The sequence below is a fragment of the Streptomyces sp. NPDC044106 genome (assembly GCF_056433985.1).
In genome coordinates, this window is record NZ_JBWKFZ010000009.1 from 112903 (window position 1) to 223025 (window position 110123).

Here is a 110123-nt window from a genome sequence, read left to right on the forward strand (position 1 = left end):
GCGGAACGACCTCGGGCGGCTTCCGCCCTACTGGCGGGCGGCAGCCCGCGCGAGATGGTCCAGCGTGGCGGCGACGGCCGGCACCTGCGCCAGATCCGGCAGCGTGAGCGCGACGATCTCCCGCTGCACGGCAGGCTCCACCGTCACGGTGCGTGCACCCTTGGGGCGCACCGACTCGATCGCGAGTTCGGGCAGCACCGCCACTCCGAGACCGGCGCCCACGAGGCCGATCACCGCGGGATAGTCGTCGGTCGCGAAATCGATCCGGGGCACGAAGCCCGCGCTCTCGCAGACCTCCACCAGTTGCCTGCGGCAGCGGGGGCAGCCCGCGATCCACGACTCCTCGGCGAACTCGCCGATGGTGACCGAGTCCGCCTCGGCGAGCCGGTGCCCCTCGGGCACGAGACCGACGAGCCGGTCCGCGAGCAGCGGACGCACGATGAGGTCGCCCCACTCCTCGGCGGCCGTCGCCCCTTCGTACCGGAACGCCAGGGCCACGTCGCAGTCGCCCTCGCGCAGCATCTCCACCGAGCGCGGCGGCTCGGCCTCCACGAGGGAGACGCGCGTGCCGGGGTGGGCCGCGCGCAGGGCGGCGAGGGCGCAGGGGACGAGGGTGGAACTGCCGCTGGGGAAGGAGACGAGCCGGACCCGGCCGGCGCGCAGGCCGGCGATCGCGGCGACCTCCTCCTCGGCGGCGGTGAGCCCGGCGAGGATGCCCGAGGCGTGCCTGACCAGGGCCTCACCGGCCTGGGTCAGGCGCATCTCACGGCCGGTGCGGATCAGCAGCGGCGTGCCGGTCGAGGATTCGAGTGCCTTCATCTGCTGGCTGACGGCGGGCTGGGTGCAGCCGAGCTCGCGGGCCGCGGCCGAGAAGGAGCCGGTGGCGGCCACGGCGCGCAGGACACGGAGGTGACGGGCCTCGATCATGGCGACGAGCATAAGCGACGCTTGGACACATCACGAAATATTGCCGCGCGGCTTTGAGGGTGACTCGCCTAGCCTTCTCGCATGGAGCTTCTTTCGGTGAACGCCGGCCGTCGCACGGCCGTCGAGTACGCCGCTTCCCCCTCGGGCACCACCGGCATCGACAAGCGGCCGGTGCGCGGCCCCGTCCTCGTGAGCGCGCCCGGCGCGAAGGGGGTCGGCGGGAGCGGCGTGACCGGTGACGAGATCAGCAATCTGCGCCACCACGGCGGGAACGACCAGGCGGTGTACGCGTACGCCCGCGAGGACCTCGACGCGTGGGAGCGGATACTCGGACGGCCCCTGCCCCACGGCTCGTTCGGCGAGAACCTCACGACGTCCGGCGTCGACGTGAACGGCGCGCGGATCGGGGAACGCTGGCGGATCGGCGCCGATCTGGTGCTCGAAGTGACGAGCGGGCGCATTCCGTGCCGTACGTTCCAGGGTCACCTCGGCGAGTCGGGGTGGATGAAGCGGTTCACCGGGGAGGGTGCTCCCGGCGCGTATCTGCGGGTGCTCGAACCGGGCACGATCCGGGCCGGCGACTCGGTCCGTATCGTGCACCGGCCGGAGCACGACGTCACCGTCGGCCTGCAGTTCCGGGCCGTCACCACGGAGCGGTCGCTGCTGCCGCGGCTGCTCGCGGCGGGCGACGCCCTGCACCCGGAGACCGCGGAACGCGCCCGCGCGTACCTGGCGCGGCACGGCGCCCCGACCGCGTGAGACGGATCGGTGAGCGTCCGCGCAACACGGCGGTCACGCGATCTCACTAGCCTTGGGCCATGACTACGGCTCTGATTACGGGATCAACCGCCGGTATCGGCGCCGCCTTCGCGCGGCGTCTCGCCGGTGACGGGCACAACCTCGTCCTGGTGGCTCGCGACACCAAGCGGCTGCGCGAGCAGGCGACCGAGCTGCACGACCGGCACGGCATCGAGGCGGAGGTGCTGACCGCGGACCTCTCCACGGACACGGGCATCGAGTCCGTCGCGAAGCGGCTCTCCGACCGCAGGGACGCGGTCGACCTGCTGATCAACAACGCGGGCTTCGGCAACAAGGGCCGGTACCTGGAAGTCCCGATGGCCGACGAGCTGACCATGCTCAAGGTGCACTGCGAGGCGGTGCTGCGGCTGACGTCGGCCGCGGCGGAGGCGATGCGGGAGCGCGGGCGCGGTGGAGTGGTGAACGTCGCGTCGGTGGCGGCGTTCGTGCCGCGCGGCACGTACGGGGCGTCGAAGGCGTGGGTCGTGCAGTTCACCCAGGGCGCGGCGAAGGACCTGGCCGGCTCCGGGGTGCGGCTGATGGCGCTGTGCCCCGGCTTCGTACGGACCGAGTTCCACGAGCGCGCCGGGATGGGCACGTCCAACATCCCCGGCTGGATGTGGCTCGACGCGGACAAGCTGGTCGCGACGGCGCTCACCGACCTGGCGCGGGGCAAGACGCTCTCCGTCCCGGACCCGCGGTACAAGGCGCTGATGGGCGTGGTGAAGGTGACGCCGCGGAACCTGCTCGGCGGCGTGACGTCCCGGACGGGCCGCAAGTACGGGCCGCAGTAGGGCTGCGGGGCCCTACGGGTGCGGGGTGTGTCTGCCGGGTTGCGCTCCCTTGCCGGGTGCGGGTCGCCTTCGGCTGGCCGCGCAGTTCCTCGCGCCCCTTGATGGGGCTGCGCCCCTCCAGGGGCGCGGGGAACTGCGCGAGGACAGACCAGGCTCCGCGGACGGCAACGCCACAGGCATCCGGCAGACGCATCCCCGAAAAGGCCTGAGGCCCGGCTCCCAGTACTGGGAGCCGGGCCTCGGGCAACTCAGGTCAGTGCGAGTGACCGTGGCCGTGGCCGTGACCGGCCTCCGCCTCTTCCTCCGCCGGCTTCTCGACGACCAGGGTCTCGGTCGTCAGGAGCAGGGAGGCGATGGACGCGGCGTTCTCCAGCGCGGAGCGGGTGACCTTGACCGGGTCGATGACGCCGGCCTTGACCAGGTCGCCGTACTCGCCGGTCGCGGCGTTGAAGCCGAAGCCCTTCTCCAGCTCGGCCACCTTGGAGGTGATCACGTAGCCCTCGAGGCCGGCGTTCTCGGCGATCCAGCGCAGCGGCTCGACGGCGGCGCGGCGGACGACGGCGACACCGGTGGCCTCGTCGCCCTCCTTGCCGAGGTTGCCCTCGAGGACCTTCACGGCGTGCACCAGAGCGGAGCCACCACCGGAGACGATGCCCTCCTCGACCGCGGCGCGGGTCGCGGAGATGGCGTCCTCCAGACGGTGCTTCTTCTCCTTCAGCTCCACCTCGGTGGCGGCGCCGACCTTGATGACGCACACGCCGCCGGCCAGCTTCGCGAGGCGCTCCTGGAGCTTCTCGCGGTCCCAGTCGGAGTCCGTGGCCTCGATCTCGGCCTTGATCTGGGCGACGCGGGCGTCGGCGTCGGCCTTGTTGCCGCCGCCGTCGACGATCGTGGTGTCGTCCTTGGTGATGGTGACGCGGCGGGCGGTGCCGAGCACATCGAGGCCAACCTGGTCGAGCTTGAGGCCGACCTCCTCGGCGATGACGGTGGCACCGGTGAGGGTGGCCATGTCGCCGAGCATCGCCTTGCGGCGGTCGCCGAAGCCGGGGGCCTTCACCGCGACGGCGTTGAAGGTGCCACGGATCTTGTTCACGACCAGGGTCGACAGGGCCTCGCCCTCGACGTCCTCGGCGATGATCAGGAGCGGCTTCGAGGAGTTGGCCTGGATGACCTTCTCGAGCAGCGGCAGCATGTCCTGGATCGACGAGATCTTGCCCTGGTGGATCAGGATGTACGGGTCGTCGAGGACGGCCTCCATACGCTCCTGGTCGGACACCATGTACGGCGACAGGTAGCCCTTGTCGAAGGCCATGCCCTCGGTGAAGTCGAGCTCGAGGCCGAAGGTGTTGGACTCCTCGACGGTGATGACACCGTCCTTGCCGACCTTGTCCATCGCCTCGGCGATGAGCTCGCCGACCTGCGGGTCCTGGGCCGACAGACCGGCGACGGCCGCGATGTCGGCCTTGTCGTCGATCGGACGGGCGGTGGCGAGGAGCTCCTCGGAGACGGCCGCGACGGCGGCGTCGATGCCCTTCTTCAGGGCGGCCGGGGAGGCGCCGGCGGCGACGTTGCGCAGGCCTTCCTTGACCAGGGCCTGGGCGAGCACGGTGGCGGTGGTGGTGCCGTCACCCGCGATGTCGTTGGTCTTGGTCGCCACCTCCTTCACCAGCTGGGCGCCGAGGTTCTCGTACGGGTCGTCGACCTCGACCTCACGGGCGATGGTGACGCCGTCGTTGGTGATGGTCGGGGCGCCGAACTTCTTGTCGATGACGACGTTGCGGCCGCGGGGGCCGATCGTCACCTTGACCGTGTCGGCAAGCTTGTTGACGCCGCGCTCAAGGGCGCGACGGGCGTCCTCGTCGAACTTCAGGATCTTCGCCATGGGAGCGATTCAGCCCTCTCGAAAACTCGGGTGAACGAACTGCGCCCCTCGCCGCCCGGCAAAGAGCGGGGTGACCAGGGGCGCAGCTCAAAAGCAAAATCTGCTGGTGAAGCAGGTGCAGCAGGTGAAGCGGTGAACTACTTCTCGACGATCGCGAGCACGTCGCGAGCCGAGAGGACGAGGTACTCGTCGCCGTTGTACTTCACCTCGGTGCCGCCGTACTTGCTGTACAGAACGACGTCGCCGACCTGCACGTCGAGCGGAAGGCGCTCGCCGTTCTCGAAGCGGCCCGGGCCCACGGCGAGGACAGCACCCTCCTGGGGCTTCTCCTTCGCGGTGTCCGGAATGACCAGGCCGGAGGCCGTGGTCTGCTCGGCGTCGAGCGGCTGGACCACAATGCGGTCCTCGAGCGGCTTGATGGCAACCTTGGAGCTGGCGGTCGTCACGATCCGGTCTCCCCCTTCGGAGATCTCACGGGGTTAAGAGTCTGAGTGTGGCGACCAGGTGGATCCGTCGTCGCGGGTGCCGGACCTGCCCGTCGCTGTTGGCACTCTCCAATGGGGAGTGCCAGAAGTGAGACTAGGACGGGGATTAGCACTCGGTCAAGCGGAGTGCCAGTCGACTGCGTCGGGCTTTAGCGGATGTTGGTGCCCCGCGGCGGGGCGGGCGGTGAATTTTCCCTGTCAGGGCAACGGTTCTCGGGGGCTTTGGGTTCCCCTCCCGCGACTTGTGGGCGCCCTGATTCACGTTGCTCGGCACCGGGGGCTGTGCCCACCCGTTCCGCCCAGCGGAACGCCTGCCCACAGCGGGGGGCGCCAGGGGCCACTGTGGAGTGGAGGGTGCCGGGCGGGGTGCGGGTGCGGTGGTGCGGGGGGATCTTCTGGGTTGCCTTTCTGCCCAGGCGTTCGATTGGATCCACTGATTCCGCGCAGCCCGCCAGCAGTGCGGGCGCGAGCACTCCGCACAGCAGGGCCCCGGCGAGGAGGCGGCGGCGCGCTCGCGCCCGGGGGCTCACAGGTAGTCCTCCAGCCTGGCCACCGCGTAGCCCCTGTCCGTGACGGTCTTCATGACCCGGCGGACCATGTCGGGCATGGTGCCCTTCCAGTCCTTACGCCCCCGGAAATGCGTGAGGATGATGTCGCCGGGGTGCAGGTCCTTGTCCCACTCGCGCCACTCCATGTGATCGGCGAAGCCCTCCGACGCCCACAGCGGCACCGCCTTGACGCCGCAGGACTTGGCGGCGCGCAGGGTGTCCTCGTTGTAGTTGCCGTAGGGCGGGCGGAAGAGCTCGGGGCGCTTGCCGTAGTGCTGCATGATGACGTCCTGCATGCCACAGATCTCGTGGCGCTGCTGCTCGTACGAGAGTCCGGGCAGGTAGCGGTGGTTGAGGGTGTGGTTGTTCAGGGTGACGCCGCGGTCCTGCATCTTCTTGAAGTAGCCGTAGTCCTTCTTGACGAGGTAGTCGCTGAGGAACGCGGTGTACGGAAGGTGCAGCTCGCCCATCATCCGCAGCAGCGCCGGGTCCTTCTCGGCGCCGTCGTCGATGGTCAGGAAGACGACCTTCTCCTTGGTGGGGACCGTCGTGAAGACCGGCGGCAGGCTCGACTGACCCTTGACCTCGAAGCCCTTGCGGGTCGTGATGCGGGGCTTGGTCCTGGGCGGCGGGGGCGCGGCGAGCGGAGGCTTCGCAAGGCCCCAGCGCTTGGCCGCCGCGACCCGGGCGATCTGGACGGCGGCGAGTTTGCGGGCGTAGGAGTCGAGGGCGCGGGCGGGCGGGGCGTCGAGCGGCTGCTGGCCGGGTGCGGGTTCCACGCCGTCGCCCGCGGACGCGCAGCCCGACGCGATCGCCGAGGCGGTCAGGACGGCCACCGCGGCGCGCACCCGGTTCTTCCGTCTTCTGGCGTATTTTTCTTTTTGTCTTACCAGTTGCATGGCGCCGGATCCTCGCAGCTCAAGGTCGTGTCGGGGCTCCGACACCGCCACCGGCCGCGCACCATCCACCGACTGGCCCACAATGGGGCGGGTGAACGACCCGAACACGCCGAGCGGCCACGCGACCGACCTCGACGACCCCCTCGCCGCCTTCGCCGCCCTCCGCACCGAGGAGGGCCGGGCCCTGCTCGACGAGGTGCGGGACGTCGAGCCCGCGCAGGAGCTCGCCGTGGCGACGCGGCTGCGCCGCGAGCACCCCGCCGCCCTGGTCTCCGCGGCGCTGGCCCAGGCCCGGCTGCGGCAGCGGGCCGCGGCGAAGTTCGGCGCCGGGGACGCGGCCCGGATGTTCTTCACGCCGAACGGCGTCGAGCAGTCGACCCGCTCCTCCGTCGCCACGTACCGCGCCGAGCGCTTCAAGGCCCTCGGCGTGCGTTCGCTCGCCGACCTGTGCTGCGGCATCGGCGGCGACGCCCTCGCTCTCGCGCGGGCCGGCATCTCCGTCCTCGCCGTCGACCGCGCTCCGCTGACCTGCGCGGTCGCCCGCGCCAACGCGGAGGCCCTGGGGCTCGACGGGCTGATCGAGGTCCGCGAGGCCGATGTCACCGAGGTGGACACCTCGGCGTACGACGCGGTGTTCGTGGACCCGGCGCGGCGCTCCTCGGGGCGCGGCCGCATCTTCGACCCTGAGGCCTATTCACCGCCCCTGTCCTGGGCCGTCGGAGCGGCACTCAAGGCGCCGCGCGCCGCGCTGAAGATCGCCCCCGGCATCCCGCACGAGGCGGTCCCCGCCGAGGCCGCGGCCGAGTGGATCTCGGACGGCGGCGACGTGAAGGAGGCCGTGCTGTGGTTCGGCACGAAGGCCCCCTCCTCGCACCGCGCGACGCTCCTGCCCGGCGGCGCCTCCCTGTGGTCCTCGCTGGCGACGATGCTGCCCGACCCCGGGGTACGTCCCGTCGGGCGCTACCTCTACGAGCCGGACGGCGCCGTCATCCGCGCGCACCTGGTCGCCGAGGTGGCCGCCCGGGTCGACGGCGGCCTGATCGACGAGACCATCGCGTACGTCACCTCCGACACCCTGCACGAGACCCCGTACGCCACCGCCTACGAGATCACCGACCAACTCCCCTTCAGCGTGAAGAAGTTGAAGGCGGTGCTGCGGGAGCGCGGGGTCGGCATCCTCACCGTGAAGAAGCGCGGCTCCGCCGTCGAGCCGGAGGAGCTGCGGCGCAAGGTGAAGCCGCAGGGGAAGAACGCCGCGACCGTCTTCCTGACCCGGGTGGCGGGCGCGCCGACGATGCTGATCGGGCACCCCGCTCCGGGCGTGCGGGACTGACAGGGCCGGCTCAGAGCCGGCAGGTAGCCGCCCGCGCGAGGAGCAGCTCCCGTTCCCGCTCGTTGCGCGCAAGCGAGGCCGCCCGCTCGAACTCCGCGCAGGCCTCGGCCGGCCTGCCGAGCCGCTCCAGGAGGTCGCCGCGGACGCTGGGCAGCAAGTGGTAGTCCTTCAGCGCCGGTTCGGCGGTGAGCGCGTCGACGAGCGAGAGGCCCGGCTCGGGCCCCTGCGCCATCGAGACCGCGACCGCGCGGTTCAGCTCGACGACCGGGGAGGGGGTGCGGGCGGCGAGCAGGCCGTAGAGCACGGCGATCTGCTGCCAGTCGGTCTCCGCGTACGTGTGCGCCTGGGCGTGGCAGGCGGCGATCGCGGCCTGGAGGGCGTACGGGCCGAGCGCCCGGGAGGAGTCCGCCGCGTCGTGGGCCCGTGCCAGGGCCGCGTAACCGCGCCGGATCAGCATCCGGTTCCAGCGGGCCCTGTTCTGGTCCTTGAGCAGCACCGCCTCGCCGGAGGGGCCCGTGCGTGCCGCGGAGCGCGACGCCTGCAGTTCCAGGAGCGCGGCGAGGCCGTGCACTTCGGACTCCTTCGGCATGAGGCCCGTGAGCACCCGTGCCAGGCGCAGCGCGTCCTCGCACAGCGCCGGGCGCAGCCAGTCGTCGCCCGCTGTGGCCGCGTACCCCTCGTTGAAGATGAGGTAGATGACTTCGAGGACCGAGTGGAGGCGGGTCGCGCGCTCCGGGCCGCTCGGGACCTCGAAGGCGATGTCCTTGGTGGCGAGGATGCGCTTGGCCCGCACGATGCGCTGTGCGACGGCCGATTCGGCGGCGAACACGGCGCGGGCGACCTCCCCGGTGGTCAGGCCGCCGAGCAGGCGGAGCGTGAGCGCCACCCGGGCCTCGGCGGAGAGCAGCGGGTGACAGGCGGTGAAGATGAGGCGGAGCAGGTCGTCGTCGATGTCGTCGGGGGCGGCGGGCTCGGCCACCCGCGCCTGGGTGGTCTCCAGGTCGCGGCCGACCTCCGCCAGCTTCGCTGCGTAGCGCTCGCGGCGGCGTACGAGATCGATGGCGCGGTGTTTGGCGGTGGCCATGAGCCAGGCGCCCGGGTTGTCGGGGACGCCCTGCTCGGGCCACTGTTCGAGGGCAGCCACGAGGGCGTCCTGCGCCAGTTCCTCGGCGATGCCGACGTCTCGTACGATCCGCGTGACACCGGCGATGATGCGCGGCGACTCCATGCGGAAGACGGTCTCGACGGTGTGGCGGGGCTGCCGCTCCGGCGATGTGCGGCGGGGGTGCTCCGGCGGATGGCTCACGGCCACCCATCAGAACACCCCCGCGCACCCCCCGCAAAGGCTGGGACCCGCCGACCTGGACCGGTCGGATCCGAACGAAATCCGAACGAAATCCGAACGACAGACCTAGCCAGGACGCAACGGGCGGGCTAGCCCTCCTCGATCTCCCTGACCTCCGCCGTGACCGTCCAGTAGTCCTCGTGGGTCTTCAGGAAGCGCTTGGTCCACTCGACCGCCTCGGCCATGTCCTTGGCCTGACAGATCGAGTAGCCGCCGACGACCTCCTTGGTCTCGGTGAACGGCCCGTCGGTGACGGACAGCTCACCCTTGTCCCAGGTCACCCGGGAACCCTCCGAGGTCGGCCGCAGGCCCGCGGTGTCGAGCAGCACCCCGGCCTTGGTGATCTCTTCGAGCAGCGCGCCCATGCGCTCCTGCAGCTCGGGGCTCGGGCCGCCCTCGGGGGCGTTGTTCTCGTCGATACGGATCATCGTCAGATAGCGCGGCATCGCGGTCTCCCATCGGGTGGTGGCGGGGCTTCTCCTCGCCTCTCACCCCTGCGTCGAACGGGAGACGCCCGTTTCGACATCGTCGCCGAGATTCCTCGAAGTTTCTTCTCCGCGCAGGTCACAGGCGGGTGCTTCCGGTGCTCCGAGGGGCTGTGCCAGGCTCGCCCGCATGCCCTTCGACCACAACGACCACTACCACCGCCTCCTGTTACGGAGCCTGCCGCCGCACGGCCGCACCGCTCTCGACGTCGGCTGCGGCACCGGTCGCTTCGCCCGCCGTCTCGCGGCGCGCGGTTACGAGGTCGACGGCGTCGATCCCTCGGCCGCGGTCGTCGCGGAGGCCGAGGCCCTCGGTGGAGGGCCCCGCTACCGTCAGGCGGACGTGACCGGGGAAGAGCTTCCCGGGGGCCACTACGACGTCATCACCTGCCTGGCGAGCCTGCACCACATGCCGTTCACCACCCTCACGCGCCTGCGCGACGCCCTCGCGCCGGGCGGCGCCCTGCTCGTCCTCGGCTGTTACGCCGGGATGACGCGGTGGGACGTCGTGGCGTCGCCCGCCAACGCGGTGGCACGGGCGACGGTGTACGCGACGGAGCGCCTGCGCGGCACGTACACGCCCTCGCTCAAGCCCCCCGTGCGCCCGCCGGACATGCGGCTCCCGCAGATCCGCGCCGAGACGGCCCGTCTCCTGCCCAAGGCCCGCGTACGCCAACTGCTCTTCTGGCGCTACCTGCTGACTTACCGCAAGCCCGCCGCGGCCTGACCGCGCCTGCGGCTAACCGCCCTCGACCGACTCGAACCGCCACCGGTGCACCGCCCGCGTGACCAGCTCCGCCGGGGGCTCGGGCAGCTCGGGCAGCGCGTCGTCGAGAGCCGCGTCCCACCAGGTGATGACGAGCACCCGGTCCTGCGGCGCCCGGAAGGTCTCCCGGCGCAGCGGCCCGCGCCCGCCGTCGAACCGCTGCTCCCGCGCCCACGCGAGGAGTTCGGCCCCTTGCCCCTCGACGGCACGGGCCTCCCACATCAGCGCGACGGTCACGAGTACAGGTTCTCCTTGCTGACCTCGTGCACGTGGTCGTGGTCGTGGCTGTGGGTGTGCCCCGGCACGTGCGGCTCCGTCACCGGCAGCGAGGAGTCCGCCGACAGGTCCCATGACGAGGCAGACCGGTTGCGCGCCACCATCTCCGCGCCGAGGGCCGCGACCATCGCGCCGTTGTCCGTGCAGAGCTTGGGGCGCGGCACGCGCAGCCGGATGCCGGCCTTCTCGCACCGCTCCTGCGCGAGCGCCCGAAGGCGCGAGTTGGCGGCCACGCCTCCGCCGATCATGAGGTGGTCGACGCCCTCGTCCTTGCAGGCGCGCACGGCCTTGCGGGTCAGTACGTCGACGACCGCCTCCTGGAAGGACGCCGAGACGTCCCGCACCGGCACCTCCTCGCCCGCGGCCCGCTTCGCCTCGATCCAGCGGGCGACGGACGTCTTGAGCCCGGAGAAGGAGAAGTCGTACGGGGCGTCGCGCGGGCCGGTGAGCCCGCGCGGGAAGGCGATGGCCGTCGGGTCGCCCTCGCGCGCGTACCGGTCGATGACGGGGCCGCCCGGGAAGCCGAGGTTCAGCACCCGCGCGATCTTGTCGAAGGCCTCGCCCGCCGCGTCGTCGATGGTCGCGCCGAGCGGGCGTACGTCCGAGGTGATGTCGGCGGAGAGCAGCAGCGAGGAGTGGCCGCCGGAGACCAGGAGCGCCATGGTCGGCTCGGGCAGCGGCCCGTGCTCCAGCTGGTCCACGCAGATGTGCGAGGCGAGGTGGTTCACGCCGTAGAGCGGCTTGCCGAGGGCGTACGCGTACGCCTTGGCGGCCGAGACCCCGACGAGCAGCGCGCCCGCGAGCCCGGGACCCGCGGTCACCGCGATGCCGTCCAGGTCCTTCGCGCTGACGCCCGCTTCCTTCAGGGCGCGCTCGATGGTCGGCACCATCGCTTCGAGGTGGGCGCGGGAGGCGACCTCGGGGACCACGCCGCCGAAGCGGGCGTGCTCGTCGACGCTGGAGGCGATGGCGTCCGCGAGCAGCGTGGTGCCGCGGACGATGCCGACGCCGGTCTCGTCGCAGGAGGTCTCGATGCCGAGGACGAGGGGTTCGTCGCGCAGGTCAGCCATGAATCTCGGTTCCTTGTACGCCTGATACGGAAGTGGAGGGATCGGTGCGGCGCATGACCAGGGCGTCCACGTTGCCGGGCTGGTAGTAGCCGCGCCGGAAGCCGATGGGCTCGAAGCCGAAGCGCTCGTACAGCTTCTGCGCCCGGGTGTTGTCGACCCGCACCTCCAGCATCACCTCGGCGCACTCGAAAGCGGTCGCGGCCTGGAGCAGGTCGGTGAGGAGGCGGGCGCCGAGGCCCGTGCCCCAGTGGTCGCGGGCCACGGCGATGGTCTGGACGTCCGCCAGGTCCCCGGAGGCGGCGAGCCCCGCGTACCCGACGAGGCGGTCGCCGTCCATGGCCACCACGTAGCGGCGGGTGGCGAGGGGGCCGCGCGCGTGGGCGAGCTCGGACCAGAACATCCCGCGCGACCAGGTGTCGTCCGGGAAGAGCTCCTTCTCCAGGGCGAACACCGCGTCAATGTCCCACCAGCGCATCTCGCGCAGCACGGCGGCCTCGGTGGTCCGGATCACCTGGGTCACTTGGGGGTGACCACCTTGTAGTTCTTGGGCACCTGCGCGTCGGGGCGGCGCAGGTAGAGCGGCCTGGGCTCCAGGAGCTCCGCGCCGGCCGCGAGCCGCTCGGCGGCCAGGGAGGCGAGCGCGGCGGCCGAGACGTGCTCGGGCCCCCGGGCGTCGGGGAAGGTGTCGGGGTAGAGCAGCGCGCCGGCGCCGACCGCGGGGAGGCCCGCGACCTCGGCGGCGATGTCCGCGGGCCGGTCGACGGCCGCTTCACCCGTACGGGTGCGCGCGTCGTCGTACCGGGCCCAGTAGACCTCCTTGCGCCGGGCGTCGGTGGCCACCACGAAGGGGCCTTCCTCGATGCCGGACGCGTACGCGAGGCCGTCCAGCGTGCACACACCGTGCACGGGGACGCCGAGCGCGAGGCCGAACGTGTCGGCGGTCATCAGGCCGACGCGCAGGCCGGTGTAGGGGCCGGGGCCCACCCCGGCGACGATGCCGGTCACCGCGTCGAGCCCGAGGCCCGCGTCGGCGAGTACCCGGTCGACGGCCGGAAGCAGCAGTTCTCCGTGGCGCCGGGCGTCGACCTGGGTCGACTCCGCGATGACGGCGGAGCCGTCGTGGAGGGCGACGGTGACGGCGGGCGTTGCGGTATCCAGAGCGAGCAAGAGCACGCGAACAGCCTACGGCTCCCGGGCGCGGCGCACGGCCGGACCGGCATCAGAGCGGCGCCGCGCCGGCGGCGGACCGGCGCGGGGTGCGGTTGCCCCGGGTTGGGGCGCGGCTGCTGCTACCGTCAACACGGCAGCCGTACGCGGTACGAAAAGGTGGGTGGCGCAAGGTGTCCAGGAGCAGCTCGGGATTTGTGGCCGGGCTCACCGCCGCCGCACTCGCGGCGGTCGGCTTCCTCGCCTATCAGGCCTCGGCCAGCGCGTCGGACCACCAGGCCAAGGACCCCGGCAAGCGCTCCCCCTCGGCCGCCGCGCCGCGCTCCCCCAAGGAGAAGGCGGACCCGAAGGCGGTGCCGGCGAACTCCGGGTCGGGGCAGCGCGTCGTGTACTCGGTGGGCGAGGACCGCGTCTGGCTGGTCGAGGAGTCCGGGAAGCTGCTGCTGACGTACGAGGTCACGCCGGGCACGGTCGACCCGCCGCCGGGCACCTACACCGTCACTTCCCGCAACGGCTCCGTCATGGGCACGGACGGCACGGCGGTCGAGCACGTCGTGCGGTTCACGGCCGTCGGACCGACCTCGATCGGCTTCAGCGCGGCGGTCAACGGCGCTACGCCGAAGCCGGACCCGGCGAAGAAGACCGGCGGCATCCGCGAGTCGCGGGAGGACGGCAAGGCGATGTGGGAGTTCGCGACGCGCGACCGGAAGGTCGTCGTCATCCCCTGAGCGGCCTGTGACACAGGCTCTCAGAGCCTGTCCGCGCGCCGGGCGGGCCGCCGCTTCGCGGCAGGGGCCGCGTCCTCCGTGGCCGGGTGGCACGGCGGCGTGGAGACCGCCGTCGCCGCGGCGCAGGACGCCAGCAGATCGCTCATCGACAGCTGTGCGGGGCCCGGTGCGCCCGACGGCCCCGGCAGCCGGTGCGACTGCGGCCTTACGTCGTGTTCTGAAGCCGACATGGATGCCTCCTGGGCTCCGGGGGCAGACATGGTTAGGTAGACCTAACCAGGATCTCCATCCATGTGACCACGCGCGACGCACACAGCGCAACATTTTGCCGACGACTTGTCGGAACGTTCGGGCGAACGTACGAGGGCGGCCCGCGGGAGCACGGGCCGCCGGGGCGTGGGCGGGGGCTCGAAGACGGGCTCTCAGGCCGCCAGCGACTCCAGGTCGGCGTCCGCCCACCGCTGCCCGAGCCCGGTGAGCGTCACCTCGCGCACCTCGTCCGTCGTGTCCCCGGTCGCCCGGTCGATGACGACGTGCAGCCGGTCGTCCGAGAGCTCCTCGACCTTGCCGTCGCCCCACTCCACGACGATCACCGATTCGGGGAGCGAGACGTCGAGGTCCAGGTCCTCCATCTCGTCGAGCCCGCCGCCCAGGCGGTACGCGTCGACGTGCACGAGGGCGGGCCCGGCGCCGAGCGGCGGGTGGACACGGGCGATGACGAAGGTCGGCGACGTGACGGCGCCGCGCACGCCGAGGCCCTCGCCGAGGCCGCGGGTCAGCGTCGTCTTGCCGGCGCCGAGCTCGCCGGTGAGCATGACGAGGTCGCCGGGGCGCAGGAGTTTGGCCAGGCGGCGGCCCAACTCGCCCATCTGGCGGGGGGAGTTGACCGTGAGGTTGAGTACGCCGGTGGGGGCCTGGTGGTGCGGTGCTTCCATACCGACCACGGTAGCGGCTGGCGGGGCCCGCCCGGTCCGTCCTCGCCTCGCCCGCGCCGCCTCAACCGCCCGTGCCGCCCGCGCGGTCGGCCGTCCGTACGGCCCCCGCCCGCACGAGCAGGTCCGCGAGGCGGTCCATGACCACCTCCGGGTGCTCCAGCATGACCAGGTGCCCGGCGTCCGGGACCAGGACCAGTTCGGCGTCGGGCAGCCGCTGGGCGATCGCCTCGCTGTGCTCGCTCGGCGTGACCAGGTCCTTGTCACCGGCGAGCACGAGCACCGGCAGCTCGGCGAAGTGCTTCAGCGCCTCCGCCTTGTCGTGCTCGGCGAAGGCCGGGTAGAACTCCGCGACCACGTCGATCGGGGTCGCCTCGATCATCCGCTCCGCGAACCGCGCGATGGCCGGGTCCACGTCCTTCTGCGAGAACGAGTAGCGCTTGATGACGCCCGCGAAGAGGTCAGCGGTGGCCCGCCGCCCCTTCTCCACCAGCTCGGCCTGCGAACCGAGCGCCCGCAGCAGGCCGGGCAGCACCCGCCGGACCGCGTTCATCCCCGCCACGGGCAGCCCGAAGTTCACCTCTCCGAGCTGCCCCGATGACGTGCCGACCAGGGCGACGCCCACGACGCGCTCGCGGATCAGCTCGGGGAACTGGTCGGCGAGGGCCATGGTCGTCATGCCGCCCATGGAGTGCCCGACGAGGACGAGCGGCCCCTCGGGCGCGGCGGCGTCGATGACGGCCTTCAGATCGCGCCCGAGCTGGTCGATGGAGACCGGCGCCTTCCGCTCGAGCTGGTCGACGCCGCGCCCCGAGCGGGCGTGGCTGCGCTGGTCCCAGTAGACGGCGCGCACGACGCCGCGCAGTGCGGCGCGCTGGAAGTGCCAGGAATCCTGGTTCAGGCAGTAGCCGTGGCTGAAGACGACGGTGAACGGCGCGGGGGCCCGGCGGCCGAAGAGGCGCCGCCGCCGCGAACTCTGGCCGCTGCCCTCCTCGACCTCCTCGACCTCGTAGGCGAGCTCCGTGCCGTCGTCCGCGTACGCCGTGCCGGGCATGCCGCGCAGCGAGCCGTACGGCCCCGACGCGTCGAGCGCGAGCCGCGCCTTCTTGCGCATGCCGCGGCCCACGGTCATCCGCTCTATGGCGACACCGGCGGCCGCGCCCGCGGCGATGACGCCTATCGCTGCGCCCGCCACCCCGGCCCGGCGCCAGTTCCCGGCCGCGGCGGCGACCTCCGTCACCGCTTCCGCCGCGGCAGCCCCCGTGCTGCTCTCGCTCACGTGCCGCTCCTCGTCAGTTCCTGGTCAGTCGTCGGACCGCTCGTTCGCATAGACGCGCGGCACGCGCGATCCGATGCGGGTGACGATCTCGTAGGCGATGGTGCCCGCGGCCTGCGCCCAGTCCTCGGCGGTCGGCTCGCCGCGGTCGCCGGGGCCGAACAGCACGGCCTCCGCGCCCACTTCGGGCTCGTCCCCGCCGAGGTCGACCACGAACTGGTCCATCGCGATCCGGCCCGCCGCCGTCCGCAGCTTGCCGCCGACGAGGACGGGACCGCTGCCGGAGGCGTGCCGCGGGACGCCGTCGCCGTATCCGGCGGGGATCAGGCCGAGGGTCGTCGCGCCGGGGGTGACGTAGTGGTGGCCGTAGCTCACGCCGTGGCCGGCCGGGGCGTGCTTCACGTGGGCGAGCGAGGCGGAGAGCGTCATGACGGGGCGAAGGCCGAAGTCCTGCGGGGTGCCCACCTCGGGGCTCGGCGAGACGCCGTACATCGCGATGCCGGGCCGTACGAGATCGAAGTGCGTCTCGGGCAGCGTCAGGGTCCCCGGAGAATTGGCGATGTGCCGCACCTCGGGGCGTATCCCCCGGTCCTCGGCGTACGCGACCATCTCGCGGAAGACCGTCAGCTGGGCGGCGACCGAGGGGTGGCCCGGCTCGTCGGCGCAGGCGAAGTGCGACCAGAGACCGGTGACCCGGACCAGACCGTCGGCCTCGGCGCGCAGGGACTCGGCGACCAGCTCGGGCCAGTCGGCCGGCATGCAGCCGTTGCGCCCGAGGCCCGTGTCGGCCTTGAGCTGGATACGCGCGGTACGCCCCGCCGCGCGGGCGGCGGCGCTCACCTCGCGCAGCGCCCACAGCGCGCTCACCGACATGTCCAGGTCTGCCTCGACGCCCTCGCGCCAGGGGCCGCCCGGCGTCCACAGCCAGCACATGATCCGCCCGGGTACGCCCGCCGCGCGCACGGTCAGGGCCTCCTCCGGTGTGGCGGTGCCGATCCAGGTGGCGCCCGCCTGCCTTGCGGCCTTGGCGCAGGGCACCATTCCGTGTCCGTACGCGTCCGCCTTGACCACGGCCATGAACGCGGCGTCCGGCGCGTGGGCGCGCAGCGAGCGCACGTTGGCGCGGAGGGCGGCGAGATCGATCTCGGCGCGGACACGGAAAGGGGCTGTCTCGTTCATCGCGGACCAGTGTCTCAGAGGCCGTCGCGCGCCCCGCGCCGGCGGGTTCGGGGGCCCTGACGCATTGCGGTCGGCGCGGGGAGGACGCCGAGCGGCAGTCGGCAAAGGACTCGGCCCGTGGGTGGCGGGCTCGACGCGCCGGTTCTATTCGGCAGGCCGGACTTCCACGACGTCATACCGGGCATGGCGGTCGCTGGACCACTGCTGCATCCGTTCCGCCACCGGTCCGGCCAGGACCCAGGTGGCCAGGCTCACGCCTCCGCCGATCATCATGCCCTGGGTGGAGGGGTCCGCCAGAGTGGAGGCGGCGCCGCTGCCGACGCTGATGACCGCGTTGACGTAGAGGGAGGAGGCCGCCGGGGGCGAGGCGGCCCGGCTGCCGAGCCTGTTGCCGATCTCCTGGAGGCTCTCCACGTCCCAGCTCTCCCACCAGTTGTGCAGCTCCTCACTGAAATCCTCGAGGAAACCGTCCCACTGCTCGGCGGTCATTCGCCCGAGCTGTTCCCGGAAGCCGTGCGGATAGATGACGGTCCGGGCCGGGTCCCGCAGCCTGAGGGAGGCTCTGCGCCGGACACCCCGCAGATCCGCGGAGTCCTCACTGGAGAACATGGCGTGTTCGGCCCGGGCGATCGTGCGGTAGTAGCAGCGGTCGAAGGCGAGCTTGAGCTGAAGCGCGTCGTCCCGTTCCGCCGCGTCGGCCTGGTCGAGCCGCTCTATCTCCCGCCACACCAGGCTCCGGCGACGTGTCCCCGTCCGGACGTCCAGCGTCGCGGGCGAGGCGATGCGGGAGGCGACGGACCGCCCGGACGAGGTCAGCAGGGCCAGGTCCGTGAAGCCCTCCATGGCGAAGGACTGCGTGTCGTCCCCGTACGGCTGTGCCGGGCGGGTGACCAGGCTGCCCTGATGCTCCGCGTCGACCCAGTAGCGCCACGAGTCGCGGATGCGTTCACATTCGGTGACGGGAATGATGCGGGTGTCTTTGATCAGACCGAAAAGCCCCTCCACCACTCCGTCCCGCGAGCAGCGGCGGTCGACTTCGTCACGGGTGGCGCTCGCGGCGAGGGCGTCCTGAAGAGCCATGCGTTGGGGCCGGGGAGCGGCCAGCGATGAGAACAGGAATGGCCGCGAAATCATGTCCCGTAACGAATCTTCCAGACTGTTGCCGGAGACGGTGACCTCGAAAGGGAGAATGCCTACTCTTCCGGTCAGTACGCCACTGATACGGTCGACATATCGATCATTGGCGATGAGGTGGAAGAGGCATCCGTCCAGAAGCTGGGCATAAGTCTGCAGTCGCCGAGGGCTGCGGATGACATCCCAGCGCAATTGCCCGATGATCGACACGCCGACGTGCGGCCGCACCAGTCTCGTCACGTCATCGCTCGACGCGAGAAGCATGTCGCGCTGGCGGACGGAATCGTAGTACTGAGACAAGAGCGGTGGAATCATCGGGCGCGTCTCGCTCTTTTTCAGACCTCAGTGGCCTGTGCCTGAGATCGGGACACCGGATTAGCACGCTCCCGGCAGCGCTGTCCAGCCGATGGCGCCTTTTGGCACGTGCCCCACAACGCAAGAGGCAGTTGTCGATCAGCGTGACGAGCGAGTCCGCGCGGGCGCTTTTCCACGGGGAGTTGTGCCGCGCACGACCACCTCTCTCGTCGAGGTCCGGGCGTAGCGTACGGGGGCACACTGCCCGCATCTGACGGAGGGTGCCGATGAGCGCCGCACTATCCCGCATGGCAGGGAAGTCATGCCTGGTCACAGGCGCAGCGAGCGGAATCGGACGGGCGGCCGTCGAGGTGCTCGTCCGCGAGGGCGGAACCGTCGTGGCCATGGATTGGAACGAGCCGCTGCTGAACGGCCTCAAGGAGGAATGGGACAGCCAGGGGCTGAAGATCTCCGTGGTCCGCGGTGACGTCTCGCAGGTGAGTGACGTCCGGCATGCGATCCGCACTGCCACGGAAATCGGGGGCCGTCTCGATGTCCTCGTGGCGAACGCGGGAATCATCCCACTGACCGGGATCACCGAATCCACCCCTGAGGACTGGGACAGGGTCATGGCGGTAGACGGAAAGGGAATGTTCCTCTGCTGCAAGTACGCGATCGAAGAGATGCGCAAGAGCGGCGGCGGCGCAATCGTCTGTACGTCCTCGGTCTCCGGCGTGGCGGGACAGCGGAACCAGGCGGTGTACGGACCGGCGAAATTCTTGGCCTCGGGCCTGACGAAACACCTCGCAGTGGAATGCGCCGGCGACGGCATCAGAGTAAACGCCGTGGCACCCGGAACCATCATGACCGAACGCGTAAGAGAATTGCGCGACTCGCCCGGCGGGGACGATTACATCGCGTCCATGGTCAGCGCCCACCCCATGGGGCGGCTCGGCGAACCGCGCGAAGTGGCCGCGGCCATCGCCTTCCTCGCTTCGGACGCGGCGTCCTTCATCACGGGGGTGGTCCTGCCGGTGGATGGCGGTTACCTGGCGCAATGAGCGCCTTCACCATCGGCCGCCGGGACCCGCTGTCACGACGGAGCCCGCTCCGGGCGCCGGATCTCCCGCCACACGGCGGGAATCGCGTCGGCCACGTCCTGCGCGCCCACCGGCGCCCCGTGCGCCGCGTGCCGTCCCGCCAGGCCGTGCAGGTACGCGCCGACCGCCCCCGCGTCCCTGGCGTCCAGCCCCGCCGCCAGCAGGGAACCGGCGAGCCCGGACAGCACGTCGCCGCTGCCCGCCGTGGCCAGCCAGGGCGTCCCCGTCGGGTTGGCCCGCACCGGACCCGTCGCCGAGGCGATCAGCGTGGTGGACCCCTTCAACAGCACCGTCGCCCCGTACCGCCGCGCGAGCTCCCGCACGGCGGACAGCCGGCCCGCCTCGACCTCCTCGCGCGCCACGCCGAGCAGCGCGGCGGCCTCTCCCGCGTGCGGCGTGAGCAGCGTGGGCGCGCGCCGCGCCCGGACCTCCCGCTCGCCCGCGAGCCGCAGCCCGTCCGCGTCGATCAGCACCGGCACGTCGGAGGCGACCACGTCCCGCAGCCGCTCCTCGTCGTCGCCGAGCCCCGGCCCCACGGCCCAGGCCTGCACGCGGCCCGCCTTCGACGGGGGCCCCGGCGACACCAGCACCTCGGGGAACCGGGCGATGACGGCGTCCGCGGCCGGCCCCACGTACCGCACGGCACCCGCGCCGCCGCGCAGGGCGCCCGCCACGGCGAGCACGGCCGCGCCCGGGTACCGGGCGGACCCGGCGACGACCCCCACGACCCCGCGCCGGTACTTGTCGCTCTCGCCGCCCGGCACCGGCAGCAACCGGGCCACGTCGGCGAATTGCAGGGCTTCCACCTGGCACTCGCCGTCCGGGAGTTCGAGCCCGATGTCGACCAGCCGCACGGTACCGGCGTACTCCCGGCCCGGATCGATCAGCAGCCCCGGCTTGTACGCCCCGAAGGTCACCGTCACATCGGCGCGCACCGCGTCGCCCGGCACCTCGCCCGTGTCGGCGTCGACGCCACTGGGCAGGTCCACGGCGACGACCGTCGCCTCCCGCGCGGCGGCGACGAGTCGCGCGGCGCGCTCCCGGAGCCCGCCACGGCCGCCGATGCCGACGATCCCGTCGACGACGAGCCTGGCGCGGGCCACCACGCCCTCGGCCCGCTCCTCACCGGCGTCCACCACCGCACCGCCGGCGGCGCGCAGTGAGGCGAGCCCGCCGGGGTGCGTGCGCTCCGGGGCGAGGAGCACGGCGCTGACGCCCGCGCCCCTGCGGGCGAGCCGGGCCCCGGCGTACAGGGCGTCGCCGCCGTTGTCACCGCTGCCGACCAGCAGGGTGACCCGTGCCCCGTACACCCTGCCGAGCAGGCGCGCGCACTCGGCGGCCAGGCCTGCCGCCGCGCGCTGCATCAGCACGCCTTCTGGCCCCTGGGCCATCAGTGTGCGCTCGCTCTCCCTGACATCTTCCACGCTGTACGCAGTCCGCATGGCCCCAGTCTCCCTCCGGGACCAGGAACAGACCCGCCGCTCCGCGACGGATGGGGCGGGTGGGTGGGCTGCCCCCGTCTCCCCTCAGCGGCTACGAACAGGCCCGCCGCTCCGCGGCGGATGCATCCCACCCACCCACCCGTTTGCCCCGCACCGCACGGCGGAAGTAGGGACGGGTGGGTGGGCGTCAGCCCGCATCGCACAGCCGGAGTCGAGGCAGCGAGCCCCCCCCCCACCGGCCCGCAGCCGAGAACGGCCCCCGGGGCAGGTGCACCACCACCAGGCCGCAGCCGCGAAACCGGCCCGAGGGGACGTGGGGGTATGTGCGAACGGAGCACCGAGCACGCTATAGCCCCATTGTCCGTGCAGCGCGACGCAGGGATAGCGAGTACGCACATACCCCCGCGGCCCCGCCCCACAGACGAACAACAGGCGCAGACCCCAGCCCAAACGAACCCGCCCACGCCGCCGCGAGGCCCCGCCTCAGCCCACCCCAAAGCGCCCCCGCCTACCCCTCCGCCACAACCACCGCGGAAGCAACCCCCGCGTCATGGCTCAGCGACACATGCCAGGCCCGCACCCCCAGCACCGCGGCCCGCTCAGCCACCGTCCCCCGCACCCGCACCCGCGGCTGCCCGCTCTCCTCCACGTACACCTCGGCGTCCGTCCACCGAAGCCCGCTCGGCGCCCCCAGCGCCTTCGCCAGCGCCTCCTTCGCCGCGAAACGTGCCGCCAGCGAGGCGATTCCGCGGCGCTCCCCGCCCGGCAGCAGCAACTCGTTCTCCACGAAGAGCCGCTCTGCCATCCCCGGCGTCCGTTCCAGCGCCGCCGCGAACCGCTCGATCTCCGCGACATCGATGCCAACCCCAATAATCACCGGCTCAGCGTGACACAGCCGGCGTACCGGGGTGACGTACCCCACCCCCCGCCCGACCCCCCGTCCCGTTCAAACAGCCGTAACAATGGACCGTGATCTCTTCGGTCTCTGTGCCCCCGACGGCACCGCGGAGCGCCCACCGGTCCAAGCCGGAGGCGACTCCCTACCTCGACCTCACCCGCGCCGAGTGGAGCGCTCTTCGCGAGAAGACGCCGCTGCCTCTGACGGCGGAGGAGGTGGAACGGCTCCGCGGCCTCGGTGACGTCATCGACCTGGACGAGGTCCGCGACATCTACCTCCCGCTCTCCCGCCTCCTGAACCTCTACGTCGGCGCGACGGACGGCCTGCGCGGAGCGCTCAACACCTTCCTCGGGGAGAAGGGATCCCAGTCGGGCACCCCCTTCGTCATAGGAGTCGCCGGCTCCGTCGCGGTCGGCAAGTCCACCGTCGCCCGCCTCCTCCAGGCCCTGCTCTCCCGCTGGCCGGAGCACCCGCGTGTGGAGCGCGTCACGACGGACGGCTTCCTGCTCCCCACCAAGGAGCTTGAGGCCCGCGGCCTGATGTCCCGCAAGGGCTTCCCCGAGTCGTACGACCGCCGCGCCCTCACCCGCTTCGTCGCGGACATCAAGGCGGGCAAGGACGAGGTGACGGCGCCCGTCTACTCCCACCTGATCTACGACATCGTGGAGGGCCGGCGCCTGACGGTCCGCCGTCCGGACATCCTCATCGTGGAGGGCCTCAACGTCCTGCAGCCCGCGCTGCCCGGCAAGGACGGCCGCACCCGCGTGGGCCTCGCGGACTACTTCGACTTCAGCGTGTACGTCGACGCCCGCGCGGACGACATCGAGCGCTGGTACCTGAACCGCTTCAAGAAGCTGCGCCAGACGGCCTTCCAGGACCCGTCCTCGTACTTCCGCAAGTACACCCAGGTGTCGGAGGAGGAAGCCCTCGACTACGCCCGCACCACCTGGCGCACGATCAACAAGCTGAACCTCGTGGAGAACGTGGCCCCGACCCGCGGCCGCGCCACCCTCGTCGTCCGCAAGGGCCCCGACCACAAGGTGCAGCGCCTGAGCCTGCGCAAGCTGTAGGTACTCCCCGCCACCTCCCCGCCACCTGTAGGCGCCCCACCACCCCACCACCCCGCTAACCTGCGGGCATGCTGCACCTGCGCCTGATCACGCCGCCCGACACGACCGACGACGTGGTGCGTCTGATCGAACGCACCGTCGGCGCCACCCACCTGGTGGTCGTCCCCGGCGCCGCCCGCGATCCGCGGGGCGACGTGGTCATGTGCGACGTGGCCCGCGAGGCGGGTGACGAGCTGATCGGCGCCCTGCGCGCGCTCGGCATCGACGAGTCGGGCTCGATCTCGGTGGAGAACATCGACCTGTCGCTGTCCCGGCGCGCCGACCGGGCGGAGGACGAGGCGCCGGGCGAGGGGGCGGACGCCGTGCTCTGGGAGCAGCTGGCCGACGCGACCCACGAGGAGTCGACGCTCTCCGTCACGTACGTCGCGTTCATCGTCCTCGCCACGATGATCGCGGCCTGCGGTGTCGTCCTCGACAACGCGATCCTGATCGTGGGCGCGATGGCGGTGGGCCCGGAGTTCGGCCCGCTCACGGGTTTCTGCACGGCCCTGATCCAGCGCGCGCCCCGCCTGGCCCTGCGCTCGGCGACCGCGCTGCTCGTGGGCTTCGCGGTGGCGATGGTGGCGACGGCCGGCTTCAGCTACTTCATGGACGCGATGGACCTGTTCAGCGACAGCGCCCTGAAGGCGGACCGCCCGAACACGAACTTCATCTACCGCCCCGACTGGTTCTCGTTCGTGGTGGCGGTCCTCGCGGGCATCGCGGGCACGCTCTCGCTCACCTCGGCGAAGTCGGCCGCGCTGGTGGGCGTGGCGATCTCCGTGACGACGGTCCCCGCGGCGGCGAACGCCGCGGTCGCCTTCAGCTACAGCGAGTACCGGCAGGCCTGGGGCTCCACCGAGCAGCTCCTGCTGAATCTCCTCGGCATCGTCCTCGCCGGCACGCTCACGCTGCTGGCCCAGAAGTTCTTCTGGGCCGGGCAGCGCAAGCGCACCGCGGCGAAGACAGCCGCAGTCGAGGGCTAGGTAAAGACAGGCCCTAGCCGAGCGCCGACTTCACCACGTCGGCGAGCTGCCCGGCCACCGCCCGCGCCTGCTCGATGTCGGCGGCCTCGACCATCACCCGTACCAGCGGCTCGGTCCCGGAGGGGCGCAGCAGCACCCGTCCCGTGGAGCCCAGTTCGCGCTCGGCGGCGGCGACGGCGGCCGACAGCTCCGCCGAGGTCTTCACGCGCGACCTGTCGACGTCGGGCACGTTGATCAGGACCTGCGGGAGCCGCTCCATGACGCTCGCCAGATCCGCGAGCGTCCGCCCGGTCTCGGCGACGCGGGCGGCGAGCAGCAGCCCGGTCAGCGTGCCGTCGCCGGTGGTCGCGTGGTCGAGGACGATGACGTGCCCGGACTGCTCGCCGCCGAGGGCGAAGCCGTGCTCCTTCATCGACTCAAGGACGTACCGGTCGCCGACGGCGGTCTGCACCAGGGAGAGCCCCTGGCCCTCCATGGCGAGCTTGAAGCCGAGGTTGGACATGACCGTGGCGACAACGGTGTCGTGGCGCAGCGTGCCGTGCTCCCGCATGGCGAGGGCGAGCACGGCGAGGATCTGGTCGCCGTCGACCTCGGCGCCCGTGTGGTCCACGGCGAGGCACCGGTCGGCGTCCCCGTCGTGCGCGACGCCGAAGTCGGCCTTGTGCTCGACGACGGCTGCCTTGAGCAGCTCCAGGTGGGTCGAGCCGCATCCGTCGTTGATGTTGAGGCCGTCGGGCTGGGCGCCGATCGTGATGACCTCGGCGCCTGCGCGGGCGAAGGCCTCGGGCGAGACGCGGGCGGCGGCGCCGTGCGCCTCGTCGAGGACGATCTTCAGCCCGTCGAGGCGGTTCGGGAGCACGCCGATGAGGTGGGCTACGTACTGGTCAAGGCCCTGGTCGTACGAGGTGACGCGGCCGACGCCCGAGCCGGTGGGCCGCTGCCACGGGGCGCCGGTGCGGTGCTCCTCATAGACGGCCTCGATGCGGTCCTCAAGCTCGTCGGCGAGCTTGTGGCCGCCGCGGGCGAAGAACTTGATGCCGTTGTCGGGCATGGCGTTGTGGCTGGCTGAGAGCATCACGCCGAGGTCGGCGCCCAGCGCACCGGTGAGATGGGCCACCGCGGGGGTGGGCAGCACACCGACGCGCAGGACGTCCACGCCCGCGCTCGCGAGGCCCGCGACCACCGCGGCCTCCAGGAACTCCCCGGACGCGCGCGGGTCACGCCCGACCACCGCCACCGCGCGATGGCCTTCAAAGGTGCCCGCCTCGGCCAGTACGTGCGCCGCCGCCACGGAGAGTCCGAGCGCGAGCTCGGCCGTCAGATCCGCGTTGGCGACACCACGCACGCCGTCCGTGCCGAAGAGTCGTCCCACTGCTGTCCTCCGAACGTTCAAGAAAAACCATGAACCCCTGGGAAGAGAGTCCCAGAAACCAGGAGGGTTCCAGGGCCCCAGGGGTTCCTGATAGCCGAACGCCCCGGCGGCACGGTGAGTGCCGCCGGGGCGAACGAGCAGTACAAGCAGGCAGCGATTTAGCGCTTGCTGTACTGCGGGGCCTTGCGGGCCTTCTTGAGACCGGCCTTCTTGCGCTCGACCGCGCGGTCGTCACGCTTGAGGTAACCGGCCTTCTTGAGGGCGGCGCGGTTGTTGTCGACGTCGGCCTCGTTCAGCGCGCGGGCGACACCGAGACGGAGCGCACCGGCCTGACCGGAGACGCCGCCACCCGAGATGCGGGCGACAACGTCGTAGCGGTTGTCGAGCTCGAGCACCTTGAAGGGCTCGTTGACTTCCTGCTGGTGGACCTTGTTCGGGAAGTAGTCCTCGAGCGTGCGCCCGTTGACCTTCCACTTGCCGGTGCCCGGGACGATCCGGACGCGGGCGATGGCGTTCTTGCGACGGCCCAGGCCGGCGGCCGGCTGCGGGTCGCCGAAGCGCGCGGCGTTCGACTCCGAGGTGTACTCGCCCTCGACGGGCGCCTCGGACTCGGTGGTGTACTGCTCGACGTCAACAACCTCGGTCTCTTCGACCGGCTGCTCAACGGTGGTCTCGGCCACGATTCTCCTCAGATTTCTTTACGTCTTTGGGGGTGGCCGGAACTACTGCGCGACCTGGGTGATCTCGAACGGGACCGGCTGCTGAGCGCCGTGCGGGTGCTGGTCGCCCGCGTAGACCTTCAGCTTCGAGAGCATCTGACGGCCCAGGGTGTTCTTGGGAAGCATGCCCTTGACGGCCTTCTCGATGGCCTTCTCGGGGTTCTTGGCGAGCAGCTCGTCGTAGCGGACGGAGCGCAGACCACCCGGGTAGCCGGAGTGGCGGTACGCCATCTTCTGGGTCTTCTTGTTGCCGGAGAGGTGCACCTTCTCCGCGTTGATGATGATGACGAAGTCACCGGTGTCAACGTGGGGGGCGTAGATCGCCTTGTGCTTGCCCCGCAGGAGGGAGGCGGCGGTGGTCGCCAGACGCCCCAGGACGATGTCCTGGGCGTCGATGACGTGCCACTGGCGGGTCACATCGCCGGGCTTGGGGCTGTACGTACGCACTTAGTAGCCTTCGCTTCTTCAGTGGATGGGGTCCAGACACACGGCACCCAGGAAGCGATCATGCAGCTGGGGCTCACAATGCCGGGGACGCTGCCCGTATGCGAGCCACTGGTAACTGCTCCAGGGAACCTACGTAAGGGCCCTTTCGCGTGAGATCGAGGACACCAATACGTATCAATCCCCGAGAGTACCCGCGCCGCCCCGTACCGGTCAAAACGCGGCTCTGGAGGCCGGCACCGGCGTCTCCCCGGGCGGCTCTGCCGACTTCCCGGGCGGGTCCGCGCTCTCCAGCGTAGCGCCCCGCACACACGCCCACCCGGCCGTGCCCGCGAGCACGCACAGCGTCACCGCGTCCTTGAAGGCCCGCCGCGTCCCCGGTTCGAGCCACGGCCAGGCGAACCCCGGCACTTGCGGCACAAGACCCACCCAGAACCACGGACCGCGCGCCACCGCCCCCGGCACCAGCGCCCCCGCGAGCAGCAGCGGAACCACGACGAGCAGATAGTGGTCGTACGAGGGCCGGGAGACGAGAAAGGCCGAAAGCATCAGCATCGCGGCGCATTCCGTCACCCTCGCGGGCTCCGCGTCACCCCTCTCCCACCGCCGCCACGCGCACCACAGCCCGGCCACCGCCGCGCAGCCGGCGAACAGCGTGGCGCCCGTCTGCGGCGCCCCGAGCCGCGCGAGCACCGCGGAGGGAGATGCCTCGTAGAGGCGTACGAAGGAGTCCTCGCCGCGCAGCAGGAAGGGCAGCGTCCGTGTGAAGAACCCGGAGGGGTCCGGCATGGCGAGTGCCGCGACCGCCGACACCAGCGCGGGCACGCCCACCGCGACGGCGAGGCCGCGCCACCGGCGGGCGAGGACGAAGAGGAGCACGACGGGCGCGAGCAGCGGTTTGACCGCGACGGCCGCCCCGATGACGGCCCCCGCGGCGACCCACCGGCCCCGGCACGCGAGCAGCAGCGCGAGCGGCAGCGCGACCGCGGAGCCCGCCGTCCAGTTGCCGAGCTGGACGAGGTGCCCGAAGGGCGCGAAGCCGAGCGCGAGCGCGAGCAGGCCGTAAACGGCGAACCGACTGCGCAACGGGATGCCGTGGATACGCAGCGCGCACGCCCACCCGGCGACGAGCCCCGCGGTCACCCCCGCGGGCACGAGGCAGCGCACGACGTCCGCGGGCAGCACCGCCTGCGGCACCGCCGCGAGCACGGCGCCCGGCAGGTAGAGGAAGTGCCGGTCGACATAGGGCGACCGGCCGGCCAGCCAGGCGTCGGCGGCCCGCACCACGATGGCGTTGTCCATCCCGCCGTCCGGCGCGACCAGCGCCATCCGGACCACGGCGGCGATCAGCACGGCCCCGAGAACGCACCGGACCTGCCACTCGGCCGGCCGCAACAACCACCCACTAACAGCCGTTTTGCCCGTATTCATAGGCCTCAGGCTAGGGCGGGAACCCCGTGCGACCCGGGCTCAACATTCCGCACTGCGCGTCTAAGAGCCTGTGTCATATCCCCGGTCGGATCAGTGGGCGTCGTCTGGTGCGTGCGATCGCAAGGCGCCGGGAAGTCCTCGGTGGGGGTCCCCCCGGGCCGTTCAGGCCTGGGGGAGGAGCTACTAGGGCTTTTCGGCAACGCGGCGAGCGTGCGTGCCAGGCGGCGACCACCCGGCCGGGGATATGACACAGGCTCTAAGATGCCGCCCATGAGCTTTGGGCAAGGGGGACCCCAGTGGGGTCCGGGGGGAACGGGTGGGCCCGGCGGCGGCCCCACGCCCGACTGGGCGGCGCTCGCCGAGGCCTCCGAAGCGCGCGCCCGCCGTCGCAAGTGGCTGATGATCGGCGGCGGAGCGCTCGCCACGATCGGCATCGCGGCGGCCGTGGCCATCACCGTCGTCTCCGCGAACAGCGACGAGAGCACCACGTCGAACAAGCCCGCGAGCGAGCTGCCGACCGCCGCCGACATCCCCGGCGCCAGCAAGGAGGCCGAGCCGTCGTTCGAGGCGACCACGCCGCCGCCCCCGCCGGACCCCAAGGACTTCATCTCCAGCGCCAAGAAGGACAAGGCGCCACTCACGCCCGAGGGCCTCTTCCCCGGCACGTCCCTGCGCTCGGGCAAGCACCTCTACAAGAAGGGGGCGACCGACTCCACCACGAAGTGCACGTCGGTCACCCAGAGCGCCCTCGGCACGGTCCTCGCCAAGCACGACTGCACGCGGCTGATCCGCGCCAGCTACCTCAGGGACGGCGTCGCGGTCACGGTCGGCGTCGCCGTCTTCGACACCGCGGCGCACGCCGCCAAGGTCAAGGAGCAGGTGAAGAAGGGCCTCGTCGAGTCCCTGCCCGGCAAGGGCGTGCCCGCCTTCTGCCGTACGGGCGTGTGCCGCGGCACCTACAACGCCCACGGCCGCTACGCGTACTTCACCACCACCGGCTACACCAGCGGCAAGGACGTCACGACCGGCGACCGCAAGGCCTACGGCGTCGGCGACGACCTGGCCCGCTTCGCCTTCCAGCGGATCAACCAGCGGGGCGAGGCCCAGGCCTCGGCCGCGGCCGGCGCCCCGCAGTAGCCCGGGGCTCGCGGGCCCCGTTCAGCAGCACCCGGCCCCGGGCAGCGTCCGCTTGTTGCGAGCCTCCTTGCTGCGCGCGGCGAGCAGCTCGTCGGCGGGGTAGCCGACCTCCTCCAGGGTGAGCCCGTGCGGCCGCACCACATGCACGGCGGAGTCCCGCACGCCCGCCGCGAGCACCTTGCCCGGCCACTCCACGGGCCGGTGCCCGTCCCCCACGAACAGCATGGCGCCGACCAGCGAACGCACCATGTTGTGGCAGAAGGCGTCGGCCCGCACGGTCGCTTCGAGGATTCCGTCGGCCCGCCGCTCCCACCGCAGCTCCTGGAGCGTACGGATGGTCGTGGCGCCCTCGCGCCGCTTGCAGTAGGCGGCGAAGTCGTGCTCACCGACGAGCCGCTCGGCGGCGGCGTTCATGGCGTCGAGGTCCAGCTCCCAGTCGTGCCAGAGCACATGGCCGCGCAGCAGCGGGTCGACGCCGCCGGGATGGTCGGTCACGCGGTAGGCGTAGCGCCGCCACACGGCCGAGAACCGCGCGTTGAACCCCGCGGGCGCCTCGGCGACCTTCCACACCCGCACGTCGTGCGACAGCCGCCCGGCGAGCCTGCGCAGCAGCTTGTCGCTGTGCTCGGCCCACACGTCCTCCGGCAGGTCGACGTGCGCGACCTGCCCCCGCGCGTGCACCCCGCTGTCGGTCCGCCCGGCGACGGTCAGCTCGTACGTCTCCTGCGACCGCGTCACGGTCCGCAGCGCCGCCTCGATCTCGCCCTGGACGGTCCGCTGCCCCTGCTTCTGCCTGGCCCAGCCGGAGAAGTCCTTGCCGTCGTACGACAGGTCGAGACGCACCCGCACGAACCCGGGCTCTACTTCATCACTCACTCGTGGTTCCTCTCAGCCGACACAAAAGCGGGCCCGCCCCGGAAAAGGGGCGGGCCCGCGACGCCCTTGAGGGGCAGAACGCTTACGCGTCCTTCGACTCCTCGGCGTCCTTGGCGGCACGCTTGGTCGCCGCCTCGGCCTCACCGGTGGCCTCCTGGGCCACGGTCAGGGCCTCCACCAGCTCGATGACCGCCATGGGCGCGTTGTCGCCACGACGGTTACCGATCTTGGTGATACGGGTGTAGCCACCCGGGCGGTTCTCGTAGCGCGGGCCGATCTCCGTGAAGAGCGTGTGCACGATGCTCTTGTCGGGGATGACGGACAGCACCTGGCGGCGGTTGTGAAGGTCACCCTTCTTCGCCTTGGTGACCAGACGCTCCGCGTACGGACGCAGGCGACGGGCCTTCGCCTCGGTGGTGGTGATGCGGCCGTGCTCGAAGAGCTGCTTGGCGAGGTTCGCCAGCAGAAGCTTCTCGTGCGCGGCGCTGCCGCCCAGACGGGCACCCTTGGCGGGCTTCGGCATGGTGTTTCTCCTTGTTGTCTGCCCCGGCCGTACCAGGTACCGGGGTCAGTGGCACCCGCGCCCCGTAAGGGGCGCGGGGAACTGCGCGAGCAACCGAAACGCAGGCGCAGCCAAAATCAAGCCGTCAGTCCCGAGCTCTTAATACTGCTCGGTCTCGACGAACCCGGCGTCCGCGTCGTCGTCCGCCCCGAAGGCGTCAGCGGCAGCGGTGGGGTCGAAGCCGGGAGGCGAGTCCTTCAGCGCGAGGCCCATGCCATTGAGCTTCATCTTGACCTCGTCGATCGACTTCGCACCGAAGTTGCGGATGTCGAGCAGGTCCGCCTCGGAGCGGGCGACGAGCTCGCCCACCGAGTGGATGCCCTCGCGCTTCAGGCAGTTGTACGACCGAACGGTGAGCTCGAGCTCCTCGATCGGCAGGGCGAGATCGGCGGCAAGGGCGGCGTCCGTCGGGGACGGGCCCATGTCGATGCCCTCGGCGTCGATGTTGAGCTCGCGCGCCAGACCGAACAGCTCGACCAGGGTCTTGCCTGCGGACGCCATGGCGTCACGCGGGCGCATGGCCTGCTTGGTCTCGACGTCGACGATCAGCTTGTCGAAGTCGGTGCGCTGCTCGACACGGGTCGCCTCGACCTTGTACGTGACCTTGAGCACCGGCGAGTAGATCGAGTCGACCGGGATGCGCCCGATCTCCTGGCCGACCTGCTTGTTCTGCACGGCGGAGACGTAGCCGCGACCGCGCTCGACGGTCAGCTCCATCTCCAGCTTGCCCTTGCCGTTGAGCGTGGCGAGGACCAGGTCCGGGTTGTGCACCTCGACACCGGCCGGGGGCGCGATGTCGGCGGCGGTGACCAGACCCGGGCCCTGCTTGCGCAGGTACATCACGACCGGCTCGTCGTGCTCCGAGGAGACGACCAGCTGCTTGATGTTGAGGATGAGGTCGGTGACGTCTTCCTTGACGCCCGGCACGGTGGTGAACTCGTGCAGGACACCGTCGATGCGGATAGACGTGACGGCCGCACCCGGGATCGAGGAGAGCAGGGTCCGACGCAGGGAGTTGCCGAGGGTGTAACCGAAGCCCGGCTCCAGCGGCTCGATCACGAACCGGGAGCGGAATTCGTCGACGACCTCTTCGGTCAACGAAGGACGCTGAGCGATCAGCATGAAGTGATTCCTTCAGCCAGGGGCACCCACTATTTGATGCCCTGTTGTTGTGACAAGGGTACGGGCGGTACCGCTCCGAGGAGCCGTACCGCCCGAACCTTAAGACGACCGTGCGTCAGACGCGGCGGCGCTTGGGCGGACGGCAGCCGTTGTGCGGCGTGGGCGTCACGTCCTGGATCGAGCCGACCTCGAGGCCGGTGGCCTGGAGGGAGCGGATCGCGGTCTCACGGCCGGAGCCGGGACCCTTGACGAACACGTCGACCTTGCGCATGCCGTGCTCCTGGGCGCGACGGGCAGCCGACTCGGCAGCCATCTGCGCGGCGAACGGCGTGGACTTGCGCGAGCCCTTGAAGCCGACGTGGCCGGCGGAGGCCCACGAGATCACGTTGCCGGTCGGGTCCGTGATGGACACGATCGTGTTGTTGAACGTGCTCTTGATGTGAGCGTGCCCGTGGGCGACGTTCTTCTTTTCCTTGCGGCGCACCTTCTTGGCAGCGCCCTGACGACCCTTGGGGGGCATCTATAACTCCTACGGGAGGTGGTCGGTCCTGCAGCGACAGCTGTCGATAGACCGCTGAGCGAGGACTACTTCTTGCCCGGCTTCTTCTTACCGGCGATGGCGCGACGCGGGCCCTTGCGGGTGCGGGCGTTCGTGCTGGTGCGCTGACCGCGAACGGGCAGGCCGCGACGGTGACGCAGACCCTGGTAGCAGCCGATCTCGACCTTGCGGCGGATGTCGGCCTGGATCTCGCGACGGAGGTCACCCTCGGTCTTGATGTTGGCGTCCACGTACTCGCGGATCTTGACGAGGTCTTCCTCGGTCAGGTCGCGGACGCGGGTGTTGCGGTCCACCTCGGTGGCGTCCAGCGTCTGCTGGGCCAGCGTGCGGCCGATGCCGAACACGTAGGTGAGGGCGACCTCAATACGCTTCTCGCGCGGGAGGTCAACACCTTCAACGCGTGCCATTCATGGCTCCTGTTGATTCTTCGGAGGTCTTCAGCAGAACCACTCCCAGCCGCCGTCCCCTTGGAAAAGGGTTGGTACGAACTGGGTCCCCGGCCTCCGACCGAGGGTGTCGCCCTCCATACCGATGGATCTGAAGAGGGACGTGTCCTGCGTATCTACTTACGTGCGTCGCGCGAAAATCTGCGAACTGCAGTCGTGCGTCAGCCCTGGCGCTGCTTGTGGCGCGGGTTGTCGCAGATGATCATGACCCGGCCGTGACGGCGGATCACCCTGCACTTGTCGCAGATCTTCTTGACGCTCGGCTTGACCTTCATTGGGTGAGGTTCTCCGGGTCAGTGCCACCACCCCGCGCGAGCGGGATGCGGGCAAGATCTACTTGTACCGGTAGACGATCCGGCCACGGGTCAGGTCGTACGGAGACAGCTCCACCACGACCCGGTCGTCAGGGAGGATGCGGATGTAGTGCATACGCATCTTGCCGCTGATGTGTGCCAGGACCTGGTGGCCGTTCTGGAGCTCCACCTTGAACATGGCGTTCGGGAGAGACTCGACGACAGTGCCTTCGATCTCGATGGCACCTTGCTTCTTGGCCACGCTTCGCCCTTCGAATCGACTACCTTGATCGACCTCGTACACCGAATGCAGACACACGGATGCACGAGAGCCGACGCGTCAGTCTACGTCAGTGGTCTCGGAAAGACGAATCGAGAAAGTCTGCCCCACGACGAAGATCCTTAAGCAAGGGGGTCACGCGCCCAACGGGTCCGGCGCCACCGTCACCCCGTACTCCGCCAGCTTCGCCCTGCCGCAGTCCGGAGCCGTCAGCACGAGCGGCCCCTCCTCCGTCAGCGCGATGGAGTGCTCCCAGTGTGAGGACCAGGTGCCGTCGGTCGTGATGACGGTCCAGTCGTCCTCCAGGACCTCCGTGCGGGGGGTGCCGAGGGAGACCATGGGCTCGATGGCCAGGCAGAAGCCGGGGACCAGCTTGGGGCCCTTGCCGCGACCGCGCCCGACGTAGTTCAGGAGGTGCGGGTCCATGTGCATCTCGGTGCCGATGCCGTGGCCGCCGTAGTCCTCGACGATGCCGTACTTGCCGCCGCCCGGCTTCGGCTGGCGGCGGATGTACGTCTCGATGGCGCGGGAGATGTCGACGAGCCGGTTGCCCTGCTTCATCGCCGCGATACCGGCCCACATCGACTCCTCGGTCACCCGGGAGAGCTCGATCAGCTCCGGAGCGTGACCGGTGCCGACGAAGGCCGTGTAGGCCGCGTCACCGTGCCAGCCGTCGATGATCGCGCCGGCGTCGATGGAGATGATGTCGCCGTCCTTCAGGACGGTCTTGTCGTCGGGGATGCCGTGCACGACGACCTCGTTGACCGAGGTGCAGATCGTGGCGGGGAAGCCGCCGTACCCGAGGAAGTTCGACTTCGCGCCGTGCTCGGCGATCACCTTGCGGGCGACGTCGTCCAGGTCCTTGGTGGTGGCGCCGGGCACCGCGGCCTCCCGAGTCGCGGCGTGGATCGCGGCGACGACAAGGCCCGCCTCACGCATCTTCGCGATCTGCTCGGGGGTCTTGATCTGCACCATGGGGCTTCCGCTCTCCGTCATCCGTCGACAAACCGGCTACGTACACGAACCGACTACGTATACAACAGTACGGCCGCGGTCCCCCGAGGGGCACCGCGGCCGAGACAGCGTACTGGACTGCGTACGGGCTACTTGTCGCCCTTGAGGGCGTCCATCGCACGCTTCGTGACCTCGTCCACCTTGCCGAGCGCCGAGATCGTGACCACCAGACCCTGGGTCTTGTAGTGGTCGATGATCGGCTCGGTCTCGCGGTGGTACACGTCGAGACGCTTGCGCACGGTCTCTTCCTTGTCGTCACCGCGCTGGTAGAGCTCGCCGCCGCAGACGTCGCAGACGCCTTCCTGCTTCGGCTTGCTGTACGTCACGTGGAAGACGTGGCTGGAGTCGTTGCGGCAGATGCGGCGGCCCGCGATGCGCTTGACGACCTCGTCCTCGGGGACCTCCAGGTCCAGGACCGCGTCGAGCTTCTGGCCGTCCGTCTTCAGCGCCTCGTCCAGCGCCGCGGCCTGCGACACGTTCCGCGGGAACCCGTCGAGCAGGAAGCCGTTCTCGGCGTCCGGCTGCGCCATGCGGTCCTTCGCCATGCCGATCGTCACCTCGTCGGGGACGAGGTTCCCGGCGTCCATGTACGCCTTCGCCTGCACACCCAGCTCCGTGCCCTGGCTGATGTTGGCGCGGAAGAGGTCGCCCGTGGAGATGTGCGGGATCGACAGGTTCTTGGCGAGGAACGCGGCCTGCGTTCCCTTGCCCGCACCGGGCGGCCCGACGAGGACGATTCGCATCAGCGGAGGAACCCTTCGTAATTGCGCTGCTGGAGCTGGCTCTCGATCTGCTTCACGGTTTCCAGACCCACACCCACGATGATGAGGATGCTCGTCCCGCCGAACGGGAAGTTCTGGTTTGCCTGGAAGCCCACCAACGCCATCGTCGGCACAAGAGCGATCAGTCCCAGATACAGCGAACCCGGCCAGGTGATCCGGTTGAGTACGTAGCTCAGGTACTCAGCGGTCGGACGGCCAGCCCGGATGCCCGGGATGAAGCCACCATACTTCTTCATGTTGTCGGCGACTTCCTCGGGGTTGAAGGAGATCGCGACGTAGAAGAAGGCGAAGAACACGATCAGGATGAAGTACGTGGCGATGTAAATCGGGTGGTCACCCTTGGTCAGATTCGCCTCGATCCACGTCTTCCATCCCGAATTGCCACCCGCGAACTGGGCGACGAGCGCGGGAATGTAGAGCAGTGACGAGGCGAAGATCACAGGGATGATGCCCGCCTGATTGACCTTCAGCGGAATGTACGTCGACGTTCCGCCGTAGGACCGGCGGCCGATCATGCGCTTCGCGTACTGGACCGGAATGCGCCGCTGCGCCTGCTCGACGAAGACCACCAGGCCGACCATGACGAGACCGACCGCGATGACGGTGCCGAACTCGATCCAGCCGCCCGCCAGGTCGCCCTGCTGCTTGATGGCCCACAGGGCGCTCGGGAAGGTCGCGGCGATCGAGATGAACATCAGGATCGACATGCCGTTGCCGATGCCGCGGTCGGTGATGAGCTCACCCAGCCACATCACGCAGGCCGTACCCGCGGTCATCGTGATGACCATCGTGATCGTGACGAAGATCGACTGGTCGGGAACGATGTCGCTGGCGACGGGGCAGCCCGAGAAGAGGGAGCCGGTACGGGCGGTGGCCACCAGGCCGGTGCCCTGCAGGATCGCGAGCGCGATGGTCAGATAGCGCGTGTACTGCGTGATCTTCGCTGTGCCGGCCTGGCCCTCCTTCTTGAGGGCCTCGAGTCGCGGGATCACCACGGTCAGCAGCTGCAGAATGATGCTCGCCGTGATGTACGGCATGATGCCGAGCGCGAAGATCGTGATCTGCAGCAGCGCGCCACCGCTGAACATGTTGACAAGACCGAACAGACCCTGGTTCGCATTCGCGTTGTCGATGCAGGTCTGGACGTTCTTGTAGTTGACACCGGGAATCGGCACGTGCGTGCCCACCCGGTAGATCACGATGATGCCGAGCGTGAAGAGCAGCTTCTTGCGCAGGTCGGGCGTCTTGAACGCCCGGGCGAACGCGGTGAGCACGGTGCCTCCTGCGACCCCCGCGCGCGTGCGCCAGAGGTGGTGGTCTGAGGTTCGACGAATACGTATCAGTCAAGAAAACCGTGCGGCTGGACCACACGGAGCTTGGACAGTGCACGCCACCTTACCGGCGACCGTGCCCCCCTTGGAACGACCAACCGGGGATGCCCCTTTTGTGGGGCATCCCCGGCTGGGAATCGCTCATGTCATCGACACGTCTGAGGGAATATCAGACGAGCTCGGTGACAGTACCGCCCGCGGCGGTGATCTTCTCCTTGGCGGAGCCGGAGACGGCGTCAACCGTCACCTGCAGCGCCACGGTGAGCTCGCCCTGGCCGAGGACCTTGACGAGGCTGTTCTTGCGAACGGCACCCTTGGCGACGAGACCCTCTACGGTGACCTCGCCACCTTCCGGGTACAGCGCGCTCAGCTTGTCGAGGTTCACGACCTGGAACTCGGTCTTGAACGGGTTCTTGAAGCCCTTGAGCTTCGGGAGACGCATGTGGAGGGGCATCTGCCCACCCTCGAAGCGCTCCGGAACCTGGTAACGGGCCTTGGTGCCCTTGGTACCACGACCAGCGGTCTTACCCTTGGACGCCTCACCACGACCCACACGGGTCTTGGCGGTCTTGGCGCCCGGGGCGGGCCGGAGGTTGTGGACCTTCAGCGGGTTCTGCTCCGCCATGTCAGTCGACCTCCTCAACCGTCACGAGGTGGCGGACGGTGTGCACCATTCCGCGGAACTCGGGGCGGTCCTCCTTGACGACCTGCGTGTTGATGCCCTTGAGACCAAGGGAGCGCAGGGTGTCGCGGTGGTTCTGCTTGCTGCCGATGTACGACTTCGTCTGCGTGACCTTGAGGCGAGCCATTACGCACCCGCCCCAGCACGCGCACGGAGAAGAGCCGCGGGGGCGACGTCCTCGAGGGGCAGACCGCGGCGGGCCGCGATCTCCTCGGGACGCTGCAGGCCCTTGAGGGCCGCCACGGTCGCGTGCACGATGTTGATCGCGTTGTCGGAGCCCAGGGACTTCGACAGGATGTCGTGAACGCCCGCGCACTCGAGCACGGCACGCACCGGGCCACCGGCGATAACACCGGTACCGGGGGAAGCAGGCTTCAGCAGGACGACGCCCGCAGCCTTCTCACCCTGGATGGGGTGCGGGATGGTGCCCTGGATACGGGGGACCTTGAAGAAGTGCTTCTTGGCCTCCTCAACACCCTTGGCGATGGCGGCCGGCACCTCCTTGGCCTTGCCGTAACCGACACCCACGGTGCCGTCACCGTCGCCCACCACGACCAGCGCGGTGAAGCTGAAGCGACGACCACCCTTCACAACCTTGGCGACACGGTTGATCGCGACAACGCGCTCAACGTATGCGGTCTTCTCGGCGGCAGCGCCACCGTCGCGACCCTTCCGGTCCCGCCGCTCGCCGCCACCGGCACCGCCACCGCGGCGCTGGGGTCCAGCCATTGGAATTACCTCTCTCTGTTTCCGCTAGCTACGGAACCGACTCAGAACTTGAGTCCGGCTTCGCGGGCGGCGTCCGCCAGGGCGGCGATGCGCCCGGCGTACTGGTTACCACCACGGTCGAACACGACAGTCTCGACACCGGCGGCCTTGGCGCGCTCGGCGACCAGGGCGCCGACCGACTTGGCAGCCGCGGACTTGTCGCCCTCGGCGCCGCGGATCGTGCTGTCCAGGGTCGACGCCGACGCAAGGGTGTGACCCTTGATGTCGTCGATGACCTGGGCCACGATGTGGCGGTTCGAGCGCGTCACGACCAGGCGCGGACGCTCAGCCGTACCCGAGATGTGCTTACGGATGCGGATGTGACGACGCTTGATGGCAGCACGCTTGTAAGCGTCGCCCTTAGCAATCTTGACACCGTATGCCATGGCTTACTTACCCGCCTTTCCGACCTTGCGGCGGATGACTTCGCCTTCGTACTTGACGCCCTTGGCCTTGTACGGGTCGGGCTTGCGCAGCTTGCGGATGTTGGCCGCAACCTCGCCGACCTTCTGCTTGTCGATGCCCTCGACCGAAAGCTTGGTCGCGGACTCCACCTTGAAGGTGATGCCCTCGGGGGCCTCGACCAGGATCGGGTGGCTGTAGCCCAGCGAGAACTCCAGGTTGGAGCCCTTCGCGAGGACGCGGTAACCGACACCGCTGATTTCGAGCTTCTTCACGTAACCCTGGGTCACGCCGGTGATCATGTTCGCCACCAGCGTGCGGGACAGGCCGTGCAGGGCCTTGTTCTGACGCTCGTCGTTCGGGCGGGTGACGTTCAGAACGCCGTCCTCGCCCTTAGCGATCTCGATCGGCGCGACAACGGTGTGCGAGAGGGAACCCTTGGGGCCCTTCACCGCGACCGTACGGCCGTCGATGGTGACGTCCACGCCGGCGGGAACCGTGATGGGGAGCTTGCCAATACGCGACATTAGCTATTCCTCCGTTCCCGACTACCAGACGTAGGCGAGGACTTCCCCACCTACGCCCTTCTTGCCTGCCTGCTGGCCGGTCAGGAGACCGTGCGACGTGGAGATGATCGCCACGCCGAGGCCGCCGAGGACCTTGGGCAGGTTGGTGGACTTCGCGTAAACCCGGAGACCGGGCTTGGAGATCCGCTTGATGCCCGCGATGGAGCGCTCACGGTTCGGGCCGAACTTCAGCTCGAGAACGAGGTTCTTGCCAACCTCGGCGTCCTCGACCTTCCAGCCCGTGATGAAGCCCTCCTGCTGGAGGATCTCCGCGATGTGAGACTTGATCTTGCTGTGCGGCATCGCCACGGTGTCGTGGTACGCCGAGTTCGCGTTACGCAGACGAGTCAGCATGTCCGCGATCGGATCAGTCATGGTCATGAATTGGCCTTCGGCCTCTCTCGCCGTGGTTTCCTATCTGCGCCATCCCTCTCCCCACTCAGAGGCGGGACGGGTGCGGCGCGGGGACCTACGGCGTAGTAAGTCGGTCAGGGCGGCAGACGCCCAACCCTCCTAGCCTAAGCCATGTGGAGGACGGCGTCTGCCAACCCTTTACTTACCGAGAGATCCAAGCAGTCCGGAAAAGTACGGACTACCAGGAGCTCTTGGTCACGCCCGGGAGCTCGCCACGGTGAGCCATCTCACGAAGGCACACGCGGCAGAGGCCGAACTTGCGGTAGACGGAGTGCGGACGGCCGCAGCGCTGGCAGCGGGTGTACGCACGCACACCGAACTTGGGCTTACGAGCAGCCTTGGCAATCAGAGCCTTCTTCGCCATCTCGCTTACGCCTCCTTGAACGGGAAGCCGAGGTGACGAAGGAGCGCACGGCCCTCAGCGTCGTTGGTCGCCGTGGTGACCACGGTGATGTCCATACCCCGGACGCGGTCGATCTTGTCCTGGTCGATCTCGTGGAACATGACCTGCTCCGTGAGACCGAAGGTGTAGTTGCCACGGCCGTCGAACTGCTTGGGGGACAGACCACGGAAGTCGCGGATGCGCGGCAGCGCGAGCGACAGGGTGCGGTCCAGGAACTCCCACATGCGGTCGCCACGGAGCGTGACGTGGCAGCCGATCGGCTGACCCTCGCGCAGCTTGAACTGCGCGATGGACTTCCGGGCCTTGGTGATGGCCGGCTTCTGACCCGTGATGGTGGTCAGGTCACGGACGGCACCGTCCATGAGCTTGGAGTCACGGGCGGCGTCGCCGACACCCATGTTGACCACGATCTTGACGAGGCCCGGCGTCTGCATGACGTTCTCGTAGGAGAACTCTTCCTGCAGCTTCGCCGCGATCTCCTCGCGGTACTTCGTCTTGAGACGCGGAGTGGTGGTGGTCGTCATCAGATGTCCTCACCCGTCCGCTTGGCAACGCGGATCTTGTTGCCCTCGTCGTCGAAGCGGTATCCGACACGCGTGACAACCTTGTTGCCGTCCTTCTCCACGACCAGCTGGACGTTGGAGACGTGGACGGGGGCCTCGGTGGTCACGATGCCGCCGGCCTGCGAGCCGCTGGCGGTCGGGCCGGCCTTCGTGTGCTTCTTGACCCGGTTGACACCCTCGACCAGGACGCGCTCGTCGCGCGGGTAAGCGGCAATGACCTTGCCCTGCTTGCCCTTGTCCTTACCGGTGATGACCTGGACCAGGTCGCCCTTCTTGATCTTCATGCTTACAGCACCTCCGGCGCGAGCGAGATGATCTTCATGAACTTCTTCTCGCGCAGCTCACGGCCGACGGGGCCGAAGATACGGGTGCCGCGAGGGTCGCCGTCGTTCTTCAGAATGACGGCGGCGTTCTCGTCGAAGCGGATGTACGAGCCGTCCGGACGGCGGCGCTCCTTGACGGTGCGAACGATGACCGCCTTGACGACGTCACCCTTCTTCACGTTGCCACCGGGGATCGCGTCCTTGACGGTGGCGACGATGACGTCACCGATACCCGCGTAGCGGCGACCCGAGCCACCGAGAACACGAATGGTGAGAATTTCCTTCGCACCCGTGTTGTCGGCGACGCGAAGTCGCGACTCCTGCTGGATCACGTCTATCTCCTGTTTGTCTGCCGGTTCCCGGCAGGGGCTTCTCTCTTACGAGGAGGAGCCCCTGCCGAGCCTGGCGGAACGAACTCCGAGGGGGATGCCCCTCGGAGAATTACTTGGCCTTCTCGAGGATCTCGACGATGCGCCAGCGCTTGCTCGCCGACAGCGGACGCGTCTCCATCAGGAGGACGCGGTCGCCGACGCCGGCAGCGTTCTGCTCGTCGTGCGCCTTGAGCTTGTTCGTACGGCGGATGACCTTGCCGTACAGCGCGTGGGTAACGCGGTCCTCGACGGCGACGACGACGGTCTTGTCCATCTTGTCGCTGACGACAAGACCCTGGCGGGTCTTGCGGAAGCCGCGCGCGGCCTTCGTCTCTTCAGTCACGTTGCTCTCGCTCATCAGGCGCTCTCCACCGTCTCGATGCCCAGCTCGCGCTCACGCATCAGGGTGTAGATCCGCGCGATGTCCTTACGGACGGCCTTCAGCCGACCGTGGTTCTCGAGCTGACCCGTCGCCGCCTGGAAGCGGAGGTTGAACAGCTCTTCCTTGGCTTCGCGAAGCTTGTTGACAAGCTCCTCGTCGCCCAGTTCGCGCAGCTCGGACGCCTTGGTACCGGCCGACATCACGACTCACCTGCCTCGCGCCGAACGATGCGGCACTTCATCGGAAGCTTGTGAGCAGCGCGGGTAAGCGCCTCACGAGCAATCTTCTCGTTCGGGTACGACAGCTCGAACATCACCCGTCCCGGGTGAACGTTCGCGACCCACCACTCCGGAGAACCCTTACCGGAACCCATGCGGGTCTCGGCAGGCTTCTTGGTGAGGGGGCGGTCCGGGTAGATGTTGATCCAGACCTTGCCGCCACGCTTGATGTGGCGGGTCATCGCGATACGAGCCGCCTCGATCTGGCGGTTGGTCACGTACGCCGGCGTGAGGGCCTGAATGCCGTACTCGCCGAATGCGACCGTCGTACCACCCTTGGCCTGACCGCGGCGCTTGGGGTGGTGCTGCTTGCGGTGCTTGACCCTACGGGGGATCAGCATTTCGGTCAGGCCTCCGTTCCGGTGCTCTCAGCCGGAGCGGCAGCGGCGGCGGGAGCGTCGGCCTTGGGGGCCTCGGCAGCCGGCGCGGACTGCTGCTGCGGCTTGCGGCCGCGGCCGCCACGCTCGCCACCGCGGCCACCACGGGCCGGGCGGTCGTTGCCGCCGCCACGGGCCGGGCGGTTACCCGCACGGGCAGCGGCGTTCTCGGCGCGGACCTCGGCGATGTTCTTGACGTCGCCCTTGTAGATCCAGACCTTCACGCCGATGCGGCCGAAGGTCGTCTTGGCCTCGAAGAAGCCGTAGTCGACGTTCGCGCGGAGCGTGTGCAGGGGCACACGGCCCTCGCGGTAGAACTCCGAGCGGGACATCTCGGCGCCGCCGAGACGGCCACCACACTGGATCTTGATGCCCTTGGCGCCGGCCTTCATCGACGACTGCATGCTCTTACGCATGGCGCGACGGAAGGAGACGCGGGAGGACAGCTGCTCCGCCACGGCCTGGGCCACGAGCTGAGCGTCGACCTCGGGGTTCTTGACCTCGAGGATGTTCAGCTGGACCTGCTTGCCCGTGAGCTTCTCGAGGTCACCGCGGATGCGGTCGGCCTCGGCGCCACGGCGGCCGATGACGATGCCGGGACGGGCGGTGTGGATGTCCACACGCACGCGGTCACGGGTGCGCTCGATCTCCACCTTCGAGATGCCGGCGCGCTCCATGCCGGACGTCATCATCCGACGGATGGCGACGTCTTCCTTGACGTAGTCCTTGTACAGCTTGTCGGCGTACCAACGCGACTTGAAGTCGGTCGTGACACCGAGCCGGAACCCGTGCGGGTTTACCTTCTGGCCCATTACCGGGTTCCTTCCTTGCTGCTGACGACCACGGTGATGTGGCTGGTCCGCTTACGGATCCGGTAGGCACGGCCCTGGGCACGCGGACGGAACCGCTTCAGGGTCGGGCCCTCATCCACGTACGCCTCGCTGATGACCAGCGAAGAGGCGTCAGAGTGGTCGTAGTTGTGCGCGGCGTTGGCAATGGCGCTGTCAAGCACCTTGCCGACCGGCACGCTCGCGGCCTGCGGGGCGAAACGCAGGACCGCCTGAGCCTCCGTGGCATCCATGCCACGGATGAGGTCCACCACGCGGCGGGCCTTCATGGGCGTGACGCGGATGTACCGCGCCTGGGCCCTGGCTTCCATGGTTGTCCCTTCGGTGTTAGTCATAGTCGTTCCACCCCGCGCTAGCGGCGCTTCGACTTCCGGTCGTCCTTGACGTGGCCGCGGAAGGTGCGAGTCGGCGAGAACTCGCCGAGCTTGTGGCCGACCATCGACTCGGTGACGAACACCGGGATGTGGGTCTTGCCGTTGTGCACCGCGATCGTGTGACCCAGCATGCTGGGAATGATCATCGAGCGACGGGACCAGGTCTTGATGACGTTCTTGGTGCCGGCTTCGTTCTGGACGTCCACCTTCTTTACGAGGTGGTCGTCGACGAAGGGCCCCTTCTTGAGACTGCGCGGCATCTAAACCCGCTCCTAGCGCTTCTTGTTCGACTTGCGGCGGCGGACGATGTACTTGTTGCTCGCCTTGTTGCGATCACGAGTACGACCCTCCTTCTTGCCCCACGGCGAGACCGGGTGGCGACCACCGGAGGTCTTGCCTTCACCACCACCGTGCGGGTGGTCGACCGGGTTCATCACGACACCACGCACGGTCGGGCGGACGCCCTTCCAGCGCATACGGCCGGCCTTGCCCCAGTTGATGTTCGACTGCTCGGCGTTGCCGACCTCGCCGATGGTGGCGCGGCAGCGCACGTCGACGAGACGGATCTCGCCGGACGGCATACGAAGGTGCGCCATGGCGCCTTCCTTCGCGAGCAGCTGCACCGAGGCACCGGCCGAGCGGGCGAACTTCGCGCCGCCGCCGGGCCGCAGCTCGATGGCGTGGAGCGTCGTACCCACCGGGATGTTGCGCAGCGCCATGTTGTTGCCGGGCTTGATGTCGGCGCCAGGGCCGCTCTCAATCCGGTCACCCTGCTGCGTGCCGCGCGGGGCGAGGATGTAGCGCTTCTCGCCGTCCGCGTAGTGCAGCAGCGCGATGCGCGCGGTGCGGTTGGGGTCGTACTCGATGTGCGCGACCTTGGCCGGCACACCGTCCTTGTCGTGACGACGGAAGTCGATCACGCGGAAGGCGCGCTTGTGTCCGCCACCCTGGTGGCGAACGGTGATCCGACCGGCGTTGTTACGGCCGCCCTTGCTGTGCAGCGGGCGAACCAGCGACTTCTCCGGCGTGGACCGCGTTACCTCGACGAAGTCGGCGACGCTGGAGCCACGACGGCCCGGCGTAGTCGGCTTGTACTTGCGGATTCCCATTTCTCAGTCCTCGTCCGATATTCGGACCAGGGCACTCCGTTAGGAGGCCTGGCCGAAGATGTCGATACGGTCGCCCTCAGCAAGGGTCACAATCGCGCGCTTGGTGTCGGCACGCTTGCCGAAACCAGACTTGGTGCGCTTGCGCTTGCCCTGACGGTTGATCGTGTTGACTCCGGTGACCTTGACCGAGAAGACCGACTCGACGGCCTGCTTGATCTGGGTCTTGTTGGAGCCGGGGGCCACGATGAACGTGTACTTGCCCTCGTCGAGCAGCGCGTACGACTTCTCGGAGACGACCGGCTTGACGAGGACGTCGCGCGGGTCCGAGAAGGACTTGCTCAGCGGGGTGGGCTCAACAGCGATCTTGCCCTCGGTCGCGATGCGCTTCGCCTTGGCGACGCGCGCGGCCTTGGCGGCCTTCGCAGCCTTGGACGCGATGCTCTGGTGACGGATAGCCATCAGGCTTCGCTCCCTTCGGTCTCATCGGCCTTGGGGCCAGACACGAAGGACTCGAAGGCGGCCTTGGTGAAGACCACGTCGTCCGAGACGAGCACGTCGTACGTGTTCAGCTGGCCCGGCTCCAGGATGTGCACCTGGGGCAGGTTACGGGCGGAGAGCAGCGCGGTCTCGTCCGAGCGCTCGATGACCAGGAGCACGTTCTTGCGCTCACTGACCTTGCCGAGCAGGCTCTTCGCGGCCTTCGTCGAGATCTCGCCCGCGACCACGTCGGAGACGACGTGGATGCGCGAGTTGCGCGCCCGGTCGGTGAGGGCGTGACGCAGAGCGGCAGCCTTCATCTTCTTGGGCGTGCGCTGCGAGTAGTCACGCGGCTGCGGGCCGTGGACGACGCCACCGCCGGCGAACTGCGGCGCACGGGTCGAACCCTGGCGCGCGCGGCCGGTGCCCTTCTGGCGGTACGGCTTCTTGCCGCCACCGCGGACTTCGCCGCGACGCTTGGTCTTGTGCGTGCCCTGGCGGGCAGCGGCCAGCTGAGCGACGACGACCTGGTGGATCAGCGGAATGCTGATCTTCTCGACGTCGAAGATCTCCGCGGGGAGCTCGACCGTCCCGGTCTTGTCGCCTGCCGGCGAAAGGATGTCAATGGTGCTCATGGGTTACCTCAGGCCCCCTTGGCCGCGGTACGGACCAGGACGAGGCCGCCGTTCGGACCAGGAACCGCGCCCTTGATGAGGAGCAGGCCCTTCTCCGCGTCAACGGCGTGGACGGTCAGGTTCTGGGTGGTGACCCGCTCGCTGCCCATGCGACCGGCCATGCGCTGGCCCTTGAACACACGGCCGGGCGTGGCGCAGCCACCGATGGAACCGGGCTTGCGGTGCACGCGGTGGGCACCGTGGGAGGCCTTGCCGCCGGCGAAGTTGTGACGCTTCATCACACCGGCGAAGCCCTTGCCCTTGCTCTTGCCGGTGACGTCGACCTTGATACCGGCCTCGAACGTCTCGGCGGTCAGCTCCTGGCCGAGGGTGTACTCGCTGGCACCAGCGGTACGGATCTCGACGAGGTGGCGACGGGGGGTCACGTCGGCCTTGGCGAAGTGGCCCTTGAGGGGCTTGTTCACCTTGCGCGGGTCGATCTCGCCGAAGGCGATCTGGACCGACTCGTAGCCGTCGCTGTCATTCGTACGGACCTGGGTAACGACGCAGGGTCCGGCCTTGACCACGGTCACCGGGACGACACGGTTGTTCTCGTCCCAGACCTGGGTCATGCCGAGCTTCTCGCCCAGGATGCCCTTGATCTGCTTGGTCATCTTCTTCGCGCCCTTCAGAGCTTGATCTCGATGTCAACGCCGGCCGGAAGGTCCAGGCGCATCAGCGAGTCAACGGTCTTGGGGGTCGGGTCGAGGATGTCGATCAGGCGCTTGTGCGTGCGCATCTCGAAGTGCTCGCGCGAGTCCTTGTACTTGTGCGGCGACTTGATGACGCAGTACACGTTCTTCTCAGTGGGCAGCGGCACCGGGCCCGCGACCGACGCACCAGTACGCGTCACCGTCTCGACGATCTTCTTCGCCGAGGAATCGATGACCTCGTGGTCGTAGGCCTTGAGCCGGATGCGGATCTTCTGTCCCGCCATGGCTACTTAGTAGTCCTTCGTCTCGAACGCTCTGGCTCCCGGGAGGCCCTTTTTTCTACTTCCTCCGACCCACGCGGTCGGGCGTGTCGCAGTCCCGCTCACACAGTTCTCCCGAAGGAGAATCCCTGCTAGGGGCTGCGGCCCAGATGACCGCGGGTCCGGGGGAAGAAACCCACCGGGCGCCTGGCCGAGCCACCGCACCGCACTTCCCGAAAGATTCCCGTACGTCCGCCTCAGCGCTGCCTGCGGGCTTTTCAGGGCCTTCGACAGATGGGGCGACGAGTACTGTGGGACTCGCTTCCGGTCCTCCCGGCGGGAGGCGCGCAGCATCGGCACTCAACCGAGCAACCATGACAGTCTGCCATACGGGGCATGCCGGGTGCCAATCGGGCGCAAGAGGGTACCCGGTGAGTGACGGAGATCAAACCCGGGGTCGGTCGGCGCGGCGCCGACCGACGGGCCCTGAGGGCCCCTCCCCCGCCCTCGGGGGCCTCCGGGGCTCACGGGTCGCGACGCTCCCCCCGCACCGCCCTGACCCCCGCCAGGGGCCGTCAGCGCGTGAAGGCGTACGCCAGGAAGTCGGCCCATGTGGCATCCCTCACGGTCAGCCGGGGGCCGCGCGCGTACCCGTGCGGCCCTCTGGACAGCCGGTACAGCCCTGGACAACGCCTCGGCGGTTACCGTACGCAGCCGCGATGTCACTGCGAAGCGTAGAAGCGAAGCCCACGCTGAGTGACGTGAACCAGGAAATCGTCGAACTCCCGCGCCCCACCGCCCGCTTCAGCGTTCAGCTCTCCCCCACGCCTCGTGGAGCCCGTCTCGCCCGGCTTCTCGCGACCGAGCAACTCCGCTCGTTGGGGCTGCCGCTGGACCCGGCCCGCCAGATCGTCGCGGAGCTGGCGGCCAACGCCTGGCGTCCACGGCCGCGTACCGGGCCGTGACTTCCCGCTCGCGCTCTACGTCACCGCCGAGGCGCTCCGCATCGAGGTGACAGACACCTGCCCGGAACGGCTTCCCACGCCCCAACTCCCGTCCCCCGACGCCGAATCGGGACGCGGCCTGCTCCTCGTACAAGCCCTGACTCACCGCTGGGGCGTGACCGAAGACCGCTTCCCGCGCAAGACCGTCTGGGCCGAACTGCGTCTCACGCCACCGGAACCCGGCCCCTCGTGCTCCGGTACCGCTGGCGCCTTTCCCCAAGGAACGTAAGACGGAGAAAAGGCACCCCACCAAACCCCACCCGGCCCCGCCAGGGGCGGCTCACTCCCGCGAGTGAACATCACGGGCTCAGCTGGCTTTCCGGCCCCCTGATGGCCCTACTCTCGGCCCCAGCACACGAAAACAACATCAGACATGCGACGGCCCCCGCCGGGACGGCAATCCCGAGGCGAGGGCCTGACCACCGAGGAAGAGGCACTTCCCGATGGACACCCAAAACCCTAGCGCGCCCACGCGCGCCCAGTCCGCCCCTGGCGGCAATCAATCCCACGCACGGGCGACGACCCGGCACCCCCGAGGTCGAACGGACACGCGTCGACGGCCCACCGCCTCCGCCACCCCGTCCGGGATCGCCCACGAGAACACCCGCCACACCGCCCGTTTCACGGTGATCGGCAACCACCTCGCGCAGCACCAGGAGCTGTCCCTCCTGGCGATCGGCCTGGCCTGCCACATCCAGTCGCTGCCGACCGGCGCCCGCGTCGACATCAAGACGCTGGCAGCCCGCTTCCCCGAGGGAGCCACCCGTATCGCCGCGGCCCTGCGTGAGCTGGAGACACACGGCTACCTGCGCCGGGACCGCGAACGCACCCCCACCGGCCGCATCGTCACCCGCACGACCTCCTGCAACCAGCCACGCACCACCCGGCAGCACACTCCGTCGCCGAAGCCCCACCCCGAAGAGGCGCGAGCCGAGCAGGCATCCCCCTCGCCACCCCGCAAAATTCCCCGTCCCCTCCCGGCGGTACCGCACCCCACCTGCGCGGCCCCGCCGCTCCTTGACGAGGCGAACCAGCTCCTCACGGGCCTGCGCCACCACGACCCGCGCCTGATCCTGACGGCCCGCGACACGGCCCACCTGACCACGGGTGTGGTCGCCTGGCTGGAACGGGACGTCACCCTTGAGGCCGTGCGCCACGCCCTGACGCACGACCTGCCACCCACGGACCTGCGCCACCCGGCCGCCCTGCTGGCCCACCGCCTGACGGCCCTCCTCCCACCCGCACCCGCCTTCCGCACCCCGACGGCGATCCGGCACCCCCTCCAGAACTGCGACACCTGCGACCGCGCCTTCCGAGGCCCGGAGCCGGGGTCCTGCGGCGACTGCCGCGAGGCTGAGGAACCGGCGTCCGATCTGCCGTACACCCACTGACCAGCGGAAACACTGAACAATGTCCGCGTCCCCCCATCCCGAGAGCCACAGGCGACTAACCTGGCCAGTGCACTCCCGGGAGGACCGTATGAGCACGCAGGCCGACCACGGACACGAGCTGGCACCCCGCCCTGAGCACACGCCCGACGCCCTGCGCGCCGCCCTCGCCGTCGTCGCCCCGGCGCGCCTGCCGGAGATGCAGCGCACCAAGGACGAGGCCTTTGCCAAGGCCGTCGAGTGGCAGTCCCTCAGCCCGGTACGGAGCTGGGTCCTCACCTGGGCCCGGGACATCGAGATCGCGCGCCGCCCCGACCTGTCCGCCCGGCACACCCGCGCGACGCGGGACCTGGAGCACGAAGACGCCGCAGTCGCCGGGGAAGCCCTGCGTGAGCTGAGCGCTGTCCTCGACGAGGCCATGAAGGCAGTACGGGCTTGAGCTGGAGCTGGGAGTACGCCTTCGCAGCGGAAGAAGCCGCCCGTACCGCGCCACCGGCGTTCCTCGCCGAAGTGGAGCGCAAGGCCGACGAGGTGGTCAGAGCCGCCGCTGCGCTGCACGTACACGGCCGCAGCCACAAGGACGTCGACCCGAAGGGCGGCGACATCACCGTCCCCGGCGGCATGTTCCGCTACCAGATTGTCGTACGCAGCGAGCGCGTTTACGTCGTCCAGCTCACCTACCTGGGCTTCTGACCCGCGAGCAGCGCCAACGCGCACCACGCACACAAAAGGGCCCGTACGACCGAAGTCGTACGGGCCCTTCCGTTACTGCGTGTACTGCGATGCGCTCAGTTCAGAGCGACCGGGTTACCCCGATCCGCAAGCAAGTCGGGGACTTACTTGTTGATCTTGGTGACCTGGCCGGCGCCGACGGTCCGGCCACCCTCACGGATGGCGAACTTCAGGCCCTCTTCCATGGCGACGGGCTGGATGAGCTCGACGCTCATCTCGGTGTTGTCGCCCGGCATGACCATCTCGGTGCCCTCGGGGAGGGTCACGACGCCGGTCACGTCCGTGGTGCGGAAGTAGAACTGCGGGCGGTAGTTGTTGAAGAACGGGGTGTGACGGCCACCCTCGTCCTTCGACAGGATGTAGGCCTGGGCCTCGAACTCGGTGTGCGGCGTGACCGAACCGGGCTTGATGATGACCTGGCCGCGCTCGACGTCCTCGCGCTTGATGCCACGGAGGAGCAGACCGACGTTCTCACCGGCCTGGCCCTCGTCGAGCAGCTTGCGGAACATCTCGATGCCGGTGACCGTGGTGGTGGTCTTCTCGGTCTTGATGCCGATGATGTCGACGGTCTCGTTGACCTTGAGGACACCACGCTCGATACGACCGGTGACGACCGTGCCACGACCGGTGATCGTGAAGACGTCCTCGATCGGCATCAGGAACGGCTTGTCGACGTCGCGCTCGGGCTCCGGGATCGACTCGTCGACGGCCTTCATCAGGTCGAGGACGGTCTGGCCCCACTCCTTGTCGCCCTCAAGGGCCTTCAGAGCGGAGACCTTGACGACCGGAAGGTCGTCGCCCGGGAACTCGTACTCGGAGAGGAGCTCACGGACCTCGAGCTCGACGAGCTCCAGGATCTCCTCGTCGTCCACCATGTCGGCCTTGTTCAGGGCGACGACGATGTACGGAACGCCGACCTGGCGGGCCAGGAGCACGTGCTCCTTGGTCTGCGGCATCGGGCCGTCGGTGGCGGCGACCACGAGGATGGCGCCGTCCATCTGCGCGGCACCCGTGATCATGTTCTTGATGTAGTCCGCGTGACCGGGGCAGTCGACGTGGGCGTAGTGACGCGCCTCGGTCTGGTACTCGACGTGCGCGATCGAGATCGTGATACCGCGCTGGCGCTCCTCGGGAGCCTTGTCGATCTGGTCGAAGGCCGAGGCCTCGTTCAGGTCGGGGTACGCGTCGTGCAGCACCTTGGTAATGGCGGCCGTGAGGGTCGTCTTACCGTGGTCAATGTGACCGATGGTGCCGATGTTGACGTGCGGCTTAGTCCGCTCGAACTTCGCCTTCGCCACTGGGTCCTCCTGTGGAGTGGTTCTGTACGCCTTGCTTCATCGGCGCCAGGTGATCTTTGCTGGGAAGCCAGCCGCCGGGGTTCTTGCCCTGGGGTTCCGAACCCCGGCGGATGGTGTCAAGCCTAAAGCGTGAACTCGGGTGAGTTACTCGCCCTTGGCCTTCGCGATGATCTCCTCGGCGACGTTCCGCGGAACCTCGGCGTAGGAGTCGAACTGCATTGAGTAGCTTGCGCGACCCGACGTCTTGCTGCGGAGGTCTCCGACGTAGCCGAACATCTCCGAGAGGGGCACGAGGCCCTTCACGACGCGAGCACCGCTGCGCTCCTCCATGGCCTGGATCTGGCCACGGCGGGAGTTGATGTCACCGATGACATCGCCCATGTAGTCCTCGGGCGTGGTGACCTCGACGGCCATCATCGGCTCGAGCAGCACGGGACCGGCCTTGCGAGCGGCCTCCTTGAAGGCCTGCGAGCCGGCGATCTTGAAGGCGAGCTCGGAGGAGTCGACCTCGTGGTAGGCACCGTCGATGAGCGTGACGCGGACGCCAGTCATCTCGTAGCCCGCCAGGATGCCGAACTGCATGGCCTCCTGCGCACCCGCGTCCACCGAGGGGATGTACTCCTTGGGGATGCGGCCACCGGTGACCTTGTTCACGAACTCGTACGACGCGTCGCCGTCCGTGATGGGCTCGATCGCGATCTGAACCTTCGCGAACTGACCCGTACCACCGGTCTGCTTCTTGTGGGTGAAGTCGACGCGCTCGACGGTCTTGCGGATCGTCTCGCGGTACGCCACCTGCGGCTTGCCGACGTTCGCCTCGACGCGGAATTCGCGCTTCATGCGGTCGACGAGCACCTCGAGGTGAAGCTCGCCCATACCACCGATGATGGTCTGGCCGGTCTCCTCGTCCGAGTGAACGCGGAAGGAGGGGTCCTCCTCCGAGAGACGCTGGATGGCGACACCCAGCTTCTCCTGGTCACCCTTGGACTTCGGCTCGATGGCGACCTCGATGACCGGCGCCGGGAAGTCCATGGACTCCAGGATCACCGGGCTCTTGTCGTCACTGAGCGTCTCACCCGTGGTGGTCTGCTTCAGGCCCATGACGGCGACGATGTCACCGGCGCCCACCGACGCGATCTCCTCACGCTTGTTCGCGTGCATGCGGTAGATCTTGCCGATGCGCTCCTTCTTGCCCTTGACGGAGTTCAGCACCGCGGTGCCGGCCTCCAGGCGACCGGAGTAGATCCGGACGAAGGTGAGCTTGCCGAGGTGCGGGTCGCTCGCGATCTTGAACGCGAGGGCCGACAGCGGCTCGTCGTCGGACGGCTTGCGCTTGACGACCGTCTCCGGGTCCTTGACGTCGTGGCCCTCGATGGCCTCGACGTCCAGGGGGGACGGCAGGTAGCGCACGACCGCGTCGAGCAGGGGCTGGACGCCCTTGTTCTTGAACGCGGTACCGCAGAAGACGGGGGTGACGGTGGTGTCGCCGCCCTTGCCGGACGCGATGGTGATGCGACGGATCGCCGCGTACAGCTGCTCCTCGGTGGGCTCCTGGCCCTCGAGGTACAGCTCCATCATGTCCTCGTCGTTCTCCGCGACGGCCTCGAGCAGCTTGCCGCGGTACTCCTCGGCAGCCTCGGTGTGCGTGGCGGGGATGTCGACGATGTCGTAGGCCTCGCCCATCTTGGTCTCTGCGGACCAGACGAAGGCCTTCATCGTGACGAGGTCGACGACGCCCTTGAAGTCAGCCTCTGCGCCGATGGGCAGCTGCATGACGAGCGGGGTCGCACCGAGGCGGTCGACGATCATGTCGACACAACGGTGGAACTCGGCACCGGTGCGGTCGAGCTTGTTGACGAAGCAGATGCGCGGGACGCCGTAGCGGTCCGCCTGACGCCACACGGTCTCGGACTGGGGCTCGACGCCGGCGACGCCGTCGAACACCGTCACGGCACCGTCGAGCACGCGGAGCGAACGCTCCACCTCGACGGTGAAGTCGACGTGGCCCGGGGTGTCGATGATGTTGATCGTGTGGTCGACGTCGTTCAGCGGCCAGTGACAGGTGGTGGCAGCAGAGGTGATCGTGATGCCACGCTCCTGCTCCTGCTCCATCCAGTCCATCGTGGCGGCGCCGTCGTGGACCTCACCGATCTTGTACGAGACACCGGTGTAGAACAGGATCCGCTCGGTGGTCGTCGTCTTGCCCGCGTCGATGTGGGCCATGATGCCGATGTTGCGCACCTTGGCCAGGTCAAGTGAAGTGGTAGCCATGTCGGCTCAGTCTTCTCTCGGTCTCGATGTGGGTAGCGACTACCAGCGGTAGTGCGCGAAGGCCTTGTTGGACTCGGCCATCTTGTGGGTGTCCTCGCGCTTCTTCACAGCGGCACCGAGGCCGTTGGAGGCGTCGAGGAGCTCGTTGAGCAGACGCTCGGTCATGGTCTTCTCGCGACGGGCGCGGGAGTAACCGACCAGCCAGCGCAGGGCGAGCGTGTTCGCACGGCCCGGCTTGACCTCGATCGGGACCTGGTAGGTCGCGCCACCGACACGGCGGGACTTGACCTCGAGGGTCGGCTTGATGTTCTCGAGCGCGCGCTTGAGGGTGATGACCGGGTCGTTGCCGGTCTTCTCCTTCAGGCCTTCCATGGCGCCGTAGACGATGCGCTCGGCGGTGGAACGCTTGCCGTTCAGCAGCACCTTGTTGATGAGGGAGGTCACCAGAGGAGAACCGTAGACCGGGTCGATGATGACCGGGCGCTTCGGGGCGGGGCCCTTACGAGGCATTCTTACTTCTCCTTCTTGGCGCCGTAGCGGCTGCGGGCCTGCTTGCGGTTCTTGACACCCTGGGTGTCGAGCGAACCGCGGATGATCTTGTAGCGAACACCAGGCAGGTCCTTCACACGGCCACCACGCACGAGCACGATGGAGTGCTCCTGCAGGTTGTGTCCCTCACCCGGAATGTAGGCCGTGACCTCGATCCCGGAGGTCAGACGCACACGCGCGACCTTACGGAGGGCCGAGTTCGGCTTCTTCGGGGTGGTCGTGAACACACGCGTGCAGACGCCACGGCGCTGGGGCGAACCCTCGAGTGCGGGCGTCTTGTTCTTCTCGACCTTGTCCTGCCGGCCCTTCCGGACCAGCTGCTGGATCGTAGGCACTACTTCTCCGGTTTCTGTGTGCCGAATAGTAAAGCTAACCCGGAACATCACCGACCCACGCGGTCGGGTGTGTCGAATGCTGCAGACTCCCGCCGCAAGGCGGAAAGGGGCGCAGATCACGGTGGCCGTTGACGGACTCGCATCGCGGTTGAGGACACGCGCACGAGCCCAGGCACACCCCAGGCACAAGGTATGAGCGTACCTACCTCATCGAGTCTGGTCAAAACAAATGCGGTGGGGGGCGACACGCCGGGCATCTGGCCGCATCGTGGACACCCCGGCCGCCCGCATCCTGGCCCGCCACGGCCCGGCGACGGCCCTTCACGGCCACCACGTCGGCCCACCGGCCCCCGACCCGGACCGACCCGGCCCAGGGCCGCCCCGGCGCCGTGAGCGCCTCCTACGCCGAAGGGCGGCCACCCCGTCCCCGGGATGACCGCCCTTCAGTCCGACTCAAGCGACTGGCTCGCCGCGACTACTGGTTGTACGGCCCGTAGTCGTAGTCCTCCAGCGGCACGGCCTGACCCGAACCCGTCCCGAAGGGCGAGTAGTCGATGTCGTCGTAGCCGACGGCCGAGTACATCGCGGCCTTCGCTTCCTCGGTCGGCTCGACCCGGATGTTGCGGTAGCGGGAGAGACCCGTACCGGCCGGGATGAGCTTACCGATGATGACGTTCTCCTTGAGGCCGATGAGGCTGTCGGACTTGGCGTTGATCGCCGCATCCGTCAGGACTCGGGTCGTCTCCTGGAAGGAGGCGGCCGACAGCCAGGATTCCGTCGCCAGCGAGGCCTTGGTGATACCCATCAGCTGCGGACGGCCGGAGGCCGGGTGGCCGCCTTCCGTGACCACACGACGGTTCTCGGTCTCGAACTTCGAGCGCTCGACGAGCTCGCCCGGCAGCAGCTCCGCGTCGCCGGACTCGATGATCGTCACGCGGCGCAGCATCTGCCGGATGATGATCTCGATGTGCTTGTCGTGGATCGACACGCCCTGGCTGTTGTAGACCTTCTGGACCTCGCCGACCAGGTGGACCTGGACCGCGCGCTGACCGAGGATCCGCAGCACGTCGTGCGGGTTGGTGGCACCGAAGGTGAGCTTCTGGCCCACCTCGACGTGGTCACCCTCACGCACGAGGACCTTGGCGCGCTTCGAGATCGGGAAGGGAGTCTCGTCGCTGCCGTCGTCCGGCGTGACGACGATCTTCTTGGTCTTCTCGGTCTCCTCGATACGGATGCGGCCTGCCGCCTCCGAGATCGGGGCGACACCCTTGGGCGTACGAGCCTCGAAGAGCTCGACGACACGGGGCAGACCCTGGGTGATGTCGTCACCGGCCACACCACCGGTGTGGAAGGTACGCATCGTCAGCTGCGTGCCGGGCTCACCGATGGACTGGGCGGCGATGATGCCGACCGCCTCACCGATGTCGACCAGCTTGCCGGTGGCGAGCGAACGGCCGTAGCAGAAGGCACAGGTGCCGACCGCCGACTCACAGGTCAGGACCGAGCGGGTCTTGACCTCCTCGACGCCGTTGGCGACCAGGGCGTCGATGAGGACGTCACCGAGGTCGACGTTGGCCGGCGCGATGACCTTGCCGTCGATGACGACGTCCTCGGCCAGCATGCGGGCGTACACCGAGGTCTCGACGTTCTCCGTCTTGCGGAGCACACCGTCCTCGCCCTTGACCGCGATCTTGAGCTTCAGACCGCGCTCGGTGCCACAGTCCTCCTCGCGAATGATGACGTCCTGCGAGACGTCGACCAGACGACGGGTGAGGTAACCGGAGTCGGCGGTACGCAGAGCCGTGTCCGCCAGACCCTTACGGGCACCGTGCGTGGAGATGAAGTACTCGAGGACGGTGAGGCCCTCACGGAACGAGGCCTTGATCGGACGCGGGATGGTCTCGTTCTTCGCGTTCGACACCAGACCACGCATACCGGCGATCTGCCGCATCTGCATCATGTTTCCTCGGGCACCCGAGTCAACCATCATGAAGATGGGGTTCGTCTTGGGGAAGTTCGCGTTCATCGCCTCGGCAACCTCGTTGGTCGCCTTGGTCCAGATCGCGATGAGCTCCTGCGTGCGCTCGTCCTTGGTGATCAGACCGCGCTCGTACTGCTTCTGGACCTTCTCGTCCTGCGCCTCGTAGCCCGCGACGATCTCCTTCTTGGCCGCGGGGACCACGACGTCGGAGATGGCCACGGTGACGCCGGAACGGGTCGCCCAGTAGAAGCCCGCCGCCTTCAGGTTGTCGAGCGTCGCCGCCACGATGACCTTGGGGTAGCGCTCGGCGAGGTCGTTGACGATCTCGGAGAGCTGCTTCTTGCCGACCGAGTAGTCGACGAAGGGGTAGTCCTCGGGCAGCAGCTCGTTGAAGAGCGCGCGGCCAAGCGACGTACGCAGCCGGAAGCTGTCGCCCTGCTGGTACGGCCGCTCCTCGACGCCGTCGTCCCCGGCCTCGGAGACCGGCGGGGTCCAGCCGCGCGGCGGGATGGTGCCCACCGGGAAGCGGATGTCGACGGACGACTGGAGAGCGAGCTCGCCGGCGTCGAACGCCATCATCGCCTCGGCGGTGGAACCGAACGCACGGCCCTCGCCCTTGGTGTCCCGCAGCTCGCCGTCGGTGGTGAGGAAGAACAGACCGAGGACCATGTCCTGGGTCGGCATCGTCACCGGACGGCCGTCGGCGGGCTTGAGGATGTTGTTCGAGGACAGCATCAGGATGCGGGCCTCGGCCTGCGCCTCCGCGGAGAGCGGCAGGTGCACGGCCATCTGGTCACCGTCGAAGTCCGCGTTGAACGCGGTGCAGACGAGCGGGTGGATCTGGATGGCCTTGCCCTCGACCAGCTGCGGCTCGAAGGCCTGGATGCCGAGGCGGTGCAGCGTGGGCGCACGGTTCAGGAGAACCGGGTGCTCCGCGATGACCTCTTCGAGGACGTCGTACACGACCGTGCGGCCGCGCTCGACCATCCGCTTGGCGCTCTTGATGTTCTGCGCGTGGTTCAGGTCGACCAGGCGCTTCATCACGAACGGCTTGAAGAGCTCGAGCGCCATCGCCTTCGGCAGACCGCACTGGTGCAGCTTCAGCTGCGGACCGACGACGATCACGGAACGCGCGGAGTAGTCCACACGCTTGCCGAGGAGGTTCTGACGGAAGCGGCCCTGCTTGCCCTTGAGCATGTCGGACAGCGACTTCAGCGGACGGTTGCCGGGGCCCGTGACCGGGCGACCACGACGGCCGTTGTCGAAGAGCGCGTCGACGGCCTCCTGGAGCATGCGCTTCTCGTTGTTCACGATGATCTCGGGCGCGCCGAGGTCGAGAAGCCGCTTCAGGCGGTTGTTGCGGTTGATCACGCGGCGGTACAGGTCGTTCAGGTCGGAGGTCGCGAAGCGGCCACCGTCCAGCTGCACCATCGGACGCAGGTCCGGCGGGATGACCGGCACGCAGTCGAGCACCATGCCCTTGGGGCTGTTGCTGGTCTGCAGGAACGCGGAGACGACCTTCAGGCGCTTGAGCGCACGGGTCTTCTTCTGGCCCTTGCCGGTACGGATGATCTCGCGGAGGCGCTCGGCCTCCTCGTCGAGGTCGAAGGACTCCAGGCGCTTCTGAAGCGCCGCGGCACCCATCGAGCCGTCGAAGTACGTGCCGAAGCGGTCACGCAGCTCGCGGTAGAGCAGCTCGTCGCCCTCGAGGTCCTGGACCTTGAGGTTCTTGAAGCGCGACCAGACCTCGTCCAGACGGTCGATCTCGCGCTGCGCACGGTCGCGCAGCTGCTTCATCTCGCGCTCGGCACCTTCGCGCACCTTGCGGCGCACGTCGGCCTTGGCGCCCTCGGCCTCAAGCTCGGCCAGGTCGGTCTCGAGCTTCTTGGCGCGGGCCTCCAGGTCGGAGTCGCGACGGTTCTCGATCTGCTGGCGCTCCACGGAGACGTGCGCCTCCAGGGAGGGCAGGTCGCGGGTGCGGCGCTCCTCGTCCACGAACGTGATCATGTACGCCGCGAAGTAGATGACCTTCTCGAGGTCCTTCGGGGCGAGGTCGAGGAGGTAGCCGAGGCGCGACGGGACGCCCTTGAAGTACCAGATGTGCGTGACGGGCGCGGCCAGCTCAATGTGGCCCATCCGCTCACGGCGCACCTTGGCGCGGGTGACCTCTACGCCACAGCGCTCACAGATGATGCCCTTGAAGCGGACACGCTTGTACTTGCCGCAGTAGCACTCCCAGTCCCGGGTCGGGCCGAAGATCTTCTCGCAGAAGAGTCCGTCCTTCTCGGGCTTGAGCGTGCGGTAGTTGATGGTCTCCGGCTTCTTGACCTCGCCGTGGGACCACTGTCGGATGTCGTCCGCGGTGGCAAGGCCGATCCGCAGCTCGTCGAAGAAGTTGACGTCGAGCACTTTGTCGTCAATCCCTCTTTCGGGGTCGAGTCTCAATCATGGTCTGTACGGGTCCGGGGCAGGGCCGGGGCCTCACGAGGAGGCCCCGACCAGACCCGTCAGACCTCTTCGACGCTGCTCGGCTCGCGCCGGGACAGGTCGATGCCGAGCTCCTCCGCCGCGCGGAAGACGTCCTCGTCGGTGTCGCGCATCTCGATGGACATGCCGTCCGAGGACAGCACCTCCACGTTGAGGCAGAGCGACTGCATTTCCTTGATGAGCACCTTGAAGGACTCGGGAATGCCGGGCTCGGGGATGTTCTCGCCCTTGACGATGGCCTCGTAGACCTTCACGCGGCCGGTCACGTCGTCGGACTTGATCGTCAGAAGCTCCTGGAGGGCGTACGCGGCGCCATAAGCCTCCAGCGCCCACACCTCCATCTCACCGAAGCGCTGACCACCGAACTGAGCCTTACCACCCAGCGGCTGCTGGGTGATCATGGAGTACGGACCGGTCGAACGAGCGTGGAGCTTGTCGTCGACCAGGTGGTGGAGCTTGAGGATGTACATGTAGCCGACCGAGATCGGCTCCGGGAAGGGCTCACCCGAGCGGCCGTCGAACAGCGGCGCCTTACCGGTCGGGAGCACCATGCGCTCGCCGTCGCGGTTCGGAATCGTGTGCTCCAGCAGACCGGCCAGCTCGTCCTCACGCGCACCGTCGAAGACGGGGGTGGCGACGTTGGTGCCCGGCTCGACCTTGTCGGCGCCGATGGCCTGGAGGCGCTGCGCCCACTCGTCCGCGAGGCCGGAGACGTCCCAGCCACGGCTGGCGAGCCAGCCGAGGTGGATCTCCAGGACCTGTCCCGGGTTCATTCGGGACGGGACACCCAGCGGGTTCAGGATGATGTCGACCGGCGTGCCGTCCTCAAGGAAGGGCATGTCCTCGATCGGAAGGATCTTGGAGATGACACCCTTGTTGCCGTGCCGGCCGGCGAGCTTGTCACCGTCCGTGATCTTGCGCTTCTGCGCCACGTAGACACGAACCAGCTGGTTCACGCCCGGCGGCAGCTCATCGCCCTCTTCACGGTCGAAGACGCGTACGCCGATGACCTTGCCGATCTCGCCGTGCGGCACCTTCAGCGAGGTGTCGCGCACCTCGCGCGCCTTCTCACCGAAGATCGCGCGGAGCAGGCGCTCCTCCGGCGTCAGCTCGGTCTCACCCTTGGGCGTGACCTTGCCGACGAGGATGTCGCCGGCGACGACCTCGGCACCGATACGGATAATGCCGCGCTCGTCGAGGTCGGCGAGGACCTCCTCGGAGACGTTCGGGATGTCCCGGGTGATCTCCTCCGGGCCCAGCTTGGTGTCACGGGCGTCGACCTCGTGCTCCTCGATGTGGATCGAGGAGAGGACGTCGTCCTGCACGAGGCGCTGCGACAGGATGATCGCGTCCTCGTAGTTGTGACCCTCCCAGGGCATGAACGCCACGAGCAGGTTCTTGCCGAGGGCCATCTCGCCCTCTTCGGTCGCGGGACCGTCGGCGAGGACCTGGCCCTCGATCACGCGGGCGCCCTCGTCGACGACAACCTTCTGGTTGACCGAGGTGCCCTGGTTCGACCGGGAGAACTTGGCGATGCGGTACGTGGTGTACGTGCCGTCGTCGTTGGTGACCGTGACGTAGTCCGCGGAGACCTCCTGGACCACACCCGCCTTCTCGGCCTTGATCACGTCACCGGCGTCGACCGCGCAGCGGTACTCCATGCCGGTGCCGACGAGGGGGGCCTCGGCGGTGATCAGCGGCACGGCCTGACGCATCATGTTCGCGCCCATGAGGGCACGGTTGGCGTCGTCGTGCTCGAGGAAGGGGATCATCGCGGTCGCGACCGACACCATCTGGCGCGGCGAGACGTCCATGTAGTCGACGTCCGTGCCGGGCACGTAGTCGATCTCTCCGCCACGACGGCGGATCAGGACGCGGGCCTCGGCGAAGTGGAGGTCGTCCGTCAGCGGCGCGTTGGCCTGCGCGATGACGAAGCGGTCCTCCTCGTCGGCCGTGAGGTAGTCGACGTCGTCGGTGACCTGGCCCTCGACGACCTTGCGGTACGGCGTCTCGACGAAGCCGAACGCGTTGACGCGGCCGTACGAGGCGAGCGAACCGATCAGACCGATGTTCGGGCCTTCAGGGGTCTCAATGGGGCACATGCGGCCGTAGTGAGACGGGTGCACGTCACGGACCTCGAAGCCGGCCCGCTCACGGGAGAGACCACCCGGGCCAAGCGCCGACAGACGGCGCTTGTGGGTGAGACCCGACAGCGGGTTGTTCTGGTCCATGAACTGCGACAGCTGGCTGGTGCCGAAGAACTCCTTGATGGAGGCGACGACCGGCCGGATGTTGATCAGGGTCTGCGGCGTGATCGCCTCGACGTCCTGAGTCGTCATGCGCTCGCGCACGACGCGCTCCATACGAGCCAGACCCGTGCGGACCTGGTTCTGGATGAGCTCGCCGACGTTGCGCAGACGACGGTTGCCGAAGTGGTCGATGTCGTCGGTCTCGACGACGATCGACGTGCCGCTGTCGCCAACGGTCTCGGTCTCACCGGCGTGCAGCTTCACCAGGTACTTGATCGAGGCGATGATGTCCTCGACCGTGAGGATGCCCGCGTCGAGCGGAGCGTCCGCACCCAGCTTCTTGTTGACCTTGTAGCGGCCGACCTTCGCGAGGTCGTAGCGCTTGGGGTTGAAGTAGAGGTTCTCAAGCAGCGTCTGAGCGGCCTCACGGGTCGGCGGCTCGCCCGGACGGAGCTTGCGGTAGATGTCGAGCAGCGCGTCGTCCTGGCCCTGGGTGTGGTCCTTCTCCAGGGTGGCGCGCATGGACTCGTACTCGCCGAACTCCTCGAGGATCTGCTCGGTCGTCCAACCGAGAGCCTTGAGCAGAACGGTGACCGACTGCTTGCGCTTGCGGTCGATGCGGACACCGACCATGTCGCGCTTGTCGATCTCCATCTCCAGCCAGGCACCCCGGGACGGGATGATCTTGGCGGAGAAGATGTCCTTGTCGGACGTCTTGTCGATCGAGGAATCGAAGTAGACGCCGGGCGAACGGACCAGCTGCGACACCACGACACGCTCGGTGCCGTTGATGACGAAGGTGCCCTTGTTCGTCATGAGCGGGAAGTCGCCCATGAAGACCGTCTGAGACTTGATCTCACCGGTCTCGTTGTTGGTGAACTCGGCGGTGACGAAGAGCGGGGCGGCGAACGTGAAGTCGCGCTCCTTGCACTCGTCGATCGAGTTCTTCGGAGGCTCGAAACGGTGGTCGCGGAACGTCAGGGACATCGACCCGGAGAAGTCCTCGATCGGGGAGATCTCCTCGAAGATCTCCTCCAGACCGGACTTGGTGGGGACGTCCTGTCCGCTGTCCAGAGCCGCCTCGACACGAGCCTTCCACGCGTCATTGCCGAGCAGCCAGTCAAAGCTCTCGGTCTGCAGCGCAAGAAGGTTCGGAACCTCGAGGGGCTCCTTGATCTTTGCAAAGGAAATGCGCAGCGGGGCGGTGCTGGCGCCGTTGTTCGTATTCGCGGTCGAGGCAGTGCGCGAGGCGGCCAAGAGGGGGTCCTTCCGAGGGCTCGGACTCACTACGCGCGTACCGGTCCCACGTTGGACACAGAGACAGAATTCCCTGGTCAGGGAAGTTTCGGTCCACGGTGCTCAAGCATGGGCATGCCCCTGGTGACGGGCAGGAGGCAGCTAACAGGCAGCGCAAAGGGTCAGTGTAGCCAAACGGCCCACTGATGTCCAGTGCGGGTTCTGGGAGACCCTCGTTGTTCTCAACCCCTGCTGCAAGCCACGTCCTCAACGCACATCGATACTGCCCTCTTCGCCGCCGATCCATGCCTCGGATCCGGATCGTTGTGACGACGCGTCCTGAGAATTGCGCGCTGCGTGCGGTTCGTCAAGGCCCCCCTGCCCCGACTTGGCCCTGAGAACGTCACCGTCACGGGCCGCTCCGAGGCACAACGAAGATCACCATACTCGTCGCGACCGACATCGCAAGGCAGCCTCACGGGTGGCCCAGGAACGCCGAAAGGCGACCACCCACATGGGTGATCGCCCTTGGCGACCCGTGCGTTACAGCGTTTCCGCCATACGTACGGTGAAAGAGTCAGACGACTCGTGAGGTCACTTGACCTCGACGGAGGCGCCGGCGCCCTTGAGGGACTCGGCAGCCTTCTCGGCGGCCTCCTTGGTGACCTTCTCGAGGACGGGCTTCGGGGTGCCGTCGACGAGGTCCTTGGCCTCCTTCAGGCCCAGCGAGGTCAGCTCACGCACGACCTTGATGACCTGGATCTTCTTCTCGCCGGCACCCGTGAGGATGACGTCGAACTCGTCCTGCTCGGCCTCGGCCTCGGCGGCCGGGGCACCCGGGCCCGCAGCAACGACGGCGGCCGGCGCGGCGGCGGTGACGTCGAACTTCTCCTCGAAGGCCTTCACGAACTCGGAGAGCTCGATGAGGGTCATCTCTTCGAACTGCGCGAGCAGGTCGTCCTGGGACAGCTTCGCCATGATGGCGTCCTTCCACTAATTCGGCTGGTGCCGGGTGTACATGGAGGCGGGCGTACGTTGGGCCCGCTGTGACCACCGCGTCAGACGGTGATCAGTGTGCGAGCCGAGTTACTCGGCACCGCCCTGCTCGTCCTTCTTGGCACGAAGCGCCTCCGCGGTGCGGACGAACTTCGAGGGAAGCGCCTGGAAGAGAGCGGCAGCCTGAGACTGCTTGCCCTTCATGGCACCCGCCAGCTTGGAGAGCAGAACCTCGCGGGACTCGAGGTCCGCGAGCTTCTTGAACTCGTCGGCGGACAGCGCCTTGCCGTCAAGGACACCGCCCTTGATGACGAGGTTCGGGTTGTCCTTGGCGAAGTCACGAAGACCCTTCGCCGACTCCACCGGGTCACCGGTGACGAAGGCAACCGCCGTCGGACCCGTGAACAGGTCGTCCAGCGTGTCGATCCCGGCCTCGTTGGCCGCGATCTTGGTCAGCGTGTTCTTCACCACGGCGTACTCGGAGTTTTCACCGAGAGAACGGCGCAGCTGCTTGAGCTGGGCCACGGTGAGACCCCGGTACTCGGTCAGCACGGCGGCGTTCGAGCTGCGGAACTTGTCCGTGAGCTCGGCTACCGCGGCAGCCTTGTCGGGCGTCGGCATAGAGCGTCGGCCTCCTTCCGGGTGATGAGGACCGCTCAGAAGGGGCCGACAAAACGAAACGCCCCGGCGCAGGCGCACGGGGCGTGAGCTCGACCGGATCAGATCCGGGAGCACATCCACAGTCACCTGCGCGGGTCGTCCGCCGTTTCAGCGGATCCTTCGGCCACTGCACCCTCTTGCGAGGACACAGCAACGACCAGCGGTCTTTGGCTTCTGTGGAAGAGTACGCGAACGGGGCCGCGTCGGGCAAATCCGCCTCGGACGTCAGCCCTGGGCGCCCTTCATCTCCTCGGCGAGGTCCATGACCTGGCTCTTCGGCGGGGCCTGGACGGTCACCGGCTTGTTGTAGTCGAGGAAGGTGATGGTCATGTCGAGCGGGCCCTTGTCACCCTTTCCGCGGGCGCGGAACTGCTTGGTGTGGTCCTCGCCGTCGATCCACAGGTCCATCGTCAGCTTCTCGATGCCCATGTCCTCGTACTGCTTGATGCTCTTCTCGTGGCGCTTCCTGGTGGCCGCGTCCTCGCCCTTGTTGAGCTCGCGGATCCGGTCCAGCGTGACCGTGCCCGTGTAGCGGGTGGTCTTGACGCCACCGACGGACTCGTCGCCGACCTTCTTGAGGTCCTTGGAGCCCGTCAGGAGCGTGGACTGGTCGGCCGGGTTGTTGTCGGCCTGCGCGGAGACCGAGCCGCCGGCGGGCTTGCCGCCGCCCTTGCCCATGGCCTTGGCGTCGAACTTGATCCAGCTCTTGCCGTCCATCTCCTTGGCGGCCTCCTTGCCGCCGCCGAGGTAGACCGCGCCGTCGACGTACCGGATCTCCACCTTCTCTCGGCCCTGGTCGGGCGCGGAGGCCGTCATCCGCATGGCGAGCGGCTCGGTGCTCATCGCCGCTTCGGCCTGGACCCGGCCGTCCGCCGGGACGGAGCCCTTCATCCGGAACGTGAACGACGTCAGGTCCTCGGACTTGTCCGCGGCCTTCTTCACGGCGGCCGCGGGCGACATGTCCTCCCCCGCGTCGTCGGACTTCTCCGACCCGCAGCCGACCGCGCCGCCGGCGAGCAGCGCGGCCGCCAGTACGGCACTCGCGGTTCTCTTGCGTCCCGTACGCACGGAAATACTCATGACCCCACCCCTAGGAACATAGGAACATTTGATCCAATTATTGCGGTGGGCTGAGATTACCCGAAGGCAGGTCCGGCCCGTCCGGCCCTACCTCGCCGTCTGCGACTTCAGCAGCTCCTTGAAGCTCATGGTGTCCGAGGCCGGGGGTTTCTCGACGGAGAGCGGCGTGCCGTAGTCGGTGTAGTAGGCGGTCTGCGAGAAGGGGCCGTTCTTCGTGTCGGCCTTCTCGACCTTCTTGACCAGCAGGTCGTCGCCGTCGACCCACACGTCGATCGTCTCGGTGTCCATGCCGAGCTGCTCGAACTGCTTCTTCAGCTCGGACTTCCGGCCCGCGTCGAGGTTGGAGTTCTTGGCGGTGAAGTCCGCCATGTCGACCTTGCCCGAGTAGTGGGTCGCCTTGGTCCCGCGGACGCTCTCCTCGCCGACGCGCTTCACGTCACCGGAGGCCAGCAGCATCTTCACCGACTGGTTCGGCGTGCTGGTCTGCATCTGGTCCTGGAAGGCCTCGCCCGCGGCGCCGCTCATCTTGGCCAGCGTGTCGTAGTCGTACGCGAGCCAGTGCTTGCCGCCGCCCGCCTGCTCCGCGAACTTGTCGCCCATGTTCGCGTAGAAGCCGTTCTTCAAGTAGCGGTAGTCGAGCTTTGTCTGGCCGAGCTGGGCCATCTGCTGGGCCTGCGTGCCGCCGGTGAAGGTCACGGTGACATTGCCGGTGATGCCGTCCGACCAACCCATGACGCCCTTCATGTCCATGGCGGTGAGCGAACCCATGGTGGTCGAGCCGTCGATCCGCGCGGTGTCCGCCTTGTCGGTCGACTTCTCGACGGAGCGCAGGGCGGCTATCGGGCTCAGATTGATGCCGCCCTTGTCCTTGCCTGACCCGCCCGCCTTGTCCGACGAGTCCCCCGAACCGCAGGCCGTGAGTCCGGTCAGCGCGGCGACCACCGCGATCGAGAGACCCGCGCGGCGCATGGTCGTGCTGTTCATGTATCCCCACCCCTTGGCATTCATCGAACCTGCACGCTAGCGCAGGCCTCCGACACACGTATCCGGAAGGTCCGTACACAAACAGGACGGGCCCCGCACCTCGAAAGGTTGCGGGGCCCGTCCACAGAACGCGTACGCGACGCGGCTGCCGTCAGTTTCAGACGGCGGCCGGGTCCTCCTCGGTGAGGAGGTTGCGGGTGCGGTTGCTGTCCAGCGGAATGCCGGGGCCCATCGTGGTGGTGATGGCGGCCTTCTTGATGTAGCGGCCCTTGGCGGCCGACGGCTTCAGACGGAGGATCTCCTCCAGGGCCGCGCCGTAGTTCTCCACCAGCTTGGTGTCGTCGAAGGACACCTTGCCGATGATGAAGTGCAGGTTCGAGTGCTTGTCGACGCGGAACTCGATCTTGCCGCCCTTGATGTCGTTGACAGCCTTCACGACATCGGGGGTCACGGTGCCGGTCTTCGGGTTCGGCATCAGACCACGCGGACCGAGCACGCGGCCGAGGCGGCCGACCTTGCCCATGAGGTCCGGAGTGGCGACGACGGCGTCGAAGTCCAGGCGGCCCTTCGCGACCTCGTCGATGAGCTCGTCGGCGCCGACGATGTCGGCTCCAGCGGCTTCCGCGGCCGCAGCACGGTCACCGGTCGCGAAGACCAGGACCCGGGCGGTCTTGCCGGTGCCGTGCGGGAGGTTCACGGTGCCGCGGACCATCTGGTCGGCCTTGCGCGGGTCGACACCCAGACGCATGGCGACCTCGACGGTGCCGTCGAACTTGGTCGAGGAGGTCTCCTTGGCGAGACGGACGGCCTCGAGCGGGGCGTACAGCTTCTCCCGGTCGATCTTGGCGTCCGCAGCGCGGAGAGTCTTGCTGCGCTTCACTTCTGCTCCTGTGGGTTCAAAGGGTGGAGTTGTGGTGCGGACCAGCGCTTGGCCCTACCACTGAGAAAGGTCAGACGGGGGGAGGCTCAGCCCTCGACCGTGATGCCCATGGAACGGGCGGTGCCGGCGATGATCTTCGACGCGGCGTCCAGGTCGTTGGCGTTGAGGTCTTCCATCTTGGTCGTGGCGATCTCACGGACCTGCGCCTCGGTGATCTTGGCGACCTTGGTCTTGTGAGGCTCGCCGGAGCCCTTCTCGACACCCGCGGCCTTGAGGATCATCTTGGCGGCCGGCGGCGTCTTGGTGATGAAGGTGAAGGAGCGGTCTTCGTAGACCGTGATCTCCACCGGGATCACCCAGCCACGCTGCGACTCGGTCGCGGCGTTGTAGGCCTTGCAGAACTCCATGATGTTGACGCCGTGCTGGCCCAGCGCGGGACCGACCGGCGGGGCCGGGTTGGCGGCACCAGCCTGGATCTGGAGCTTGATGAGCCCCGTGACCTTCTTCTTCTTGGGAGGCATAGCTCTCTCCGGGTCCTAGTGAGAGTTTTCAGCCTGCCACCCGGTCATCCGGATGGAGGCATACCGCACAACGATAACGGGTATAGTCGTGCGGCTAAAAACCGAGCAGGTCAGACCGGCTTTGGCAGCCCGTCTGACCTGGTCGGAGGTGTGTGTTCCAGAGGAGCCCGGAAGGGGCTAGTTCTTCTGGATCTGGTCGAAGCTGAGCTCGACCGGGGTCTCGCGGCCGAAGATCTCGACGAGGCCCTTGACCTTCTTCGAGTCGGCGTTGATCTCGTTGATCGTCGCCTGCAGCGTCGCGAACGGGCCGTCGGTGACGGTGACCGAGTCGCCCACCTCGAAGTCCAGGACCTGGACCTCGACCTTGCGGGCCGGAGCCGGCTTGCCCTCGGCCTCGGCGGCCTCGCGGGCGGCCTTCTCCTCGGCCTCCGGGGCGAGCATCTTGACGATCTCGTCCAGGGTCAGCGGGTACGGGTCGTAGGCGTTGCCCACGAAGCCGGTGACGCCGGGGGTGTTGCGGACGACGCCCCAGGACTCGTTCGTCAGGTCCATGCGCACCAGGACGTAGCCGGGAAGCTTGTTCTGGCGGATGGTCTTGCGCTCGCCGTTCTTGATCTGCGCGACCTCTTCCTGCGGCACCTCGGCCTGGAAGATGAAGTCCTCGACGTTCAGCGAGACGGCGCGCTGCTCGAGGTTGGTCTTCACGCGGTTCTCGTAACCGGCGTACGTGTGGATGACGTACCACTCGCCGGGGAGGGTGCGGAGCTCCTCGCGCAGAGCGACGATCGGGTCGACCGGCTCGGACTCCTCGGCCTCGGCGGCCTCGTCGTCGGTGGCCTCGTCCTCGACGGTCTCGGCCTCGTCGTCGGCGCCTTCGGCGTCCGCAGCGGTCTCCTCGTCGGCGACCTCGGCGATGGCGGCCTCGTCCTCGGCGGACTCGGCGACAGCCTCGGCATCGCCCTCCAGGTGGACGGCGGCCTCTTCGGCGGGCTCGCCAGCGGCGGCGTCGGCAGCCTCGGCCTGATCCGGCGCCTCGGCGTCCGCCGCCTCGACGATGTCGAGCTCGTCCTCGACGGACTCGGCATCCTGCCCGCCGCGAGGCTCCATGGCGTCGTTCAGGTTCGGGTCAGACACGGTGGCTGCTTCTTCCTGGATACATGGGGTGGAACACGCGAATAGGGGCGCCGGGTACGGCGCCCTTCGCTCTCGGCTCAGCCGAAGATGTACTTGACAGCGTGGCTGAAGCCATAGTCAATCACGGTCACGAGACCGATCATGATGATGACGAAGACAATCACCACGGTGGTGTAGGTCGTCAGCTGATTGCGAGTCGGCCAGACGACCTTGCGGAGTTCCGCGACGATCTGGCGGTAGAAGAGCGCGAGGCGGCCGAAGGGGCCCTTCTTGCCGCGCTTGCCGCCCTTGCGGGCCTTCTTCTTGGACTCCGGCACCTCGTCCTGGGCATCAGGCATGTCGATGGAGCCCACGGCGTCCGTCACTCGTCCTCACCTGATTCCGGGTCGTGGCCGTGCCGCGCCCGGTTGAGCCGCACGGCGGTGCATTGCAGTACGTACATGCGCACACATCCTGGCGAAGGAGTGTGTAGCAGGGCCGGAGGGACTTGAACCCCCAACCGCTGGTTTTGGAGACCAGTGCTCTACCAATTGAGCTACGACCCTTTGATTTCCCCCAACCTACCGCATCCGCCCATGTGCACGGAGTGCGTCGAGAGGGTGCGGCCGGTGAGGGCCAACGAGCAGTGAGTGTACGTGCTCTGCGGCGCCCCGTCGAACAGAATGGGCTGCGATGCTCTTGGAAACCCCCGCACCGCGGCCGTTTCGGGTCTGGAACGATGGGGCCATGAGCGCTGAAACTTCTCCGACCGAGCGCCGGGTGTCCGCGCGCATCGGTGCGATCTCCGAGTCCGCGACCCTCGCCGTCGACGCCAAGGCCAAGGCCCTCAAGGCCGCGGGCCGCCCGGTGATCGGCTTCGGCGCGGGTGAGCCCGATTTCCCGACGCCGGACTACATCGTCGAGGCGGCCGTAGAGGCCTGCAAGAACCCGAAGTTCCACCGCTACACGCCGGCCGGGGGCCTCCCCGAGCTCAAGGCGGCCATCGCCACGAAGACCCTGCGCGACTCGGGCTACGAGGTGGACGCCTCGCAGATCCTGGTGACCAACGGCGGCAAGCAGGCCATCTACGAGGCGTTCGCCGCGATCCTCGACCCGGGCGACGAGGTCATCGTCCCGGCCCCCTACTGGACGACGTACCCGGAGTCGATCCGTCTCGCCGGCGGTGTCCCGGTCCCGGTCGTCGCCGACGAGACCACCGGCTACCGCGTCTCGGTCGAGCAGCTGGAGGCCGCCCGCACCGAGCGCACCAAGATGGTGCTCTTCGTCTCGCCGTCCAACCCCACGGGCGCCGTCTACAGCGAGGCCGACGCCGAGGCGATCGGCCGCTGGGCCGTCGAGCACGGCCTGTGGGTCATGACCGACGAGATCTACGAACACCTCGTCTACGGGGACGCGAAGTTCACCTCGCTGCCGGCGATCCTGCCCGAGCTGCGCGACAAGTGCGTCGTGGTCAACGGCGTCGCCAAGACGTACGCGATGACCGGCTGGCGGGTGGGCTGGATCATCGGCCCGAAGGACGTCGTGAAGGCCGCGACGAACCTGCAGTCGCACGCCACGTCCAACGTCTCCAACGTCGCGCAGGCCGCCGCGCTCGCGGCCGTCTCCGGCGACCTGGACGCCGTCGACAAGATGCGCGAGGCCTTCGACCGGCGCCGCAGGACCATCGTGCGGATGCTCAACGACATCGAGGGCGTGGTCTGCCCCGAGCCCGAGGGCGCCTTCTACGCCTACCCCTCGGTGAAGGGCCTCATCGGCAAGGAGATCCGCGGCAAGCGCCCGCAGGACTCCGTCGAGCTGGCCGCGCTCATCCTGGAGGAGGCCGAGGTCGCCGTGGTTCCGGGTGAGGCCTTCGGGACGCCGGGTTACCTGCGCCTTTCGTACGCGCTCGGGGACGAGGACCTCGTCGAGGGCGTCTCGCGGATCCAGAAGCTGCTCGCCGAGGCCCGCGACTGAGGTTCCCGGCAGAACAGCGCTCCACGCGCGCGTGCGGGCCGTCTCTCCTTGCCGGAGGGGCGGCCCGCTTCTTCGTTCGGGGAAGGCCCCGAACGTGGAAGCCGCTTCCGGGACCCGCCGTGCGTACGGCAAGATCCTCCAATGGAGCGTGTACGAGACGTAAGAGAGCTGCCGAAGGCCCATCTCCACCTGCACTTCACCGGGTCGATGCGGCCCTCGACCCTGCTGGACCTCGCCGACAAGTACGGGGTGCGGCTCCCGGAAGCGCTGACCGGCGCCGAACCGCCGAAGCTGCGCGCCACGGACGAGCGCGGGTGGTTCCGCTTCCAGCGGCTCTACGACGCCGCGCGCTCCTGCCTGCGTGAGCCCGAGGACATCCAGCGCCTGGTGCGCGAGGCCGCGGAGGAGGATCTGCGGGACGGCTCGGGGTGGCTGGAGATCCAGGTCGACCCGACGTCGTACGCGCCGCGGCTCGGTGGTCTCATCCCGGCCCTGGAAATCATCCTGGACGCCGTCGAGAGCGCCTCGCGGGAGACAGGCCTCGGTATGCGCGTCCTGGTCGCCGCGAACCGCATGAAGCACCCGCTGGACGCCCGCACGCTGGCGCGGCTCGCCGTGCGGTACGCGGACCGGGGCATCGTCGGCTTCGGGCTCTCCAACGACGAACGACGCGGCATGGCGCGGGACTTCGACCGGGCCTTCGCCATCGCGCGCGAGGGCGGCCTCCTCGCGGCGCCGCACGGCGGCGAGCTGAGCGGTCCCGCGTCGGTGCGGGACTGCCTGGACGACCTGGAGGCGGCGCGCATCGGGCACGGGGTGCGGGCCGCCGAGGACCCGCGGCTGCTGAAGCGGCTCGCGGACCGGGGTGTGACGTGCGAGGTGTGCCCGGCGTCCAACGTGGCCCTCGGGGTCTACGAGAAGCCGGAGGACGTGCCCCTGCGGACGCTCTTCGAGGCCGGGGTGCCGATGGCGCTCGGCGCCGACGACCCGCTGCTCTTCGGGTCGCGGCTCGCCGCCCAGTACGAGCTCGCGCGCGGGGCGCACGATTTCACGGACGCCGAGCTGGCCGAGCTCGCCCGGCAGTCGATCCGGGGCTCGGCCGCGCCCGTCGGCGTACAGGCCGGGCTGCTGGCCGGGGTGGACGCGTGGCTGGCGGGCGGCTGATCGCCCACTACAGGCTGACGCCCACCGTCACCGGCTCGTTGACCAGCGTCACACCGAAGGCGTCCCGCACCCCGGCGACGACCTCGCGGGCCAGCTCGAGAAGGTCCTCGGTGGTGGCGCCGCCGCGGTTGGTGAGCGCGAGCGTGTGCTTGGTGGAGATGCGGGCCCGTCCCTGGCCGTAGCCCTTGGTGAAGCCCGCCTTGTCGATGAGCCAGGCGGCGGAGGTCTTCACGCGGCCGTCCCCCGTCGGGAAGGCCGGCGGGGCGACGTCCGGGCCGAGGCGGTCCGCCACGCGCGCGTGGAAGGCGGTGAACTCCGCCTCGGTGAGGATCGGGTTGGTGAAGAAGGATCCGGCCGACCAGCTGTCGTGGTCCTCGGGGTCGAGCACCATGCCCTTGCCCGCGCGGAGCTTCAGGACGGTCTCGCGGGCCACCGCGGCGGGCACCCGGTCGCCCGCCTCGACGCCGAGCGTGCGCGCGGTCTCCGGGTACTTGACCGGGGCGCTCATGCCCTGCGCGTCCTCAAGCTCGAAGCGGACCCGCAGCACCACGAACCGGTCGGGATCGGCCTTGAAGCGACTGTGCCGGTACGAGAACTCGCACTCGGCGTTCGACATCGTCACCGTCTCGTGCGTGGTCCGGTCATACGCGATCACCTCGGTGATCGTCGACGAGACCTCCTGGCCGTACGCGCCGACGTTCTGGATCGGCGTCGCGCCCGCGGAGCCGGGGATCCCGGCGAGGCACTCGATGCCCGCGAGGCCGGCCTCGACGGTCCGCGCCACGGCGTCCGTCCAGACCTCGCCCGCCGCCAGCTCCAGCCTCGTGCCGTCGAGTGCGAAGCCCCGGGTGGCGATGCGCAGGGCGGTGCCGTCGAAGCCCTTGTCGCCGATGACCAGGTTCGAGCCGCCGCCGATGAGCAGCAGCGGGGTTCCTGAGTCGTCGGCCGCGCGGACGGCGGAGATCACCTCGGCGTCGGTCGTCGCGGTGATCAGGCGGGTCGCGGGACCGCCGAGCCGGAAGGTGGTCAGCGGGGCGAGCGGGGCATCGTGGAGTTCCTGCACGTGCCCAAGAGTACGAGAACGGCCCCGCCGGTCGGGGCGGGGCCGTTCGCGTACGGCCGCTCAGGCGGCGACCAGGTCCTCCTGGGGCTTCGCGACGGGCCCTTCGGGGCCCGCGGCCGTGGCGCGGCGGCCCGGGATGCACAGCGCCGCCACGCCCGCGAGGGCCACCAGCCCGGCGCCCACCCAGAGCGCGGGCTCCAGGCCGTCCACGAACTTCTGTGCGGACTCGTAGCCACCCTGCGCCGAGAAGATCGAGGACATCACGGCGATGCCGAGGGCCCCGCCCACCTCGCGCAGCGCGTTGTTGGCGCCGGAGGCGGTGCCCTGTTCCTGCGGGCGGACGCTGGACATGACCAGGTTGGCGGCCGGGGCGAAGTAGAGGGCCATCCCCACGCCGCTGATGATCAGGGCGGGCAGCTGCGCGGAGTACGACACGTCGGGCGCCACCACGACGGCGTACCAGGCCAGGCCCACGGCCTGCAGGAAGAGCCCGGCGGCGACGACCGGGCGACCGCCGATCCGGTCGGAGAGGTAGCCCGCGAGCGGTGAGACGAGCATGGGCATGCCGGTCCAGGGCAGCATCCGCAGCCCCGCCTCGGTGGGCGAGTAGTTCAGGACGCCCTGCATGTACTGGCTGAGCAGGAAGATCGAGCCGAACATGCCGAGGAACATCAGCAGGCTCGCGGCGTTGATGCCGGAGAAGGCACGGCTACGGAAGAGGCGCATCGGCAGCATCGGCGCCTTGGCGCGTATCCCGTGGCGGACGAAGCCGCCGAGCAGCACGACACCCACCGACAGACTGACGAGGACGGTGCCACTGGACCAGCCGTCGAGCGGACCGCGCACCAGGGCGTACACGATTCCGAAGAGACCGCCGCTGGCGAGCAGGGTGCCGGTGATGTCGAGCCGCGCCCCGGGGGCGTACGACTCGGCGAGGCGCAGGCGCGCGAGCGGCAGCACGGCCAGGCCGAGCGGGACGTTCAGCCAGAAGATCCACTGCCAGGAGACGTGCTCGGTGAGGCTGCCGCCGATCAGCGGGCCACTGGCGACCGCGAGTCCGTTGACGGCGCCCCAAATGCCGTACGCCATGCCGCGCTTGGCCGGGGACACGGCCGCCGTGAGCAGGGTCAGTGTCAGCGGCATCATGATCGCGGCGCCGACGCCCTGCACCGCGCGGGCGGCGATGAGCGCGTCGAGGCCCGGGGCGAGGGCCGCCGCGGCGGAGGCGCCGGTGAACACCGTGAGGCCGACGAGGAAGAGCCTGCGGCGGCCGAACCGGTCACCCAGGGCCGCGCCGAACATCAGCAGCACGGCGAAGGTGAGGGTGTAGGCGCTCACCGTCCATTCGAGGTCGTGCAGCGCGCCGCCGAGGTCCTCGCGGATGGAGGGCAGGGCGGTGGTGACGACGAGATTGTCGAGTGCCGCCATGAATCCGGCGACGCTGGTGATGACGAGGGCCCAAACCGCGCCCCCGCGCCGTGCCGTCTGCTGTGACATGTGCTTCCCCCTGCTTAGGTTAGTTATTGATGACTAACTTTTGCGGCCATGAAAAGCCCGCCCCCGAGGCGTGCACACGCCTCACGGCTTGGGCTGCGGCGATGTGAAGAAACCGGCCCACACCCGGTGGTCGGGCTGAAACCCCATCGACACCAGGACATTGATCAGCATTCCGTACGCCAGGAACGTGGTCGTCCTGTCGATGTCCGCCCCCAGCGCGAGACGCACCGTGTCGTACATCTCCATCCAGGCGGCCCGCAGCGCCGCCCCGAACTCCGGGTCGTCGGACGCCTCGGCGGCGGCCGTGGCGACGTACATCTGCATCTGCATGAGCAGCTTGTCCGGGTCGTCGGCGATGAGCGACTGGTAGGCCTGCCCCATGGCTTGCACGGCCTTCTCCCCCTCAAGCCCCTTCGAAGCCTCCTGGAAGACCTCCGTGGTCTCCTGGCAGCACCGCTCGGCGGCGGCGAGGAAGATCGCCCGCTTGTCCCGGAAGAGCCGGAAGAGATACGGCTGCGAGACCCCCACCCGTTTGGCGATCGCCTCGGTAGAGGTGCCCTTGTAGCCACTGCGGGCGAACTCGACCATCGCCGCGCGGATGACGCTCTCGCGTCGCTCCTCTGCGCTCATCCTGACCATGCGGGGTAAGTTAGTGGCCAATCACTAAGCAGTCAAGTGATGGGCGGGCCGTGCTTTACGAGTAAGGGGCGCACCTCCATGGAGGGCGCCCCTTACACAGCTCTTCTTGCGCATGTGTTGCTTGCTGCCACGTACCCGCGTACGTGAGCTGCCGCCGTCGGCCGTCAGGCCAGCTGCACGACCGCTCGCGACATGCCGAGGACCTTCTGCTCGCCGCTCCTGGCGAGCAGGTCGATCCGTACGCGCCCGTCGTCCAGCTTGGCCGCGACCTTGGCGCTGACCTCGATGGTGGCGCCCTTGTCGTCGTTCGGGACGACGACGGGCTTGGTGAAGCGCACGCCGTACTCGACGATCGCCCCCGGGTCGCCCAGCCAGTCGGTCACGACGCGGATCGCCTCGGCCATGGTGAACATGCCGTGCGCGATGACGTCGGGAAGGCCGACCTCGAGCGCGAACTTCTCGTTCCAGTGGATCGGGTTGAAGTCCCCGGAAGCGCCCGCGTACTGCACGAGTGTGGCGCGTGTCACCGGGAAGGTCTGGGCCGGCAGCTCGGTGCCGACCTCGACGTCGTCGTAGGAAATCTTCGCCGTCATCGCCTCACGCCTCCTTCGCCGCGGGCGCCGCCGCACGCGAGACGAGCTTGATCCAGGTGGTCACGACGTGCTCGCCGGCCTCGTCGTGGACCTCACCGCGGACGTCCAGGATGTCGTTGCCCGCGAGGGACTTGACCGACTCGATGGTCGAGCTGACGGTGAGGCGGTCACCCGCGTGCACCGGGCGGCTGTAGGCGAACTTCTGGTCGCCGTGCACGACGCGGCTGTAGTCCAGCCCGAGCTGCGGGTCCTCTATGACCTGTCCCGCCGCCTTGAAAGTGATCGCGAACACAAAAGTCGGCGGGGCGATCACATCGGGGTGGCCGAGCGCCTTCGCGGCCTCCGTGTCGGTGTACGCGGGATTGGCGTCACCCACCGCCTCGGCGAACTCACGGATCTTCTCCCGGCCGACCTCATAAGGATCAGTGGGGGGATAGGAACGCCCCACAAAGGACTGGTCGAGCGCCATGGGCCCGGTACCTCCTGCGATTGTTTTCCGAAACGACGCGAGGCCGCCCCCAACCAACGGGGACGGCCTCGTGTACGAGCCTGTGTTTAGCGCGTTTCGCGGTGCGCAGTGTGCGCGTTGCAGCGCGGGCAGTGCTTCTTCATCTCAAGACGGTCCGGGTCGTTACGCCGGTTCTTCTTGGTGATGTAGTTCCGCTCCTTGCACTCCACGCAGGCCAGCGTGATCTTCGGGCGGACGTCGGTGGCAGCCACGTGAGTGCTCCTTGACGGACGGATGGACGGATGAACGCATACAAGAGTAGCCGATCGAAGGACCGACCCCACAATCGGCTACCGTTAGTAGCGGTGACCGGACTTGAACCGGTGACACAGCGATTATGAGCCGCTTGCTCTACCGACTGAGCTACACCGCTGCGATGCCGGATCCCCTCACCCGAGGGTGAGGATCACTCGACATCAGAGCCCCAATGCGGAATCGAACCGCAGACCTTCTCCTTACCATGGAGACGCTCTACCGACTGAGCTATTGGGGCGAGCGATGAAGACATTACACGGTTGGTCGCCGATCGCCCAAATCCGTTTCGCCGGGGCTGTCCCAGGCCTCGGAAAGCCCACCTCAGGGGTCACCTCAGGGGTCTCTGAACACCCCGCCCGTGCACTCGCACCACACCGGTACGACTATTCCGCTCCTCCTCGAAGCGGGCCTTTCGCCGTCCTAGGGTCCTTCTGACGGATCTCCGCGGCGTCGCGGCGATCCGTCAGAAGGACCCCAGGCTCGGCACACGCTGCGTGATCTTGGCGCCTCGACGACAGCAGCCGCCCTCGAACCCCAGGAGCGCGATGCCCGACAGCCAGCCGCAGCAGCCCCACTCCTCCGGCCCCTGGGGCCCGTCCGGTTCCGGCCACCCGGACGACTCCGGAGCCCTGCTGCTCTGCGGCGCCCGGCTCACCGACGGCAGGACCGTGGACGTCCGCCTCGGCGGCGGGCGCATCGAGGCGGTCGGCACGGTCGGCAGCCTCAGCACCCACGCCGCGCGGGTGGACCTCGCCGGCTACCTCCTGCTGCCCGCGGCCGCCGAGCCGCACGCACACGGCGACACGGCGCTGTCGGCGGACGTGCCGGGGCCCGTCTCGTACGACGTCCCCGACGTGCAGCGCAGGGCCACGGAGGCGGCTCTGCTGCAGCTCGGGCACGGCGCGACGGCGCTGCGCTCGCACGTGCGGATCGGCGGCGTCCAAGGGCTCGGCCCGATGGAGGCGGTGCTGCAGGCACGGCGTTCACTGCGGGGCCTGGTGGATCTGACGGCCGTCGCCGTGCCGCGGCTGCTGACCGGCGTCGCGGGCGCCGACGGGCTCGCGATGCTGCGGGACGCGGTGAAAATGGGCGCCTCCGTAGTGGGCGGTTGTCCTGATCTCGACCCCGATCCCGCGGGCTACGCGGAGGCGGTCCTGGAGATCGCGGCGGAGCACGGCTGCCCCGTCGACCTGCACACGGACGGCGACGACCCGGCACGGCTCGGCCGTCTCGCGGCGATGGCCGGCGGGCTGCGGGCCGGCGTGACGATCGGCCCGTGCGCCGGGCTCGGACGGCTCCCTGCGGACGTGGCCGCACGCACCGCCGAGCAGCTCGCGGCCGCCGCGGTGACGGTGGTCTGCCTGCCGCAGGGCGGGTGCGGGAGCGCGGAGCGGGGCAGCACGGAGCGTGGTGGCGCGGCTCCCGTGCGGCTGCTGCGGGCGGCGGGGGTGCGGGTGGCCGCGGGCAGCGGGGCGATGCGGGACGTGTCGAATCCGGTGGGGCGCGGGGACCCGCTGGAGGCCGCGTACCTGCTGGCCTCGCGGTGCGGGCTGCGCCCCGAGGACGCCTACGGCGCGGTGAGCAGGGCGGCGCGGGCGGCGATGGGCCTTCCCGAGGTGCGGGTGGAGGCGGGCTTTCCCGCCGAACTGCTCGCCGTGCGCGGCGACCGGCTCGCGGGTGCGCTGTCGCTCGCGTACAGCCGGATCGTGGTGCACCGGGGGCGCGTCGTGGCGCGGACCAGCGCGGTGCGCGAGTACTGCGACTCGGCCGCCGCGGTGGCGCTGGACCTGCCGCGGCAGGGGCGGTCGACGGGCGGTACGGGCCCTGGGCGTACGAAGGGTGACGAGCCGTCGGCCTGAGAGGTGGGCCGGCGCCGGAAGCGGGCTCCACGCGCGCGTAGGGCACGCCTGAGGCAGGCGTAGGGCGTGCGTGGAGGGCGGTCACGCGCGGTCCATGCGGTGGGTTTTCCGGTCCCCCGCGCGCGTGTTGAGCGCTCGCGTCCGCCCTGTCGTACGGTCGGGAGTATGCGCATTGTCATCGCTGGTGGTCATGGTCAGATCGCGCTGCGGCTCGAGCGTCTGCTCGCCGCGCGTGGTGACGAGGTCGCGGGGCTGATCCGCGCTGCCGGGCAGGAGGCCGACCTGCGCGAGGCGGGCGCCGAACCGGTGCTGTGCGACCTGGAGTCGGCGTCGGTCGACGAGGTGGCCGGGCATCTGCGCGGCGCCGACGCGGCCGTCTTCGCGGCGGGCGCGGGGCCGGGCAGCGGCGTCGACCGCAAGAACACCGTGGACCGGGGCGCGGCCGTGCTCTTCGCGGACGCGGCGGAGCGGGCCGGGGTGCGGCGCTACATCGTCGTGTCGTCGATGGGCGCCGATCCCGCACACCAGGGCGACGAGGTCTTCGACGCCTACCTGCGCGCCAAGGGCGAGGCCGACGCGTACGTACGCGCGCGTGGCGCCCTGGACTGGACGGTCCTGCGCCCCGGGATGCTGACGGACGACGCGGGCACCGGTCTCGTCCGCCTGGAGGCGTCCACGGGCCGTGGGCCGATCCCTAGGGACGACGTCGCCGCGGTCCTCGCGGAGCTTCTGGAGACGCCCGCGACGGCCGGGCTGACGCTGGAGCTGATCAGCGGGTCGGTGCCGGTCTCTGTGGCGGTCAAGTCGGTCGCGGGCAACTGAGGCTCCGAGGAGCTGAGCGCTTGAGGACCTGAGCGCTTGAGGACCTGAGCGCTTGAGGACCTGAGCGCTTGAGGACCTGAGCGCTTGAGGACCTGAGGGCGGCTCAGAACAGCGGGAGCTGGCCGGGGAGGTCCGGGACGACATAGCCGTCCAGGGCGGGCTGTGCGGCGCCCAGCTGGGCCTGGGTGCGCGAGCCGGGGCAGGAGACGAGGTCGCCTGTGGCGCGTGGGCCGGGCGGGTCGTGGCGGGCGAACCGTCCACCGACGACGGCGATCTCACGGCGGCACACCGGGCAGTTTCTGCGACGGGACGACATGGTCCCATTCTGTGCACAGAGGGCTCCGAACAGGGCTCGGACGGAGCTCGGGCAGGCCCGGACCGGGCTCCGCGGACGCACGGTCACCCCTGAAGGCCGGTCCGTGCCGTCGAAGCAATCCCATGTCAGGTACAGGGCGAGCGCCTGGTTCTTCCGCATGGCGAACCCTGGCGAATAGTCGGAGCCCAACGGTTCGCGTGCGGCCCCGCGATAGCCTCCGCTACGAACTCACAGTCTTGCCTCTCCATGCCCCTCCTGGTTCTCACGAAGCAGGGGGGACCACGAGAGGTTGGAGGTGAGTAGATGGACCAGTCTGAGATGCCGAGATGGTTTCGGCAGCATCGGTGGTGGATCCAGTTGGCACTGGATGCCGTGGCCGCGGCTGGAACGATCGCGGGGTGTCTGGCGCCGTTCGTGTTCTGACGGTGCCTGAACGGCGATCCGGTCGGACGGGCCCAGGAATGCGGGCCCGGCCGTTGGATGCTCGACCGGGCCCGCCGCCCGCGTGATGGGCCTGGCTCCGGATTGCCCCCGGGGTCAGGCCTCCGCCACGTCGGGAGACCAATCTGCACCACCCGCTACGGTCGCGTGAAGGCCAAAAGCAGCGGCCACAGGGGCACTTGCTCAAATGTAGCGGCAGCTTGATCCAGGCTCTCCGCCCGTCGTCCAAAATGGGGCGTGTTAGCCAGCGTTAACCGAAAGACACCGCAGGTCAAGAGCGCCGAAGGTAGCGAACCCTGGCGAAACCGTGATCTTGGCGGGCCCCGGCGAACGCGACGCGGCCCCGCCACGCCCGACCCACACGAAGAAACCCCCTCCGCCCTGCGTTTCCGCAGTTCGGAGGGGGTTTACCTTCATGTGGCGGCGCCAGGATTCGAACCTGGGAAGGCTGAGCCGGCAGATTTACAGCGGGCCGCTCCCAACCTGGTTGACCTGGCAAGAAGACCAGCGGCGCCCCACTGGGGGGGGGCGCCTGGGGGAAGCGCGCCACAAGCGGCCCTCCGACTTCACTCTGTCGATCGACCACATTCGCTGCCCCCCACGAGGTCGTAACCAGGCGCTTCTAAACGATCTCCGTAGGTGAAGTCAAGTGCCGCCCTCTCACGCTACGCCTTCACCATGACTTTGGATCATGGCTGTGATTCCGATGAGGTGCTTTCATCTCCGCACCCACTTCTGACAAACACACACAAGTCATTCCGATTACGGATGGCCAGGGTCCGCACCCAGCACCGATTGTGTTTCGCAAAGTTGACCACTGGGTAAGACCAGATCTCTGGCCACTTGGGGGGTTTGATGGATTCACAGCTCATGGCTGCCCTGCTGGGTGGCACTGGTGTAGCCACAGGCGGGCTTATCGCTGGTGCGTTCAGCCTCCTGAAAGGGCGACAGGAGAACGCCACTCAGGAGCGCAAGCATCAATTGGACGAGAATTCACGGCACCGAGATGTACGCAGGGATATCTATGCCCAGTTCCTAAAGAAGGCGGGACAAGTATCTGAGCTAGAAGCAAAGAGGCTTCATGACGCCGAGCAACGAGTGACACTGAGGGAGATCAGAAGGGCAGGAAACGTAGAGCACAAGGAATACACAGATCAGTACGCAGCACCCTTGCAAGACGCTACGGGAGAGCTGATCGGGCTCGCGTTTCTAGTGGAACTGGAAGGCCCCGAACGCCTTGTACCGCTGGCCCAATCTGTCGTCGTGGTCCACAGAGAAGTGCAGGAGATAATTCAGAAAAACAGAGCCGCCCATGGTCCAGGAGTTGGAGAGGCATACAGGCAGGAACTCCAGGACGCAGAGAGAGCGCGAGTATTTAGGGAGCGAGACTTCATCCAGGCGGCACGGAGTACCTTGCAACCTGGAATCGGTTGAGGGCTAGTCCTCAGACGTTCCCCCACCCCCAGTCGCCGACCCACCTGCATCCAGTGACCAATCCTTGGTGGGGATGAGGCGACTTGTAGACGTACGACCGTTGGACAGCAAGACACGAAAGCGAAGATGATCCCCGCGAGTAGCGCTTCTCCTAGAAACTGTGAAGCGGTAGATCGTGCCATCAAGGGCAGGAATTACCGGGGCCACGGTCCCCCATCTGTTTTGTGGATCGAACCCCCTGCTGCCCTTCACCAACTGAAATTTCCGCTTGCTGTATCTCGACTCATAACGGCAGAGTTCAACACGTTCAAGGGTCACGGGAGTCATGCCATTATTGATAAGTCGAAGAACGAAGGTGTGATTGACCTCTTTTTTCTCCGACTGAGACACCAATGCGTTGGTATTGGTACGCCATAGCCGAACCTGAATCTTGGGCCGGACACGCCTGAACGTGCGATACGATACGAGCGCATTTACTCCCGTGATCGCTGCGCTTGCTGACGACACCACGATCGCAATCTCAGGTAGCTCCATCTACCTCCTCCTCCAGATCATCAAACGAGCCTTGTGCGCTAAATGTGTTTCCCTTCCGAGTCACATACGCACAGTCGGTGACCGCTCGCCGGAGTCGACAGACATCCGTACTCGACGCAGCATTGCAATTGCGATCCGTCACCGTTAGCCAAGATACGGACGCGCGCGGTGCTCCAAAAAGTGCCGGAGCCTGAGCCGCTGCGTGTGGTGCATGGGCAGCTCCTCAAGCTCCTCTGGCCGGACAAAACGGAGCTCTGTCGACTCATTGGAGATCGCGAGCCGACCACCGACGGTTCGAGCCGTGAAGCAGACGTTGAACTGTCGCCGGACCTCGCCGTCCGTGTACTCGATGATGTGCTTCGGGTCGGTGTACGTGCCGACCAGGCCCGTGATCTCGACGTCGAGGCCGGTCTCCTCCTTGACCTCACGGACCGCCGTACCGGGCAGTGAATCGGTGAGGTCCATGCCGCCTCCTGGCAACGCCCAAAGGTCGTTGTCCCGGCGGCGTTGAAGCAGGATGCGCCCCTCTTCGTCGTTGACGACCGCTGAGGCCGCGACAACCATGCTGTTCGGCTTCGGGGCGTTGGGGTCGTCGTAGTACTCGGTGCGCGCCATGGTCACTCCTCCTGCTGTACCGGCTTCGCCGTTGCCCAGACCGCGTCGAAGCTCTGCCCGTAGGTGTCGAACATGCCGCCTTCCCCGTTACGGCGGAGGTGCCACACCGGCGCACCGTACGCGTTCGCTCCCCAGACGTGGGCGTTGACCAACAGCTGGTCGTCGGCGCGGTACAAGGAGTTGTAGAGCGTCGTTTCGTGGGTCCTTATCTCGATGCCGGATACCCCAACGAGAGGGCGGTAGTGCATGAGGGCCAGTCGGCACCGGGACTCGATGCCGTGCCCGAACCGCTCCTCCTGGCCGCGCGCTTGAACGTTCGGGCTTTCGGCATCGCCTACTGCGATACGTACGGAGCAGCCCTCGGCGGCTCGTTCGCGCAGCAGATCGTTGAGCCGCGGGTATGCCTCGTGCAGGAAGACGGCCGCGTAGACCAGGACGTCGATGCGCTCGCGGGCCTGGGTCATCATGTCGACGAACGCGGATACGGGCAGGTCGGCTCGTTGCTCGTAGAGGGCGACGAGTTCCGGGCTGATCGCGCGGGCGGCGCGGGCCTGTCGAAGCGCCGGCCAGAGTGCGTGCACGTCTTCTCCTAGGGCTTCAGCTGCCTCCAAGGCTGTGGCACGGCGCGGCGTACGGCCCAGATTCACCCAGCGCTCAACCGACTTGGGGTCGACCTCAACGGCCTTCGCGAGTCCGGCGTACGTCCAGCCTCCGGCCGCCATGACGGCTCGTAGTCTCTCGTTCTGCATGAGTTTCCCCCTGAGTCTCGGGACGGCACTAGGGACGTTTTACCCGACGCGGGACGTTCCGAAGTGGGGTTTGGGGGTTGTTCCAAGGTCCCCTCTGTTGACCCGATGCTTCTGCACGAGCACGGACGGATACCGACTGCTTACGGGGCGACGCGGACGCTCCGATTTGGCGTCAATCCGCTCCGTCAGCGAGTAGGAGGCAGAAGTGATCGACGACGCGTCCCTTCCGGCTGTCGGCACCCTCATGGTCGATACGCGCACTGGCAAGACCGGCATAGTCACCGGACACGAGGGCCCGTACGTGCAGCTTCGTCCGTCTGGCGGGGGCACCGAGTGGGATGTCCCTCCCGACGCGCTTCGACAACCCACCCAATCCGAAGGGATGAGCTCCAAGGTGGCGGTCGCCAACAGGCGGTGGGGATTGTGAGCACCCGGGCGGTTCTGAGGTTCGAGAATTGGACCCTCGAACCCGACGTCGAGCCCGACTCGGAGCCAGTCACCTACGCCATGCAGTGCGCTGTGGACGAGGAGACGTCACCGGCCAGCGAGGACTGGGTGACGCCTCAGGACTGGGTTCTGAAGCACTGCGGCAAGCATCCCTCCCACCACACCTACCGGGAGATCATCACGCGCCCCTGGCGGGCCTGGAGGCAGCCTTGATGCGACGAGCGATCGCGTGGCTGGGGCAGTTCACCGGGCCTCTGTTGATCATCATCTCCGGTTCCTGCGGCCTGGTCATCGGCTTCACGCTGGCGACCGGCGCCCTGCCTCTCTGAACCCTCACCCGACAACGAAAGACCGGACCACCCCTCAGCCTGGACAGCATTCCGGGTGGTCCGGTCGAGGAATCCCTGTTCAGGACCCCGGTGCCGATGGTACCGGGGTGATCGGCGTGCCCGAACGCGGGTTCGGCTGCAACCCCGGCTCCACACAGTCGAGTCGGAGAGGAAACAACATTGCGGCGCGGCCCGTGCATCCCCAGTTCTGACCTCAGCCACCGAAAGTCAGCCACGACGGCGGGACGGCCGAACGAGCACCCGCCACGTATGCCTCCAGCAACCCCGTCCCGGTCTCAGCCACGCTGCCTCAATGTGTCACGGCCCTCGCCGTCGACCGGCCTTGGCGTTGCGGACGCGGCCTCGGTTCGGCGCTCGTCGGCCTGGTCCTGGTGCTCGAAGTGGTCGAGTTGCTTCCTGGTCCCCTCGACCGCTTCGGCGTTGTTGCGCGCTGAGTGGCGGGGGGCCGCCGGAGCGGTGGCGGAGACATGGAGCGGCGGCGGCCCCCGGCCGCCAGCGCGCGCGGCACGCCGCAGGCGGGCCGCCTTGATCCAGTAAAGAAACTCTGAACAGCTCCGCTGCGCTCGGGCTCGCGCAGCACGCACCGATGGCATGGCAGCGAACGGGGAGACATGTCCGACCAGGTAAGCCAGATAGAAGGGGAGTTGAGCGTCATTCACAGCCCGGAGTCCGCAGAGGTGTCTGCTCTGGTCCGTGAGATCGCGGCCATGGTGGCCAGGCTCAGCCGTGAGACGCGGGAGCTACGGCACGAGGTAGCACGACTCAGGACCGCGGATCGCGTCGAGCCTTCTTCAGCTCCTCGACTTCCCGGCGCAACTCCTGATGCTCGGCGCTGAGTACGCGGATCTCGTCGCGCAACGCGGTGAGCACTTCAGCGAGGGAGGGCGGGGCCGTTTCCGAAGTCCGGGGCTCGCTGCCCTCGCTCTCGCCGTCCGCTGGCTCACGCTCGGGGTCGTTGGCCAGGTACCAGGCGGGCGGGGTGTAGTCGATGGCGAATTCGCCCGCGCTGTCGGCGACGGCCACATCAGCGACGAAGCTGCCGCGGCCGTGAATGGTGTAGATCAGCCCCTCGTCCCGCAGCACGTTCAGAGCGCTTCTCGCGGTCATGTTGGCGACCCCGAAGCGCTCTTGCAGCTCGCGGACGGGCGGCATCTGCTCACCGGGCTTGAAGCGGCCTTGCATGATCTCGCGCCGGAGCTCGTCGGCTGCGTGCTGATACGGCGGCCGGCGGTCCTGCTTCTTGTCTGGCGCGGGAGTCATGCCCTCAGAGTAGCCATCCCTAGCTGCCCTAGCACACCCCGCTGACATAGGTCACTACATACCTAGCTCACCCTTCATACTTGACAGTGCTAGGTCACCGAGGTTCTATAGATCGCACCTCACCGCCTCGTGGTGAGGCTTCTACCGAAGGGACTCAACTGTCATGGCTCGTATCCGTGTTGGCCTGCTCCCGACCGCCGCGTTCATGGTCGGCACCCTGCCGGTGCCCAAGTACGCGGACGCCGAGAAGACCCAGTTCGCGACCGACCGTGAGACAGGCGCGAAGTTGATGACGATCACCCTCTTCTTCATGGAGGAGGACCGCGCCGAGGCCCTGAAGATCACCGTTCCGGAGACCGGGCTCCCCAACGGCCTCAAGCCGGGACTGCCGGTGAAGCCGGTGGAACTGTTCGCCACCCCGTGGGCCCGCATCTTCAACGGCTCGCTGGCGGACGGCATCGCCTACCGCGCCGACCGCATCGACCTCCTCACCCCCGCCCCGGCCGCCGACGCGGCGTGAGCAGCCCCGCCCTCCGGTCCGGCGCTGAACGCGACCATCCGTCGCCTCACGCCGGGCCGGGCGCCCGCCCCAGTGCACTGCCCTTCCTCGACTACTCCAAGGAGCAATGAATGTCCGTGCAGGAGGTGTTCGGCATAGCCCCGCTCGTCGTACAGCTCGGCCTCGCCGTGATGGCCGTGTGGGCCGTGGTGTGGGTGGTCCGCTACGTGCGTGCCGACGCCATGACCCGACAGTCCATCCGTCAGGCCGTGCGCGTGCGGTGGGGCTGGAAGCGGCTCGCGCCCATGCTGAAGCTGTCGGTCACGGACAAGACTCCGACCGCGCTGGCATCTATGGCCAACACGACCAACAGGCCGGTCAAGCCCCGCGTGCTGATTCCGGCTCTGAAGGTCCGGCACGACGCGTACGGGGTGATCGCTCGGGCGACGTGCCTGCCCCGTGTCGGTCTCGAACAGTTCCAGAAGGCGGCTCCGCACCTGGCCGACGCCTGGGGCTGCACACGGGTCGCGGTCACCCAGGACAAGCCCGGACAGGTCGTCATCCGTGGTGTCCGCCTCGACCCGCTGAAGATCCCTACCGAGCATCACCCGACGGGTGAGGTGCCGGACGAGATCGCCCGGTGGGACCTGGGCGTGGACGAGTACGCGCAACCGGTGTCCGTGGACCTGACCCAGGTGCCCGGCGTGACTGTGGCTGGCCTTCCAGGCTTCGGGAAGACCTCGCTCATCAACCGTCTGATCTGCGACTGGGCACCTTCGCCCACGGTGCAGTTTGTGTGTGCCGACGGCAAGGTATCGACCGCCCGGGAGGGGGACTACGCCCACCTCGTGAAGCGGATGTTCGCCTTCGTCGGTGACGACCTCGAAGAGGCCAACGCCCTCTTCCGGCGCCTGGTGGACCTGCGCCGTGCCCGCGTCTCGGCCGCCGAACGCGTCCTGGGCGTCCAGAGCATGTGGGAGGTCGGGCCGTCCGCGACATGGCCGCTCGTCGTCGTGATCATCGACGAAGCGCACACCTACTTCCGCGACCACAAGGGCAGCGACCCCAAAACGAAAAAGCTGGCCGCTCTCGCCGCCGAGAACGCCCGGCTCGTCGAGGACCTGGTCAAGAAGGGCCGCAGCACGGGCATCCTCACCATCCTTGCCACCCAGAAGTCCACGGGCGACGCCATCCCCACGTTCATCCGCGACGTGTGCCCCATCGGCCTGTCCTTCGCCCAGAAGACCGCAGAAGCGGCCGTCGCCGCCCTCGGCGAGGACATCAGGGAGTGGCCCCACGCCAACCCGATCAATCTTCAGGACCGCTCCTACGTCGGCGTGGCCTCCATGAATCACCAGTCACAGCCCGGCTTCACCCGCATCCGCACGCCCTACGTCTCCGGCAAAGACAGCACGGCCATCGCCGAGCAGACAGCCCACCTCGCCGCCGACCCGGCCGACTTGCTCGCCGCCCGCCTCCCCGGCCTCGACCTCACCAAGCCGGGCCCGGGGGACACCACCCCGCCCATGGCGGCCTGACCGGCCACACCACCCGTCGCGTCCTCGCCCGGAAGGAGGTGAACACCCATGACTGAGGACCGCATCACTCAGCGCACCATCACCGCCGTGATGATCGTGATCGCCGCCCTGGCGTTCGTCTTCTCCTTCGGCAACGTCTGGTCCCTGGCCCTGCGCCTGGGCGTCCCCGCCCCCATCGCCCCGCTCATCGCACCGATGGTGGACCTCTCCGTGGTCGGCCTCCTCGTGGCCCTGCGCTATCTCTCCCTGCGCGGCATCCCGCCCGAGCAGACGACGGCCGCCACCCGCCTCATGCACGTCTCCGGCCTGCTGACCTTGGCCCTCAACGTCGCCGAACCCATTGCCGCCGAGCACTACGGCCGCGCCGCAGTCGACGCCGTGGCCCCGCTACTGCTCCTCGGCTGGGGAGCCGTCGGCCCGCAGCTCCTCCGCTGCTTCCACGCAGTCGCGAACGAGCCCGCCGCGCCAGCCACGGAACCCCCGACGGTTCCCGTCCCGGCGCCCACGCCTGCGGCCCCCACTGTCGACCAGGCACCCGCGCCCGGCCTGCCCGAGCCCTCGACCACGCCCGCACCGGCCGCCCCCGCGCTGAAGGTCCCCGAACCGCTGCTGACCGAAGCGCGCTCCATCGCCGCATCGCACCGTGCCGAGCACGGCGAGCCCATCACTGCGGCTCAACTCAAGATGCGCCTGGCCATCGGACTGCCCATGGCCACTGCCCTCCACGCGGCCCTGTAACTCCCCCCGCCGGCCTCCCCGGCGTTCCCCCTCCTCGCCCGCCCCGGGCCCAGCCAGTCATGCCTGCGGACAGCAGCCCGAGCGCACTGAATCACTGCTGCCCGCAGGCCCCACCTTCACGTCAGACGGGAGACCCCGCCACCCATGCGCCGCCACCTCGACCTGCACCACGTGCTCAGCCCCGGCCTGCGGGACCTGATCGCCCTGGCCAACACAGACAACTTCGGCCGCGTCACCGAACAGGTCCGCGACCTGCGCGGCTGCACGAACCCCGTCAACCTCCACGGCTGGACAGTCACCACCGACCAGACGACCAAGGAAGTCGTCCGCTCCTACCGCTCCGAGGACGAACCGACCGGACGCCTCCTCACCACCTGCGGCAACCGCCGCTCCTCCCGCTGCCCCGCCTGCTCGCGGGTGTACGCAGCCGACACCTACCACCTGATCAAAGCTGGACTCTCCGGCGGCAAGAACGTCGCCGAAACCGTCCGCGACCATCCCCGCGCCTTTGTCACCCTCACCGCCCCGTCCTTCGGCCCCGTCCACAACCGCAAGACCGACCCGGCAGGCAAGCCCCGCCCCTGCGCCTGCGGCACCCACCACACCGAAGACGCGCCAGAACTCGGCACACCGCTGCACCCGTCCACCTACGACTACACCGGCGCCGTGCTCTGGAACGCCCACGCAGGACAGCTCTGGGCACGCTTCACGATCTACCTCCGCCGAGCCCTCGCCGCCCACCTCGGCATGACACAAGAAGCCCTACGAACCGGCCTGCGTATCTCCTTCGCGAAGGTCGCCGAGTACCAAAAACGCGGCCTGGTCCACTTCCATGCCGTGATCCGCTTCGACGGCCCCAGCGGTCACACGAGCGCCCCTCCTCCGTGGGCCACCTTCGACGCCCTGAACGTCGCCGTCGGCCTGGCCGTCCGCCGCGCTCGGCTCACGGTCGAGTCCGACGCCATCGGCGAACGGATCATGACCTGGGGCGAACGGTTCAAGGTCGACCCCATCACCGCCCTCGGCGACGGCGAACTAACCGACGCCAAAGTCGCCGGATACGTCGCCAAGTACGCCACCAAGAACGCTGAAGGCGCGGGCACCGTGGACCGCACCCTCGTTTGCCGCCCCTGCAAGGGACGCGGCTACGTACGCGGACCGGACAGCTTCCTCGACCTGTGCCCCGACTGCGACGGCACCGGGCAGGCCGAACGCATCAAGGCGCTCCCCATCCAGCACCACGCCCGTCAGATGATCCGTACCGCCTGGGACCTCGGCCACCTCCCAGAGTTCGCCCACCTCAAGCTCTGGAAGTGGGCCCACATGCTCGGTTTCCGGGGCCACTTCTCCAGCAAGTCCCGCGCCTACTCCACCACCCTCGGCGCCCTGCGCGACGTGCGCCGGGCCTGGCGCCTCGCCACCGCCCGCACCCGCCGCGGCCTCCCCGACGAAGAGCCCACCACCCTCGTCACCGACTCCGCCTGGACCTTCCTCGGCACCGGCTACCGCCCCGGCGAAGAACTCCTCGCCGCCCACGTCCGCCACGACCAAGCACTCAAGCAACGCGCCAAGACGGAAGGAGACCCGTGGCTGTGAGCGCCACCCGAGACCCCAAACTCACCCTCGCGGAAGCGCTCGACGAGCTCGGCATGTCGCGGGCGGCCTTCTACCGGCTACGCGCACGCGGCAAGGCACCCCGGCTCCTGAAGCTCCCCAACGGCCAGATCCGCATCCGCCGTTCTGACCTGGACTCGTGGTGGGACGCCTGCGAGGTATCCGCATGCTGACCTACGACGTGCGTGTCTACAGCATCGAGACCCGCCGCGACCGCCCCAAGCCCTACCGCGTTCGCTGGCTGGTCGGCCCGCAGAAGCACTCCAAGAGCTACACACTCAAAGCTCAGGCGGACGGTCGTCGCTCCGAGCTGATGGCCGCCATGCGCAAGGGCGACCAGTTCGACGTGGAGACCGGCTTGCCCACCTCCGAACTCCGAACGTTGCACGGGTCCGTGACCTGGTACGAGCACACACGCTCGTACGTCGACCGCAGATGGGACCGTCTTCCCGCGAAGTCCCGCCGGAACGACGCGGACGCTCTTGCCACCATCACCCCCGCTCTGGTGAAGACGACCGTTGGCCGGCCCCCCGCTCGCGCGCTCCGCACTGCCCTGTACGGATGGGCGTACAACAAGAGCCGCTGGGGACAGGAGCATCCCGCCGAGGTCGCGCAAACGCTGCGCTGGTTGGAGAAGAACTCCGTACCCGTCTCCGCACTGGAAGACCCCGGGACGATCCGGTTGGCACTGGACGCACTGTCGACACTGCTGGACGGCTCCCCCGCCGCCGGACGTACGGCCAACCGCAAGCGGGCCTGCCTCAGCGACGTACTCGGGCTCGCGGTGGAACGGCGGTACTTCAGCGTTCCCGTGAACCCGCTGACCACGGTGAAGTGGACGCCCCCGAAGTCAGCGGAGGAGGTTGACCCCGCGAGCGTCGCCAACCCTCGACAGGTTCAGAAGCTGCTCGAAGCCGTGCGCGCACAGGGCGACCGCGGCGCCCATCTCGAAGCCTTCTTCGGGTGCCTCTACTACGCCGCCATGCGCCCCGCTGAAGCCGTGGGCCTGACCGCGTCGCAGTGCCACCTTCCCAAGCACGGCTGGGGGCGGCTCACGCTTCGTGGCGGCATCGTCCACGCAGGACACGGCTGGACGGACGACGACCGGGCCCACCAGCACCGCCACCTGAAGGCACGAGCAGCCCGGGACTCGCGGGTGGTCCCGATCCCGCCGCACTTCGTGGCCATGCTCCGGTGGCACATCGCGCGCTTTGGCTCCGCCCCGGACGGGCGGCTCTTTCGCACGAGTCGCGGAGGTGTGATTCAAGACACGGGCTATGGCGAGGTCTGGGCAGAAGCCCGGAGCTCCGCCCTCTCCCCCATTGAGGTGGCGTCCCCGCTCGCTCGTCGTCCTTACGACCTCCGGTGTGCCGGGGTGTCCTTCTGGCTCTTCTCCGGAGTCGACCCGATGGAGGTCGCCCGTCGGGCCGGGCACTCCGTGGCCGTGCTCCTCCGGGTCTACGCGAAGGTCCTGGCGCAAGCGCAGGAGCGAGCGAACCGCCAGATAGAAGCTGGCCTGCGGGAATGGCACGGAAGTGACTCATCCCCCGGGGGACGCCTGGGGGACACGCGCTGATCAGGGCCGGGCCACCCCGAGATCCAGTGAGACAAGCCACGCGTTTCGACCAGCGTTCGAATCCACGTGTTCGGATACGAAGAAACCCCCTCAGATCAACGTTTCCGCAGATCGGAGGGGGTTTACCTTCATGTGGCGGCGCCAGGATTCGAACCTGGGAAGGCTGAGCCGGCAGATTTACAGTCTGCTCCCTTTGGCCGCTCGGGCACACCGCCGGGTTTGCTGCCTGCTCCGCTTTCGCGGCGCTCCGTGGCAACGACGTAAACGATACCTGATGCCCAGGGGTGCTTCGCCACCCGATTGATCGACACCCCGCGCGGGGGCGGTGGCTAGGCTTTGCGGATGCGGCCGGCGTCAGAGGGCCGTGTATCCGCTGAGTACGCACACCCCGATACAAGGAGCCACAGGACATGGCCGACTCCAGTTTCGACATCGTCTCGAAGGTCGAGCGGCAAGAGGTCGACAACGCCCTCAACCAGGCCGCCAAGGAGATCTCGCAGCGTTACGACTTCAAGGGCACGGGCGCCTCGATCTCGTGGTCCGGCGAGAAGATCCTGATGGAGGCGAACGGCGAGGAGCGGGTCAAGGCGATCCTCGACATCTTCCAGTCCAAGCTGATCAAGCGGGGGATCTCGCTGAAGTCGCTGGACGCGGGCGAGCCGCAGCTGTCCGGCAAGGAGTACAAGATCTTCGCCTCCATCGAGGAGGGCATCTCCCAGGAGAACGCCAAGAAGGTCGCCAAGGTCATCCGCGACGAGGGCCCCAAGGGCGTCAAGGCGCAGGTCCAGGGCGACGAGCTGCGCGTCAGCTCGAAGAGCCGCGATGACCTGCAGGCCGTGCAGGCGCTGCTCAAGGGGCAGGACTTCGACTTCGCGGTGCAGTTCGTGAACTACCGCTAGTACTGCCACCAGCACTGCCGCCGGCAATGGCGGTAGTCACTGTCGTACGACGACGGAGGGCGGGCGCCCCGTGCCGGGTGCCCGCCCTTGCTGCTGTCCCCGAGGCCGGGGAACGGCGTCTCAGCGCCGTGAGTGGCCGAACAGGATGCGGTAGGCGATGAGCAGGACGAGAGAGCCGCCGATGGCCGCCGCCCAGGTGGCGCCGTCGTAGAAGTGGTGGGCGACCGGGCGGTCGAGGTAGCGGGCGGAGCCCCAGCCGCCGACGAAGGCGCCCGCGATGCCGATGACGGTCGTGCCGATGAAGCCGCCCGGGTCGCGGCCGGGCAGCAGCAGTTTGGCGATGGCTCCGGCCAGCAGTCCCAGAACGATCCAGCTGATGATGCCCATGCGGTGACCTGCCCTTTCTCGCGCGGTGAGCTTGGTGCGCCGTTGCCCTGGAAGACGTCACTCCGCAGCGGTGCGGTTGCGGTGATCCACGAGGTGCGGCACACGCCACAGCGGCCGTTGTCGCCGGAGAGGAGCCAGCCGCTTAACCGGGGCGTCGATGAACCAGGCGTGCCGCGGCTCGCCGCCGTTCGGCTCGAAGAGCAGGACCCGGGCGCCGTCGGGAGAGGGCGAGCGCCTAGTGGCGCGCGGCGAACGGCTCGTCCGTGCGGACGATCTCGCGGCCGAGCGGCAGCAGGGAGACCGGGATCAGCTTGAAGTTGGCGATGCCCAGGGGGATGCCGATGATCGTGACGCACAGGAGGAAGCCCGTGACGATGTGGCCGATCGCCAACCACCAGCCCGCGAGGATCAGCCACAGCACGTTGCCGAGGCAGGAGGGGGCGCCCGCGTCGCGGCGCTCAACCGTCGTGTAGCCGAAGGGCCACAGGGCATAGCGGCCGATGCGGAAGCTGGCCAGGCCGAATGGGATGCCGATGACCGTGACGCAGAGCAGCGCGCCCGCGACGAGGTAGGCGAGGAACATCCAGAAGCCACAGAGGACGAGCCATATGACGTTGAGGATTGTCTTCACCGGTGACGACCTGCCATCTGCTCGAGTCGGGCAATGCGCTCCGCCATCGGCGGGTGCGTGGAGAACATCTTGGACATGCCCTGCCCCGGGCGGAAGGGGTTGGCGATCATCATGTGACTCGCCGTCTCGAGACGGGGCTCGGGCGGCAGCGGCAACTGCTTTGTCCCTGCTTCGAGTTTACGCAGGGCGCTCGCGAGGGCCAGGGGGTCGCCGGTGAGCTGCGCGCCGGACGCGTCGGCCTCGTACTCCCTGGAGCGGCTGATCGCGAGCTGGATGATGGAGGCCGCGAGCGGGCCTAGCAGCATGATCAGGAGCATGCCGAAGATGCCGGGTCCTTCGTTGTCGTTCGAGCGGCCGACGGGGATCAGCCAGGCAAAGTTGACCAGGAACATGATCACGGAGGCCAGGGCGCCGGCGACCGAGGAGATCAGGATGTCGCGGTTGTAGACGTGGCTGAGCTCGTGGCCGATGACACCGCGCAGTTCGCGTTCGTCGAGGAGGCGCAGGATGCCGTCGGTGCAGCACACCGCCGCGTTGCGCGGGTTGCGGCCCGTCGCGAACGCGTTCGGCGCCTCGGTGGGCGAGATGTACAGGCGCGGCATGGGCTGGCGGGCCTGGGTGGAGAGCTCGCGGACCATGCGGTACAGCTCGGGGGCCTCGAACTCGCTCACCGGGCGGGCGCGCATGGCGCGCAGGGCGAGCTTGTCGCTGTTCCAGTACGCGTAGGCGTTGGTGCCGAGCGCCACGAAGAGCGCGACGACCAGCCCCGTACGCCCGAAGAAACTGCCGATGACGAGGATGAGCGCGGACAGTACCCCGAGGAGTACGGCGGTCTTCAGCCCGTTGTGCCGGCGGTGCACGGTACGCCCTCCTGGTGGTGCGTGGGGGAACCCTCTGCTGACTGGTGCTTCCACTGTTCAGTGGACCCTCCCGTACTGGTCAACGCCAGGCGGGGAGCACTAGTTCCCTTGTGCACGTACGAGCGATGTAGGCCGCGCGGGTGACGGCGGCCGGGCGCCGCGTCAGAACAGGCCGGTGTCCGAGAAGCGCAGGATCAGCTGGGGCGCTCCGGAGAGTGCGATGCCGAGGACCGCCGTCAGCGCGATGGCCGCGGTGAGCGGGGCCGGGACGCGGTGCTTGACCGGCTCGCCCTCGGGGGCGCGGAACAGGAGTGCGGTCCACCGCAGGTAGTAGTAGAGCGCGATCACGACGTTCACGGCCATCACCACGGCGAGCCAGCCGAGGCCCGCGTCGACCGCGGCCGAGAAGACCGTGACCTTCGCGAAGAGGCCGATGATGCCGGGCGGCAGGCCCGCGAGGCAGAGCAGGAAGAAGCCGAGGACGAGTGCGGCCAGCGGGCTGCGCGCGTACAGGCCGCGGTAGTCGCTGACGCGGTTCAGACGCCGGGTGCGGCCGACGAGTGCGGCCACGGCGAAGGCGCCCAGGTTCACGGCGGCGTACATCAGGGCGTACGCGACGGTGGAGCCGACGGCCTTCTCTGCGGCGGCCTCGTTGTCGGCGTAGCCGGCCGCGGCGATCGGCACCAGGAGGTAGCCGGCCTGGCCGACGGAGGACCAGGCGAGCAGGCGGACCGCGCTGTACGCGCGCGTGGTCTGCTGCCGCAGGGCCGCGACGTTGCCCGCGGTCATGGTGAGGGCGGCGAGGACGGCGAGGGCCGGGCCCCAGACGTCCGCGTACGAGGGGAAGGCGACGACGGTGACGAGGATGAGGCCGGAGAAGCCGACGGCCTTGCCGACGACGGAGAGGTAGGCGGCGACGGGCAGGGGCGCGCCCACGTAGGTGTCGGGTACCCAGAAGTGGAAGGGGACGGCCGCCACCTTGAAGGCGAAGCCGACGAGGGTGAGGGCGACGCCGGTCTGGGCCAGGGTGTGCAGTTGTCCGTCGACGTCCTGGAGCTTGGTGGCGACCTCGGTGAGGTGCAGGGTGCCGGTCGACGCGTACACGAAGCTGACGCCCATGAGGCTCACGGCGGTCGCGGTGACCGAGGAGAGGAAGAACTTCAGGGCCGCTTCGGAGGAGCGTTTGTCGCCGCGTCGCAGGCCGACGAGCGCGAACGCCGGCAGGGAGGCCACTTCCAGGGCGACGATGAGGGTCGCGAGGTCGCGCGACGCGGGCAGCAGGGCGGCGCCCGCCGCGGAGGAGAGCAGCAGGAACCAGTACTCCCCCGCGGGCAGTTCGTCCCCGGAGTCCTTGAGCGTGCTCATGGAGAGCAGCGCGGCGAGCAGGGCACCGCCGAGGACGAGGAGCTGGATGACGAGGGTGAAGCGGTCGGCGGTGTAGCTGCACGCGTGCGTGGCGCCACCGGTCAGGCAGAAGGTCGAGCGGTCGTCGTCCAGGAGGGGCAGCAGGGACAGCGCGGCAACGGCCAGGCCCGCCACGGAGATCCAGCCGAGGAGCGCCTTCTTGCGGGTTCCCACGAAGAGGTCGGCCACGAGCACGACGAGGCCGACGACCGCCGCGATGGTCGGCGGTGCGATCGCGAGCCAGTCGACGGACTGGACCAGGTTTGCCGCGCTTTCGGCGCTCTCGGCGGCCACGGTCACGACTTGCCTCCAGTGAGGAGCTTCTGCACGGCCGGGTCGGTCAGGCCGAGGAGAGCCGCGGGCCAGAGTCCGGCGAGGACGGTGAGGGCGACGAGCGGGGTCCAGGCGGCGAACTCGTAGCCGTGGACGTCGGCGAGTGCGGTGGGGCCGGGTGCGTCGGCGAGCTTGGCGGGGGTGGGACCGCCGGTGACCGGCTCGGGGGTGGGACCGTCGGCGGGTGGCCCGGAGGTGGATCCGTCGGTCGCGGGCGCGGCGCTCGTCAGCTCGGCACTCGCGGGCGCGGCGCTCGTCGGTCCGGCACTCGCGGGCGCGTCGGTCGCGGCCCGCGGCACCGGGCCCATGCAGACCCGGCGTACGACGATGAGCATGTACGCGGCGGTGAGCAGGGTGCCGAACGCGGCGATCGCCATGAAGGTGCGGAAGGCGGGGCGGCTCAGGCCGTCGGCGGGGTCGAACGCGCCGAACAGCGCGAGCATCTCGCCCCAGAATCCGGCCAGTCCCGGCAGGCCGAGCGAGGCGACGGCGCCGAACGCGAGGAGCCCGCCGAGGCGCGGTGCCCTGCCGTAGAGCGCCGCGCCGGACTCCTGGGCGAGGGAGTCGAGGTCGGTCGTGCCTGTGCGGTCCTTCACCGCGCCGACCAGGAAGAACAGCAGGCCGGTGATGAGGCCGTGGGCGATGTTGGCGAAGAGCGCGCCGTTCACGCCGGTCGGGCTCATCGTCGAGATGCCGAGCAGGACGAAGCCCATGTGGCCGACGGAGGAGTACGCGATGAGGCGCTTGAGGTCGCCCTTCGCGCCCTGCTTGGCGAGCGCGAGGCAGGCCAGGGATCCGTAGATGATGCCGACGGCCGCGAAGGCGGCGAGGTAGGGCGCGAACTCCCGCATTCCGTCGGGGGCGATGGGCAGGACGATGCGGACGAACCCGTACGTACCCATCTTCAGCAGGACGCCGGCCAGCAGGACGGAGCCGACGGTCGGCGCGGCGGTGTGGGCGTCCGGCAGCCAGCTGTGCAGCGGCCACATCGGCGTCTTGACCGCGAGCCCGATCCCGATCGCCAGAACCGCGATGACCTGCACGGATGTGGTCAGGCCCCGGCCGTTGTCAGTGGCGAGTGCCACCATGTCGAATGTGCCGGACTTGAGTCCGATCAGAAGGAGGCCGAGCAGCATCACGACGGAACCGAGCAGCGTGTAGAGGATGAACTTCCAGGCAGCCTGGATGCGTTGCGCACCGCCCCAGCGGGCGATGAGGAAGTACATCGGGATGAGCACCATCTCGAACGCCAGGAAGAACAGCAGCAGATCGAGGACGGCGAAGGTCGCGAGGGTGCCGGACTCGAGCATGAGGATCAGGGCGACGAATGCCTTGGGGGACGGCCCGGTCGCCCGCGGCGTCGGCCGCTCGTGCTGCTGCTTGAAGTAGGAGTAGAGGGCGCAGAGGAACGTCAGCAGCGCGGTCAGGACCAGAAGGGGGAGCGAGATGCCGTCGATGCCGAGATGGATGCGCACGTCGAGTGCGGGGATCCAGCTGATATCGGTCGTGGCCTGCATCTTCGACGGCTGGTCGTGGTCGAAGCCGAGCGCGAGGACGATCGCGGCGAGCAGGATCGCCCCGGTCACGGCCACCCCGTGCCGCAGTACGGCTTGGTCGGGCGATTTTCCCTTCAGCCCGGGCGGGGCCGGAAGCAGGGCCGCCACGGCGCCGATGAGCGGGCCGACGACGATCAATGCCAGAAGAAACTGCATCACGGACTCACTGATACCGATCACGGCTGCTCACGCTCCGGCGGTGGCGACGAGGACGGCGGCGACGGCCAGGACGACCGTGCCTGCCAGCAGCGCGCTCAGGTAGGTCTGGACATTGCCGGTCTGCGCACGGCGGACGGCCGCGCCGAGCCAGCGGGGAACGGCGCCCGCGCCGCGCACGTACGTCTCCACGACCTCGCGGTCCAGGAAGCGGACGAGGGTCGCGGCGGCCCGGACGGGGCGTACGAACAGGGCGGCGTAGACGGCGTCGAGGCGGAAGCCGACGGCGGCGTGCCGGTGCAGCGGTCCCAGGAGCAGGCGGCCGGGGTCGGCCGGGTCGCGGGCCGACGCGACGTCTCCGTACGCGGGGGCGTGGGTGGCGATGGCCTCCGCCTCGACCAGGCCGCCGTCGCCATCCGGGTCCGCGGCGACCGCGCCCATCGGGACCTTGGCGGCGAGCGCCGTGGTGTGGCGCCACGCGCCGTAGGTGACCAGGACACCGACGAGCGCGAGGCCCGTGCCGAGGACGGAGGTGGTGAGCGTGGGGGCGAGCGAGTGGCCGTCGAACCAGTCCGGCAGGACGCCGACGGCGAGACCGAAGGCGAGGGAGGGGACGGCGAGCACCCACAGCACGGTGGTCATGGTGACGGGCTGCCTGCCGTGGTCGGGCGCCTCGGGGCCTCGGCCGTTGAAGGCGAGCAGCCACAGGCGCGTCGCGTAGGCGGCGGTGAGGAGGGCGGTGAGCAGACCGGCGACGAGGACGATCCAGCCCGCCGCGGTGGGCACGGACCCGGTGTGGCCCGTGGCGGTGTGTTCGGCGGCGCCGAGCACCGCCTCCTTCGAGAAGAAGCCGCTGAAGGGCGGGATCGCGGCGAGCGCGAGGAGCGCCACGGTCATCGTCCAGTACGCGTCGGGGACGCGGTCGCGCAGGTTCTTCATACGGGACATGGCGGCGAGCGAGTTGGTGCCGGCGGCGTGGATGAGCACGCCCGCCGTGAGGAAGAGCAGCGCCTTGAAGGCGCCGTGCGAGAGGAGGTGGAAGACGGCGGCACCGCGGTCGCCGACGGCGAGGGCGCCGGTCATGTAGCCGAGCTGACCGATCGTCGAGTACGCGAGGACGCGCTTGATGTCGTCCTGGGCGAGCGCGGCGAGGGCCGAACCGGCCATCGTGACGGCGGCCATGACGGCGAGGACGACCAGGGCTGCCGCGGAGGCGGCGAAGACGGGGAGGAGCCGGGCCACGAAGTAGACCCCGGCGGCGACCATCGTCGCGGCGTGGATCAGCGCGGAGACGGGCGTGGGGCCTGCCATCGCGTCGGGCAGCCAGGTGTGCAGCGGGAACTGCGCGGACTTGCCCGCCACCCCGGCGAGCAGCAGCAGGGCGATGAGCGTCGGGTGGTCGAGGCCGCCGTCGGCGACGCTCGCGAGGATCGTCGTGACGCGGAAGGAGCCGGTGTCGGCGGCGAGGGCGAACAGGCCGATCAGGAAGGGGACGTCGCCGAGCTTGGTGACGAGGAAGGCCTTCAGGGAGGCGGCGCGCGCCTCGGGGGTCTCCCAGTAGTGGCCGACCAGGAAGTACGAGCAGATGCCCATGATCTCCCAGCCGACCAGGAGCACCATCAGGTCGCCGGAGTAGACGACGAGCAGCATCGCGGAGGTGAAGAGGGAGACGAGAGCGGCGTACGAGGGGTAGCGCGGGTCCTCGCGGAGGTAGCCCGTCGAGTAGATCTGCACGCAGGACGCGACGACGCCCACCAGGACGGCGACGAGGGCGGCGAAGCCGTCGATGTGCAGGGCGAGTTCGATGGGAACCGAGCCGGTGGGGGTGAGCTCGGTGGCCGCGTCGAGGGAGGCCTGGCCGCCGCCGGTGCCGCCGCCCTGGCGGACGGCCACGAGGACGGCGAGCAGCAGGGCCGTCAGCGTGGGCAGCACCGCGAGGGGGCGTACGAAACCGGGGACCCGGCGGCCGAGCAGCAGGCCGGCGGCGGCGCCGAGGAACGGGAGGAGGGGGACGAGGACGGCGAGGGTGGTCGTGGTCACGCGGTGGCCTCAGCCTTCTGCGTCGGCGTCTGCGTCGGCTTCTGCGCCCGGCCGGGCTCTTCGGCGGCCGCGCCCTCGGGGTCGTCGTCATCGCCGTCGGGGTCGTCCGGGCCCTCGGCGGTGTCGCGGAGGTCGTCGACGGCGGAGCTGCCGCGGTTGCGGTAGACGGCCAGGACGATCGCGAGGCCGATGCCGATCTCGGCGGCGGCGATGGCGATGGTGAAGAGGGTCAGGGCCTGCCCTGCGTGCAGGGAGTCGCGGAGCCAGACGTCGAAGGCGACCAGGTTGAGGTTGACGGCGTTGAGCATCAGCTCGACGGACATCAGGACGAGGATCGCGTTGCGCCGGGCGAGCACGCCGTACAGGCCGACGCAGAAGAGGAGGGCGGCGAGGACGGCGGGGTAGGCGAGGTGGAGGTGCATCAGCTGTTCTCCTCCCGGTCCTGGGCGGCGGCGTTCTTGCGGGACAGGACGATGGCGCCGACGAGGGCGGCGAGGAGGAGGACGGAGAGCGCCTCGAAGGGGAGCACCCAGTTCCGGAAGAGCATCGATCCGGTCACGTCGGTGGAGCCCTGGGCGGCGCCGTCCAGGTCGATCACCGTGGTGCGGAACGCGTCCACGACGACCCAGACCAGGGCCGCGGCAGCGACGAGGGCCACCGCGAAGGCGACCGGGCGGTTGCCCGAATCGGCGTCCGGGGAGCGGCCGATGGGCGCCCTGGTGAGCATCAGTCCGAAGAGGAGGAGGACGACCACGGAACCGACGTAGATGAGGACCTGCACCCAGGCGATGAACTCGGCCCGCAGCAACAGGTACTCGACGGCGAGCCCGCCGAGCGCCACGACCAGCCACAGGGCGGCGTGCACCAGCTGCTTCGTGGTGACCGTGATGACCGCCGCGCCGAGCGTGACGAGTCCGACGAGGAGGAACGCGATCTCGACGCCTGTCGGGGAGAGGAAGCCGGGTGTGCCGGCGGCGAGGCTCACCGTGCTCACCATCTCGTTCACGACGCACCGCCCTTCGATTCGGGCCCGGTGGCCGGCGGCTCGGGAGCGGTTGCCTCGCGGACGATCGGCTCGGGGGCCGTCACCTCGGCTGCGGCCAGCTTCTCCGCGGTCTTGCGGGCGGCGGCGAGTTCCTTCGGGTCCTCGGCGCCGGGGTCGAGGGCGGGCGGCGCCGGGACCGTCCACATCCACTCGCGGAGCTTGTCGCGCTCGTGGGTGAGTTCGTGGATGTCGGTCTCGGCGTACTCGAACTCCGGGGACCAGAAGAGCGCGTCGAAGGGGCAGACCTCGATGCAGATGCCGCAGTACATGCAGAGGGCGAAGTCGATGGCGAAGCGGTCGAGGACGTTGCGGCTGCGCTCGCGGCCGCCGGGGGCGGCGGGCGGGACCGTCTCCTTGTGGGAGTCGATGTAGATGCACCAGTCCGGGCACTCGCGGGCGCACAGCATGCAGACCGTGCAGTTCTCCTCGAAGAGGCCGATGACGCCACGGGTGCGGGGCGGCAGTTCGGGCTGATGCTCCGGGTACTGCTCGGTGACGGTCTTCTTCGTCATCGTGCGGAGGGTGACGGCGAGGCCCTTGGCGAGGCCTGACCCTGGGACCGGGGGCATCAGTTGATCGCCACCTTCACGATTCCGGTGAGCGCGATCTGCGCGAGGGCGAGCGGGACGAGGAGGGTCCAGGAGAGCTTCTGGAGCTGGTCCTCGCGGAGACGGGGGTAGGACACGCGCAGCCAGATGACCACGAAGGCGAGCACGGCCGTCTTGAGCAGGGTCCAGACCCAGCCGAGGCCGTCGGCACCCCACGGGCCGTGCCAGCCGCCCAGGAACAGGACGGTGGTCAGGCCGCTCAGGACCACGATCCCGGCGTACTCGGCGAGGAGGAAGAGGGCGAAGCGCAGGCCCGTGTACTCGGTGTAGGCGCCGAAGATGATCTCGGAGTCGGCGACCGGCATGTCGAAGGGCGGGCGCTGGAGTTCGGCGAGGCCCGCGATGAAGAACACGAGCGCGCCGACGATCTGCCAGGGCAGCCACCACCACTCGAAGGCGTCGACGATGCCGGGCAGCGAGACCGTGCCCGCGGCCATCGCGACCGAGGCGGCGGCGAGCAGCATCGGGAGTTCGTACGCGAGGAGCTGGGCGGCGGTGCGCAGACCGCCGAGGAGGGAGAACTTGTTGGCGCTGGCCCAGCCGGCCATGAGCGAGCCGAGTACGCCGACGCCCATCACCGCGAGCACGAAGAAGATGCCCGCGTCGACGACCTCGCCGACCGCGCCTTCGCCCGGGCCGATCGGGATGGCGATCAGGACGAGGAGGTAGGGCAGGAGAGCGATGGCGGGGGCCAGTTGGAAGACGCGGCGGTCGGCGTCGGCCGGTACGACGTCTTCCTTCTGGGCGAATTTCACGCCGTCGGCCACGAGTTGGGCCCAGCCGTGGAAACCGCCCGCGTGCATCGGGCCGAGGCGGCCCTGCATGTGGGCCATCACCTTGTGCTCGGTCTGGCCGACGACGAGGGGCAGGACCAGGAAGACGGCGAAGACGATGACGAGGCGCAGGGCGACGTCGAGGGCGTCGTTCACTCGGTGCCTCCTCGGCGTTCGCCGTCCTGTTCGCCGTCTTGGGAGTCCTCGGTGGGGGCGGGCTGCGGCTCGGGTGCGGGTTCAGGCTCGGGCCTGGCTTCCGTACCCGGCTGCTTCGGCTCCGGTTCGGCGGCGTCGTCGAACGCCGGGCGGGCGTGGTGCCAGGGGGCGTCGGAGCTGCGCGGGGCTGACGGCGGCGTGACCTTCGGGCCGGCCACCGGCTCCGGCTCCGGCTTCCCAACAGGCACGGCCCCCGAATCCGGCCCCGAATCCGGAGTCGGTGCCGGAGTCACCGCTCGCTGCGACGCGGACCCCTGGCTCACGCTGCGCGAACGCCTCGGGGGACGCGCCGGTGCCTCCGGTTGCTGGGTCTCCGCGGGCTGGGTCCCCGCGGGCTGGGTCCCCGCAGCCTGCGTCTCCGCAGGCGCAGGCGCCGCCTGGCTCGCCGAACCCTCGCTCGCCGTACGCGTACGCCGTACCGGCCGTTCACCGGACGCCGATGCCCCCGCGCGGCCCGCGCCACGGCCCGCGCCGCGCGCCGGACGGGCCGGAGCCGCGGGGAGCTGCCCCTTCAGGGGGCCCCACTCGTTGGGGTCGGGTACGCCGGGCGGCAGCATCTGGCGGCGCTTGGGGCCGCCGTGATCGGACTCCCCCGGCTCCTTGGCGCCCGGCCAGGCCTTCGCCACGCGGGCGGCGAGGACGAAGTCCTTGCGGAGGGGGTGGCCCTCGAAGTTCTCGGGGAGGAGTAGGGGGGTCAGGCCGGGGTGGCCCTCGAACGTCACGCCGAACATTTCGTGCGTCTCGCGCTCGTGCCAGGCCGCGCCCGCGTAGACGTCGACGGCGGAGGCCAGTACCGGGGCCTCGTGCGCGACCGTCGTGCGGAGCAGGAGGCGGCGTACCGGCGAGAGCGCCACGACGTGGGCGCAGATCCGGAAACCGGTGCCCGGCTCGTCGACCGCGCTCAGCCAGTCGAAGTAGGTGCAGGCCAGCGTGGTGCGGGCGGTTTCGAGGGCGGTGGTCCACGTGGCGGGCGGCACGTCGACGGTCAGTACGCCGTACGACTCCTCGGCCGTCGCCTCCGCGCCGAAGAGCTCCTCGACGGGGCTCGGCAGCCAGCCGGTCACCGGTCGCCCTCCCCTTCACCCGTCGGCCGTTCCGTCACCGGGGCCGGGTCCGGGGCCGGGGCCGGGTCCGTCAACGGCTCCGGACCCCGGACCAGATCGCTGCGCAGCGCCGCCGTGGAGGGCCGCGCCCCGTTCCCGTACCGCTCCCCCAGCGACTCCCGCGCGATCTTCTCCTGGAGCTTGAGGATGCCCTGGAGCAGCGCCTCGGGCCGCGGCGGGCACCCGGGGACGTACACGTCGACGGGGATGATCTGGTCGACGCCCTTGGTCACCGAGTACGAGTCCCAATACGGGCCGCCGCAGTTGGAGCAGGCGCCGAAGGAGATGACGTACTTCGGCTCGGGCATCTGCTCGTACAGGCGCTTCACCGCGGGCGCCATCTTGTCCGTGACCGTGCCGGAGACGACCATCAGGTCGGCCTGGCGCGGTCCCGGCGCGAACGGGATGACGCCGAGCCGGATGAAGTCGTGGCGCGCCATGGAGGCCGCGATGAACTCGATGGCGCAGCAGGCGAGGCCGAAGTTGAAGACCCAGAGCGAGTACCGGCGGCCCCAGTTGAGGACCACCTTCATCGGCTCGGGGGCGAGGCGGGAGAGCACACCGAGCTTCTTGGGCCCGACGGGATCGGGCAGGAGCACGGGCTCCGAGGGGGTCACGTCCACGTCAGGACGCCCTTCTTGTATGCGTACAGCAGGCCCACGGCGAGGAAGCCGAGGAAGATGAACATCTCCACGAGCGTCGCGGCGCCGTAGCCGGGCGCGGCGAAGACCGTCGCCCACGGGAAGAGGAAGATCGAGTCGACGGCGAAGATCACGTAGAGGAACGCGTAGACGTAGTAGCGGACCTGGGTGTGGGCCCAGCCGTCGCCGACCGGGTCGACCCCGCACTCGTAGGTCAGGAGTTTCTCCGGGGTGGGCACGACCGGGCGCAGCAGCCGTCCCGCGCCGAAGGCCACGGCGACGAACAGCACGCCCACGACGGCGAGCAGTCCGACGACGGAGTACGACTGGTAGTAGCTTGCCGCGACGTTCGTCACGTGCACGTCAGCCCCTCACTCCCTGACCGCGCTCGATGCCGGTCCCGTTCACTCCGTGACCGCCCTGATCCGGTCCCGTTCGACGATCTGTACGCACGGGAGTCTAGGGCCTGCTAAAGATTCGGTAAGCAGAGCGTCACGCATCTGTCAGGGCCGAGGTGGGGTTATCCCCCGGGTGCCCCGGCAGGGGCCCTCATGGCGTCGCGGCGGCGGGCCGGGCACTCTGGCGCTTATGACCGCACGCACCATGCCCTCGCACGACCCCTCGCAGGACGACCGGCCGCCACCCGCGCGTTTCGCCTACGACCGGCACACCTGGAAGGAGATCGCCCACCTCCTGGTGAACCTCCCGGTGGGCATCGTCGGCTTCGTCTACGCGGTAACCGTCCTGGCCCTGGGCATCGGCCTGACGGTCACGGTGGTCGGCCTGCCGGTGCTCGCCGCTGGGCTGCTCGGCGCGCGCGCCCTCGGCCGGGCCGAACGGGCGCGGGCCCGGAAGCTGCTCGGTGTGCGGATCGACGAGCCGAGCCCGATGCCGGGGCACCGCGGGCAGGGTTTCCTCGGCCGGATGTGGGCGAGCCTGAAGGACCCGGTGGGCTGGCGCACCATGCTGTACGCGTTCATCCGGCTGCCCTGGGGCGTCCTCACCTTCGCCGTCACCGTCACCGGGCTCTTCGTGCTCTGGCCGGTACTGCCCTTCGTCGTGCGCGTCCTCGCCAACGCCGACCGGGCGATGGCGCGCGGACTGCTCTGCCCCTCCGACGAGTTGGAGAAGCGCATCGCCGAACTGGAGTCCGACCGCGGGGTGGTCGTGGACACCGCCGCCGCCGACCTGCGCCGCATCGAACGCGACCTGCACGACGGCGCGCAGGCCCGCCTCGTCGCCCTCGCCATGGGCCTCGGCCTCGCGAAGGAGAAGCTCCTGGAGGACCCCGACGCCGCGGCCACCATGGTCGACGAGGCGCACGGCGAGGTGAAGCTCGCCCTCCAGGAGCTGCGCGACCTGGCCCGCGGCATCCACCCGGCCGTCCTCACCGACCGCGGCCTGAACGCCGCCCTCTCCTCGGTCGCGTCGCGCTGCACGGTGCCGGTGAAGGTGACCGCCGACCTGCCGGCGCGCCCGGCGGCCGCCATCGAGGGCATCGCGTACTTCACGGTCTCCGAACTCCTTCAGAACATCAGCAAGCACAGCGGCGCCAGGGCGGCGAGCGTCGAGGTCTGGCGGTCGAAGAAGCGGCTGCTCATCCGGGTGTGGGACGACGGGCGCGGCGGGGCGCGGCTCGACGGCGGTACGGGCATGGCGGGCCTCGCGGACCGGCTCGGCGCGGTGGACGGGCTCTTCGTCATCGATTCGCCGGTGGGCGGTCCCACGACGGTCACGGCGGAGCTGCCGTGGCGGGACCGGTCGGCGGACGACGCGCCCGGCTCGCGCCGCCACTGATACCGGGCCACTGATACCGGGTCCCCTCCCGGAGGTAGGGAAAACCCCCGGCCGAAGACGCCGACCCACTCCATGGTCCAAGACCGCCGCGCCAGCGACTCTTGAACCAAGGCAACAGACACAACCGCAGACGCAGACAGCAGAAACGGACGGCAGCGATGGCCACGGGCTATGGACAGGGGTACACGCACATGGACCGGCCGGAATTCCGGGGTACGGACGCCGAGGAGCGGCGCCACCGCCTGCCCGCGGGGCTGCGCGCCCCTCTTGAGGCCCGCACCTGGCGGGAGTTCGGCTACACGATGCTGAGCCTGCCCATCGGCATCACGTCCTTCGTCTTCGCCGTCGTCTCGCTCTCGCTCGGCGCGGGCCTGCTGATCACCTTCATCGGCGTCCCGGTGCTCGCGGCAGGACTGGCCGGCTGCCGCGGCATCGGCGCCCTGGAGCGGACGCGGGCGCGCGCGCTGCTCGGCCTGGAGGTCGCGCCGCCGGAGCCGCTGCGCCCCAAGGGCGGCGGCCCGATGGCGCTCATGGGGGCCGTCCTCAAGAGCGGCGCCTCCTGGCGGCACCTGCTGTACGCGCTGCTGATGCTGCCTTGGTCCCTCTTCTCGTTCACGGTGTCGCTCGTCTTCTGGGCGTACGGCTGGACGATGCTCACGTACCCGCTGTGGTTCTGGCTCTTCCCGATGTACGGCGGCCAGGGCGGCATCCAGCTCTTCGGTGACGACAACCACCGCATCTACCTCGACAACCCCTTCGAGATCGGCCTCACCGCCGCGACCGGCCTCCTCATCACGCTGGCCACGCCGTGGATCCTGCGGGCGTTGACGACGGTGGACCGTGTGCTGGTGTTCGGGCTGCTCGGCCCCTCGCGGCTCGCGACCCGCGTCGTCGAGCTGGAGTCGGACCGCGGTGTCGTCGTGGACACCGCCGCCGCCGACCTGCGCCGCATCGAACGCGATCTGCACGACGGCGCGCAGGCCCGTCTGGTCGCCCTCGCCATGGATCTGGGTCTGGCCAAGGAGAAGCTCGCCGAGGACCCCGAGGCCGCGGCGCGCATGGTGGACGAGGCGCACGGTGAGGTGAAGGTCGCCCTTCAGGAGCTGCGCGACCTCGCCCGGGGCATCCACCCGGCCGTCCTCACCGACCGCGGCCTGGACGCCGCCCTCTCCTCGCTGGCCGCCCGCTGCACGGTGCCGGTCCAGGTCGAGGTGGACCTGACGAGCCGCCCGGCGGCCGCCATCGAGGGCATCGCCTACTTCACGGTCTCCGAACTCCTTCAGAACATCAGCAAGCACAGCGGCGCGAGGACCGCGGGCGTCGACGTCTGGCGGGCCGAGGACCGGCTGATGCTCCAGGTCACCGACGACGGCACGGGCGGCGCCGACATCTCGGCCGGATCCGGCCTCGCGGGCCTCGCGGAGCGGCTCGACGCGGTGGACGGGATCCTGGTGGTCGACTCCCCGGTGGGCGGCCCCACGACGGTCACGGCGGAGCTGCCGTGGCGTCAGGGCTGAGCCGGGCCCGCCCGTACCGAACAGAACCAACCCTGACCGGCGCCCGCCCCCCGCACCGCGTATCCATCCCCACGCCCGCTCCCACACCCTGCTGACCTGCGCTTCCGCCCCGCCCCGCCCCCGTTCGCACCCCGGACCGGGGGCGCCGCGCCGTGCGGCGGGCACAAGAGTCTGGTGACTGCGCCGGTGGGCCGCCGCGGATCGCGCGATACTGAGGTGCCGAGTTGTTCGGCCGACGCCACCTTTGTCGGCCCGACACCGGCCGGACAAGCGCGCCGGGGGGCCAAAAAGTGCCGGGGGGCCAAAAAGTGGAGGACAAAGTGCGGGTGGTCATCGCCGAGGATTCAGTGCTGCTTCGGGAGGGCCTGACCCGGCTGCTGACCGACCGCGGGCTCGACGTGGTCGCCGGGGTGGGGGACGCGGACGCGCTGATCAAGACGATCACCGAGTTCGCCGCGCAGGACGCCCTGCCGGACGTGGTCGTCGCCGATGTGCGGATGCCCCCGACCCACACCGATGAGGGTGTGCGCGCCGCGGTGTATCTGCGTCATCAGCACCCGGGGCTCGGGGTCCTGGTCCTTTCGCAGTACGTCGAGGAGCAGTACGCCACCGAACTGCTCGCCGGGTCGAGCCGCGGTGTCGGCTACCTGCTCAAGGACCGGGTCGCGGAGGTGCGGGAGTTCGTCGACGCGGTGGTGCGGGTCGCGGAGGGCGGCACGGCGCTCGACCCCGAGGTCGTGGCCCAGCTGCTCGGCCGCAGCCGCAAGCAGGACGTACTGGCGGGGCTTACGCCACGGGAACGCGAGGTACTCGGCCTGATGGCGGAGGGCCGGACGAACTCGGCGGTGGCCCGGCAGCTCGTGGTGAGCGACGGTGCCGTCGAGAAGCACGTGAGCAACATCTTCATGAAGCTCGGCCTCTCCCAGAGTGACGGGGATCACCGCCGCGTGCTCGCGGTCCTCACCTACCTCAACTCATGAACAACTGACAGCCTGTCAGGTGCGACCCGGGATCGAGGGCCGCTCCACTGGGAACAGGGAAGATCACGGAGAGTCACGGCCGGGCGGAGTCAGTCGGAGGCAAGTCCTAGAACCAAAGGATGAGCGGGGAGCGTCATCCACGAAGGGCCGGGGGACATGGCAAACCATGGCAAACCAGCGCAACACGCTGTCTCAGAAGTGCGTCCACCCAGCGAGCTGCCCCAGGAAGGCACCCCTTACAGACGTAGGGTGGGCCTTGGGAACGCCGGCCGTCCCGGCGATTCCGCTCAGTCGCCTCGAGGGAGGTCCAGTTCAGTGACCAGCCAGGTCAGTAGCCAAGCCGAGCAGGCCGACGGGGCAGTCGTCACCGGCCCACGCAGGCCCGCGGGTGACAAAGACGTGCGCCGTCTGGACCGGGTGATCATCCGTTTCGCGGGTGACTCCGGTGACGGGATGCAGCTCACGGGTGACCGTTTCACTTCGGAGACCGCGTCCTTCGGCAACGACCTGTCGACGCTGCCGAACTTCCCCGCCGAGATCCGCGCGCCCGCCGGGACACTCCCGGGCGTGTCCTCCTTCCAGCTGCACTTCGCCGACCACGACATCCTGACGCCGGGTGACGCGCCGAACGTCCTGGTGGCGATGAACCCGGCCGCGCTGAAGGCCAACATCGGCGACGTGCCGCGCGGCGCCGAGGTCATCGTCAACACCGACGAGTTCTCCAAGCGGGCGATGCAGAAGGTCGGTTACGCCACCTCACCGCTGGAGGACGGCTCCCTGGACGGCTACAGCGTGCACCCGGTGCCGCTGACCACGCTGACGGTCGAGGCCCTCAAGGAGTACGACCTCTCCCGCAAGGACGCGGGCCGTTCGAAGAACATGTTCGCGCTCGGTCTGCTCTCGTGGATGTACCACCGGCCGACCGAGGGAACCGAGAAGTTCCTGCGGACCAAGTTCGCCAAGCGCCCGGAGATCGCCGAGGCGAACATCGCGGCGTTCCACGCGGGGTGGAACTTCGGCGAGACCACCGAGGACTTCGCGGTCTCCTACGAAGTGGCCCCGGCGTCGCAGGCGTTCACGACCGGCACCTACCGCAACATCTCGGGGAACCTGGCCCTGTCGTACGGCCTGATCGCGGCGAGCCGCCAGGCGGACCTGCCGCTCTACCTGGGCAGTTACCCCATCACCCCGGCCTCGGACATCCTGCACGAGCTGTCCAGGCACAAGAACTTCGGCGTGCGCACCTTCCAGGCCGAGGACGAGATCGCAGGCATCGGCGCGGCGCTGGGCGCCGCGTTCGGCGGGTCCCTCGCGGTGACGACGACCTCCGGTCCCGGTGTGGCGCTGAAGTCGGAGACCATCGGCCTGGCCGTCAGCCTCGAACTCCCGCTGCTCGTCGTCGACATCCAGCGCGGCGGCCCCAGCACCGGCCTGCCGACCAAGACCGAGCAGGCCGACCTGCTCCAGGCGATGTACGGGCGCAACGGCGAGGCGCCGGTGCCGATCGTGGCGCCGAAGACGCCGGCCGACTGCTTCGACGCGGCGCTGGAGGCGGCCCGCATCGCGGTGACGTACCGGACGCCGGTGTTCCTGCTCTCCGACGGCTACCTGGCCAACGGCTCGGAACCCTGGCGCATCCCGGAGGTCGACGAACTGCCCGACCTGCGCGTCCAGTTCGCTTCGGGTCCCAACCACACCGACGTCGACGGCACCGAGACCTTCTGGCCCTACAAGCGCGATCCGCAGACGCTGGCCCGCCCGTGGGCCATCCCGGGCACGCCGGGTCTGGAGCACCGCATCGGCGGCATCGAGAAGCAGGACGGCACGGGCAACATCTCCTACGACCCGGCCAACCACGACTTCATGGTCCGCACCCGGCAGGCCAAGGTCGACGGCATCGAGGTGCCCGACCTGGAGGTCGACGACGCGAGCGGTGACGCCGACACGCTCGTCCTCGGCTGGGGGTCGACGTACGGGCCGATCACCGCGGCGGTCCGCCGGCTGCGGGCCGCGGGCGAATCCATCGCGCAGGCCCATCTGCGCAACCTCAACCCGTTCCCGCGGAACCTCGGCGACATCCTCGCGCGTTACGACAAGGTGGTGGTCCCCGAGATGAACCTCGGTCAGCTCGCCACGCTGGTCCGTGCGAAGTATCTGGTGGACGCCGTCTCGTACAACCAGGTCAACGGAATGCCGTTCAAGGCCGAGCAGCTCGCCACGGCTCTCAAGGAGGCCATCGATGGCTGACACGAAAACGGGCGGATCAGCGGTCGGATCAGAGGGGTCCGGGAGCACGATCGACGCGCTCTCCCTGGTGCCCAAGGCCGAGGCCGAGCAGTCCATGAAGGACTTCAAGTCCGACCAGGAGGTGCGGTGGTGCCCCGGCTGCGGGGACTACGCCGTGCTGGCGGCCGTGCAGGGCTTCATGCCCGAGCTGGGTCTGGCCAAGGAGAACATCGTCTTCGTCTCCGGGATCGGCTGCTCCTCCCGCTTCCCGTACTACATGAACACGTACGGGATGCACTCCATCCACGGCCGCGCCCCGGCCATCGCCACCGGCCTCGCCTCCTCGCGGCGCGACCTGAGCGTATGGGTGGTCACCGGTGACGGCGACGCGCTGTCCATCGGCGGCAACCACCTCATCCACGCCCTGCGCCGCAACGTGAACCTCAAGATCCTGCTGTTCAACAACCGGATCTACGGCCTCACCAAGGGCCAGTACAGCCCGACCTCCGAGGTCGGCAAGATCACCAAGTCGACGCCGATGGGGTCCCTGGACGCGC

120 protein-coding genes, 4 tRNA genes and 1 pseudogene (1 of these 125 running past the window's edge) are annotated in these 110123 nt (G+C 69.0%); 32 read left to right on the forward strand and 93 right to left on the reverse strand.

The window, feature by feature from the left end; translation table 11 throughout:
* Nucleotides 1-27: 27 nt before the first annotated feature.
* On the reverse strand, nt 28-927 hold the full coding sequence (locus AC07DI_RS17725) for a LysR family transcriptional regulator (protein WP_384250347.1): 900 nt from the start codon (nt 925-927) through the stop codon (nt 28-30).
* A gap of 81 nt (nt 928-1008) precedes the next feature.
* On the opposite strand from AC07DI_RS17725, the gene AC07DI_RS17730 reads away from it, so the two are divergent.
* Both AC07DI_RS17730 and AC07DI_RS17735 read left to right on the forward strand, forming a co-directional pair.
* Nucleotides 1009-1686, forward strand: coding sequence for an MOSC domain-containing protein (locus AC07DI_RS17730; protein WP_478905169.1), 678 nt, complete (start codon nt 1009-1011; stop codon nt 1684-1686).
* 59 nt (nt 1687-1745) lie between these two features.
* Nucleotides 1746-2519 carry an SDR family NAD(P)-dependent oxidoreductase gene (locus AC07DI_RS17735; protein ID WP_384250353.1) on the forward strand — a complete coding sequence of 258 codons (774 nt, stop codon included), beginning with the start codon at nt 1746-1748 and terminating at the stop codon, nt 2517-2519.
* A gap of 253 nt (nt 2520-2772) precedes the next feature.
* On the opposite strand, the gene groL is transcribed toward AC07DI_RS17735, so the two are convergent.
* The 3 genes from groL to AC07DI_RS17750 all read right to left on the reverse strand — a co-directional run bounded on the left by groL (nt 2773) and on the right by AC07DI_RS17750 (nt 6333).
* Nucleotides 2773-4401 carry a chaperonin GroEL gene (gene groL / locus AC07DI_RS17740; RefSeq protein ID WP_478905170.1) on the reverse strand — a complete coding sequence of 543 codons (1629 nt, stop codon included), beginning with the start codon at nt 4399-4401 and terminating at the stop codon, nt 2773-2775.
* Between the two features lie 137 nt (nt 4402-4538).
* Nucleotides 4539-4847, reverse strand: coding sequence for a co-chaperone GroES (groES, locus tag AC07DI_RS17745; RefSeq protein ID WP_384250359.1), 309 nt, complete (start codon nt 4845-4847; stop codon nt 4539-4541).
* Between the two features lie 565 nt (nt 4848-5412).
* Entirely contained in the window at nt 5413-6333 is a 921-nt protein-coding gene (locus tag AC07DI_RS17750; RefSeq protein ID WP_478905171.1) for a polysaccharide deacetylase family protein, read from the reverse strand.
* Nucleotides 6334-6415: 82 nt separating this feature from the next.
* Here AC07DI_RS17750 and AC07DI_RS17755 point away from each other — a divergent pair, with 82 nt between their 5' ends.
* Nucleotides 6416-7666 carry a class I SAM-dependent methyltransferase gene (locus AC07DI_RS17755; RefSeq protein ID WP_478905172.1) on the forward strand — a complete coding sequence of 417 codons (1251 nt, stop codon included), beginning with the start codon at nt 6416-6418 and terminating at the stop codon, nt 7664-7666.
* Nucleotides 7667-7676: 10 nt separating this feature from the next.
* On the opposite strand, the gene AC07DI_RS17760 is transcribed toward AC07DI_RS17755, so the two are convergent.
* Together AC07DI_RS17760 and AC07DI_RS17765 are read right to left on the reverse strand one after the other, a co-directional pair.
* Entirely contained in the window at nt 7677-8894 is a 1218-nt protein-coding gene (locus AC07DI_RS17760; protein WP_478905301.1) for an RNA polymerase sigma factor, read from the reverse strand.
* Nucleotides 8895-9100: 206 nt separating this feature from the next.
* Nucleotides 9101-9457 (reverse strand): YciI family protein, encoded by a 357-nt coding sequence (locus AC07DI_RS17765; RefSeq protein WP_384250367.1) that lies wholly within the window; start codon nt 9455-9457, stop codon nt 9101-9103.
* Between the two features lie 169 nt (nt 9458-9626).
* On the opposite strand from AC07DI_RS17765, the gene AC07DI_RS17770 reads away from it, so the two are divergent.
* On the forward strand, nt 9627-10223 hold the full coding sequence (locus AC07DI_RS17770) for a class I SAM-dependent methyltransferase (protein ID WP_478905173.1): 597 nt from the start codon (nt 9627-9629) through the stop codon (nt 10221-10223).
* A gap of 12 nt (nt 10224-10235) precedes the next feature.
* Here AC07DI_RS17770 and AC07DI_RS17775 read toward each other — a convergent pair whose 3' ends face one another.
* The 4 genes from AC07DI_RS17775 to tsaB are packed head-to-tail and all read right to left on the reverse strand — an operon-like array spanning nt 10236 to nt 12781.
* Complete coding sequence (locus tag AC07DI_RS17775; RefSeq protein WP_478905174.1) at nt 10236-10499, reverse strand: hypothetical protein; 264 nt, start codon at nt 10497-10499, stop codon at nt 10236-10238.
* Nucleotides 10496-11608: a tRNA (adenosine(37)-N6)-threonylcarbamoyltransferase complex transferase subunit TsaD gene (gene tsaD / locus AC07DI_RS17780; RefSeq protein ID WP_384250377.1), complete on the reverse strand. Its 1113-nt coding sequence runs from the start codon at nt 11606-11608 to the stop codon at nt 10496-10498. Before tsaD ends, AC07DI_RS17775 begins: the two co-directional genes overlap by 4 nt.
* Nucleotides 11601-12083: a ribosomal protein S18-alanine N-acetyltransferase gene (gene rimI, locus AC07DI_RS17785; protein WP_384250748.1), complete on the reverse strand. Its 483-nt coding sequence runs from the start codon at nt 12081-12083 to the stop codon at nt 11601-11603. Before rimI ends, tsaD begins: the two co-directional genes overlap by 8 nt.
* Before the next feature lie 41 nt (nt 12084-12124).
* Nucleotides 12125-12781: a tRNA (adenosine(37)-N6)-threonylcarbamoyltransferase complex dimerization subunit type 1 TsaB gene (gene tsaB / locus AC07DI_RS17790; RefSeq protein ID WP_478905175.1), complete on the reverse strand. Its 657-nt coding sequence runs from the start codon at nt 12779-12781 to the stop codon at nt 12125-12127.
* A 167-nt stretch (nt 12782-12948) separates the two neighbouring features.
* Between tsaB and AC07DI_RS17795 the strand changes: the two genes are divergently transcribed.
* The gene (locus tag AC07DI_RS17795) at nt 12949-13503 is read left to right on the forward strand and encodes a hypothetical protein (RefSeq protein ID WP_384250384.1); all 555 of its coding nucleotides are present in this window, start codon (nt 12949-12951) and stop codon (nt 13501-13503) included.
* 20 nt (nt 13504-13523) lie between these two features.
* Here AC07DI_RS17795 and AC07DI_RS17800 read toward each other — a convergent pair whose 3' ends face one another.
* From AC07DI_RS17800 to AC07DI_RS17820, 5 genes are all read right to left on the reverse strand, one after another.
* Nucleotides 13524-13733: a hypothetical protein gene (locus tag AC07DI_RS17800; RefSeq protein WP_478905176.1), complete on the reverse strand. Its 210-nt coding sequence runs from the start codon at nt 13731-13733 to the stop codon at nt 13524-13526.
* Between the two features lie 192 nt (nt 13734-13925).
* Nucleotides 13926-14438 carry a tRNA (adenosine(37)-N6)-threonylcarbamoyltransferase complex ATPase subunit type 1 TsaE gene (tsaE, locus tag AC07DI_RS17805; RefSeq protein ID WP_384250390.1) on the reverse strand — a complete coding sequence of 171 codons (513 nt, stop codon included), beginning with the start codon at nt 14436-14438 and terminating at the stop codon, nt 13926-13928.
* 61 nt (nt 14439-14499) lie between these two features.
* Entirely contained in the window at nt 14500-15714 is a 1215-nt protein-coding gene (locus AC07DI_RS17810) for an alpha/beta fold hydrolase (RefSeq protein WP_384250392.1), read from the reverse strand.
* A 24-nt stretch (nt 15715-15738) separates the two neighbouring features.
* On the reverse strand, nt 15739-16890 hold the full coding sequence (alr, locus tag AC07DI_RS17815; protein ID WP_478905177.1) for an alanine racemase: 1152 nt from the start codon (nt 16888-16890) through the stop codon (nt 15739-15741).
* A 144-nt stretch (nt 16891-17034) separates the two neighbouring features.
* Entirely contained in the window at nt 17035-17970 is a 936-nt protein-coding gene (locus tag AC07DI_RS17820; RefSeq protein ID WP_478905178.1) for a hypothetical protein, read from the reverse strand.
* A gap of 635 nt (nt 17971-18605) precedes the next feature.
* Here AC07DI_RS17820 and AC07DI_RS17825 point away from each other — a divergent pair.
* Nucleotides 18606-19379 (forward strand): SDR family NAD(P)-dependent oxidoreductase, encoded by a 774-nt coding sequence (locus AC07DI_RS17825; protein ID WP_478905179.1) that lies wholly within the window; start codon nt 18606-18608, stop codon nt 19377-19379.
* 32 nt (nt 19380-19411) lie between these two features.
* On the opposite strand, the gene AC07DI_RS17830 is transcribed toward AC07DI_RS17825, so the two are convergent.
* Nucleotides 19412-20860 carry an NAD(P)H-hydrate dehydratase gene (locus AC07DI_RS17830; RefSeq protein ID WP_478905180.1) on the reverse strand — a complete coding sequence of 483 codons (1449 nt, stop codon included), beginning with the start codon at nt 20858-20860 and terminating at the stop codon, nt 19412-19414.
* 508 nt (nt 20861-21368) lie between these two features.
* Nucleotides 21369-21737: a holo-ACP synthase gene (locus AC07DI_RS17835; RefSeq protein ID WP_384250399.1), complete on the reverse strand. Its 369-nt coding sequence runs from the start codon at nt 21735-21737 to the stop codon at nt 21369-21371.
* A gap of 110 nt (nt 21738-21847) precedes the next feature.
* Here AC07DI_RS17835 and coaA point away from each other — a divergent pair, with 110 nt between their 5' ends.
* Nucleotides 21848-22828: a type I pantothenate kinase gene (coaA, locus tag AC07DI_RS17840; RefSeq protein ID WP_384250751.1), complete on the forward strand. Its 981-nt coding sequence runs from the start codon at nt 21848-21850 to the stop codon at nt 22826-22828.
* Between the two features lie 68 nt (nt 22829-22896).
* Nucleotides 22897-23853: a DUF389 domain-containing protein gene (locus AC07DI_RS17845; RefSeq protein WP_478905181.1), complete on the forward strand. Its 957-nt coding sequence runs from the start codon at nt 22897-22899 to the stop codon at nt 23851-23853.
* Nucleotides 23854-23866: 13 nt separating this feature from the next.
* On the opposite strand, the gene glmM is transcribed toward AC07DI_RS17845, so the two are convergent.
* The 4 genes from glmM to AC07DI_RS17865 all read right to left on the reverse strand — a co-directional run bounded on the left by glmM (nt 23867) and on the right by AC07DI_RS17865 (nt 27819).
* A complete protein-coding gene (gene glmM, locus AC07DI_RS17850; RefSeq protein ID WP_384250404.1) occupies nt 23867-25225 on the reverse strand; it encodes a phosphoglucosamine mutase in 1359 nt (452 codons plus the stop codon).
* 158 nt (nt 25226-25383) lie between these two features.
* Nucleotides 25384-25905 carry a 30S ribosomal protein S9 gene (rpsI, locus tag AC07DI_RS17855; RefSeq protein WP_384250407.1) on the reverse strand — a complete coding sequence of 174 codons (522 nt, stop codon included), beginning with the start codon at nt 25903-25905 and terminating at the stop codon, nt 25384-25386.
* A 42-nt stretch (nt 25906-25947) separates the two neighbouring features.
* A complete protein-coding gene (gene rplM / locus AC07DI_RS17860) occupies nt 25948-26391 on the reverse strand; it encodes a 50S ribosomal protein L13 (protein WP_384250411.1) in 444 nt (147 codons plus the stop codon).
* Between the two features lie 210 nt (nt 26392-26601).
* Nucleotides 26602-27819 (reverse strand): glycosyltransferase 87 family protein, encoded by a 1218-nt coding sequence (locus AC07DI_RS17865; RefSeq protein ID WP_478905182.1) that lies wholly within the window; start codon nt 27817-27819, stop codon nt 26602-26604.
* Nucleotides 27820-28089: 270 nt separating this feature from the next.
* Between AC07DI_RS17865 and AC07DI_RS17870 the strand changes: the two genes are divergently transcribed.
* Nucleotides 28090-28956: a hypothetical protein gene (locus AC07DI_RS17870; RefSeq protein WP_478905183.1), complete on the forward strand. Its 867-nt coding sequence runs from the start codon at nt 28090-28092 to the stop codon at nt 28954-28956.
* A 21-nt stretch (nt 28957-28977) separates the two neighbouring features.
* Here AC07DI_RS17870 and truA read toward each other — a convergent pair whose 3' ends face one another.
* The 31 genes from truA to rpsJ form a co-directional block, all read right to left on the reverse strand.
* A complete protein-coding gene (truA, locus tag AC07DI_RS17875; protein WP_478905184.1) occupies nt 28978-29832 on the reverse strand; it encodes a tRNA pseudouridine(38-40) synthase TruA in 855 nt (284 codons plus the stop codon).
* Nucleotides 29833-29914: 82 nt separating this feature from the next.
* On the reverse strand, nt 29915-30355 hold the full coding sequence (gene rplQ, locus AC07DI_RS17880) for a 50S ribosomal protein L17 (protein WP_478905185.1): 441 nt from the start codon (nt 30353-30355) through the stop codon (nt 29915-29917).
* Between the two features lie 138 nt (nt 30356-30493).
* Entirely contained in the window at nt 30494-31516 is a 1023-nt protein-coding gene (locus AC07DI_RS17885) for a DNA-directed RNA polymerase subunit alpha (protein ID WP_016645160.1), read from the reverse strand.
* A 115-nt stretch (nt 31517-31631) separates the two neighbouring features.
* Nucleotides 31632-32036 (reverse strand): 30S ribosomal protein S11, encoded by a 405-nt coding sequence (gene rpsK / locus AC07DI_RS17890; RefSeq protein WP_003948617.1) that lies wholly within the window; start codon nt 32034-32036, stop codon nt 31632-31634.
* A gap of 65 nt (nt 32037-32101) precedes the next feature.
* Nucleotides 32102-32482 carry a 30S ribosomal protein S13 gene (gene rpsM, locus AC07DI_RS17895; protein WP_030782528.1) on the reverse strand — a complete coding sequence of 127 codons (381 nt, stop codon included), beginning with the start codon at nt 32480-32482 and terminating at the stop codon, nt 32102-32104.
* A gap of 200 nt (nt 32483-32682) precedes the next feature.
* Nucleotides 32683-32796 carry a 50S ribosomal protein L36 gene (gene rpmJ / locus AC07DI_RS17900; protein ID WP_003948619.1) on the reverse strand — a complete coding sequence of 38 codons (114 nt, stop codon included), beginning with the start codon at nt 32794-32796 and terminating at the stop codon, nt 32683-32685.
* Nucleotides 32797-32854: 58 nt separating this feature from the next.
* On the reverse strand, nt 32855-33076 hold the full coding sequence (infA, locus tag AC07DI_RS17905; RefSeq protein ID WP_003948620.1) for a translation initiation factor IF-1: 222 nt from the start codon (nt 33074-33076) through the stop codon (nt 32855-32857).
* A gap of 153 nt (nt 33077-33229) precedes the next feature.
* A complete protein-coding gene (gene map, locus AC07DI_RS17910; protein ID WP_384250426.1) occupies nt 33230-34069 on the reverse strand; it encodes a type I methionyl aminopeptidase in 840 nt (279 codons plus the stop codon).
* A 128-nt stretch (nt 34070-34197) separates the two neighbouring features.
* Nucleotides 34198-34851 carry an adenylate kinase gene (locus AC07DI_RS17915; protein WP_384250429.1) on the reverse strand — a complete coding sequence of 218 codons (654 nt, stop codon included), beginning with the start codon at nt 34849-34851 and terminating at the stop codon, nt 34198-34200.
* Nucleotides 34851-36164 carry a preprotein translocase subunit SecY gene (gene secY, locus AC07DI_RS17920; protein ID WP_478905186.1) on the reverse strand — a complete coding sequence of 438 codons (1314 nt, stop codon included), beginning with the start codon at nt 36162-36164 and terminating at the stop codon, nt 34851-34853. Before secY ends, AC07DI_RS17915 begins: the two co-directional genes overlap by 1 nt.
* 226 nt (nt 36165-36390) lie before the next feature.
* Nucleotides 36391-36846, reverse strand: a complete 456-nt coding sequence (gene rplO / locus AC07DI_RS17925) for a 50S ribosomal protein L15 (RefSeq protein WP_062775150.1) — start codon at nt 36844-36846, stop codon at nt 36391-36393.
* A gap of 1 nt (nt 36847) precedes the next feature.
* The gene (gene rpmD / locus AC07DI_RS17930) at nt 36848-37030 is read right to left on the reverse strand and encodes a 50S ribosomal protein L30 (protein ID WP_055553514.1); all 183 of its coding nucleotides are present in this window, start codon (nt 37028-37030) and stop codon (nt 36848-36850) included.
* Nucleotides 37030-37632: a 30S ribosomal protein S5 gene (gene rpsE / locus AC07DI_RS17935; protein ID WP_055553512.1), complete on the reverse strand. Its 603-nt coding sequence runs from the start codon at nt 37630-37632 to the stop codon at nt 37030-37032. Before rpsE ends, rpmD begins: the two co-directional genes overlap by 1 nt.
* 41 nt (nt 37633-37673) lie before the next feature.
* On the reverse strand, nt 37674-38057 hold the full coding sequence (rplR, locus tag AC07DI_RS17940) for a 50S ribosomal protein L18 (RefSeq protein ID WP_127912613.1): 384 nt from the start codon (nt 38055-38057) through the stop codon (nt 37674-37676).
* 3 nt (nt 38058-38060) lie between these two features.
* Entirely contained in the window at nt 38061-38600 is a 540-nt protein-coding gene (gene rplF / locus AC07DI_RS17945; RefSeq protein ID WP_135332560.1) for a 50S ribosomal protein L6, read from the reverse strand.
* 21 nt (nt 38601-38621) lie between these two features.
* The gene (rpsH, locus tag AC07DI_RS17950) at nt 38622-39020 is read right to left on the reverse strand and encodes a 30S ribosomal protein S8 (protein WP_018528360.1); all 399 of its coding nucleotides are present in this window, start codon (nt 39018-39020) and stop codon (nt 38622-38624) included.
* A 211-nt stretch (nt 39021-39231) separates the two neighbouring features.
* Nucleotides 39232-39417 (reverse strand): type Z 30S ribosomal protein S14, encoded by a 186-nt coding sequence (locus AC07DI_RS17955; RefSeq protein WP_003956452.1) that lies wholly within the window; start codon nt 39415-39417, stop codon nt 39232-39234.
* A 5-nt stretch (nt 39418-39422) separates the two neighbouring features.
* A complete protein-coding gene (gene rplE, locus AC07DI_RS17960) occupies nt 39423-39980 on the reverse strand; it encodes a 50S ribosomal protein L5 (RefSeq protein WP_135332558.1) in 558 nt (185 codons plus the stop codon).
* Complete coding sequence (gene rplX / locus AC07DI_RS17965) at nt 39980-40303, reverse strand: 50S ribosomal protein L24 (protein WP_016645174.1); 324 nt, start codon at nt 40301-40303, stop codon at nt 39980-39982. The genes rplE and rplX overlap by 1 nt, the downstream gene beginning before the upstream one ends.
* Before the next feature lie 2 nt (nt 40304-40305).
* Nucleotides 40306-40674, reverse strand: coding sequence for a 50S ribosomal protein L14 (rplN, locus tag AC07DI_RS17970; RefSeq protein WP_003974257.1), 369 nt, complete (start codon nt 40672-40674; stop codon nt 40306-40308).
* Between the two features lie 109 nt (nt 40675-40783).
* Nucleotides 40784-41071 (reverse strand): 30S ribosomal protein S17, encoded by a 288-nt coding sequence (gene rpsQ / locus AC07DI_RS17975; RefSeq protein WP_384250439.1) that lies wholly within the window; start codon nt 41069-41071, stop codon nt 40784-40786.
* Nucleotides 41071-41295 carry a 50S ribosomal protein L29 gene (gene rpmC, locus AC07DI_RS17980; RefSeq protein WP_127912615.1) on the reverse strand — a complete coding sequence of 75 codons (225 nt, stop codon included), beginning with the start codon at nt 41293-41295 and terminating at the stop codon, nt 41071-41073. The genes rpsQ and rpmC overlap by 1 nt, the downstream gene beginning before the upstream one ends.
* The gene (gene rplP / locus AC07DI_RS17985; RefSeq protein ID WP_030782563.1) at nt 41295-41714 is read right to left on the reverse strand and encodes a 50S ribosomal protein L16; all 420 of its coding nucleotides are present in this window, start codon (nt 41712-41714) and stop codon (nt 41295-41297) included. Before rplP ends, rpmC begins: the two co-directional genes overlap by 1 nt.
* A 5-nt stretch (nt 41715-41719) precedes the next feature.
* Entirely contained in the window at nt 41720-42562 is an 843-nt protein-coding gene (gene rpsC, locus AC07DI_RS17990) for a 30S ribosomal protein S3 (RefSeq protein ID WP_361716669.1), read from the reverse strand.
* Nucleotides 42562-42909 (reverse strand): 50S ribosomal protein L22, encoded by a 348-nt coding sequence (gene rplV, locus AC07DI_RS17995; RefSeq protein WP_016645177.1) that lies wholly within the window; start codon nt 42907-42909, stop codon nt 42562-42564. Before rplV ends, rpsC begins: the two co-directional genes overlap by 1 nt.
* 41 nt (nt 42910-42950) lie before the next feature.
* Nucleotides 42951-43232, reverse strand: coding sequence for a 30S ribosomal protein S19 (gene rpsS, locus AC07DI_RS18000; RefSeq protein WP_125514475.1), 282 nt, complete (start codon nt 43230-43232; stop codon nt 42951-42953).
* Nucleotides 43233-43244: 12 nt separating this feature from the next.
* A complete protein-coding gene (gene rplB, locus AC07DI_RS18005) occupies nt 43245-44081 on the reverse strand; it encodes a 50S ribosomal protein L2 (protein WP_055553495.1) in 837 nt (278 codons plus the stop codon).
* A 39-nt stretch (nt 44082-44120) separates the two neighbouring features.
* Nucleotides 44121-44540 (reverse strand): 50S ribosomal protein L23, encoded by a 420-nt coding sequence (gene rplW / locus AC07DI_RS18010; RefSeq protein ID WP_223776220.1) that lies wholly within the window; start codon nt 44538-44540, stop codon nt 44121-44123.
* Nucleotides 44540-45193: a 50S ribosomal protein L4 gene (gene rplD, locus AC07DI_RS18015; RefSeq protein ID WP_389714788.1), complete on the reverse strand. Its 654-nt coding sequence runs from the start codon at nt 45191-45193 to the stop codon at nt 44540-44542. The genes rplW and rplD overlap by 1 nt, the downstream gene beginning before the upstream one ends.
* Before the next feature lie 8 nt (nt 45194-45201).
* Nucleotides 45202-45846 carry a 50S ribosomal protein L3 gene (gene rplC / locus AC07DI_RS18020; RefSeq protein ID WP_055564825.1) on the reverse strand — a complete coding sequence of 215 codons (645 nt, stop codon included), beginning with the start codon at nt 45844-45846 and terminating at the stop codon, nt 45202-45204.
* Nucleotides 45847-45860: 14 nt separating this feature from the next.
* Nucleotides 45861-46169 (reverse strand): 30S ribosomal protein S10, encoded by a 309-nt coding sequence (gene rpsJ / locus AC07DI_RS18025; RefSeq protein ID WP_003948644.1) that lies wholly within the window; start codon nt 46167-46169, stop codon nt 45861-45863.
* Nucleotides 46170-46906: 737 nt separating this feature from the next.
* On the opposite strand from rpsJ, the pseudogene AC07DI_RS18030 reads away from it, so the two are divergent.
* The 4 genes and pseudogenes from AC07DI_RS18030 (at nt 46907) to AC07DI_RS18045 (ending at nt 49230) form a co-directional block, all read left to right on the forward strand.
* A pseudogene (locus AC07DI_RS18030) lies at nt 46907-47378 on the forward strand (ATP-binding protein).
* Between the two features lie 214 nt (nt 47379-47592).
* Entirely contained in the window at nt 47593-48540 is a 948-nt protein-coding gene (locus AC07DI_RS18035) for a helix-turn-helix domain-containing protein (RefSeq protein ID WP_478905187.1), read from the forward strand.
* A gap of 88 nt (nt 48541-48628) precedes the next feature.
* On the forward strand, nt 48629-48976 hold the full coding sequence (locus AC07DI_RS18040; protein ID WP_384250455.1) for a hypothetical protein: 348 nt from the start codon (nt 48629-48631) through the stop codon (nt 48974-48976).
* On the forward strand, nt 48973-49230 hold the full coding sequence (locus AC07DI_RS18045) for a hypothetical protein (protein ID WP_478905188.1): 258 nt from the start codon (nt 48973-48975) through the stop codon (nt 49228-49230). Before AC07DI_RS18040 ends, AC07DI_RS18045 begins: the two co-directional genes overlap by 4 nt.
* 143 nt (nt 49231-49373) lie before the next feature.
* On the opposite strand, the gene tuf is transcribed toward AC07DI_RS18045, so the two are convergent.
* The 15 genes from tuf to AC07DI_RS18120 form a co-directional block, all read right to left on the reverse strand.
* The gene (gene tuf, locus AC07DI_RS18050; RefSeq protein WP_362994426.1) at nt 49374-50567 is read right to left on the reverse strand and encodes an elongation factor Tu; all 1194 of its coding nucleotides are present in this window, start codon (nt 50565-50567) and stop codon (nt 49374-49376) included.
* Between the two features lie 144 nt (nt 50568-50711).
* Nucleotides 50712-52838, reverse strand: a complete 2127-nt coding sequence (fusA, locus tag AC07DI_RS18055; protein ID WP_478905189.1) for an elongation factor G — start codon at nt 52836-52838, stop codon at nt 50712-50714.
* Between the two features lie 39 nt (nt 52839-52877).
* Complete coding sequence (rpsG, locus tag AC07DI_RS18060; RefSeq protein WP_055553483.1) at nt 52878-53348, reverse strand: 30S ribosomal protein S7; 471 nt, start codon at nt 53346-53348, stop codon at nt 52878-52880.
* Between the two features lie 2 nt (nt 53349-53350).
* On the reverse strand, nt 53351-53722 hold the full coding sequence (gene rpsL / locus AC07DI_RS18065; RefSeq protein ID WP_003948652.1) for a 30S ribosomal protein S12: 372 nt from the start codon (nt 53720-53722) through the stop codon (nt 53351-53353).
* A gap of 475 nt (nt 53723-54197) precedes the next feature.
* Nucleotides 54198-58112, reverse strand: coding sequence for a DNA-directed RNA polymerase subunit beta' (locus tag AC07DI_RS18070; RefSeq protein ID WP_478905190.1), 3915 nt, complete (start codon nt 58110-58112; stop codon nt 54198-54200).
* 98 nt (nt 58113-58210) lie between these two features.
* Nucleotides 58211-61696 carry a DNA-directed RNA polymerase subunit beta gene (gene rpoB / locus AC07DI_RS18075; RefSeq protein ID WP_384250467.1) on the reverse strand — a complete coding sequence of 1162 codons (3486 nt, stop codon included), beginning with the start codon at nt 61694-61696 and terminating at the stop codon, nt 58211-58213.
* 573 nt (nt 61697-62269) lie between these two features.
* Nucleotides 62270-62653, reverse strand: coding sequence for a 50S ribosomal protein L7/L12 (gene rplL / locus AC07DI_RS18080; RefSeq protein WP_384250470.1), 384 nt, complete (start codon nt 62651-62653; stop codon nt 62270-62272).
* A gap of 108 nt (nt 62654-62761) precedes the next feature.
* Entirely contained in the window at nt 62762-63292 is a 531-nt protein-coding gene (rplJ, locus tag AC07DI_RS18085; protein ID WP_384250472.1) for a 50S ribosomal protein L10, read from the reverse strand.
* A 264-nt stretch (nt 63293-63556) separates the two neighbouring features.
* A complete protein-coding gene (locus AC07DI_RS18090; protein WP_478905302.1) occupies nt 63557-64399 on the reverse strand; it encodes an SCO4651 family lipoprotein in 843 nt (280 codons plus the stop codon).
* 99 nt (nt 64400-64498) lie between these two features.
* Nucleotides 64499-65395 (reverse strand): SCO4651 family lipoprotein, encoded by an 897-nt coding sequence (locus AC07DI_RS18095; protein WP_478905191.1) that lies wholly within the window; start codon nt 65393-65395, stop codon nt 64499-64501.
* A 157-nt stretch (nt 65396-65552) separates the two neighbouring features.
* Nucleotides 65553-66275: a 50S ribosomal protein L1 gene (gene rplA, locus AC07DI_RS18100; RefSeq protein ID WP_384250477.1), complete on the reverse strand. Its 723-nt coding sequence runs from the start codon at nt 66273-66275 to the stop codon at nt 65553-65555.
* Between the two features lie 86 nt (nt 66276-66361).
* Nucleotides 66362-66796 (reverse strand): 50S ribosomal protein L11, encoded by a 435-nt coding sequence (gene rplK, locus AC07DI_RS18105; RefSeq protein WP_355803871.1) that lies wholly within the window; start codon nt 66794-66796, stop codon nt 66362-66364.
* A 177-nt stretch (nt 66797-66973) separates the two neighbouring features.
* Nucleotides 66974-67930, reverse strand: a complete 957-nt coding sequence (nusG, locus tag AC07DI_RS18110; RefSeq protein WP_478905192.1) for a transcription termination/antitermination protein NusG — start codon at nt 67928-67930, stop codon at nt 66974-66976.
* A 77-nt stretch (nt 67931-68007) separates the two neighbouring features.
* Nucleotides 68008-68295: a preprotein translocase subunit SecE gene (secE, locus tag AC07DI_RS18115; protein WP_384250483.1), complete on the reverse strand. Its 288-nt coding sequence runs from the start codon at nt 68293-68295 to the stop codon at nt 68008-68010.
* 107 nt (nt 68296-68402) lie between these two features.
* Nucleotides 68403-68475 (reverse strand) — tRNA-Trp (locus AC07DI_RS18120).
* Between the two features lie 181 nt (nt 68476-68656).
* Between AC07DI_RS18120 and AC07DI_RS18125 the strand changes: the two genes are divergently transcribed.
* Together AC07DI_RS18125 and AC07DI_RS18130 are read left to right on the forward strand one after the other, a co-directional pair.
* Nucleotides 68657-69883, forward strand: a complete 1227-nt coding sequence (locus AC07DI_RS18125) for a pyridoxal phosphate-dependent aminotransferase (protein WP_384250485.1) — start codon at nt 68657-68659, stop codon at nt 69881-69883.
* Nucleotides 69884-70024: 141 nt separating this feature from the next.
* A complete protein-coding gene (locus tag AC07DI_RS18130; RefSeq protein WP_478905193.1) occupies nt 70025-71047 on the forward strand; it encodes an adenosine deaminase in 1023 nt (340 codons plus the stop codon).
* 7 nt (nt 71048-71054) lie between these two features.
* Here AC07DI_RS18130 and AC07DI_RS18135 read toward each other — a convergent pair whose 3' ends face one another.
* From AC07DI_RS18135 to AC07DI_RS18170, 8 genes are all read right to left on the reverse strand, one after another.
* Nucleotides 71055-72110 carry a UDP-N-acetylmuramate dehydrogenase gene (locus AC07DI_RS18135; RefSeq protein WP_384250489.1) on the reverse strand — a complete coding sequence of 352 codons (1056 nt, stop codon included), beginning with the start codon at nt 72108-72110 and terminating at the stop codon, nt 71055-71057.
* 60 nt (nt 72111-72170) lie between these two features.
* The gene (locus tag AC07DI_RS18140; RefSeq protein WP_478905194.1) at nt 72171-73607 is read right to left on the reverse strand and encodes an MFS transporter; all 1437 of its coding nucleotides are present in this window, start codon (nt 73605-73607) and stop codon (nt 72171-72173) included.
* 81 nt (nt 73608-73688) lie between these two features.
* Nucleotides 73689-74246 carry a TetR/AcrR family transcriptional regulator gene (locus tag AC07DI_RS18145; RefSeq protein ID WP_478905195.1) on the reverse strand — a complete coding sequence of 186 codons (558 nt, stop codon included), beginning with the start codon at nt 74244-74246 and terminating at the stop codon, nt 73689-73691.
* 164 nt (nt 74247-74410) lie between these two features.
* Nucleotides 74411-74839, reverse strand: a complete 429-nt coding sequence (locus tag AC07DI_RS18150; protein ID WP_384250497.1) for a MaoC family dehydratase — start codon at nt 74837-74839, stop codon at nt 74411-74413.
* A 4-nt stretch (nt 74840-74843) separates the two neighbouring features.
* Nucleotides 74844-75308 (reverse strand): FAS1-like dehydratase domain-containing protein, encoded by a 465-nt coding sequence (locus AC07DI_RS18155; RefSeq protein ID WP_384250500.1) that lies wholly within the window; start codon nt 75306-75308, stop codon nt 74844-74846.
* A gap of 86 nt (nt 75309-75394) precedes the next feature.
* On the reverse strand, nt 75395-75559 hold the full coding sequence (rpmG, locus tag AC07DI_RS18160) for a 50S ribosomal protein L33 (RefSeq protein ID WP_004571794.1): 165 nt from the start codon (nt 75557-75559) through the stop codon (nt 75395-75397).
* Between the two features lie 88 nt (nt 75560-75647).
* Nucleotides 75648-75720 (reverse strand) — tRNA-Met (locus AC07DI_RS18165).
* Nucleotides 75721-75767: 47 nt separating this feature from the next.
* A tRNA-Thr gene (locus AC07DI_RS18170) sits at nt 75768-75840 on the reverse strand.
* 307 nt (nt 75841-76147) lie between these two features.
* Between AC07DI_RS18170 and AC07DI_RS18175 the strand changes: the two genes are divergently transcribed.
* Entirely contained in the window at nt 76148-77461 is a 1314-nt protein-coding gene (locus tag AC07DI_RS18175) for an amidohydrolase family protein (protein ID WP_478905196.1), read from the forward strand.
* 165 nt (nt 77462-77626) lie between these two features.
* Nucleotides 77627-78283, forward strand: coding sequence for an SDR family oxidoreductase (locus tag AC07DI_RS18180; RefSeq protein WP_384250504.1), 657 nt, complete (start codon nt 77627-77629; stop codon nt 78281-78283).
* 103 nt (nt 78284-78386) lie between these two features.
* On the opposite strand, the gene AC07DI_RS18185 is transcribed toward AC07DI_RS18180, so the two are convergent.
* Entirely contained in the window at nt 78387-78599 is a 213-nt protein-coding gene (locus AC07DI_RS18185; RefSeq protein WP_384250507.1) for a hypothetical protein, read from the reverse strand.
* A 1311-nt stretch (nt 78600-79910) separates the two neighbouring features.
* Here AC07DI_RS18185 and AC07DI_RS18190 point away from each other — a divergent pair.
* Nucleotides 79911-80474 (forward strand): hypothetical protein, encoded by a 564-nt coding sequence (locus tag AC07DI_RS18190; RefSeq protein ID WP_150477217.1) that lies wholly within the window; start codon nt 79911-79913, stop codon nt 80472-80474.
* 678 nt (nt 80475-81152) lie between these two features.
* On the opposite strand, the gene AC07DI_RS18195 is transcribed toward AC07DI_RS18190, so the two are convergent.
* On the reverse strand, nt 81153-81623 hold the full coding sequence (locus tag AC07DI_RS18195; RefSeq protein ID WP_478905197.1) for an NUDIX domain-containing protein: 471 nt from the start codon (nt 81621-81623) through the stop codon (nt 81153-81155).
* A gap of 2 nt (nt 81624-81625) precedes the next feature.
* On the reverse strand, nt 81626-82372 hold the full coding sequence (locus AC07DI_RS18200) for an XRE family transcriptional regulator (RefSeq protein ID WP_150217527.1): 747 nt from the start codon (nt 82370-82372) through the stop codon (nt 81626-81628).
* Nucleotides 82373-82616: 244 nt separating this feature from the next.
* Between AC07DI_RS18200 and AC07DI_RS18205 the strand changes: the two genes are divergently transcribed.
* Nucleotides 82617-82799, forward strand: coding sequence for a hypothetical protein (locus AC07DI_RS18205; protein ID WP_150477940.1), 183 nt, complete (start codon nt 82617-82619; stop codon nt 82797-82799).
* A complete protein-coding gene (locus tag AC07DI_RS18210; RefSeq protein WP_478905198.1) occupies nt 82787-83032 on the forward strand; it encodes a DUF7848 domain-containing protein in 246 nt (81 codons plus the stop codon). Before AC07DI_RS18205 ends, AC07DI_RS18210 begins: the two co-directional genes overlap by 13 nt.
* 899 nt (nt 83033-83931) lie before the next feature.
* Here AC07DI_RS18210 and AC07DI_RS18215 read toward each other — a convergent pair.
* Complete coding sequence (locus tag AC07DI_RS18215) at nt 83932-84429, reverse strand: GntR family transcriptional regulator (protein WP_070321130.1); 498 nt, start codon at nt 84427-84429, stop codon at nt 83932-83934.
* A 163-nt stretch (nt 84430-84592) separates the two neighbouring features.
* On the opposite strand from AC07DI_RS18215, the gene AC07DI_RS18220 reads away from it, so the two are divergent.
* The 6 genes from AC07DI_RS18220 to AC07DI_RS18245 all read left to right on the forward strand — a co-directional run bounded on the left by AC07DI_RS18220 (nt 84593) and on the right by AC07DI_RS18245 (nt 90394).
* Nucleotides 84593-84949 carry an SCO3933 family regulatory protein gene (locus tag AC07DI_RS18220; RefSeq protein WP_055527149.1) on the forward strand — a complete coding sequence of 119 codons (357 nt, stop codon included), beginning with the start codon at nt 84593-84595 and terminating at the stop codon, nt 84947-84949.
* 110 nt (nt 84950-85059) lie between these two features.
* Nucleotides 85060-86466 carry an FtsK/SpoIIIE domain-containing protein gene (locus AC07DI_RS18225; RefSeq protein ID WP_478905199.1) on the forward strand — a complete coding sequence of 469 codons (1407 nt, stop codon included), beginning with the start codon at nt 85060-85062 and terminating at the stop codon, nt 86464-86466.
* A 48-nt stretch (nt 86467-86514) separates the two neighbouring features.
* On the forward strand, nt 86515-87204 hold the full coding sequence (locus AC07DI_RS18230; protein WP_478905200.1) for a DUF2637 domain-containing protein: 690 nt from the start codon (nt 86515-86517) through the stop codon (nt 87202-87204).
* Nucleotides 87205-87348: 144 nt separating this feature from the next.
* Entirely contained in the window at nt 87349-88800 is a 1452-nt protein-coding gene (locus AC07DI_RS18235; RefSeq protein ID WP_478905201.1) for a replication initiator, read from the forward strand.
* Nucleotides 88797-88991: a helix-turn-helix transcriptional regulator gene (locus AC07DI_RS18240; RefSeq protein ID WP_478905202.1), complete on the forward strand. Its 195-nt coding sequence runs from the start codon at nt 88797-88799 to the stop codon at nt 88989-88991. The genes AC07DI_RS18235 and AC07DI_RS18240 overlap by 4 nt, the downstream gene beginning before the upstream one ends.
* Nucleotides 88985-90394, forward strand: coding sequence for a tyrosine-type recombinase/integrase (locus AC07DI_RS18245; protein WP_478905203.1), 1410 nt, complete (start codon nt 88985-88987; stop codon nt 90392-90394). The genes AC07DI_RS18240 and AC07DI_RS18245 overlap by 7 nt, the downstream gene beginning before the upstream one ends.
* A 133-nt stretch (nt 90395-90527) precedes the next feature.
* Here the strand turns inward: AC07DI_RS18245 and AC07DI_RS18250 are convergent.
* A tRNA-Tyr gene (locus AC07DI_RS18250) sits at nt 90528-90609 on the reverse strand.
* Nucleotides 90610-90804: 195 nt separating this feature from the next.
* Between AC07DI_RS18250 and AC07DI_RS18255 the strand changes: the two genes are divergently transcribed.
* Entirely contained in the window at nt 90805-91293 is a 489-nt protein-coding gene (locus AC07DI_RS18255; RefSeq protein ID WP_384250509.1) for a YajQ family cyclic di-GMP-binding protein, read from the forward strand.
* Nucleotides 91294-91413: 120 nt separating this feature from the next.
* On the opposite strand, the gene AC07DI_RS18260 is transcribed toward AC07DI_RS18255, so the two are convergent.
* The 13 genes from AC07DI_RS18260 to AC07DI_RS18320 form a co-directional block, all read right to left on the reverse strand.
* Nucleotides 91414-91680, reverse strand: a complete 267-nt coding sequence (locus AC07DI_RS18260) for a GlsB/YeaQ/YmgE family stress response membrane protein (RefSeq protein ID WP_384250522.1) — start codon at nt 91678-91680, stop codon at nt 91414-91416.
* A 235-nt stretch (nt 91681-91915) separates the two neighbouring features.
* A complete protein-coding gene (locus tag AC07DI_RS18265; RefSeq protein ID WP_478905204.1) occupies nt 91916-92311 on the reverse strand; it encodes a YccF domain-containing protein in 396 nt (131 codons plus the stop codon).
* Nucleotides 92308-93171 (reverse strand): zinc metalloprotease HtpX, encoded by an 864-nt coding sequence (htpX, locus tag AC07DI_RS18270; RefSeq protein WP_384250526.1) that lies wholly within the window; start codon nt 93169-93171, stop codon nt 92308-92310. The genes AC07DI_RS18265 and htpX overlap by 4 nt, the downstream gene beginning before the upstream one ends.
* A 162-nt stretch (nt 93172-93333) precedes the next feature.
* Nucleotides 93334-94869, reverse strand: a complete 1536-nt coding sequence (locus AC07DI_RS18275) for an NADH-quinone oxidoreductase subunit N (protein WP_478905303.1) — start codon at nt 94867-94869, stop codon at nt 93334-93336.
* 2 nt (nt 94870-94871) lie between these two features.
* Nucleotides 94872-96644 carry an NADH-quinone oxidoreductase subunit M gene (locus AC07DI_RS18280; RefSeq protein ID WP_478905205.1) on the reverse strand — a complete coding sequence of 591 codons (1773 nt, stop codon included), beginning with the start codon at nt 96642-96644 and terminating at the stop codon, nt 94872-94874.
* A 6-nt stretch (nt 96645-96650) separates the two neighbouring features.
* The gene (locus tag AC07DI_RS18285; protein ID WP_478905206.1) at nt 96651-98660 is read right to left on the reverse strand and encodes an NADH-quinone oxidoreductase subunit 5 family protein; all 2010 of its coding nucleotides are present in this window, start codon (nt 98658-98660) and stop codon (nt 96651-96653) included.
* Nucleotides 98657-99082, reverse strand: a complete 426-nt coding sequence (gene nuoK / locus AC07DI_RS18290; protein ID WP_384250533.1) for an NADH-quinone oxidoreductase subunit NuoK — start codon at nt 99080-99082, stop codon at nt 98657-98659. Before nuoK ends, AC07DI_RS18285 begins: the two co-directional genes overlap by 4 nt.
* Nucleotides 99082-99657: an NADH-quinone oxidoreductase subunit J family protein gene (locus tag AC07DI_RS18295; protein ID WP_478905304.1), complete on the reverse strand. Its 576-nt coding sequence runs from the start codon at nt 99655-99657 to the stop codon at nt 99082-99084. The genes nuoK and AC07DI_RS18295 overlap by 1 nt, the downstream gene beginning before the upstream one ends.
* A gap of 5 nt (nt 99658-99662) precedes the next feature.
* Nucleotides 99663-100274, reverse strand: coding sequence for a NuoI/complex I 23 kDa subunit family protein (locus AC07DI_RS18300; RefSeq protein ID WP_384250535.1), 612 nt, complete (start codon nt 100272-100274; stop codon nt 99663-99665).
* A complete protein-coding gene (locus AC07DI_RS18305) occupies nt 100274-101242 on the reverse strand; it encodes a complex I subunit 1/NuoH family protein (RefSeq protein ID WP_384250537.1) in 969 nt (322 codons plus the stop codon). The genes AC07DI_RS18300 and AC07DI_RS18305 overlap by 1 nt, the downstream gene beginning before the upstream one ends.
* Nucleotides 101239-102366, reverse strand: coding sequence for an NADH-quinone oxidoreductase subunit C (locus AC07DI_RS18310; protein ID WP_478905207.1), 1128 nt, complete (start codon nt 102364-102366; stop codon nt 101239-101241). Before AC07DI_RS18310 ends, AC07DI_RS18305 begins: the two co-directional genes overlap by 4 nt.
* Nucleotides 102363-103028: an NADH-quinone oxidoreductase subunit B gene (locus AC07DI_RS18315; RefSeq protein ID WP_478905208.1), complete on the reverse strand. Its 666-nt coding sequence runs from the start codon at nt 103026-103028 to the stop codon at nt 102363-102365. Before AC07DI_RS18315 ends, AC07DI_RS18310 begins: the two co-directional genes overlap by 4 nt.
* A complete protein-coding gene (locus AC07DI_RS18320; RefSeq protein WP_384250546.1) occupies nt 103019-103408 on the reverse strand; it encodes an NADH-quinone oxidoreductase subunit A in 390 nt (129 codons plus the stop codon). The genes AC07DI_RS18315 and AC07DI_RS18320 overlap by 10 nt, the downstream gene beginning before the upstream one ends.
* A gap of 226 nt (nt 103409-103634) precedes the next feature.
* Between AC07DI_RS18320 and AC07DI_RS18325 the strand changes: the two genes are divergently transcribed.
* The 5 genes from AC07DI_RS18325 to AC07DI_RS18345 all read left to right on the forward strand — a co-directional run.
* Nucleotides 103635-104843, forward strand: a complete 1209-nt coding sequence (locus AC07DI_RS18325; RefSeq protein ID WP_478905209.1) for a sensor histidine kinase — start codon at nt 103635-103637, stop codon at nt 104841-104843.
* Between the two features lie 158 nt (nt 104844-105001).
* Nucleotides 105002-106360, forward strand: coding sequence for a sensor histidine kinase (locus AC07DI_RS18330; RefSeq protein ID WP_478905210.1), 1359 nt, complete (start codon nt 105002-105004; stop codon nt 106358-106360).
* A gap of 320 nt (nt 106361-106680) precedes the next feature.
* Nucleotides 106681-107340, forward strand: coding sequence for a response regulator transcription factor (locus tag AC07DI_RS18335; RefSeq protein WP_384250762.1), 660 nt, complete (start codon nt 106681-106683; stop codon nt 107338-107340).
* A 315-nt stretch (nt 107341-107655) separates the two neighbouring features.
* Nucleotides 107656-109587, forward strand: a complete 1932-nt coding sequence (locus AC07DI_RS18340; RefSeq protein WP_478905211.1) for a 2-oxoacid:acceptor oxidoreductase subunit alpha — start codon at nt 107656-107658, stop codon at nt 109585-109587.
* Nucleotides 109580-110123: the beginning of a 2-oxoacid:ferredoxin oxidoreductase subunit beta gene (locus AC07DI_RS18345; RefSeq protein ID WP_478905212.1), read on the forward strand. Its footprint extends 560 nt past the window's final position; the window shows 544 of its 1104 coding nt (coding positions 1-544); it begins with the start codon at nt 109580-109582; the stop codon falls past the right edge of the window. The genes AC07DI_RS18340 and AC07DI_RS18345 overlap by 8 nt, the downstream gene beginning before the upstream one ends.

Bases quoted from the DNA above. Each gene is read 5' to 3' on its own strand.
- AC07DI_RS17725 (WP_384250347.1), bottom strand. From the start codon at position 927: ATGATCGAGGCCCGTCACCTCCGTGTCCTGCGCGCCGTGGCCGCCACC.
- AC07DI_RS17730 (WP_478905169.1), top strand. From the start codon at position 1,009: ATGGAGCTTCTTTCGGTGAACGCCGGCCGTCGCACGGCCGTCGAGTAC.
- AC07DI_RS17735 (WP_384250353.1), top strand. From the start codon at position 1,746: ATGACTACGGCTCTGATTACGGGATCAACCGCCGGTATCGGCGCCGCC.
- groL (WP_478905170.1), bottom strand. From the start codon at position 4,401: ATGGCGAAGATCCTGAAGTTCGACGAGGACGCCCGTCGCGCCCTTGAG.
- AC07DI_RS17750 (WP_478905171.1), bottom strand. From the start codon at position 6,333: ATGCAACTGGTAAGACAAAAAGAAAAATACGCCAGAAGACGGAAGAAC.
- AC07DI_RS17755 (WP_478905172.1), top strand. From the start codon at position 6,416: ATGGGGCGGGTGAACGACCCGAACACGCCGAGCGGCCACGCGACCGAC.
- AC07DI_RS17760 (WP_478905301.1), bottom strand. From the start codon at position 8,894: ATGGAGTCGCCGCGCATCATCGCCGGTGTCACGCGGATCGTACGAGAC.
- AC07DI_RS17765 (WP_384250367.1), bottom strand. From the start codon at position 9,457: ATGCCGCGCTATCTGACGATGATCCGTATCGACGAGAACAACGCCCCC.
- AC07DI_RS17770 (WP_478905173.1), top strand. From the start codon at position 9,627: ATGCCCTTCGACCACAACGACCACTACCACCGCCTCCTGTTACGGAGC.
- tsaD (WP_384250377.1), bottom strand. From the start codon at position 11,608: ATGGCTGACCTGCGCGACGAACCCCTCGTCCTCGGCATCGAGACCTCC.
- rimI (WP_384250748.1), bottom strand. From the start codon at position 12,083: ATGCGCTGGTGGGACATTGACGCGGTGTTCGCCCTGGAGAAGGAGCTC.
- AC07DI_RS17800 (WP_478905176.1), bottom strand. From the start codon at position 13,733: ATGTCGGCTTCAGAACACGACGTAAGGCCGCAGTCGCACCGGCTGCCG.
- tsaE (WP_384250390.1), bottom strand. From the start codon at position 14,438: ATGGAAGCACCGCACCACCAGGCCCCCACCGGCGTACTCAACCTCACG.
- alr (WP_478905177.1), bottom strand. From the start codon at position 16,890: ATGAACGAGACAGCCCCTTTCCGTGTCCGCGCCGAGATCGATCTCGCC.
- AC07DI_RS17820 (WP_478905178.1), bottom strand. From the start codon at position 17,970: ATGGCTCTTCAGGACGCCCTCGCCGCGAGCGCCACCCGTGACGAAGTC.
- AC07DI_RS17825 (WP_478905179.1), top strand. From the start codon at position 18,606: ATGAGCGCCGCACTATCCCGCATGGCAGGGAAGTCATGCCTGGTCACA.
- AC07DI_RS17830 (WP_478905180.1), bottom strand. From the start codon at position 20,860: ATGCGGACTGCGTACAGCGTGGAAGATGTCAGGGAGAGCGAGCGCACA.
- AC07DI_RS17845 (WP_478905181.1), top strand. From the start codon at position 22,897: ATGCTGCACCTGCGCCTGATCACGCCGCCCGACACGACCGACGACGTG.
- AC07DI_RS17865 (WP_478905182.1), bottom strand. From the start codon at position 27,819: ATGAATACGGGCAAAACGGCTGTTAGTGGGTGGTTGTTGCGGCCGGCC.
- AC07DI_RS17870 (WP_478905183.1), top strand. From the start codon at position 28,090: ATGAGCTTTGGGCAAGGGGGACCCCAGTGGGGTCCGGGGGGAACGGGT.
- rplQ (WP_478905185.1), bottom strand. From the start codon at position 30,355: ATGCCGAAGCCCGCCAAGGGTGCCCGTCTGGGCGGCAGCGCCGCGCAC.
- AC07DI_RS17885 (WP_016645160.1), bottom strand. From the start codon at position 31,516: ATGCTGATCGCTCAGCGTCCTTCGTTGACCGAAGAGGTCGTCGACGAA.
- rpsK (WP_003948617.1), bottom strand. From the start codon at position 32,036: ATGCCCCCCAAGGGTCGTCAGGGCGCTGCCAAGAAGGTGCGCCGCAAG.
- rpsM (WP_030782528.1), bottom strand. From the start codon at position 32,482: ATGGCACGCGTTGAAGGTGTTGACCTCCCGCGCGAGAAGCGTATTGAG.
- rpmJ (WP_003948619.1), bottom strand. From the start codon at position 32,796: ATGAAGGTCAAGCCGAGCGTCAAGAAGATCTGCGACAAGTGCAGGGTG.
- map (WP_384250426.1), bottom strand. From the start codon at position 34,069: ATGGTGCAGATCAAGACCCCCGAGCAGATCGCGAAGATGCGTGAGGCG.
- AC07DI_RS17915 (WP_384250429.1), bottom strand. From the start codon at position 34,851: ATGCGAATCGTCCTCGTCGGGCCGCCCGGTGCGGGCAAGGGAACGCAG.
- rplO (WP_062775150.1), bottom strand. From the start codon at position 36,846: ATGGCGGAGCAGAACCCGCTGAAGGTCCACAACCTCCGGCCCGCCCCG.
- rpmD (WP_055553514.1), bottom strand. From the start codon at position 37,030: ATGGCTCGCCTCAAGGTCACGCAGACGAAGTCGTACATCGGCAGCAAG.
- rpsE (WP_055553512.1), bottom strand. From the start codon at position 37,632: ATGGCTGGACCCCAGCGCCGCGGTGGCGGTGCCGGTGGCGGCGAGCGG.
- rplR (WP_127912613.1), bottom strand. From the start codon at position 38,057: ATGGCATACGGTGTCAAGATTGCTAAGGGCGACGCTTACAAGCGTGCT.
- rplF (WP_135332560.1), bottom strand. From the start codon at position 38,600: ATGTCGCGTATTGGCAAGCTCCCCATCACGGTTCCCGCCGGCGTGGAC.
- rpsH (WP_018528360.1), bottom strand. From the start codon at position 39,020: ATGACCATGACTGATCCGATCGCGGACATGCTGACTCGTCTGCGTAAC.
- AC07DI_RS17955 (WP_003956452.1), bottom strand. From the start codon at position 39,417: ATGGCGAAGAAGGCTCTGATTGCCAAGGCTGCTCGTAAGCCCAAGTTC.
- rplE (WP_135332558.1), bottom strand. From the start codon at position 39,980: ATGACGACCACCACCACTCCGCGTCTCAAGACGAAGTACCGCGAGGAG.
- rplX (WP_016645174.1), bottom strand. From the start codon at position 40,303: ATGAAGATCAAGAAGGGCGACCTGGTCCAGGTCATCACCGGTAAGGAC.
- rpsQ (WP_384250439.1), bottom strand. From the start codon at position 41,071: ATGAGCGAGAGCAACGTGACTGAAGAGACGAAGGCCGCGCGCGGCTTC.
- rpmC (WP_127912615.1), bottom strand. From the start codon at position 41,295: ATGTCGGCCGGTACCAAGGCGTCCGAGCTGCGCGAACTGGGCGACGAG.
- rplP (WP_030782563.1), bottom strand. From the start codon at position 41,714: ATGCTGATCCCCCGTAGGGTCAAGCACCGCAAGCAGCACCACCCCAAG.
- rpsC (WP_361716669.1), bottom strand. From the start codon at position 42,562: ATGGGCCAGAAGGTAAACCCGCACGGGTTCCGGCTCGGTGTCACGACC.
- rplV (WP_016645177.1), bottom strand. From the start codon at position 42,909: ATGGAAGCCAGGGCCCAGGCGCGGTACATCCGCGTCACGCCCATGAAG.
- rpsS (WP_125514475.1), bottom strand. From the start codon at position 43,232: ATGCCGCGCAGTCTCAAGAAGGGGCCCTTCGTCGACGACCACCTCGTA.
- rplB (WP_055553495.1), bottom strand. From the start codon at position 44,081: ATGGGAATCCGCAAGTACAAGCCGACTACGCCGGGCCGTCGTGGCTCC.
- rplW (WP_223776220.1), bottom strand. From the start codon at position 44,540: ATGGCTATCCGTCACCAGAGCATCGCGTCCAAGGCTGCGAAGGCCGCC.
- rplD (WP_389714788.1), bottom strand. From the start codon at position 45,193: ATGAGCACCATTGACATCCTTTCGCCGGCAGGCGACAAGACCGGGACG.
- rplC (WP_055564825.1), bottom strand. From the start codon at position 45,846: ATGACCAAGCAGATCAAGGGCATCCTGGGCGAGAAGCTCGGCATGACC.
- rpsJ (WP_003948644.1), bottom strand. From the start codon at position 46,169: ATGGCGGGACAGAAGATCCGCATCCGGCTCAAGGCCTACGACCACGAG.
- AC07DI_RS18035 (WP_478905187.1), top strand. From the start codon at position 47,593: ATGGACACCCAAAACCCTAGCGCGCCCACGCGCGCCCAGTCCGCCCCT.
- AC07DI_RS18040 (WP_384250455.1), top strand. From the start codon at position 48,629: ATGAGCACGCAGGCCGACCACGGACACGAGCTGGCACCCCGCCCTGAG.
- fusA (WP_478905189.1), bottom strand. From the start codon at position 52,838: ATGGCTACCACTTCACTTGACCTGGCCAAGGTGCGCAACATCGGCATC.
- rpsG (WP_055553483.1), bottom strand. From the start codon at position 53,348: ATGCCTCGTAAGGGCCCCGCCCCGAAGCGCCCGGTCATCATCGACCCG.
- rplL (WP_384250470.1), bottom strand. From the start codon at position 62,653: ATGGCGAAGCTGTCCCAGGACGACCTGCTCGCGCAGTTCGAAGAGATG.
- rplJ (WP_384250472.1), bottom strand. From the start codon at position 63,292: ATGCCGACGCCCGACAAGGCTGCCGCGGTAGCCGAGCTCACGGACAAG.
- AC07DI_RS18095 (WP_478905191.1), bottom strand. From the start codon at position 65,395: ATGAACAGCACGACCATGCGCCGCGCGGGTCTCTCGATCGCGGTGGTC.
- rplK (WP_355803871.1), bottom strand. From the start codon at position 66,796: ATGCCTCCCAAGAAGAAGAAGGTCACGGGGCTCATCAAGCTCCAGATC.
- AC07DI_RS18125 (WP_384250485.1), top strand. From the start codon at position 68,657: ATGAGCGCTGAAACTTCTCCGACCGAGCGCCGGGTGTCCGCGCGCATC.
- AC07DI_RS18130 (WP_478905193.1), top strand. From the start codon at position 70,025: ATGGAGCGTGTACGAGACGTAAGAGAGCTGCCGAAGGCCCATCTCCAC.
- AC07DI_RS18140 (WP_478905194.1), bottom strand. From the start codon at position 73,607: ATGTCACAGCAGACGGCACGGCGCGGGGGCGCGGTTTGGGCCCTCGTC.
- AC07DI_RS18145 (WP_478905195.1), bottom strand. From the start codon at position 74,246: ATGGTCAGGATGAGCGCAGAGGAGCGACGCGAGAGCGTCATCCGCGCG.
- AC07DI_RS18150 (WP_384250497.1), bottom strand. From the start codon at position 74,839: ATGACGGCGAAGATTTCCTACGACGACGTCGAGGTCGGCACCGAGCTG.
- AC07DI_RS18155 (WP_384250500.1), bottom strand. From the start codon at position 75,308: ATGGCGCTCGACCAGTCCTTTGTGGGGCGTTCCTATCCCCCCACTGAT.
- AC07DI_RS18175 (WP_478905196.1), top strand. From the start codon at position 76,148: ATGCCCGACAGCCAGCCGCAGCAGCCCCACTCCTCCGGCCCCTGGGGC.
- AC07DI_RS18180 (WP_384250504.1), top strand. From the start codon at position 77,627: ATGCGCATTGTCATCGCTGGTGGTCATGGTCAGATCGCGCTGCGGCTC.
- AC07DI_RS18185 (WP_384250507.1), bottom strand. From the start codon at position 78,599: ATGTCGTCCCGTCGCAGAAACTGCCCGGTGTGCCGCCGTGAGATCGCC.
- AC07DI_RS18190 (WP_150477217.1), top strand. From the start codon at position 79,911: ATGGCTGCCCTGCTGGGTGGCACTGGTGTAGCCACAGGCGGGCTTATC.
- AC07DI_RS18195 (WP_478905197.1), bottom strand. From the start codon at position 81,623: ATGGCGCGCACCGAGTACTACGACGACCCCAACGCCCCGAAGCCGAAC.
- AC07DI_RS18200 (WP_150217527.1), bottom strand. From the start codon at position 82,372: ATGCAGAACGAGAGACTACGAGCCGTCATGGCGGCCGGAGGCTGGACG.
- AC07DI_RS18205 (WP_150477940.1), top strand. From the start codon at position 82,617: ATGGTCGATACGCGCACTGGCAAGACCGGCATAGTCACCGGACACGAG.
- AC07DI_RS18215 (WP_070321130.1), bottom strand. From the start codon at position 84,429: ATGACTCCCGCGCCAGACAAGAAGCAGGACCGCCGGCCGCCGTATCAG.
- AC07DI_RS18220 (WP_055527149.1), top strand. From the start codon at position 84,593: ATGGCTCGTATCCGTGTTGGCCTGCTCCCGACCGCCGCGTTCATGGTC.
- AC07DI_RS18225 (WP_478905199.1), top strand. From the start codon at position 85,060: ATGTCCGTGCAGGAGGTGTTCGGCATAGCCCCGCTCGTCGTACAGCTC.
- AC07DI_RS18230 (WP_478905200.1), top strand. From the start codon at position 86,515: ATGACTGAGGACCGCATCACTCAGCGCACCATCACCGCCGTGATGATC.
- AC07DI_RS18235 (WP_478905201.1), top strand. From the start codon at position 87,349: ATGCGCCGCCACCTCGACCTGCACCACGTGCTCAGCCCCGGCCTGCGG.
- AC07DI_RS18245 (WP_478905203.1), top strand. From the start codon at position 88,985: ATGCTGACCTACGACGTGCGTGTCTACAGCATCGAGACCCGCCGCGAC.
- AC07DI_RS18255 (WP_384250509.1), top strand. From the start codon at position 90,805: ATGGCCGACTCCAGTTTCGACATCGTCTCGAAGGTCGAGCGGCAAGAG.
- AC07DI_RS18260 (WP_384250522.1), bottom strand. From the start codon at position 91,680: ATGGGCATCATCAGCTGGATCGTTCTGGGACTGCTGGCCGGAGCCATC.
- nuoK (WP_384250533.1), bottom strand. From the start codon at position 99,082: ATGCACCTCCACCTCGCCTACCCCGCCGTCCTCGCCGCCCTCCTCTTC.
- AC07DI_RS18295 (WP_478905304.1), bottom strand. From the start codon at position 99,657: ATGGTGAGCACGGTGAGCCTCGCCGCCGGCACACCCGGCTTCCTCTCC.
- AC07DI_RS18300 (WP_384250535.1), bottom strand. From the start codon at position 100,274: ATGCCCCCGGTCCCAGGGTCAGGCCTCGCCAAGGGCCTCGCCGTCACC.
- AC07DI_RS18325 (WP_478905209.1), top strand. From the start codon at position 103,635: ATGACCGCACGCACCATGCCCTCGCACGACCCCTCGCAGGACGACCGG.
- AC07DI_RS18330 (WP_478905210.1), top strand. From the start codon at position 105,002: ATGGCCACGGGCTATGGACAGGGGTACACGCACATGGACCGGCCGGAA.